Origin of the sequence: Janthinobacterium sp. PLB04, from assembly GCF_021165895.1 — a bacterium.
Classification (GTDB): domain Bacteria; phylum Pseudomonadota; class Gammaproteobacteria; order Burkholderiales; family Burkholderiaceae_D; genus Janthinobacterium; species Janthinobacterium lividum.
Genome location: NZ_CP088968.1, coordinates 4,104,389 through 4,219,731 on the forward strand (window position 1 = coordinate 4,104,389; position 115,343 = coordinate 4,219,731).

Consider the following 115,343-nt stretch of genomic DNA (forward strand, 5'->3'; position numbering starts at 1 on the left):
TGTCCAGTCCGCGGACTACGACATAGAGCCCACCTAGAACCTGAAGACCAGAGGCAACCACGTCAATTCCAAGCTGCAAAGGAAACGCGTTGACCGAAATCCAAACTCCAATCACGGTCTCGACCATCCCGTACGATGGCCGATATTTTTGACGAAACCAGTACAACAGCGTACCGCTTGCCAGAGCTGCCAAAGCAAGAAAGACATGCGGTATCGCCGCAAATAGGGAAAAGATTTGCTGATACTTGTACCAAACAACAACCGCGATTCCTATAGCTAAACCGCCAATCGCAATCACTCGTTTAATATTGGAGAGTTCAAACTTTTCATACTTCTTAACCTGCTCTTCGACCTCGAAATTAGTGGCGGTATCCGGGGCCTGGGCGCCTTTCATTGTCGGCTTATCAAGAGCTTCCTGTAACTCACCCAGCGAAATTGCCTTTAGTCCAAGCTGAATCGCAGCCTTGCGCAGAAGTCTATCTTCTGTGACGAGACATACTGTACGCGATGTGTCAGATTGCAACTCTAGAAGTACCTCTAGAATTGCTACGTCGCACTCGTCAAGGCGAAAGTTATCTGATGTAGGTAAATACAGCGGCGACGTGTGAGATGACTCAATTACTTCCACGCCAGAGTTAGAGGCTGCAAAAAGGACACGATGCAGTGGTCCGGCACTCATTCCGTGGCCGCGATTCGAGAGTTGGTTAATAGCGACGGTTGGAATTAAAAATAGCTCAGCAGCGTCACTGCGCGCGAGGAGCATCGGCTTTCTAAGGAGAACATTTGTGTCAAGCAGATATTGTAATTTCGTGCCGTTAGCCATTTCATTCCCTGAATTTTTACTTTATAGGCACCGGTGAAGCGCCACATACTCCCGGTACCTAAATCATTATTACTAATCTTTTAGCCTAGGCCGAAATTTTCGCTTCCACTAGGTAAGCTCCTGCCGAAGATATCATCTTGCCACGGAGAAATGTTCACACTCTGTCACAGCGTGCATATTCGCTTAAATTGACAACCGGTCTAGTTTAGGTTGATTTCCACGGGTCGTGCAAGCATATCCGGTGGTTGGTTCGCCGCGTGGCCAAGCTGTCGACGGGGCCAATACTATACACCTGCGTAGCAGCTCACTTCACGCGCTTAGCATTGCGCCTATCGATGTTTTGGACATATCGATTCAAGTCTTCATGCATTATTAGCGTTTCACGCCTCCAAGATTTTCCGGCTTCGTCAAAAAGGTAATTGTACGATTCCAAGACCGGACTCATTGAAAATCTACCATCATTGCTGATGGTCAAAATATCCCTGTCAAAGAGCCTGTGCAGGTCGGCCCGGAGAACGATGCCGTTCTCAAAACTATCACTGCCTTCATTTTTTACGTCACAAATATGTGCAGCTTCGAGTACTCGTCTATCGGTTTCACCAGTCACGAGGCAGTGCGGATTATCTCCAAGAATTAGATTTCTGAACCGTGCGTCCCGTACGAGTGCCTTGACCTCTTTTCGGTCTCGAACCTCATCCGAAAGTTTGCATACTATTTCAATTTGCATCTGTGGATTGTTATCTCCGACCCACTGACAAACCCATTTAGATTTGCCGGCCACATTGAATTTTCGGTAGTGGGCCGTACCCAAGTCTCCATCAGCTGACCGCAGTTCACCGATGTCATCGACCCAGTGGCCCTCATTTGTGTAAGTCAGGGTAAATCCATCCGGCATCCGAGCCAGCTTGGGCTCGTAGACAACATCACGCGCCTCTTCGGTGCGGAACTCTGTAGTCTCTATTGTCACGTCGGTACCTGGTTTGAGGACAGCTAGTGCAGCTTCGATAGTCTGAATGTCGAGCGTCTCTTCACCTGCCCCCCAGGTCACAATTAGAGCCAAAGGGTTAGTTTGAGTAGCTGATTGATGTAGTGAGCGGGATTGTGGCATGTTTGGAAATCGCCTTTCGTGAGGAAATCTGCTATGCAGTGGAGGAATCAATAGATTACAAGGAGACGCGAATGGCCACGGGAATATCCGGCCCGAGGTGAAGTTGAAATTACTGCCCACAATGATGAGCGCGGCGCCTAGATGGGGCGGATGCTGGATGCGTCAACCGCGCGTGACTGGAGGGAATAGCAATCGGTGTCAAAACATGAGGGGCATACTACCTGTATATCCCTCATCGAATTAATTGCTTAAATATCATTCAATCTCAGTTCCTTGCCTCCTCGGCCCATCTTCCGGCGCACCCCGCGTAGCGGATTTTCTTGCATCTTGGAGCGCGTAGAAACTCTTCCGTGCAGTCTGGTGGGCAAGTTCATATGCTACGTCAGCGGTTTGGCTTACCGCTTGGGCCGCACCCTGTTATGGCAATTAGTCTGTGATGGAAAGGATTATATAGGTCTTCATCTTCATGAAACCTATTATCATTTTAAGGTCGACTTTTTCTATCTGCAATCTGTTATCCTCGTTAAAGACCACCAGATAATCCAGAACGTGGCAAATGCACGTAGGCTTAGCTGCACCGTGGTTCGAGTTTAATGAAATGATGGGGCACTTCATTGCTAAAACCACTCCAAAACCACTTTGAGCGTGCTGCGCGTGAGATGGCTGCACACGGCGACAACGACACGCTGCCATTCGATTTAGACGTTAGGTTCTGCGGCGACCAGGCCGCAGCCCTTGGCTCCATTGCGTTCGGCTTTTACCAAGAGTTGCGGGACGGGCCAGCGAAAGAGAATCAAGAGCGAATCGCTGCAATGCACGTCCTTAGCGAACGGCTCATCGCACCGTCAGGACCAGCGGGTTTTCGAGTAGTTACCAAAATTCAAACCTTTTGGAATATTTATTTGAACGGCTTGTCCATCGCGATAGCGGAGGCAATAGAGCCTCGACGTGAACCCAATGCCCACTCGTACAGATATCTGCCTGATGGGGATGAGCAACTTTTTGACCCGACCCGTTCGTGGCGGGCATTCAAGGAGAGTACGGTCTCCGCCGCTGACGATGCCGGCCCGAACGCAGTCATTGTCCAGACAGATATCTCTAGCTTCTACGAACATGTATCTCATCATTACATTGAGAACTTTATTAACGACCTCGGGGGAGATTGTGAGCGGGTGTCCAAGCAGGTTAATGGGTTACTTGCAAAAATTTCCGCCGGAAGGTCATTCGGGCTTCCTGTTGGAGGACAAGGTGCTCGTATTCTCGCTGAATTATTTCTCAATCAGGTCGATTGCGCGCTCTCTGCAGCCGGCATAAATTGGAATCGTTACGTCGATGATTATGTTTTGATTGCCACCGACACCGCTGATGGTTACCGCGTGCTGGGAGTGCTGGCGCAGTGTTTAATGGACTATGGTTTGAGCTTGAACAAATCGAAAACCATTTTGCTCTCATCGAAGCACTATCGAGATTACGTTCGTTCGCAACTTGGAGCCGGCGATGATGAGGCGGGCAAACTTCGGACAATCGACTTAAAGTTTGACCCGTACTCCGACACGCCGTCGGAGGACTATGAATCGCTCAAGGAGACGGTAGAAACACTTGAGGTTCGCCGTTTGCTCAATCGAGAACTCGAGAAGGCCCTTCCTGACACCTTCCTAGTTGCTCAGATTGGTCGAACGATGCGTTTACATGAACCAGAAATAGCACTGGACATCGCATCTACTTTGTTGAAGGGCCAGAATCTTCACGCATTTCGTTCGTCATTCTCCACAATCATGCGCGGTATCGCGAACTTACGCGCCGACGTTCGGTTTGTCACCATCCACGACAGCATCGATTCCGTGCTTGATGCCGTGCCAGAGCATTCGGCACATCTCCTTATTGTTGACACCAGCCTACTACATTACTTGCGCTGCCTGCGATTTCGCAGCACCGCGCAACGTGTTCGGTACATTCGGAATCTATACGATACCACCCAACACGACACCGTTCGACGCGCATGTCTAGACTGCTGGCGAAACTGGGGGGATAGAGCTGCTTTCAATCAGCTGCGCAATCGCTGGCAACAGATGACAGCTGAGGGGCAACGCCTCTTCTGGCTTGCCACGTATAAATTTGGCGACGAAGGTGAGGCAGCTCGGCGCCAGTTCCGCCACGCGATTTCGCAAGCATGGGCGTTGGGAGTTGAGGTGCCATTGGACGAGAAGAAAGATAAGGAGAAACTCAAAAAACATCCTCGGGGAGGTGAGCCACGATTTGCTGCCGTATATGAAGCTTGGGCGTCGGAGGTGAAAAGTGCAGGTTGACCCTCGTACCGTCGCGCGCGACATCCCTGGAATTTTTGATGAGGTTTTTCCGCAGCTTACGCCCGGGATAGTCGCACACTTCAACTCCAACGCCACTCAATTCGAGGTACAGCCATTACCTTCCGCCTTGCTTTGCCAGTCAAAGCTACAGAAAGCTATGCTGTTCGAGCTAGGATACGCGGTTGCAGAGCAACTTCTAACTGGAGCCGTACTCGACTGGCCAGAATGTACCGCGACGGCCCTCCGGAGGCAGACGGTATACTTTGATGCGAAGCTTCCCGCACAATTCGAAGCAGCGGACCAACAGTTGGCCGAGATAGTCGGCCGAAATCTGTCAAATGCACTCCAAGCAGAAAGCATCGCCGCCAGTATGCCAATCACATTGCGTCCCGGAATTCCAGGACTAGAGTGGATTTCGAACGGAAATGGCGACTTTGCTCTCGGACTCACTCTAATCGAAGTCAAGTGCACAGCCAAACGCTTTTCGGCGTCGGACTACCGACAGGTTGCCATATATTGGCTCCTAAGCTATGCGGCGGACATTGAGGGACGCGGCGAGCAATGGCGCGATTTTTTGCTATTAAATCCGCGAAGGGGCGAGAGCGTGTCGATGCGATTTGACGACTTCCTCTCGGCCATTAGCAGTGGGAGGACCAAAGTCGATATATTGCAATTGTTTCAATCGCTTGTAGGTTCTCGGCTTACGCGATAGGTCAGATAAATCTGGTCCGGCACGTCTAACTCGTGCGTCAAATCCTTTGACTTTGGTGCCGGAACCGCCGTCAATTCATCCTGTGAGCAAACACAAGGCGTGGCCAACCATAGGCTATTCCTTCTACAGATTGTAGGGTATGGAAAGTGCGTCAGGAAGGTCAAGCTCGACATAAGAAATCGTTGGCTCACATAGCATAGACAGTTCCGGCGTTACGGCTTCGAAGCCCTACAGCGTCAGGAGACGAAAGCCGCTAGCCCGTCGGCGTGCAAGAGCGTCACGACGCCCAGGAGGCATGGAGAGTCGCTCGTGAATGCGTTTTTTCGCGCTAAGCTGGCAGGATTGGGTTCACCCTTGCCACCCAATTTCGATGACGCGGCCCTGAAACGGCTGCTGTTCCCGCCCTGCTAGCTGTCGTCCGTGCAACGGCCGGCGCCTGCCTGGCCGACGAGGCACAACGAACTGCGCCGCAAAGGCGTGACTCTGGGCTCTGGCAGGAGTACAAGGTCGAGCAACCGGACGGTTGCCTGGTCGCGATTCAGGCGCGCATCGGGCATTTTTTCGACAAAGCCATTCCACGGCAAGATGACGAGCCAGCTTACTTATTCACCGTGGAATAGCCTAAGAGAACGAGTCGATGTTAATTAACCTGGACGCTGAGAATTTTCCGCATCGACAGTTTCGCTGTTTGCATTAACGACTCTAACGGAGAATCGCTTTCCGCCCCATCGTTCGCCTGGTCTCTCAGCCACTTCAAGGTTTCACGGAGCCGTGCCGCAAGATGGTCAATCATTGCCTCCCCGAGCGCGCATTCTGGCTTCAACCAATTGTGCCCATCGTCGCCTCGCTCACGCTCAAAAACATCAAAGACGATGTCCCGAACATCGTCAAAGTCCACCGCCCATTCTTTCGCCGACAAAGGGTCAAAGGACTTCAGAATCTGCTCGACAATAGCTTGGCTGCAAGGTTCAATTAGGGCACCGAAATGCCGAGCAAAGACTTCGTCCTCTTTCTTATTGCCCGCTCGAGAATTAGCGGCGAATATTTCAAGGCTCTGGTGCGTATCCACTCCCGCCAAAGTGTTGACAGTAATGGCGACCAAGTCAGCGCTTGAACGGAGCCAAGCTACTTCGTGCTCCTCGGCGCCGATGAAACGCATATTGCTAACCGGCAGATAGCCTGCATTTTTTGCGTCCATAATTCCTAGCCCCGTTTGGTCCGAGCAGGCGCTAATGAGGCAGGTCTGTTCGCGACCTCCAATAAACGTTATAAGTTTGGCCATGCTGATTGAAAGCTTTGGCAGGTCCTCGCGAATTGCCCTCGCAAATAGGTCGGCCGCGGCCTGGCTGTCAACCTCCCGACTCCGCGCACCAAGCTTCGCCTGGATACTTTCCTCCGTGATAGGCACCGCGCAGATGTGACCCTGTCCATTTGCGCAAGCTACCGCGGCAGAGAAATTCTTCCCCACGACAATTTGAGCCCATGTATTTTGAGTCGCGCTAAAGGGCAGTTCAAGACCCATCTCTTTGAGGGAATCGCTGAACCGCTTGGATGTGCTGGTGAGTGTTTGATGTGTGAATTGCATCGTCAACCTTTCTTCGTCCGATTAGATGACCTGGCCGTTTAAGAAATCGAACGTAGTTAACGAGGAAATTCAGTACCAAATTGAGTATGAATAGTGTACTGGTCGGCCAGAACCAAGGAACTACCCTTCGAGAAGCGCACGCATGCACCTCTCTCCTGACGAAAATTCTACCTCAAGGTCGTAATCAGGGAAAGAAGTATTTGACGGCTGCAATCAAGCGCTCGTTCGGTTGGGCAGTCCAACTTCCATCCGCTCACTCAACCGTTTCAATCAGCTCGGCAAAGCATCAATCGGTCGTGATGATTATCGTACCAACAATACCCGAGGTCGCCTCCGGTGACGAGGCAGCTGCGACTTTGGTGCCATCGTGGTCACCATCGCTAGTCTTTCCTCCAATCGCTCTTCCGCGTCCGGTACGGTTGACGCGCACGCGAAGAGCAACTCGTCGTCAAGATGGTGCCATGTAACAGTCCTCGCCAAACCTACCTCCGCATATAAAACCATCCACTACACGTGCCGTCACTCAATGACGCATACCGGCATCTGTCGGCGCCCAGCTCATTCTTTTGGCGCCTCGGGTACTTCACATAATTTTTTGGAGAATATATGAAAAATTCAATTTTGGATTTGGCCGACTTGGCCGACTTGGTCGGCCGTAGCCCGGAAACGATTAAAAAAGACATCCGCCGCAACCGTCTGGCCGTTCCTCCTCGCCTGCATATCCCCGGAACGCGGCTCCTGCGATGGCGCCGGGTCGACGTTGATGCCTGGCTCGCAAGCCACGTCGAGTCTCGCGTAAACGCGACAAGCGGCAGATAGCAACTAGAAGATTCAAGTCCCAATTCGAGCACCCATTACTTCACCATGGAAATCATAAACATGAACCCTACCGCCTCCCGCGCCCCAGTTGATTTTAAGGTCACAAACGACAATGCACTTTCCCTTCTCGCCGGTTTCAGTCGCGCCGCTCGTGCTGCCGGTTGGACCGACGAACAGATAAAGGAAACAACCGAGCGAGCAATGTTGAGGGAGTACCGGCTTTTACAGGTCACTCTCGCCGCATACACTGCGGAGTATCTCACCGAGGGCTAAGGCCGCGTACCCATCTTGCCTGCCTTGGTTCGTTTCCGTAGTGCACCATCACTTCAATGAGCCCTCGTGGTCGTCTGCCTTTAAATTGCGATTCTCCGTCACATCTGCGCGTGCCAAGGCCTGCTGCAGCGTATAGCCGCCTTGATTTGCCATTTCACCGGGCGGGAAAAATATTTTCAACGAATATAACAAGATTCGCTCCCGTGTGCCTATACCAAAGGTAGGCGCTTCCTGCGCCCCGAAAATAATTTCCCAAAGGACAAAATTATGCTGACAACCTCCGACGTATCGAACCTTGTTAAGCTCGAGACTGAATACAATGCGGCCGTCGAAAGCCGCAGCGCCGCGAGAGAAGCGGCAAACTCAGCGGACTTCCAGCATCGCGCAACATTAGAGGTCTGTGAGCACGCAATCAATTTGCAGGGAGCACTGGAGAAGAATCGGTTTCATGAAGGTGAAGGGGCATATTCCCCTGTCCACCGTATGCTCATGGATATGCAGCGGAAGGCCCATGCGTCGTACCGGCATGCTGACGCCGCGTATAAAGACGCCCATACAGCTGTAAAGAAGAGTTTTTACGCGCTCCAAGAAGCACGAGAATCCGCGACTATCGATGCGCCGCGAACTCATTTAGACACCGATGAAATCATGTTGAAAGATATTTCATAATTTGATGAGGGGCGTGCTACCAGCGTGCTCCTCATATTTTCTCGCGCCCGTCTCCCGTCGCCTGTTGATGTATCGCACTGCATCAGGCGAGAACAAGTCATGCGTTTAGTGGGTGAAACTGGGGGCCGTCGGTGTGCAACAGCGTCATGCCGTGACAGAGGCTTTGAGCGTCGCCAGTGCATTCATTTATCGGGAAACCTAATGTACTTAGGAGGGACGTTCGGAATCAACCACACGCCGTTCTCAGCACATCTGAATTGATAGCCGTCGTGGAGCAATGGGTATGTCTCGACAGTGAGTACAACAGCGGTACCCCGTCGGGCACCTACCTCTTCTGCAGTTTGTTTCGTCGCAGACAGGTGTACGTCTCGTCGCGTTCCTGGCAGCAGACCTTGCCGGCGAATAGATGCGATAGACTTTTGCACTGTACCGTGAAAAAGTACCGGAGGCGGTTTTTTGACCGGAAGCTTCAGGTCGACATCGACAGAGTGCCCCTGTGCCGCGCGGATACGCGCCCGGTCTTCACTCAACGAAAACCGCTGCTTATCGTTGTCAGCCACTATTTGCATTAGTTCGTCTTGAGTGAGTGCAACGCCCGCACCCGCTGATTTCAAGAGCAACTCAGCAACGTCAACCCATCCCCTTTTATCGATTTCCAAGCCGATAGCGTCTGGCCGGTGCCGAAGCCAGCGCGACAACAGCTTGCTCTTCTGTTCCAAAGTTGTCATTTGATTTCTCGCTTTCAATTCATAAACGCGGACTGCATTTTTCGGAATTCACTTGGAGCTGGTGCTATTGTCCCCGGCGAGCAGTCATCCGTGAAACAGTTGGCATCGGCTTAGCCGACCGTACACAGCGAACTGAGGCGCAAGGGCGTGACGCTCGAACTGCTGCGGCAGGAATACAGAGCCGCGCTACCGGACGGCTAGACAACGTCGTCACGCCGCGCTCGAGCCTGTCGGAGTATCTCCTCGACTTTGGCGTCCTCCTCAAGTGCGCGGATAACCTCCGCCTCTGTGACGTTGGGCAGAGCAAAAAGACGTTCTACCGTCGAAGTCGGCCTCGCGACGTTTGTTACCTCGTCAAGGGGAACTCCGGCACAAAGGGTCTCGAGCATTATCGCCAGCGTTGCGGTGACACCAGGTTCAACGAGCGCCAGGTATGGGTTGGTTGGCGCAACCAATTGGTGCCGGCGGTCTTCTGGCCATCCGCGCTGGTCGTCATCTAATGCTATCCAGCGATTGAGTCCTCGTTCCTCCGCGTCGATAGATATGGTGCCAAACTGAGTTGGCGCTGGAAACGTCGCTGCACCAATGACGCGCTCTTGAAGCGAGGGCGATAACTGCTTTAACGCCCTTTCATACCCGAACGCGCGTACCCAAGATGTCGCTAACACAATCCGTAAATCAGGGTATGGGTACAAAAGGAGCTCGAGCAGCGAAACGTACCGAAAAAGAGGTTCATCGGTTGGCTTGCCACGCACATACACCCTCGGGTGCAGAGGTTCTTCAGGCGTAACGCGGACATCTGCTGGATGCAAAATGCCGTCAAAATCGAGATAGAGTACAGGGTTCATGACCGCCAAATGTGTGGGCATTGATGACACAGTAAGGACGCTCTGGCGTCCAGGGCGCACGCAGATGTAGGGAGGATTTGCAGTCAAAATCTAGCCTAAACCTCTATCGGTAACGACGTCCGTTGTGCTAGAAGAATTGCTCTGGCGCGCTCCAATTGGATTCCTGCAAACCCAACCCATTCATCGCAGAACACGGTGTGCGGCTCCAGGACCGAGTCGACTAGAGTGCGGCCGCTCGATGAATCGTCAAGGATGACGTACGCGAACAGTCTCGGGGCGCCGTTTGCCCTCAACCAAGCCACGATATCTGTAACACGAAATGAGCCCACCTCGGTTGTGCTCCGCCAGCGTGAATGTAACGACGCAGCAACGAAACCTAGCCCACCTCGAATGAGTGCGTCCTGAATTTCGTCGCGTGACATATAGGTCGACCATGATGAACTGATTACGTAACTGGGTTCGAACTCGTGGTGCAGCCGCGCTAGGTTAGCCCTCAGCTCCTGATGAAATACGTTTGCCCATAGTTCTGTGGCCAGATGCGGTTTGCCGGACCTGAGCGCTGCCACGACCACTCCTGACGTGTAGTCAGGGTGGATAGCAATGACATCGTCAAAATCGAGAAATACCAATGGCTTCACAGCTCTCCTTTGATTCGGTTTTTACTGTGCGTCGGCGACAGAGCCGCTTCTAAATATCGCTCCGCCGGGATGGCAGCCGCATCGTGCCTGACCAATTACTTCATTCGAGTGCTATTGTTCGTTGCGACCCGCGCCTTGAGTTCAGCAATGCGCTGCGCTGCCGCGCTGCAATCAGCCGCGAACATTTTGCCTTGAGCATCAACCTGGTAGAAGGGATAGCGGCTAGTGAAATACAGCGATGCATTGCTACGGCACGCAGTATCCATAGTGAAGTCCATAACCAGGTAGCGACTCACGTACTCGTTAAGACGAGGGGCGACTTTAGTGCCGGCAACAGTCCCCGCTACTTTTTGGGCCTCAGGCGTTTTCGCGTCCCGTAGTGCCTTTAGGGTCATTGTCGCGCTGGGGTTAAACGTGCCGTTCGCCCATGTCCCGACACTGATGGGCACGCCCGTGCCATCCACATTGGCCAACGCGTAGCTGCCCTGAGCCGCGGCGCCGACAGCCTTGACCACCGCTTGGGCGGGCAGGTCCAGCATCACGCCGAGGTACTCCAGCCCATTCAACAGTTCTTGGCCTTGCAATGATTGGGCACCGTAATATGTCGTGTCGCTCTTGACGGCCCCTTTCAACACATTCAGGTATACCGACTTGTCCTGCAGGAAAACGACGTTTGCAACATCTAGTTCGAGCAGGCGCTGCATGCCCTCGACGAATGCGTTGGCCAATGTCGCGCCGCTCCGTGCGCTTGATGCCATCGCGTTAGCCGCGATATCGGTTAGCGGACTAATTTTGAAGTTGTTGTACTCAGTTGTCACGAACGGCGTTATCAGCTCCAGCGAACCACCGGGCTGAATAGTGTTGTCTGCAGCGCGAGCTATTGTTCCGCCAACCGCGACAAGACGCACCGGACCCAACGGTGCAGCAGTTGCTGTGATGACGAACTGGCCGTTGATGTCCGCAGTGGCCGGGGCACCCAAGGCCGCACCGGAGCTGCCATCCGCCTGCACGCTATAGGCGGTCACGAAGGCGCCTACGTATGCCGTCCCGCGAATAGTCTGGGTGGCGACGCCCGGCGCAGCGGTGCCGGTCAAAATATTGGTTATGGTCGTAGGCGTCGCCGTTACTGGGGGCGTCACCGTTGCCGGTGGCGTGGACGGGCCCGCATTGCTATTGGAACCTCCACCGCCGCATCCGCCAATAATAAGCATAGCGGCTGTTGCTGAAATTTTTTGTAGAGTTTTCATTCTTTCCCTAAGTGTGGACGAGCGAAGCCCCTTGCGGGCAGGTATAAATTTTTGTATCTGGATTCACAGGTGAAAGCCTGGTTCGAACGGGGCGCCTGCTGCGCACACAGGGCTAGCATCCCTCCGGTTTCCAGTCCCATCTGCCACTGCTTGGGTCATGGCAATACGGTGCCTGAAACCGCTGCGTGCAGCCATTTTCAAACGTACGTACGCAGTCGCCGTTATTGCACTGGTAGGTAGACCGAACTGTTCGCCCTGGTGGCGGACGGCACTGCGGCTTCGGCTCTCGTTTCGCCTCATTGCGCTGGCTATATCCAGCCTCGTCCCACCAACTAATGATGTCCGTAGTCTGACAATTCCCCATTTTTTGTTGCTCGCATTGGCGAAATGCCCGGTCCACGGCATCTTGTTGCGTATCGAGGCCTGTGCTGAGATTACAGCCCGCCGCGCCGCATACTATCGCTCCGCCCCCGAACCCTTTTTGCCTATGCATTACGGCGCACGTTGTGACCTTTTTAGTGAGGCCGAGTTGTTTTGCTGCGGTTCTACATCCTTTTACAGCGGCCAAGTCAGCTGCTTTTTGAGTTTGGTAACCCCACGCCGCGTAAAGCGTACCGTGTGGTGTCCCCTCGACCTGCGCAATGGCGGTGTAGGCATGACTGACCGGCGGCATAAGGGTGGCAACTAGCAGGAGCAGATGCCGCCAGGCTCGCTTAACGAACGTGTAATTAGATTGAGCTTCGTCACGCAGTGTCATAGCTTCAACCTCAGTTTAGGTGCCCGCCTTCGAAATTCTTTTACAGCCAATAGCACACGCTCAAGCACCTGTTCGCGCGTTACGGCGCCACCGTGTCGCTCTGTAGCCGCTAGTATTTTTAACGGTGTCTGGTTGTCCAAATCCGGGTGTTCGGTCGTAAAAAAGCGAAATTTACGAATTCCATCAATGCCAAGCAACGCTTCTGAGACAGCGGTAAGAGAAGCCCAATCGTAGTGCGATTCAGCGAAAAAGGCAGGGTAATAGTCCTCGCCAAAGACACCCTCAACCCAGTGCGGCATCGTGAAGATTTTTCGTTCACGTACCAACTGGAGTAAGTGACCTTCAGCGGCACCGGTACGAAGGCACAGCTCAGTTGCGGTAATTAAGGTTCCATCGTCGATTAACTCACGTCCACTTCTCGCCATGGCCCGGTCGAGACGGAATTCTGTGGCGTATGCCTGGGTTCGATTACTTTCGACGCAATCTGGCTGTGCGGATATCCAATGCAAATACTCGGTAACGCGCGCCAAATCTGGCTGTGCCAGCCCCTTGGTGGCTTCTCTGAACGCTTTCGCCACCGCCTTGCTATCGGCATCGGTTCGTTCTGGGGGCAGAAGCCCTCCGCGGAATGCACCCACGGCAGCTGAAAAAATGCAGTAGGAAGAAAGGAATTGGGCTGAAGTCATTTAGTAATTAAAAGTCGCTATGGTCAAAGCATCATGTGGATGCGTTCTGCTAGTAAACGAATAGGAGCAAACCTGCCTTACCAGTATTGATGACAGCAAAAAACAGAAGATAAAAATGACGCGGAAGCTCGCGGCAAGTGCGGTTTGCCGCATTGTGAAATATTGTATCGTATACTTTATAGACTGAGCAAAGTATATAACTCATGCTATGGCTGTCATGAGAAGCCCTTACACAGTCAAAACCGCCCGAGAACGACTCGCTCGTAATCTAAAGGATTGGCGTGTAAAAAGAGGTATGAGCCAGGATGTTCTGGCGGAGCATTCGGGTCTGTCCCGCGTGTTTCTTTCTCGCCTCGAGGGAGCTCTCGAGACCGTGTCTCTCGACAATATTGAGAAATTGGCCGATGTATTGAAGGTTGATATCCTCGATTTGTTACATCACTAGCATTTCACAGCAAATGCCTCCTCAATACTCCGATATCTAAAAGTACCTTACGTGTAGCTCCTCACTCGGCGGGCTATAGCAAGATATCGTGTCGTTGATTGAAGCAACGCATATCCCCACTCCAGCCCGCAGTTAATTTTAGATTTTAGGACCTGGAGCAGCTGCCTATCAAGATGCATCAAAGCGTTCGCGGCACAGACTCTCTGGGGACTTTAGGAAAGTGATACAAAGTCCTCATCGCATTAGGGGCAACGAGCGCTATTGTCAGCCGACGCCCCGTTAGGATTTGCCGACACGGATGTGTCTGCCCACCTATTACGCCTGAAGCCACCGGCCTGCAGCCGTTGGTACGTTGCCGCGTCCAGTCCATCCATGCGGCCATAGTCACAGTCTTTTGTGGTCGCCGCTATACCATCGGCTCGCGCGCAGCAGTTAAGCGAAGCAGCGGCCGCAGCCAAAGGGGAGCCGTGTTAAGAGTTCAAAACCCGTTTAGACTCCGGTGCCGGGACGAGTGTTCGTGAAATTAACCCTAGAGATGTCGACCAGGGGAGAACTCCACTGCATTCCTCGCTGCGTGGAAGAACTGTAAGCTCCGCCCCTGATTCGAATGAGCATTTCTAGCCCGGCTTTCTGAGACACCAATTTAATGACACCTGCAGTCAATAGCGGTTATTTCGAGGTGAGTTGCGGGTCGCCTCGTCGAGGCGCATCTCAAGGGAACGAACCTTTGCACTCAACTCGACGATGCGTTCGTTCGCGCTGGTCAGCGTTGACTGAGCTGCGTCGCGTTGCCTGATGACGTCTTTCAATTTCTCAGCTTTCGTACGATTAGCTTGGCGGTTTTTAAGCCTGATATGGCGGCCGGACTCCATCGCATCCTGATTGAGTTCCAAGTAGGCTTGAATTTCGCGAACAAGCATCGGGAAGCGGCGTTTCCGTAATGCTGACGGGTCACACCCAGCCTCCCGAGCGACGTTATTTTGAGTGACTGGAGTGCCACGGTGTAGCACTCTTGGAGTATTGGCCTTGAGACGCTCGAAGGCATGTCGAAATCGCTGTTCAGCGCTGAGAGGCACTTGGGTGTCATATGGCATTGAGGTAAAACTCCATAGCACGGTGCTCTAGGAGCAAAGCTCGGTGTCTCGGGCTATCTACTGGCAGCCTAGCCATTTCTTTCGCAACGCAGGCCAATTCGGTCCTTATCTGCGGCTCCTTAGTCCTGTCGAAAAGGACATCCGAACACGGCTTGCCATTATCCGACCCAGCGCACCGGGCCACTGACTCGACCCCGCCATAATCGCAAGCCCCAGCTTTCATACAACCTCCGAGACGATGTTCGCGGTAGCTGACTTTGCCCTCTTTAGCCCAAGATGTCAGCTTCTTCGTATCCTTCTCACTTATGATGTTAACCAATAAGATTTGCTTATGCTCGTCAGAGTAAGGGGATACGAACCGGTCACTCATGGCGGTTCGAAGTTGAGTTGCCATAGCCTCGTACATGGCAGCCACGACGGTAGATGACACATTCTCATTTAAGTGTAGACGGGTGTATCCGCGACCATAGTACAGGGGCATTAATCGAGAACTGTGCTTCAACTGGTGCTGCATAGTACTATCAGAAATTAATCCCGATGCAAACATGTTGACGGCGCTCGTCCTGCGATACTGGTGCCATGCAAGCGGCCAGATTTGACCTACCGCAAACCTGTCTTCAGGAAGGTTGGGGGTTAGCTGCTTCGCGACCTTCAGGTCATCCGGTGTGATGGTCATCTGGACTGGGTCAAACAGACATGGGTAGGCGGCAACGATTGAGCCTAGGCTTCTGACTCTACGTCGAATGTAATATTTCCTGGTCTTTCCTCCCCCCCATGGTTCGCTAGGGGCACTGTACAAATAGGGGTCTCCTATATCAAGTTCTGTGGGTTCCACATTAGAGTTGGCGCGGTCGCATTGCATCCGCAACAGCGCAATTGAACTGAGTGCCGTAACGGCGAGCTCGACACTAGGGCTTGCAACCCAGCGAGCATCTGAATCAGGGTCAGTTTTTGTGGTTTCACCGCATATGATTGGGACTCGACCCAATTTTTCATCCTCCTCCCATATCAAACAGCTGACTCGCAGAGAGCCGACTTCGTCGCGCCGTTGCAGCGTGAAGTTTGCGATGTATGCCAATGCGGCTATGATAACGAGGTCAAGGTATGCAGAAAATGCCTGTAAGGAATTCAGTCCTTCACTCCGGCCGCTGAGCCACTTTGCAAGTGATGGCGTCAGGTTGTATCGCGCCGCGGTGTCTTCAAATGAGCCGTAGTAGTTACAGTCAGGGTAAGTAACAGAGTTTTTCGTAAAAGGTCCTTTCTTTTTATTCCTGTCCTCGGCTAATGCAGCTTCCAACGTTCCGTAATTCTTAACGTACGCTTCAAGACAAAACCGAAAGCATGCCTCTATCTGCGCCTGGTTACGGATGAAGTCTTCCAAACATTCTCGCAAACGATTTACCTGATAAAGCCAAATACGTGGGGGGATATAGGGGGTTTGCACACTGTCATGGTCGGGCTTCGAGCCGGCTAAGCGTTTCAGGCCATCTTGGTCAAGGATGATAAATCCAAGCTGGTCCCTTGAATCATAAATCCGGTAAAGCTCAAGAATGGTTGAGTCATATCGGCTTGGCGCAATCGTTTCGGGAAGTTGCTCAAAAACTCTTGGAAAACGCATCAAATCGGTCGCTAAAATGCCTTTCCGGCTGCACAATGAAATGACCGCACGAAACATCGTGAAAATTTTTTGAAGCGCTGCTGCAGTCCTAGTGGGCCGTGGTCCCCAGATGCGCCAAGTGACCATCAACCGGAGAATGTCCGCGTTGGCTGAATCAAGACGCCCTGCCAGACCGTCTGGTCCATCCCCAAAATTCAATTTGAAGGGCGTTCCGGCCAAAGGAGTTAAGTCCCATAACGGGTCACTCCAGCGAGAAATTACCGCACCATTTCGGTCAATGCTGACTGGCCACTCCGGATGTGGCGGCCAAGTCATTGGTCTAAAAACTACACTTGTCGGGGTTACCCAATCATTTTGCAAACCCAAGCCGAGCTCGGTTACGGAAATAGTCATACTTTTTCTCACTCGATAGATTCAATCAGGAACTGCCACTCAGGGTGATAGCGTCCTTCGTTAACGCGCGCCAAGGCCTCCTCAACCCAACAGTGTCGGGTCGCGTTAGAGTTGCGAAACCAAGTTAATTTTTCGCTCATCCGGAGGACCGCAAAGTGACTTGGGTGGTCGGTGTGGCTCATGCCCGCGGGCGGGTAATACTTACTCAGCTCCACGGTCTTGAGGTGCCTGAAAGACGCTAAGGCCCAAACATAATCTAATGAGTCAATCTCGCGGTGGTGTTCGCACCATAAGCATCCTGATGGACGAACACAATCCGGTGAAGTCGCGAACTTAGGTATAGATGGAACTGCCAAAGGCGTTCCGGTACATGCACCCGGCGCGACCGCGATTAGTGGTTGTAGCTTCGACAATGTAGGGTCCGTCTTCAGCCAGAAGTTCGGGACCTCAGAGATTGAACGTTGCATTGAGGGTTTTGCATAGGTGCGCAATAACGTTTGTTTGGAGTGCTGAGCCATCTCGGCCGTCAAGTCCGGGTCACCAGACCTCCGAAGCAACCAATTTACTCTAGTGCACCGAAGAACTATAGGAGGAAGCCATGTAATGCAAGCTTGCTTGCAAGCTTTTTTAATTAAATCAAAACTCGGGCGCGTATTCTCAAGAGTATTTCTATTCCGTATCACCGGAAACACCTTAGTATCGTTTGGGAATAGCGCCCTACGCCATTCTAAGTATCGCTCAAAGTGACTCCGATATTCCTTAAAAATTTCGAATAGCACCTCACCACCACGTCTAGGTTTATATTCCTTGACTTTATAGCCATCAATGTCGGCGGCGTAACTAAATTTTCTTAACTGGAGCGTATTTGCCTGAGCTAGATTCATTCCAGTTTGCGCTATAAAAATCAACATCTCAGACATGATTCGCAAATTAACGACGTCTCGCCGCGAAACTGGCGAACAACTGCTCATGTAGGCCGCGTCGCGGCTCGCTTTTTGCTTTAAATTCTTGAGCTCTTTCGCTGCTGTACGCTCTACAGAATGCGACTTCTCCGGGGATAATCGGCTTAGGTAAACTAGTTGCCCACCATTCCTCAAGGGGATTCGAAACGGCCTAGGGCCCCAGACTGCGCTCAGGGGCACGCCATCACAGATATCCTGCAGCAGGCTCCCGAATGCGAACGTCGATGTTAAGCTTTGTCTCTCGGCTTCAACACTCTGCGCAGAATTCCGGCGAATAATTTTTTTTAGCCGAGTCAACGTTATGACTGGTGTCTGTCGTTCAAGGACCTCATCTAGTATTCCGCCGACGACTATCCCGTTATGGTAAGCAGTGTACTGATTTAGGCTCCTTTCGACGTTCTGCCGGTGGATAAGGTGGTCCGTCCAATGTATATAGGTGGTTTGAACTGAGGTAAGGTCCAATGAACTGTCAGCGCACTCCGCCCATGCAAAGAATGCGCAAAGCTGCTGGAACCGTGTAACCGCCGTTGCCTGACTGCCGCCTCCGGCGAGCTTGTCTGCGATTACCTCATAAGCACGTGTTACCAGTTTAAGGCGTTGACGCAATGGGCGACCAAGCGCCCCGCTGTGAATATGAGAATGCACTAAATCCAAACGAGTTCCGGCGCCCCCTTTATATAAAAGTCTTTTCAGGTCAAAAGGCGCTGATTTTTCGCTATGCGCAATGTCTAAAATCAGTTCAGGAATAAGGTCTATATCAGGCTCCAAATCGGCTCCAGTCGCGCTTAACTAAGCCGGAAAATGCTGCAGAAAACTCATCGGACACCAATGCTTTGACGTGGCCACGCTCCCTAAAACGAATATAGCGTAACGTCGTCACCTCATCTTTATGTAACATTACATCTCGGACAAAGGCTAGCGCGGCTGCTTCGCCCGTAACTCGCAAAGCGAGTTCCATCACCCAAGTTCCATAAGTGCACCGAGTCTGGTGAAATTTGAAATTTTGCATGAAAGTTAGGCCTACTGCGACAGCCCTTCGACGCAGGTCTGTCATTAATCGACTAAATGAAGATGGTCGATATGGATTGCCCCTCGATGTTAGAAATAATCGACTCCGATGTTCAGGCTTCGCTCTAGCTTGCCTCTTTAATCTGACCATGGAGTAGGCGTAGCCCTTGAGTGCATTCAGCAGGAAACTGGGTACCAAAAGGTCGCCCGTAACGTCAAATTTTGTTTTGATACCAGTTCCGGGGCCGACGGCCATGCGATGGAAGCCTGGCATGGCTGGGTCCGGCATCGCTGCGTCAATGTTGTGTACGGCAAGAGTCGAAATCGACCCAATCCGTGCACCCGTCAAAAACCCAGTTGATAGTATTAAGTGAAGCTCGTCGAGCTTTTCCGATGCTGTGAACCCTAGCAGTGCTTCTGGATGTCCACCTGCTAAGGGAGTTAGGCCGTCTTCCAGGGTCAGCCCTGGACGACGCCTGTTCGGAATGGACAATTCTGACTTAGCCCTTGTTAATGCTCGCTCGAACCCTACCGTGTCAAAATAACGAATCACAACCATTTCATCATGCCAGAGGGGTGAGTTTCTGCTAACGAAAGCATTTTTTTTCGCGTGCCGATAGAACTGGATTAATGCGGCCATGCGAGCTGTGGCGGTACTGGGTGCGATTGACCCACGGTCACGCTGGTCGATTATCACCTTTCGATATCGAACTAGCACTCGGTCAGCGAAACGGTCTGGGAAATGACGCCAGTCGACTTGGCTCACTTCGAGCCAGCTTGCATAGGCGTGCAAGTGCTTCATGAGAATGGTAATCGTATCGATGTGCCCGCCTAGCACCCCTTTAGCTTTTGTTTTTGCCCAGTGATTAGCCTCGGTCCAATCTTCGCCGTTATCCCAAAATATTTGCGGGAGTTTTTCTATTGGGCACGACATCACATCACGTTCCCATCTAATTGAACCATCCTCGACAACCTCACGCATTGGCGAGTAATGGATATACTCAAGATTGGCCATGACAACATCAACTTTGGTAATAAGCTTCTATAGCATGAAATCGGTTGTGAAATCGGCATACGACTGGCGAATATTCTAGGTCCAAAGCCTTATCCATCCGTCACTGAACATTGCGGCCGGCACCTGAGGCGAAGCGTTGCCGTGCCTATCGCGACACTCGCTGCCAGTTAAGGAATGCGGAGGTGCAAGCTTGGTACTCCGGTCATGTTTATATTCCCACTGGAATACCTGGATATCCAAAGACATGGAGACATCGTTGCTTTTAGCACGATGGCTCCCACGTCCTCGAACAACTGTCGTGCTTTCCGAAAGGTTGTAGATAGACCCACGTCGCGACGAGTGCCGTGTAGTTGTGTGAGTCCTTAGTCGCTCCGGTCTCCATAGAAGCCGGACTCGAATCGGATAACAAGACACCGGCAATGAAGTTGAACCTCGAACTGCCAATGGAGTGGTGTTAGATAGTACTTTACCAATCTCGGCAAGGTCCACCGCTTGCATATTCGCCGGCACAACGTTAGTCGTCGGCAAAAGCGATGACTTCTCTGATGTTCGTGTCGGGTACGAAAGCTGGGCTTCACTGCTGCCTTTGAGCATCTCATGGTCGACCTTTAACGGCATCAGCCTGGAGCACTTTGCGGCCAAGTGCTGCAGGCTTAATCGAGCATCAGGTTCATGCTCATCTGCCAGAACTGTTCGTATTCCCTCGTTGGTCATGCTTCCTCCTCCGCGTCACAATACTTGGCGATGACATTGATGTCAATGGAAAATTTTCCAAAAAAACCTTTTAAATCAAACAGTTACATATATTTTGCTATGATAAAAAACACTGGTAGTAATGCAGCGCGGGGCTTCGACTCGCAACGGGTCCTGGCTAAATAGCAGTTGGTATCGAGTATTCCTGTGGAACCAGGTCGTTGGAGACTTTCGGTAGGGTTGTCAGAGGCTGCTCGTCTTAGAAGCCTAAGATTCTCTCCCAAAACGCTCAAGTCAAGCTATGAGAGTCAAAATAAGAAGAGAACGGACGACGGTATTGGAGATACCCCTCTAGATAATTAGTACTGTTCCCTCATCAGGTCATCGCAGGGTTCGGTGCGCACTTGAAATGTCCATACTGTCGCAATGAAGGGTTGCACGTCCATAGCACTCATTCGCGGTTGTCCCACGTCCAGCTCTGGCCCGCCATGCAGTGCAGATAGGGTTTGTGCAACGCCCGCCGCGCCTCGACGGCGGGATGGCCATCGAACAGCGACGAGGCCAGCCAGCCCACCTGCACGTTATCCAACAGAGACATGGCGCCGCCTGCGTGATCGAGGTCGCTGTGGGAAATGATCACGCCGTCCAGCTTGGCTATGCCGCGTGCGCGCAGATAAGGCACGATGACCCGGCTGGCGCCATCGGAATCGAGGCTGTAGGCAGGCCCCGTGTCGTACAGCAAGCGGTGGCCATGCGTTTCCACCAGCACGGCCATGCCCTGCCCCACGTCAAAGGCGGTCACCCACATGCCACCCGGTGGCGGACTGGACGGCAAGGCCGTCAGCAGCGGCAGCCAGCCCAGCATGCCCGCCCAGCGGTGCGGCCAGCCGCGTGGCGCCAGCAGCCAGGCCGTGCCAAACAATGCCCAGCAAAAACTCCACATTGGCGGCGCGGGCGCCGTCCACACGGCAAAGCGGCGCGCGCCCAGCCATTCGAGCACCTGCGCCAGCATCTGCACGATGGCGTGCGCCAGCAACAGCATTCCGTCGGACAGCGGCGCCGGCAGCAGGCTGCCCGCCAGCGACAGGGGCGTGACGACCAGGCTGATGACGGGGATGGCCAGCGCATTGGCGACGGGAGACACCAGCGATACTTGCGAAAACAGCAGCATCGTCAACGGCACCAGCCCCACCGTCACCACATACTGCGTGTGGGCGCCCAGCGCCACGGCAGCACGCAAACGGCGCCAGCGTCCGGCCTGCGGCGGCATGGACGCCGTGGTGCGCCCTGCCGTTGCGTACAGCATGGTGGCGACGGCGCCGAACGACAGCCAGAAACCGGGCCACAGCACGGCCCACGGGTCGAGTAGCACCACCACGCCCAGCGCCAGGCACAGGATATGGACGATGCTGGTGATGCGTCCCAGCCACAGGGCCAGCGCCACCACCAGCAACATATACAAGGTGCGCTGCGCGGGCACGCCAAAGCCGGCCAGCAGCACATACAAAAATGCCGCCAGCGCGCCGGCCAGCGCCGCCACCTTTTGCGCCGGCAGCCGCAGTGGCAACTGCCAGCCGGTAAAAAACGAGCGCCGCCACAGCGTGCCGGCACCAAGCGCAAAGAGTCCCGCGATCATGGTAATGTGCAGACCGGATATCGAAATCAAATGGCTCACGCCAGTGCGGTTGAACACTTGCCAGTCCGACTGGGGAATCGCCCGCTGGTCGCCCACCACCAGCGCCACGATCACGCCCGCATACTGTTTTCCGTCCAGGCTGCGCACGATGCGCGCGCGCAATGCCGCGCGGCTGGCCTCCACCACGTTGCCGAAGCCGGGCACGAAGGCGGCCAGGCGCACGTTCGGCGTATCGGCGCGCGGCTGCGGCCGCACATAGCCCGTGGCGCGCACGCCCTGCTCCAGCAGCCACGCCTCGTAGTCAAAACCCATCGGGTTCGCATTGCCGTGCGGACGCTGCAAGCGCACCGTCAGGCGCCAGCGTTCGCCCGGCTGCACGTCGCCCACCTCGTTCGTCACTTCATCACGAAAACCTGCGTACCAGGACAGGGCGATCAGGGGCGGCACCTTCGCCCCAACAGCCTTCTCCACGGCAAAATTGAAGCGCACGCCCTGCTCGAAGCGGTACGGCAGGCTGGCTACCGTACCCGTGACAACAATGTCCTGGCCTTCATCAGCCAGCGCCAGTTGCGGCGCCATGGCGGCCTGGGCCAGCCAGGCGGCACAGTAAAAGCCCAGTCCCACGCCAGCGACAAGCGCAACAGTGGAATGCAAGCAGGAATGCCAGCGCGCATGGCGGCACAGCAGCAGTGCCGCCAGCAGCGACACGCCAGCGGTCGCCCACAGCAGCACGCCCCCGTACGGCGGCAAGCTTGCCTGCGTCTGCAACCAGGCGGCGCCAGCGGCAAAGCCGAGTATCAGGGTGCGCATGGGAGCTCGCTGCAAAAAAGGCTCAGCAACTGTGCCCCCTTTCTACTCTTTACCGTCTGATCTGGCGCAATGGTGCCCTGAATAAGAAGGTTCAGTCACGCCATCCGGCACCACCGCTGGCGAAACTTTCTGCATGCTAAGATGGCCATCCGGCGCAAAGGCGCCACGACTTTGCGGATCTTGCATGACCCTACTGACAGCGGCAGAAACCTATTTACAGGACTTTCATCAAAGGCAAGTCGGCGTGACCAGCACCGCGTTTGGCCACCTGCCGGCCAGTTCCCCGGCCGGCAGCTGGGCCTCGTCCTACGACGTGCTGACCAGCCTGGTACCGGCCGTGGACACGCCATTGAGCGTGCTCGACCTGGCCTGCGGCGACGGCCATCTGCTGGGCTTGCTGGCAGCCAGGCGGCAGCCCCGGCTGCAACTGCTCGGCGTCGACATGAGCCAGACTGAACTGGCCGCCGCGCGCGCCGCCCTGCCCCCGTCCGTGCATCTGCTGCAAGGCCGGGGCCAGGCGCTGGACCTGCCATCGGCCAGCGTCGATTATCTCGTCTCGCACATGGCGCTGATGCTGATGGACGACATCGAACAAGTCATGCGTGAAATCCGTCGCGTGCTGCACCCCGGCGGCCAGTTCGCGGCCATCGTCGGCCGGACGTTCTTGCTGGGCGAAGTGAACGACGTTTTCATGCGCGTGTTCAAGCCGGTCGCCAGCACCGGGCTGCCGCCGCTGCGCTTCGGCGATCGCCGCACGGGCTCCGAAGCCGGCTGGCGGGAACTGCTCGATGCCGGTTTCGCAGACGTTGAAGTCGACGACATCGACGTCCCATGGACGCCCACGCCGGGCGAACTGTGGACGGCCCTGCTGGACACCTACGATATCGACCGCCTGGACGAGGGCGCCAGGCAGCGCCTGCGCGAGGCGTTCCTGGATGCCGTAGCGCCGCTGCAAGCCGATGACGGATTGATCGCCACCGGCTGGGGGCTGCGCGCCGTGCGCGCACGGGCAGCCTGAACTGCCATCGATGCCATGGCTTGCCAGCGTCAGCGTCAGCGTCAGCGGCAACAGGCTACGATAGTGGCTGCCGCAGCGCGCGGTGCTTCTCCGGTCAATTGCAGGCTTGCTGGCAAGCGGACCGCTCGGCGTTGCACTCGGCTTGAGCGGTACCGCCAGCAATGCAAGCCTTCCATTCGACAGCGCAGTAGTGATAACAGCTTGCGAAGGCTGGCGTCGCAGTCACAGCCAAACCGAGACCTGTCGCGAAAAGAAATGCAGCAAGCTTTTTATTCATAGTGCTCTCCTTAAGTCGGATGGCTGATGAATCCCTGCGCGCGCCATCCACCGGCGCAGGGCCACATACACAGGTATGTCGGGTGTCATCGCAAGCTGGCTATGCGCCAGCGCGAAGTAAAAAGTCCTGCGGCCACCAGCGGATCCTGGAGTGCCGTCAAATCATAGCCGTTCATATAAACGCGACGCGCTCCAGGCGATAGCCAGGCCGGCAGCCAGAATAATGCCGTACCTCGCCGCCAATTTCAGCTATTGTGAAAACATGCCAAAAATCCTCTCGCGAGATCTGAGGCCATAATCAGCTCACCATTATTAATTGTCAAGATAATTCAATTCATTCCGCACCAGCGGATAATTTCTCGTGCAATGAAAAATACAGGCGCAATACGGAAACGGTCCCGCCGTGCTTAATTTCAACTCCACAGCGTGGAAAGGCGCATTCGGTCGTGCCGGATGCTGCCGGCGCCATGGGAGCGTGGCGATAATTACCCGTTGCCGGATGCGCGCAAGAAAATACGTTCGACCTCGCATCCAGAAAAACAATCTGCACATGATGCGAATATCATCATCGTGGATACCAATAGAAACTTACTCTTTGTTATTATCGATGCTGCGGCAATCAAATTTTCACAATCAATTTCAACAAATCAAAAAACTTAATAAAAATATATGCTTAAAATTTCCAGATAAATAAAATAGAACAGGGAAAAATATGATAAGCGGAAAGCACCAGATAACGCATTCCCATTCCACGTTCTAGCAAGGTGATTCGCCAGAATGGAAGCGCCGCTCTCAATGCCTGCCAGTTGCTCATCCGGCCCAGGGAATCATCGCTTTCAAGATCAACGCCCTCCGCAACAGCCGCACCGCGCACGGGGCAAAGTCTTTGTCCTGCACACGGTATAATCGGCCTCGCTTACTTCAACACCCAGGCACGACATGACTTCCTCCGCACTTCCTCCCGATACTTCCACCGACATTTCCGACAGCAGCGAAGACAATAACGATGCCACCCTGGTCGCGGAACTGGGGGAACTGGCCGAGCATATCCGCCTCGTAAAGATGGAAGGCCGCGTCTTCGTGCGCTTTTCCGGCGTGGTCAAGGCGGGCCATCTGGTGGTGCCGTATGCGCTGGTACCAAGCCAGGGCGTGCTGGCGCGGCCGGCCAAGTGGCGCAAGATGGACCGCGAAACCAAGCTGGCACTGGTGCGCGAACGGGCCAGCGCGGCCGTCTTCGAAGAACTGCGCCAGCATGTGATCGATTTCGTCGCCGATATCGCGGGACTGAGCGAAGACGTCGACACGGACCCGATGGTTTTCCTGCATACCCTGGCCGACATGCAGACGTCGGAGCCGGCCGGCATGGTGTTCGACCGCATCCGCCAGCGTTTCAATCACGCCATCGAGCGCCAGCAGGAAGAACAGCACGCGGCGCGCACGCGCCAGAGCATCAACCTGGCCGAGTATCCGGCCTCGTTCGAGATGGCGCGCCGCCTGCCGCGCCGCTTCATCGCCCTGCTGGGCCCCACGAATTCCGGCAAGACGCACCGCGCCATGGAAGCGCTGGTGAAGGCAAAGAGCGGCATCTATCTGGCGCCATTGCGCCTGCTGGCGCTGGAAAACTACGAACGCCTGCAGGAAGCCGCGCCGCATGGCAAGCCGCTGGCCGTGAGCCTGATCACGGGCGAGGAGCGCAGGGTCGTCGACGGCGCCACGCACGTGGCCAGCACGGTGGAAATGCTGGACACGAAAACCGTCGTGGAAGTGGCCGTCATCGATGAAATCCAGATGCTGGCCGACCCGGACCGGGGCGCCGCGTGGACGGCCGCCGTCTGCGGCGCGCCCGCCCACACGGTCTACCTGGTGGGGGCACCCGAAGCGCGGCGCGCCATCGAGGCGCTGGCCGAGCGCCTGGACTGCCCGCTGGAAGTACATGTCTTGAAACGCATGGCGCCCCTGTCGATGGAGCCGAACGCCGTGCGCAAGGTGCGCAACCTGCGCCGCGGCGACGCCGTCATCGCCTTTTCCCGCCGCGAAGTGCTGATGTGGCGCGACATGATCACGGAAACGGGGCTGTCAGTGGCGACTGTGTACGGCAACCTGTCGCCGGAAGTGCGGCGCGCGCAGGCGCAGCGCTTCCGCGACGGCACGGCCGATATCGTCGTCGGTACGGACGCGCTGGCGATGGGCTTGAACATGCCGATCGCGCGCATCGTCATGACCACCTGCGTCAAATACAATGGCCGCGAAGAGGAAGAGATTTCAGCCGCGCTGGCGCGCCAGATCGCCGGACGCGCGGGCCGCTACGGCGTGCATGAAGAGGGCCTGGTGGCCGGCTACGACAACGAAACGCATGAAGTGATGCGCGCCCTGCTGAAGGAAAAGCTGCATCCGCTGAACACCAGCGGTTTTGCCGTGGCGCCCTCGCTCGAACATCTGCACCGCATTTCGTCAGTGACGGGCGAACTGTCGCTGTCAAAACTGCTGCGCCGCTTCATCCACAATATCGACGTGCCGGACGGCTTTTTCTTCCCCCGCATCACGGAAGACCAGAAGGAGCGCGCCGTCTGGCTCGACACCTTGCCCCTGTCCGTGGCCGACAAGTTCACCCTGTCGCTGGTGCCGATATCGAGCAAGGTGCCGTCCTTGCAAACGGCGTGGGAGCACTGGGCGAAGAATCTGTCGCAGGGAAAAACGAGCACCTTGCGCCAGCACGCGTACGGCGGCGGCACGCAGAATCTGCAGCAGGTGGAAGACACCTGCCGCTACTATTCCGCGTATGCCTGGCTCAGCTACCGCCTGCCCGAGTTCTTCCCCGATATCGCCGTCGCGCAAAACCTGTCGCGCGATGCGTCGGAACGGGTCGACTCCATCCTGCGCGCGCACAATGCGGCTTCGCGCGGACGGTCGAAGAAGTTCAAATAAGCCTCAACCGAGCTGCCAGAACCAGACCTCGCCACAATCCCAGTAGCATTCGGTGCCGCACACCTTCACGCCGATGGACGGCAGCAGGATGTCGATATGGCCGCCCGCGCCGCCCAGGTAGCCGGGAATGCGGAAGAAGGCGACCAAGCCCTGGCGCTGGCCGATGCCGGCCATGGCGGCATCCCGGCTGAATTTTTCGGGCGCGCCGAACATCGAGGGGCTGGCCAGCATGTGCGCCAGCTTGGCCTGTCCCGGCTCGATCAGCGCGCCCCTGAACGGTCCCTTGCGGATGGCCATGCGGCCTCTGACCTGGACGCCAGCCTTGATCAGGGCCAGGCTGACGCGGATGGCGCAGGTGTTGGCAAAGCTGTCCTTGCCGATCAAGTCTTCCCAGCCGATTTCTCGGAACAGGGCTGCCTGGTCGACGGCCGCCACGCTCGAGTAATTTTCACGCAGATTGATGAATGCAGGTTTCACGCCGACCTCCCGTTGCCCCTGGTCGCCAGGGAACATCAGGCAGATTGTAGGAGGATGCTGCAGCCCCGCACTGAGCGAAGTCAAGCGATCTGCATTACGGCTTGGCCACCTCGTAATGCAGTTTCAGCACCAGCCCATTATGGTCGTCGGCCATATAGATATCGCCATCCTGGCCCTGCTTCACGTCGACGGGCGCGCCCCTGCCCTGTTTGCCCTTGCGTTCCCAGTTGCTGATCAAGTCGACGGACTTGCCCATAGGCGCACCGGCCTTGTCTGGCAGCAGGGCCACCAGGCGGTGGCCGTTGCTGCGGTAGCCGTGGTAGCCGATGATCAGGCTATTCCTGTACAACGCAGGGAAGCGGCTGGCCGTGTAAAAAGTCATGCCCAGCGGGGCGGCATGGCCGGGCAGCAAACGCTCCGGCGCCGCATATTGGGCGTCGCAAGCCGTCTTCGGATATTCGGGACTGGCCACATTGTCGTCGTAGCAGTACGGCCAGCCGTAGTGCCGGTCTGCCTTGATCAAATTCAGTTCTTCGTGCGGCAGGTTCTCGTCGCTTTTCAGTTGCGGCATGGCGGCCTGGATGGCGTCGCGCGAGTTTTCCGCCTGCCACAGCTCGCCCGTCGCAGGGTGAAAAGCCAGCGCCATCGAATTGCGCAAGCCGCGCGCATGCGTGCGCCAGCTCGTCACCGTACCGGCCGGCCAGGCCATCGTGTATTCGCGGATGGCGCCCAGCGCTTCCAGGCCTTCCGCCGAAGGACAAGCCTTGGCCGGATCGGGCGCCTTGCCATCATTCTCGCAATGGTCGGTGCTGGAACCCACGTTCACATACAGGTCGCCCTTGGGGCTGAAGCGCATGTTCGTCAGCAGGTGTAAACCGAGGCCCGGCAGGCGCGGCGTCTTGGCCTTGCCGCCGATCACGTCGGTGAGGGTGCGCGTGGTGTCGCGCAGGTCGAAGCGGAAGATGCGCCCCACCTCGCCCACGTAGACCATGCCGTCCGGCCCCTGCACGATGCCGTTCGGCCGATCGAGCTTGTCGAGCAGCAGCTTGCGCTCGTAGCCGCCACCGGCCGCCTTGGGCTGCAACAGCCACAATTTACCCTGCTTCGGCACCCATCCCGTCATATCCGTGACGAGGATGTCGCCATTCGTCAGCGGCAGCACGCCACGGGGGAATTTCAGGCCGTCGGCCAGCACGGCCACGCAAAAGCCGGCCGGCGTGGTGACGTCGAGGCGCGGCATACCGTCGCACTGGGCGCTGGCCGTCGCCGCCATGGCGGGCGCAAACACGGTGGACATACAGGCTGCCAGGGCGCCCGCAAGCATTTTCTTGTTCATGGTCTCATTCCATCAGGGGTAGTCGGGGCATCACGGCGCGCGCGTTGGCACTGGTGGCAAGCGCCACTTGCGCGATATCCAGGCCACGCAGCTCGGCCAGCACGGCGCCAATGCGCGGCAATTCTTCGGGGCTGTTGCGGCCCGGGTGGATCCAGCTGGGGGAAATGTCGGGTGCATCCGTCTCCAGCACGATGGCATCCAAAGGCAGGTCGGCGGCCATGCGGCGTATCTGCAGCGCGCGGGTAAACGTCATGGCACCGCCGAAACCGAGCTTGAAACCGAGGTCGATATAGCCCTGCGCCTGCTGGAAGCTGCCGTTGAACGCGTGCGCGATGCCGCCGTTCGGGCGGATCTGGCGCGCGTGTTTGAGGACGATGTCCTGCGAGCGGCGCACGTGGGCCAGCACGGGCAAATCGAAGTCGCGGGCGATTCTCAGCTGCTCGCGCAGGAAATGCTCCTGCTTGGCGCGCATGGCCGGCTCGCACAGCATGGGGATGAAGAAATCGAGGCCGATTTCGCCGATGGCGACAAAGCGCGGGTCGTTCATCGCCAGGGCCACGGCCTCGCGCAGGGCGATCAAATCGTCTTCCGTGGCGTGCGGCACGTAGATCGGGTGGATGCCCAGCGCATAGCAGGCGTTGGGCGCCGCAGCCGCCAGGTCGCGCACGATGGCGAAATTGGCCCGTTCGACGGCGGGAATGACGATCATCGCCACGTCCTGCTGCTGCGCTCGCGCCGCCACCTGCAGCGATTCGCTGCCGAATTCATGCGCGTCGAGGTGGCAGTGCGTGTCGATCCACAGCATGGCAGCTCCTTAATATTGGTACGGCTGCAGCCCTTCGTCCGTCAGGCGCAGCACGCGGTCGCAGCGCTTGGCCAGCTCGATATCGTGCGTGACAATGACGAAGGCCGTGCCCAAGGTGCGCGACAATTCCAGCATCAGGTCGAAAATCTGTTCGGCCGTGGCGTGATCGAGGTTGCCCGTCGGTTCATCGGCCAGCACGCAGGCCGGCTGCGTGACGAGGGCGCGGGCCAGGGCCACGCGCTGGCGCTCGCCTCCCGACAACTCGCCCGGCGTGTGCGTGACGCGCTTGGCCAGGTTCACGCGCGTGAGGATCTGCTGCGCCAGCTCGGTGGCCGGCGCGCGCTTCATGCGCCGTATCATCAAAGGCATGGCGACGTTGTCCAGCGCGGAAAACTCGGGCAGCAGGTGGTGGAACTGGTAGACGAAACCCAGCGAGGCGTTGCGCAAGTCGCCGCGCGCCTTTTCGCTGAGATTGGCGAAGTCCTTGCCCAGCAGGGTGACCTTGCCGCTGGTGGGCGTGTCGAGGCCGCCCAGCAGGTGCAGCAGGGTCGATTTGCCGGAGCCGGAGGCGCCGACGATGGCGACCCGCTCGCCGCGGTGGACGTCGATGTCGATGCCGGCCAGCACCTGCACCTTGTAGCTGCCCTGCGTAAAAGTCTTGCCCAGGCCGCGGCAGGAAAGCACGGCAGAATCGGCGGAAGCGCCATTGGAGGCAGGTTTGTTCAGATCGGTCATGGTCGTAGTCAGTGGTTTATTCATAGCGCAGGGCTTCCGCAGGTTTGACGCGGGCAGCCCACCAGCTTGGGTACAGGGTCGCCAAAAAGGCGAGGATCACGGCCAGCACGCCGATCTTGGTGACGTCGGGCCAGCGCAGGTCGGACGGCACGGTGCTGATGAAATAGATGTCCTTGGAGAGGAACTGCACCCCCAGCAAATGCTCGATGAAGGGCACGATGACATCGATGTTCATGGCCACCAGCACGCCGCCGCCCACGCCCAGAACCGTGCCCAGGATGCCCACCAGCGCGCCCTGGATCATGAAGATCTTCATGATGGAGCGGGGCGACGCGCCCAGGGTGCGCAGAATCGCGATATCGGCCTGCTTGTCCGTCACCGTCATCACCAGGGTCGAGACCAGGTTGAAGGCGGCCACCGCGATGATCAGGGTCAGGATGATGAACATCATGCGCTTTTCCGTCTGCACGGCAGCGAACCAGTTGGCATTGAGCTTGGACCAGTCGCGCAGCCACAGGTCGCCCGGCATGGTTTTTTTCAGTTCCGCCGCCACTTGCGGCGCCTGGTTCATGTCGGCCAGGCGCAAACGCAGGCCGGACGGGCCATCGAGACGCAGCAGGCGCTGGCCGTCTTCGATATTGATGAAGGCCAGACCCGCGTCGAATTCATTGTGGCCCGCCTGGAAGATGCCGCTGACGGTAAAGCTGCGCATGCGCGGCAGCACGCCGGCCGGCGTGACCTGGCCTTGCGCCAGCATCAACGTCACTTTTTCGCCGAGGTTGACGCGCAGGGCGCGCGCCAGCTCGATGCCCAGCACGATATTGAAGGTGCCAGGCTGCAGGGCCTTGAAGCTGCCCATGCGCGTCTGGCCGGCCACGTCGGAAACGTTCGGCTCTTCCTCGGGCAGCACGCCGCGCACGATGGCGGGACGCAGCGCATCGTCGCGCAGCAGCATGCCCTGCGTTTCCACGAACGGCGCGGCGCCCTTCACGGCCGGGTTTTTAAAAGCTTGCGCCGCTTCGGCGCGCCAGTCCGGCATGCTGCCGCTGTTGTCGAACACTTCCACGTGGGCCAGCACGGACAGCATGCGGTCCGTCACTTCCTTCTGGAAGCCGTTCATCACGGACAGCACGACGATCAGCGCCGCCACGCCCAGGCCGATGCCGGCCATGGAAATGAGGGAGATGAAGGAGATAAAACTGTTGCGGCCACTGCGCTTGCCGGCCCGCGTGTAGCGCAAGCCAACCAGCCATTCGAAGGGCAGATTCTTGAAAATACTCATTGTTCAGGCGGTCTTTATCGTTTCTTGATGTGTTATTCGTAGCGCAATGCCTCGGCCGGCTTGACGCGCGCGGCGCGCCAGCTCGGGTAGATGGTCGCCACCAGCGCCAGGCCAAAGGCGATCAGGCCGATCTGCGCCACGTCCAGCCAATGCACGTCCGACGGCACGGCGCTGATCTGGTAGATTTCCTTCGAGATGAAATGCAGGCCGAAGATGCCTTCGATGAAGGGCACGATGACGCCCACGTTCAGCGCCAGCACGACGCCGCCGATCACGCCCAGCGCGCTGCCCAGCAAGCCCACCAGCGCGCCCTGGATCATGAAGATCTTCATGATGGAGAATGGCGAGGCGCCCAGGGTGCGCAGAATGGCGATGTCGGCCTGCTTGTCGGTGACCGACATCACCAGGGTCGAGACGAGGTTGAACGCGGCCACGGCGATGATCATGCTGAGAATGATGAACATCATGTTCTTCTGGCTTTGCACCAGCGCATACCAGCTGGCGCTGGCGCGCGACCAGTCGCGCATCCACAGCTGGCCCGGCATCGAGGCTTTCAGTTCGCGCGCCACCTGCGGCGCCTGGTTCATGTCGTGCAGGCGCAAGCGCAGGCCGGACGGGCCGTCGAGCTGCAGCAGCTGCTCGGCGTCCTGCATGTTCACGAAGGCCAGGCTGCCATCGAGTTCATTGTGACCGGCCTCGAAGATGCCGGCGACTTTGAGCGCGCGCATGCGCGGCATGACGATGCCATTGGCCGGGTCGCCCGCCCTCGGCTCGCGTTCCAGCATCAGGGTGACGTTCTGCCCCACTTTCACATCGAGCGCCTTGGCCAGGTCGATGCCCAGCACGATGTTATAGGAACCTGGCGTGAGATCCTTGAAACTCCCCTGCTTCATCTGGGAGGCCACGCTGGAGACGGTGGCTTCCTGCTGCGGCAGCACGCCGCGCACGACGGACGGGCGCATGGTTTCGTCGTTCAGCAGCATGCCCTGGGTTTCCACGAACGGCGACACGGCTTTCACTTGCGGGTTGGCGTAGGCGGCGCGCTCCTGCGCCTGCCAGTTCGGCATGGAGCCGCTGGTATCGAACACCTCGACATGGGCCAGCACCGACATCAGGCGGTCCGTGACTTCCTTCTGGAAGCCGTTCATGACGGACAGGACGACGATCAGGGCGGCCACGCCCAGGCCGATGCCGGCCACGGAAATGAGGGAGATGAAGGAAATGAAGCTGTTGCGGCCACTGCGTTTCCCGGCGCGCGTATAGCGCACGCCGACCTGCCACTCGAAGGGAAATTGTTTGATGATGCTCATGCGCTCCCGCGACAACGATGATATGCGAGCGCGCAGTGTGCCACACAATGGGCATTTCATGCATCAAGTCTGCGTGAAACAGCGCACGCCGGCCCTATTTTTCCTCCTGCGCCAGGCCGAACACGGCCAGCAGCTGCCCCGCCAGCGCATATTGGCGCATCTGCGCCAGGGTCAGACGGTGCAGCTGATCGATGCGCCGCTGCTGCACCGTGAAATAGCTGTCGCGCGTCTGGATGACCTGCTGCAGGTTGCGCCGCCCCGCCTCGTACTGGATGGTCCCGCCGCGCACGACGAAGGCCAACTTCCTTTCCTGCTCGTCGAGCAGGGACAGGGTGCGCTGCGCATTGGCGATGCGCGGCAGCATGCTGGCCAGGTCGGCGCGCGTGCCCTGCTCGGCGCGCGCCACGTCCGCATCGGCCGCCTGGGCGCGGCTGATGCTCTCGTCGCGCTGCGCCAGGCTGCCGCCGCCGAGCGGGAATTCCCAGCTCACGCCCACCGACCAGCCCCGCTGCTGGATGGTCGAGGGCGGCGGCGTGGTCTTGTTATTGAGCAGATGGCTGACGTTCAGATCCACTTTCGGCGCCAGGGTGGCCGCCACACCGCGCACGCGCAGCTGGGCCGCCGCCGCCCGCTCGCGCGCGGCGCGCAACTGCGCCTGCTGCGTATCGGCGTTTTCCAGGGCCTGCGCCGGCAGCGGCGCAAAGGCGAAATCGGCAAACTGCGCCACCGGCTCGAAGGCCAGCGCCTCGAGCTTGATGCGCGCCGCCTGCTGGTCCGTCAGCAAGCCGTCGTGCACCAGTTCCGCGTCCAGCTGCGAACTTTGCGCCAGTTCGCGGTCCACTTCCGACGATTTGCCCAGTTCCGCCTGGCGCGTCACCTGCCGCACCAGTTGCGTCACGTCGCGCAGGCGTTCCTGCGACTGCATCAGGCTGCGTTCCAGGCGCTGCATGTCGAAATACGCTTCGGCCAGTTTTTCCGCGCTTTCCGCGCGTGCCCGCTCCACGTCGAAGGCGGCGCCCGCCATTTCGCGCTCGGCCGCATCGAGTTCGGCGCGGTCGGCGCCGCCGTTGTACACATTCCAGCGCACGCTCGCTTCCACCTGGTGCGTGCGCCGTTCCACGTCCAGCGCGCCATCGAGGTCATTGCTGCGCCCCCGCGTCGCCTGCAGCGCCGCAGTCGGGAACAGCCGCGAGCGGGCCTGCTTGTAGCGCGCTTCGGTGGTGGCCAGCGCCGCCTGCGCCGCGATCACCTGCGGGTCGCGCGGCACGGCGCGCGCCAGCAAGGCGGGCAAGCCGCGCGTGGACTGCGCCTGGAAAGTGGCCGGCGGTGCCGGTTGGGCTACCGCGTTTGCGCAGGCGAATGCCATGCAAAGTAAAAAAGCACGCATCACCGCTCCTGCAGGGAAGACTGCAAGCCGCGCAGCACGGGCTTGAACACATATTGCAGCACCGAGCGGCGCCCCGTCAGGATGCCCACGTCGACGGGCATGCCAGGCGTAATCGGCAGCACCTTGCCGTGCGCCGTCAACTGGCTGCGGTCGGTACTCAGCTGCACCTCGAAATACGGCTCGTTGCGTTCATCGGGAATCGCATCGGCGCCCACGCGCACCACCTGCGCCTGCATGCGTCCATAGGTGGTGGCGTCATACGCCAGCACATTGGCCGAAGCGCGCTGCCCCACGTGGATAAAACCGATGTCCGACGGTTTCACGCGCACGGAAATCAGCATTTCCGAATCGGCGGGCACGATTTCCAGGATAGGTTTGCCCGGCTGCGCCACGCCGCCGACCGTCGCCACCAGCACGCGGTTGACGACGCCGTCGACGGGCGCCGTCACATCGCGCCGGCTCACCTGGTCCTGCTGGCCTTTCACGGTGCTGGCCAGGGCTCCCGCCTTGGTTTCATATTCACTGCGCTGGGCGCCCCACTGGCCGCGCATGCGCGCTTCCACTTCGCCGGCCTGCGCCTGCGCCTCGGCCAGGGTGGCCGCCAGGCGCGGCACGGAAGCGCGCAGGCTGTCGAGCTCCGTGCGCTGCTGCTGCACGCGCTGCTGCGCATTCAGGTAGTCGCCGCGCGAACCGGCGCCCTCCTTGAACAGGCGCTCCTCGATCGACAGGCTTTCCAGCGCGATCTTCAGGCCCGTATCGAGTTGCGCGATGCGGCTGTGCGCCTCGGCCAGCTCGCCGCGCCGCCGCGTCACGCCTTCGCGCGCGGCCGCCGTGGCCGACGCGAACTCGCGCTGGCCATCGCGCCACAACTGCGTTTCCTTGGCGATCAGCTCGGGCGCCTCTTTCTGCCATTCCGGCGCAAACCGGGGAGTACCACCGGACAGCAGCGCATCGAGGCGCGCCCTGCCCGCCAGCGCGGCCAGGCGATTCTGCACGCTGGCGCCCAGATTGGCCTCGTACTGGGCCGTGTCCAGGCGCAGCAGCAAGTCGCCGCGGCGCACGCGCTGGCCCGGCTTCACCAGCATCTCGCGCACGATGCCCCCCTCCAGGCTTTGCACTTCCTGCAGGTGCGACGGCGGCGTGATGGCGCCGCGTCCATTCACGGACACGTCGAGCTGGGCGAAGGTGGCCCAAGCCAGCACCAGTACCAGCAATACGGCGATCAGCGCCAGCATGCGCAGGACGATGCGCTGCGGTTCGCGTTCCGGGTCCGGGTGGGCCGCCGGCAGCGGACGGGCGTTCAGGGCGCTCATGTCGTGGCTCCCTGTTCCACCGCAGGCTTGGCTGCCTGGCTATTGAGCACGCGCATGACCTCATCGCGCGGGCCGTCGGCCACGATGCGCCCCTTGTCGAAGACGATCAGGCGGTCCACCAGCGCCAGCATGGCCATGCGGTGCGTGACGAGCACGATGGTCGTATCCTTTAAGGTACGCAGGCGGGCGATCAGGCGCTGCTCGGTGGCCGGGTCGAACATGCTGCTCGGCTCATCGAGCAGCAGCATGGGCGGTTTCACGAGCAAGGCGCGGGCCATGGCCACGGCTTGGCGCTGGCCGCCGGACAGGCGTTCGCCCCGTTCGCCCACTTCCGTCGCCACGCCGTTGGGCAGCTGGGTGATGATGTCATCGAGGCAGGCCAGGCGGATGGCATCGAGCAGGGCCGCATCGTCGGGCTGGCTGCGTCCCAGTTCGATGTTTTCGCGCAGGGTGCCGTGGAACAGGGTCACGTCCTGCGGCACGTAGCCGATCTGGCGGCGCAGGCTCAAAGGCTCCAGCTGGGTGCTGGACAGGTCGTCGAACAGTACGCTGCCGCTTTGCGGACCATACTGGTTCAGCAGCAAGCGCAGCAGGGTGCTCTTGCCGGAACCGAGCTTGCCGATCACGCCGACCCGTTCGCCGGGACGGATGTGCAGGTTCAGTTTATCCAGCAGCGGCGGCGAATTCGGGTAGGCAAAGCCCACGTCGCGGAACTCGATGCGCCCCGACAGCGGGGGCGCCTGCAGGCTGGCCACGTCGTCATCGGTCGGCGCTTCCATGATCTTGTTCAGCGCGTGGTAGGACAGCTTGGTCTGTTCCCAGCGGATGATCAGGCCCGCGATCTGGCTCACGGGCGCCAGGGCGCGTCCCGTCAGCATGCTCACGGCGATGATCTGGCCCAGGGTCAGCAGGTGTTCGCCCATCAGCAAGGCGCCCGTGGCCACCACGGCCACGCCGGACAGCGCCAGCACGGCCGTGTTGATGTAGTTGACGCGACTGACGATTTCGCGCGTCTCGACGCTGTTGGCGGCGATGGCCACCGTCAGGCTTTCCCATTTGCGCCGGCTCCACGCTTCGGCGCCCAGCGCCTTGATGGTGTCGAGGCCATTCATGGTTTCAAACAGGTGTGCCGTGCGCTGCGCGCTCTCCTGCATCGAGGCGGCCACGTGGCGCGCCAGAGCGGCGCGCGAGCCAAAGGCCACCAGCAGCAGGATCGGAATGACGGCCAGCGGCACGAGCACCAGCCAGCCGCCGACAAAGGCGATGACCAGCAGGAACAGCAGCAGGAACGGCAAGTCGCCCAGGGTCGTCAGGGTGGTCGAGGCAAAGAATTCGCGCACGGATTCGAAATCGCGCACGGTATTGGCCAAAGTCCCCCCGGAAGCGGGACGGCTGGCAGCGCGCAGGCGCAGACACTGGGCGAAGATGTTCGACGACAGCGCCACGTCCATGCGGCGCGACGCCGTTTCCACCAGTTCGCCGCGCAGCAGGCGCAGAGCCAGTTCGAACCCCGTCAGCACCACCACGGCAATGGTCAGCACCCACAGGCTGGACGTGGCATTGTTCGGGATCACGCGGTCATACACGGCCATCGCATAGAATGGCACCAGCGCGCCGATGACGTTCAGCACCAGCGTGCCCAGCAGGGCCCAGCGAAATACCCAGCGGTTGCGGTTGAAGACATCCCAGAACCAGCGTCCCGCCATGGGCATGCTGTAGAGCAAGCTGCGCTGGTCGAAAAACATCACGGGCCGCACGGCCACCCAGCGCCCGGCGGGCACTTCCCGGGCCAGCGCGGCCGCATCGAGCCAGGAGGTGCCGGCGATGCCGGGCACGTGGCATTCATATTTACCATCGGCAATGCTCAGCACCACCAGCGCCCGCCCTTCCCCATTGAGCAGCAAGGCCGGCATTTCCGTCGGACGGCGTGGCTTGTCCATCGGCAGCGCGGTGCCGGCCAGGCTGGCATGGCTGAGCGCCTGGTCGAGAAAATCGGCGGCGGCCGGGTCGCCATGCGCGGTCACGCTGGCGCGCAGGCGCTCAGCTTGCACGCCGGTGCCAAGAAGGCGGGCCAGGAAGACGATGGCGTCGGCAAGCGTGTCAGCGCAGGCGGTGGATGGGGAAGCGTCGACGGCGGCGTGCGCGGCAGAAGGTGGCGTCATGATGAGCTCAAATCCGATCTCAGACAGTTGCAATGAACAGTGAGGAACTATTGTCAAGGTCGCGCAGTGGTGGTTTGCAGAAACATTGTGCCATAGTAATAACAGCTATTCAGAATGATGTTGTGAAAAAATAAAAACTGCGGTGCGTCTTGACGGACGCACCGCAGCAGAAACTACCAAGTCAATACCACTGCTGCCGATTTATACTGCGCCAGCCTTGCGACGGCGCGCCATGAAGCCCAGCAGGCCCAGGCCTGCGACCAGCATGGCCCAGGTTTGCGCTTCCGGCACCGGCGACACGCTGAGCAAGGTTTGCGAAGCCGGGTTGACGCTCGTCAAGCTCGTGTAGCTGTACAGGTTCTGGATGGCGCCATTGCCCGTGGCAACGCCCAGCATGGCGTTGGCCTGGCTGACGACTGCATTGCTCAGGTTTTTGAAGCGCAGGTCGCCCGTCAGCAGGTTTGTGTTGTCGTTATTCAATTCCCACAGGGCCAGCTGGAAGGCGGCGGCGCTGTTGGCGCTGGTCGACACATTCGCGATGGACGAGGCGTAATACCCTTCATACAGGCGCTTGACGGAATCGCTGGCGGCAAAGGCGCCGCTGCTGTAGCTGTTCGAACTATTGCTCACTGCGACATGGGGATCGAGGCAAAACGCCAGGAAAGTGTTGCTGTCGTATTTGACTTCCCACAAGGTCGGCGAGATGGCGTTACCCGAGCCGAAGGCGCCGCCGGCAGCCGTAAACAGGCTGACGCTGTGCGAATCGACGACTTGCAGGTTGGAGGCGGCCAGGGCGCTGCCGCTGGCAAGGGCGAACGTGGCTGCGGCGATGGCGCCGCGAACGAGCAGGTGCATGGATTGTTTCATGGTGGTTTCCCTATTTCTGTTATGTAAGATGTAAGTGTGGAAAGCGCCGGCGCCCCGTGACGGGTGCGCCGGTGCGGCATTGCCGGGCAGGATTACGGCCCGGCAAGGGACATCAGGCAGCCATTTCCTGGGGCTGGGCATTCACATGGGCCATGGCGCGGCGCAAGGCTTCGGCCATCTCGCACTGGGCCTGGGCTTCGGCGGCCGGAGCCGCCGGGGCGGCAGCGACCGTGTTGACCGTGCCGTCCTGGCCCAGCACCACGTCGAGCGTGCTGTCGTCGCGCAGCAGGTCGGCCATGCTTGGCAAGGTGATGCCGGCCTTGGCCGCATCCTTGGCATCGACGTTGAAATACACGTCCGTCATGTCGACCGTCTTGCCGTCGGCCAGGGTGGCGCTGCTGCGCTCGAGGTGCAGATTACTGTTGGCGTCGAGGAACGGCAGTTCCGTGTAGCTCACCGCCAGGCTGGCCACGCCGGCGTCGTGCAGCGACATCAGCTCGCCATCGTCCGTCACGCCATTGCTGTTGGCGTCGCGCCAGATGCGCAATTCGGCAAACTTGTCATCGTGCGCATCGACCACGCCGTCGCCGTTCGAGTCATAGCTGGACAGCTTGGCAAAGCCCGTGCCCTTCTCGTTGCCGCCGAACAGTTCCGAGATATTGTCGATCTTGCCATTGCCATTGCTGTCGATGGCCAGCAAGCCGTCCTGGGCCGAGACCCAGCCCGTCTGGATGGCGCTGCCCGTGCCCAGCAAGTCGAAGCTGCCGTGGAAGTCGGCGCGGGCGATCGTGTGCACGCCGTCACCGTTGAGGTCGATCACGATGGGCGTGATGGCCGCATCCCAGCTCATGTCGTTCTGGCCCGACGCCAGCTTCAGGATATCCGTGTAGACCACGTTGGCCGTCGTGCCGTTGCTGTTGACGTCCGAATCGATGTTGTCATTGCTGCCCACGTTCTTGGCGCCCCAGCGCCAGCTGTTCATGGCGTAACCGGCATGCATCACATTGCTCTTGTCGAATTTGAGCGAATAGCTGCCCGGATCGAGGTTGCTGAACAGATAGTTGCCGCTGGCATTCGTGTAGGTGGTAGCCAGCAAAGCGCCGCTGCCGGAGTACAACTGCACCTTGATGTTGGCGATGCCTGCCTCGTTGTAGTCCTGCACGCCATCATGGTCGGCGTCGCGCCATACCTTGTCGCCCAGGCTGGCCTTGCGGTAGATGCCCGCATCCCAGCTCATGTCGTTCTGGCCGGCGGCCAGGTTGATCAGGCCGGAACGCCCCGTGCTCGTATCGACGTCGGAATCGGCCGTGTCGCTGCCCACATTGGCCTTGGTGTAATAGAAACCCGATGGACGGACGACTTCCACCTTGTAGCCGCCGGCGACCAGCTTGTCGAACAGATAATTGCCACTGGCATTCGTCGTTGTCGTGGCGATGATCTGGTTACTGGCATTGAGCAGGTTGACCTTCACGCCCGCCACGCCCAGTTCGCCCGCATCCTGCACGCCGTTGTAGTTATTGTCTTCCCACACGCGGTCGCCGATGCTGCCGGTGACAGGCGCGCATTTGACCAGGCCGGCATCCCAGTCCAGCTGGACGTCGCCCGATTTCAGCGCGATCCAGGTAGTGGTGAGGCCGGTGGCCGGATTGACATCCGAATCGGTGGCGTAGCCTCCCACATCCGCCTTGGTGAAGGTATAGCCGGCCGGTGGCACGAAGCCCAGATAGTAATTGCCGGGGACCAGGTTGCTGAACAGGTAGTTGCCGCTGGCATCCGTGGTGGCGCTGGCCACCACGGCACCCGAGGCGTTGTACAGATTGACTTTCACGCCGCCGACACCCGCTTCGCCCGCATCCTGCGTGCCGTTGCCGTTGGCGTCAAACCACACGCGGTCGCCAATGGCAGCCGTTTTGTACAAGCCCGCATCCAGGTCCTTGTAATTCTGGCCGGCGGCAACCGTCACCAGGCCGCTCTGGCCTGCGGCATTGATGTCGCTGTCGAGCGCATCATTGCCGCCCGCATCCTTGACCGTGGTCAAATAGCCTGGCGGCGCGACGACGGCGATCGAATACGTACCCGGATCGACATTGAAGTTGTAATAGCCGGTGGCGTCCGTCAAGGTCGAGCCGATCACGCTGCCGGCCGCGTTTTTCAGCTGCACCGTGACGCCGCCGATGCCGGCTTCGCCCGCGTCCTGCACGCCGTTCAAGTTGGCATCATGCCAGACGCGGTCGCCCAGGGAGGCCGGCAGCGCAACGATGCCCGCATCCAGGCTATGGTTGCTGTCACCGGAAGCAAGCAACACTTGCGCCGTCTTGCCATCGATGGCGCTGGCATCGGAATCGCGCTGGTCGTCGCCGCCCTGGTCCTGGCCCGTAAAAGCGTAGCCGGCTGGCAAGGTGGTTTTGTCGAACTGCACGCTGTAGGCGCCCGGCTTCAGATTCGTGAACAAATAGTTGCCATTCGCATCCGTGACGAGCGGGCTGCCGACGGCGTTGCCCGACGCATCGAGCAAGGTTACTTTCACACCTGCGGCGCCCGCTTCACCCGCATCCTGCACGCCATTCTTGTTGGTATCGAACCAGACCCGGTCGCCCAGCTCGGCCGTGCGGTACAGGCCCGCATCGAGGGTCAGGTTGGTCTCGCCCGGCGCCAGGGTGACGGGCGCCATCTTGCCGCTGGCATCGATATTGCTGTCCTTGCCCGTATCGCCACCCTGGTTCGCTGCCGTCGGTACATAGCCGGCGGGCGCCACCACGGTCACCGAATAGGTGCCCGGATTAACGTCGAAGTGGTAGCCGCCGGTCGCGTCCGTCGTGGTGGAGGCCACCACATTGCCGGCCGTATCCTTGAGTTGCACGACTACATTGGCGATGCCCGCCTCGCCCGCGTCCTGCACGCCGTTGGCATTCTTGTCTTCCCACACGAAATCGCCCAGGTGGGCCATCGGCACCTTGAAGGTCAGGTAATGGGGCGCCAGGCTCAGGTCTTGCGCATTGCAACCTTCCGTGCCGCCATCATCGCGCACCTTGAAACCGAGGTCGAAGTCGCCGGCGACGGTCTGGCTCGGCACGAAGACCAGGTGGCCCGCGCGGATATCATCGATGGAAATTTCCGTGCCCACCGCGACGGCCACGCCGTTCAGCAAGACCTGGCCCGCCGTGGTGGTATTGGTGATGACGACGGACTTGAAACCGTTGTTCTCGACGTCGTCGTGGAAGCCGAAATCGCTTTCGCTCAGCACGACGCTGGCGCCGTCGACCAGGGTGAAGGTCTTGTCGGCCGCATCGGGCGCGTCATTGACGGGATCGATGATGACTTGCAGGCTCAGCTGGACGATGTCGCCATTGCCCTTGTCGATCGTTACCTGGATGGTCGAGAAGCTGCCGTTGTAGTTGGCGGCCCAGTCGCCGGGACGCACGTACACGGTGTCCGCGTCGAGCATGCCGAACAGCGGCGTGTTCTCCGTCGATTCCGTATCGTCCGGCAACAAAACCGTAAAATTCTTGATATTCAGTTCGCCTTGCACCGAGTAGCCGGCCTGGATCAGCAGGTCGCGGATATCGAAATTCTTGTTGATGTCTTCGCAGACGTGGACCGTGGTCGACAGGTTGTACGTAGTCATGCGGCCTCCTGACGGCATGCCACGGCGGCGGCAGGAGCGGAAATACGGGGGGCCAGGGCGCAATCAGCCTGGCCGCGCAAAGCGGCGAATGTATACATAGGTGGGCTTCCAAGAAAGAACTTGTTTAAAAAATGAAGCCGGCAGATCTTGTATACAGTTTCGAGGGACACAGGAGCCAGACGACGCAACCACGCAGCAGGGGGTGATTGTATTTCTGATATTTAAGTTGTCGCAATTATATCCAATATATTTTCAAAAGCAAATTAATTTCCATCAGCGCTAATAAAATTTTTATAATTTTTGTGCATTTCCAGCGCCGCCGCTGCTGCCGTCGCGGGCCTGAAAATACATACGCCTTCTCGGCCCGCACCACAATCGCCTACAATCTCGGGATGAATCAACTTACCCTCGTCTTGCCCTTCGCCTTGCCCAATGCCGAACTGGCTGCCGACCTGCTCAAGGTCTTGCAGGCGCCCGCGCTGGCGGCGCTGCTGTCGCGCACCTCCGATTGCAATTTAGAAACCTTTGACAATGCCAACCGCCTGCTGCCGCACGAAGCGTGGCTGGCGCATGCCTTGGCCCTGTCGCCCGCGCCCAATGGCGAAGCGGCGCAAGCGGCCTTTGCGGCCCAGGCCATGCGCGGCTACGGCCTCGTGCCGGAACCGGGCGCGCGCTACTTCCTGCTGCATCCGGCCCACCTGGCCATCGCCCGCAGCCATATCAGCCTGGAAGACTTGCGCCAGCTCAAGCTGAGCGAGGCCGATGGCCGCACCTTGTTCGATACGGCGCGTCCGTATTTCGACGAAATCGGCCAACCCCTGTCATATGGCGACGCGGGCACCTGGTTCATGCGCGCCGATGGCTGGAACGATTTGCAGTGCGCCACGCCGGATGCCGCCACCACGCAAGACCTGTCCGTGTGGATGCCGGAAGGCGAGCATGCGCGCGCCGCGCGCCGCCTGCAGAACGAAGTGCAGATGCTGTGGCATGAACATCCCGTCAACGCGGCACGAGAAGAACGGGGCTTGAAAGCCATCAACTCGTTCTGGATCTGGGGCGGCAGCCTGGCTGCACCTGCACCTGCGCGCTGCGCGGCCAGCCTGCATACGAAGGACGCGCCCGGCTGGCTGGCCGCGCTGGCGGAACCGGCGCAGCGCGATGCCAGTCCAAACAGTGTGCTGGCAAGCCAACAGGACGCGATTGTCGTGCTGGGCGGATTGACCGAAGCGGCGCAGGCGCAGGAATGGGGCATGTGGCTGCAGCAGTTGCAAGCGCTGGAAGCGGACTGGTTCGCCCCGCTGCTGGCGGCCCTCAAGGATGGCCGCCTGGGCCAGCTGCGCCTGGTGCTGAGCCACCGCGACGCCTGGCTAGCCTGTACCACCAGCAAGCATGCGCAGCGCAAATTCTGGCGCGCGATTACCCTGAACAAGTTGAAAGCATCATGACCCGTACCCGCATCGCCACCCGTCCCTGCCCCTACCGCGAATCCGAACTGCTGCGCCAGGGCGGCATCCACCCCGTGCTGGCCCGCTTGTACGCGTCGCGCGGCCTGTCCGACGCGAAAGAGCTCTCGATTGAGGCAAAGGACTTGATACCGCCGTCCGGCTTGCTGCACATCGGCGCGGCCGGCGTCTTCCTGGCCGACGCAATTGCTGCCAAGAAACGCATGGTCATCGTGGCCGACTACGATTGCGACGGCGCCACCGCCTGCGCCGTGGCCATCCGCGGCTTGCGCGCCATGGGCGCCGACGTCGATTTCATCGTGCCCAACCGTTTTGAATACGGCTATGGCCTGACGCCGGAAATCGTCGAGCTCACCGCCCGCGAAAAGTCGCCCGACATTATCATCACCGTCGATAACGGCATCGCCAGCATCGACGGCGTGGCCGAGGCCAACCGGCGCGGCATCCAGGTGGTCGTCACCGACCACCATTTGCCGGCCGATACCCTGCCCGACGCGGCCGTCATCGTCAACCCGAACCAGCCCGCCTGCGGTTTTCCGTCGAAACACCTGGCGGGCGTGGGCGTCGTGTTCTACGTGCTGCTGGCCCTGCGCGCCGAAATGCGCCGGCGCGGCATCTTCGATGCGCAAACGCAACCCAAGCTCGACAACCTGCTCGATCTGGTGGCGCTGGGCACGGTGGCCGATGTGGTGCGCCTCGATACCAACAACCGCATCCTCGTCGCGCAAGGCCTCAAGCGCATGCGCAAAGGCAATATGCACGCGGGCGTGGCGGCGCTCTTTCGCGTGGCGGGCCGCGAAGCGCGCAGCGCCACGCCGTTCGACCTCGGTTTTGCCCTGGGACCGCGCCTGAATGCGGCCGGCCGCCTGCAGGACATGTCCCTGGGCATCGAATGCCTGGTCACGGACGACGAAGGCCGCGCCTGGGCGCTGGCCCAGCAACTCAACGACATCAACCTGAAACGCCGTGAAATCGAGGCGGAAATGCAGGATACGGCCCTGCTGCACCTCGATGCTTTCGAACCGGCCAACAGCAGCACCATCAGCGTCTTCGACGAATCCTGGCACCAGGGCGTGATCGGCATCGTCGCCTCGCGCCTGAAGGAAAAATTCTATCGCCCGACCATCACGTTTGCGCCCGGTGCGGACGGCTGGATAAAGGGTTCGGGCCGCTCGATCCCCGGCTTCCACTTGCGCGACGCGCTCGACCTCGTGTCGAAACGGGCGCCCAGCCTGATCGACAAGTTCGGCGGCCACGCCATGGCGGCTGGACTCACCATCCGCGCCGACGCCTTCGACGCCTTTTCCCAGGCCTTCGAAGCCGTCGGCCAGGCTTGGCTCAGCCAGCAACAGCTGGAGCGGGTCGTGGAAACGGACGGCCCGCTGGAAGACGCCTACTACACGACGGCCTTCATCGAGCTGATGGATGGCCAGGTGTGGGGCCAGGGCTTCGCCCCACCCGTCTTTTGCGATGAATTCCGCGTCGTCAGCCAGCGCATCTTGAAAGAACGCCATTTGAAACTGCTGCTGGAAAAGAACGGCGTGCGTTTTGATGCCATCTGGTTCGGGCATACGGACGCACTGGGCGAACGCACGCGGGTCGCGTTCAGGCTCGATGCGAATGAATACAATGGCACGACCAAAGTACAACTTATGGTGGAGCACGCCGAGCCTGTGTAGTGACACCTGACACAACCTGCTGCGCGTCGGCATAGGTCGCCTGCGATGCTCACCGTACTGGAAGTACGGTTGCGCTTCTTGGCCACAAGGGGGCGCCGAGCCTCACTGCCGTTCGCTACGGTTTGGTCAGGTGCCGTGAGGTTTGTGGCCTTATTGCTGTATCTCAAACTTCTGTGGAACAAAGTGATATCAAATCACGGCGATAACCGACACATGCCTCCCCCATCGGAAAGCTATCCAGCCCCATGTTGACCGGCCTGAACCACCTCACCCTGTCCGTGCGCGACCTGGCGCGCAGCGTGGCCTTTTACCGCAACACCTTGGGTCTGCGCCTGCATGCGCGCTGGGACAGGGGCGCGTATCTGTCGGCCGGGGATTTGTGGCTGTGCCTGTCGCTGGATGGTCAGGACACGGCCGCGCTGGCCAGCCCGGCCTATACGCACTATGCGTTTTCCATCGAGCCCACCGACTTCGCTCCGTTTACCGCCCGCCTGCGCGCCGCCGGCGTGCCCGAATGGCAGCAAAACCGCAGCGCCGGCGATTCCCTGTATTTTCTCGACCCGGACGGCCACCGGCTGGAAGCCCATGCTGGCAGCCTTGCGCAGCGGCTGGCGGCCTGCCACGCAGCGCCGTATCAGGGCATGGTGTTCGAGGATTGAGACCAGCAAGATCACATATTCAGTAAATTCATTAAATTCATTACAAAACAAAAAATGCAAGCACCGTTGCTATGAAAAAACACTGTCACGCCTCGATACACCACTGATAATCTTGCTTTTAAGACTTAATCAGGCTGACAAGATTCCATTCACCCATAGGCAAATTTGCCACATTTTATTGCATAAATAAAAATATTGATTGAAAATAGTTAACATTTATTTGGCAAATTCACTAAAATCGATGACGCATCAGGAAATTCCCAATGATGCATGATCAGTTTTGAGGGCAAACCCGTCGAAAGGCGGGGACGCAAAGCCACCGGCCTACCGCGCGCAAGCGCCACGGCAGCGGGGCTGCCAATGCAGGGCCGGGACCGCCAGCGCGCGGCGCCAGCCTGGAAGCATTGTCGAGATGTGGCCCTCGCCCAACTCGGAGAGTTTCGCCATGAAAAAAAACATTCCCCCGCATCACCGTCACGGGCGCCTGCTGCTGGGCGCCACAGCCGCCCTCCTGCTGGCCGCTTGCGGTCCCGGCCAGGAAACATCGACACCGCCTGCCGCCATCGCCACGGCCGCGACACAATTCACTGTCGAGGTGCCCGTCATCCCTCCCGCCGTCGGCGCGCTGGTGGTGCAACCGATGTTCCATGCGGCCCCGGCCCTGCTCGATGCTCCTGACGGGCGCGACAGCGCCAACAGCAGCGGCTCCGCCCACTGGCGGCCGCACTTGCAAAACGTGCCCGGCGCCATGCGGGAAATGACCACGCGCCGCCTGACGGCGCAAAAAATCGCCGCCTCGGAACAGGCGGCACAGGATATCGCCCCCTTGCTGGACGGCGGCGGCGCGAGCGACATCGCCGCGCCCATGACCGGCAGCAGCGTGGTGGCGACATATTCTCCCGCACAAATCCGCGCCGCCTACGACTTGCCCGCCCTGCCGGCGGCCGGCACGGCGCTGACGCCAGCCCAGGCGGCCCAGCTGGGCGCGGGGCAGACGATCTACATCGTCGACGCCATGCACAACCCGAACGCGGCGGCCGAACTGGCCATCTTCAACCAGAAATTCGGCTTGCCCGGCTGCACCACCAAGACTATCGCCACGAATGCCACCCTGCCCCTGCCGCCCGCCCCGGCCAGCGGCTGTGAATTTTCTGTTGTCTACAACACGCCATCGAGCACCATGACGGCCACGGCGCCCGCCTATAACTCGGGCTGGGCCATGGAAATCGCGCTCGACGTGCAGTGGGCGCATGCCACGGCGCCGCTGGCGCGCATCGTGCTGATCGAGGCGCCCGACGCTTCCATCAACAGTCTGCTGGGCGCCGTGCGCCTGGCCAACCTGATGGGGCCTGGCGTCGTGTCGATGAGCTTTGGCGCCGCCGAAGGCAACTGGACAGCTTCCGTCGACAGCGCCTTCACGGGCAAGAACATGAGCTACCTGGCCGCCACGGGCGATTCGGGCAGCGGCGTGTCCTGGCCGTCCGTATCGTCCAACGTGCTGGCCGTGGGCGGCACCACGCTCAGCTACAGCGGCAGCGGCGTGCGCAGCGAAACGGCCTGGTCCGGCACGGGCGGCGGCATCAGCGCCTATACGGCACTGCCCACCTACCAGACGGCCAGCGTGCCCGGCCTGACCAACTTGCTGCGCCGCAACGTGGCCGACGTGGCCTTCAATGCCGACCCCGCCACGGGCCAGTACACGGCCGTGATGACACCCGGCAGCAGCACCGCCAGCTGGCTCAGCATCGGCGGCACCAGCCTGTCCACGCCGCAATGGGCCGGCCTGGTCGCCATCGCCAACGCCAGCCGCGCGCTGCAGGCGAAGACGGCGCTCGGCTTGCCGCACAGCATCTTGTACGGCCAGATCGCCAGCGTACCCGGCACTTTCGCCAGCAGCTTTGCCGACATCACGCGCGGCAGCAACGGCACGTGCAGCGTGTGCACGGCCAGGGTCGGCTATGACCCGCTGGGCGGCCTGGGCACGCCGAACGTGAAAAGCCTGCTGGCCGGCCTGTCGGGCATGCAGACCGCACCGGCCGCGCCCGTGGTGGCGCCGGCCAGCATCAGCGGCGCGGCCGGCAAGCCGCTGTCGTTCACCGTCTCGGCCAGCGCTTCGAATCCACTCAGCTACACCATGCTGGGCGCACCGGCCGGCATGAGTATCGCCGCCACGGGCGTGGTCAGCTGGGCCGCCCCCGTCGCGGGCACGTATGCCGTGACCATGGTGGCCAAGGATACCGTCAGCGGCCTCAGTGGCCAGGGCGTGTACGCCATCGTCATTACCCCCGTCGCGCCGCCCGTCGTGGGCGCCGGCGCCATCACGGGTAAGGTTGGCACGGCCCTGGCGTTCAATGTCAGCGTCTCCGCCCCCAATCCCGTCAGCTACACGCTGGGCGGCGCGCCGGCCGGCATGACCATCAGCAGCGCCGGACTGGTGAGCTGGGCCGCGCCCGTGGCCGGTACCTACGCCGTCACCGTGACCGCCACGGACAGCAAGACTGGCCTGAGCGGCAAAGGCATCTATACGGTGGCCATCGCCGCCCCGCTGCCCCCCGTCGTGACCGTGTCCAGCGTGAGCGGCAAGCCGGGCGTGGCCCTGTCGTTCGCCGCCACGACGGTGGCGCCCAACCCCGTCACCTACAGCCTGTCGGGCGCGCCATCCGGCATGGCCGTCAGCGCCGCCGGCGTCGTCAGCTGGGCCAGCCCCGTGCTGGGCAGCTACAGCGTGACCATCATCGCCAAAGATACCAGGACGGGCTTGACGGGCCAGGCCGTGGCCGCGGTGAAAATCGCCGCCGCCGGTCCCACGATCAGCGCCGCCGCCATGACGGGCGTGGCCGGCAAGGCCATGAGCGGCAGCATCGTGCTGACGGCGCCGGGCGCGAACGCCCTGTGGATCTCCATCCTCGGTGCGCCACTGGGCATGCAGTTTTCCATGAGCGGCATGACCATCACGGCCCGCTGGCCCCTGCCGGTGACGGGCAGCTATACGCTGAAAGTCGTGGCGCTGGACAGTAACGGCTTGACGGCACAGCTCAGCGTGCCCATCACCGTCACGGCCAGATAAACTGGCGCGGCCAGCGTGCCAGCGGGGCGCAGCGGGATACACGTCCTGCTGCGCCCCGCTTTGCATGCGCGCGGCCGTTGCGGAAAATCCGGAAAAGGAGTATAAATAGTCCACATACAGAGTTTTAACGAAGGACATGCCATGAATCTCGCCTACGCCTACCCCAAGAGCCGCTTCGAACCGGCCGTGCTCGTCGACCTGAATGCCAAAGCCGAGCGCGAGCGCTTGTCGCAGGCGGCATTGAAAGGGTTTTTCAAGCTGGCCGCCGCCTGGAAACTGCGCGACGAGGATGCGCGCGAATTGCTGGGCGGCCTGTCCAGCAGCGCCTATTACGAGTGGAAGAAGCACCCGGACCGCGTGCTGGAAGTGGACCGCATCACGCGCATTTCCTACTTGCTGGGCATCTACAAGGCCTTGCACATCCTGTATGGCGACAAGCTGGCCGACGAATGGGTGAGTTTGCCCAACAAGAATCCCGTGTTTGGCGGCCGCACGCCCCTGTCGCAAATGCTGGCCGGCGGCTTGCTGGCCATGCAGACGGTGCGCAAGCTGCTCGACGCGCGCCGCGGAGGGTTGTAATGGTGGCGACAGTCCCGCATACACAGCTGCCGCCGCTGGCTGCCTTGCGCCAGATCGACACTTGCCGTTTGATCCCCTCGCGCTTCGCCGACATGGAAGACTCCGTGCTGGCGCCCCTGGCCGAGGACGACGAGCACCTGCGCGAGCTGTTCGAACTCGATAACGCGACGAATGCGCGCCTGGTGGCCGAGTACGGCGGCGCGCCAGGAATTGGCGTGGACGAGCTGGTTTTTGGCGTGCCGCACTTTCGCATCATCAACGCCGCCTACACCTATGCCCGGCCGGAAGGGGCGCGTTTCAACGATGGCGAACGGGGTGCATGGTATTGCGCCTTCGACATGAAAACGGCGCTGGCCGAGATCATTTTCCACAAGACCGTGGAATACCAGGAAATCGACTATTTCGACGACAGCGTCAATTACCAGTCGCTGCTGGCCGATTTTTCCGCCAGCTTCCACGACTTGCGCGGCCAGGAGCGCTATGCGGCCTGCCTCGATCCGGCCAGCTACATCGCTTCGCAAGACCTGGCCGCCATCCTGCTCGAAGCCGGTTCCATGGGCGTCATCTTCCCCAGCACCCGGCTGGCGGGCGGCACCAACCTGGCCTGCTTCCGCCCCGCCCTCGTGGGCAATGTTCGCAAAGGCGCCGCCTATCGGTTAACATGGCGGGGTACGCCGACGCCGCAGGTGGAAGCCTTGTAAGGCAACGCAAACGCGCAACGGCACCCGACTCACCGCAACCTGATATTTCGCATGCAAACCAATCCTGAAAAAGACACCGAACTGCGCCTCAAAGTGAACAGCGAAACGGCCCGCCTGGCCTGGAGCGAGCTGGAAAAGCATTTCGCCCAGGGCAATGTCGTCTGGGTCGCCAATGAGCTGGATCTGGTCGAAGTGGCCGTGCGCATCTCGCACGACGACAAGGCCACCATCACGCAATGGATGGCCGATGGCAAGGTCGCCAAGGTGTCGGACCAGCAGGCGCTGGACTGGCAGGCGGCCGACGCCGCGCTGTGGGCCGTTGTCGTCAGCCCCTTCATTCTGGTGCAGCAGGAAAAGCCCACCAGACATTGACGCTTGCACGCTGCGCTCGACGTAAGGAAAATGTGCAGTCAACTAAATTTGGCACTTAATTTAGTCATCCGATGCTATCATCGGTCTGCCTACTTATGGAGGGCGGCATGAACTTTATCAATATTCAACCAATTAGCTACTTGAAGACGAACACCAGCGACGTGGTCAAACAGGTGCTTGAGACGCATGACCCGGTAGCCATCACGGTGAACGGCAGAGTTCAGGCCATTGTTCAAGACCCTGTCAGCTATCAAAAGACTCAAGATCAGCTTGCCATGCTCCGCATCCTTGCTCTCGGCCGCAAGCAGATTGAGGAAAGTAAAATCATTGACCATGATGACGTTGTGGCCCTTCTGGAAGCTGAAGACGACGACAACTGATTACACAAATGAAAATCATTTGGACGCAGTACGCCTTGAACGATTTGCAAGATATTCGCTCCTATCTGAAGCAGAACGAATCCCTTGCTTTTACCAGGAAGGTGACGCAGGAGATTCTGGCTGAAGTCAATTCTCGCAAAGACTGGAACATGAAAGGTACCTTTGTTCCTGAACTTGAAGACCTTCATTTGACGACTCACCGCCAACTGTTGGCCGGCCAGAATCGCATCATCATCGAGTATGGACATAACGATATCGTTTATATTCATATGATTGCCCATACCAGCCGTGACCTGGAAGCATTGATACGCCGTCGCCTGCTCACTGCGTAATGCGGAGGATGTGACAATGCGCAGCAAGCGCATTGTCAGCTCACTCTCAACTTGCCTCAGTGCCCTCCTCCCAGATACGCCGCGATCACCTTCGGATCGGTTTTGAGACTTTCGGCCGGCCCATGCACGGAAATGCTGCCGTTTTCCAGCACGTAGCCGTAATCGGCCACGTTCAGGGCGGCGGCGGCGAATTGCTCGACCAGCAGCATGGTCACGCCTTCCGCCTTCAGGCGCGTGATGATGCGGAAGACTTCTTCCACCAGAATCGGCGCCAGGCCCATCGACGGCTCGTCCAGCAGGATCACTTCCGGGTTCAGCATCACGGCGCGGGCCATGGCCAGCATCTGCTGTTCGCCGCCCGACAAGGTGCCGGCCAGCTGGTCGCGCCGCTCCTTCAGGCGGGGGAACAGTTCCAGCGCCTTGTCCAGGTCGCCCTTGATGTCGCCTTTCGGGCGCGAGCGCGTAAAGCGGGGGAAGGCGCCCAGCAGCAGGTTGTCCGTCACCGACATGGAAGCGAACACCCTCCTGCCTTCCGGCGAATGGGCCAGTCCGGCACGGGCGATGCGGTGAGAATCGAGGCCCGTGACATCCTTGCCGCCCAGGGTGACAGTGCCGGATTTGGGTTTGAGCATGCCGGAAATGGCGCGCATGGTGGTGGTCTTGCCGGCACCGTTCGAGCCGATCAGGGTCACCAGCTTGCCCTTCGGGACGTCGAGCGAAATGCCGTGCAGGACTTCGACTTTGCCGTAGGCGGCGTGCAGATTGTTAATGGTCAGCATGGTCTTCCTCTCAGTGCGCCGCTGGCGCCAGGGTTTCGGCGCTGCCGCCCAAATAGGCTTCGATCACTTTCGGATCGCTCTGGACAAGCGCGGGCGCGCCTTCGGCGATCTTCTGGCCGAAGTCCAGCACCGTCACCACGTCCGACAGGGCCATCACCACGTCCATGTGGTGCTCGATCAGGATGATGGTGATGCCGTGCTCGCGGATCTTGCGGATGATGGCCATCAGCTCCTTGATGTCGGGCGCCGTCAGGCCCGCCGCCGGCTCGTCGAGCAGCAGCAGACGCGGGTTGAGGCCCAGCGCGCGGCCGATTTCCAGCAGCCGCTGCTTGCCATACGGCAGATTGCGCGCCTCTTCGTTGGCCAGGTCCGCCAGGCCCACGAACTCGAGGATGCTGGCGGCCCGCTCGCGCGCCGCCGTCTCTTCGCGCTTGTAGCGGGGCGTATGCAGCATCACGTCCAGCACGTTCGATTTGAACGTGTTGTGCAAGCCCACCAGCACGTTCTCGGTGGCCGTCATCTCGCCAAACAGCTGCACGTTCTGGAAGGTGCGCGCCACGCCGCCCAGCGCGATCTCGGACGGCGTGCGGCCGGAGATCACGGCGCCGGCAAATTCCACCCTGCCCGCCGTCGGCTTGTAGATCCCCGTCAGCACGTTCATCATCGTGCTCTTGCCCGAGCCGTTCGGCCCGATCAAGCCGTGCACGGAACCCTGCGTGACGTTCAAGTCCACCTGGTTCAGCGCTTTCAGGCCGCCGAACTGCATCAGGGCCTGGTCCACGCGCAGCAGGGTCGCGCCCTGTTGGCCGCCCTGGGCGTGGTCAAACGGCGCCACGCCGTGCGAAGCGACGGCTTGCACATGGCGCCGGCCCTTGCCGATAAAGCTCATCAGGAAGCCGACGATGCCGTCCTGCAGGTAGTACACGACAAATAAGGTCATCAGGCCGAAGATGGTCAAACGCCAGTCGACCATGTTTTCCAGCTTGTACGAATACGCAGCCAGGCCGATGGTGGCCACCAGGGGTACGAGCACGCCGCGCACGGTGGAACGCTTTTTCGCCAGCATGAAGGCGGAACCGATCACGCCCAGCACGGCGGCGGCCACGGCGATCTTGCGGAACAGTTCGATGTCCGACAGCAGGCTGGGCAGCATGACGACGATCAGGGCGCCGATCAGCGCGCCCGAACGCGTCTTGCGCCCGCCCATGATGACGGCCAGCAGGAACAATATCGTCAGCTCGAAGTTGTAGGTATTGGGCGAGATGTATTCTTCCGAATACGCGTACAGGCTGCCGGCCAGGCCCGCGAAACCGGCGCTGATGACGAAGGCATATACCTTGTAGCGGTACACGGAGACGCCCATGCAGTCCGAGGCGATGGGACTGTCGCGCAAGGCTTCGAACGCGCGGCCCAGGTTTGATTTCAGGATGCGGTGCACCACCACCAGCGAGATCACCAGCAGCGCGGCGACCATGTAGTAGTACTCCACTTCCGTCAGTTTGTGGCCGAACAGGACGGGCTTGTGGATCTTGATGCCCATCGGCCCTTCCGTCAGGAAGCTCATTTCATTGATCAGGATTTGCACGATGGTGCCGAAGGCCAGGGTCACCATGGCCAGGTAGGGTCCCGTCACGCGCAGGGCCGGCAAGGCCAGGATGGCGCCAAACACGGCCGCGCCAAGGATGCTGGCGGGGATGGCCAGCCAGAACGACACGCCCAGTTTGAACACCAGCACGCCCGTGACGTACGAACCGATGCCGAACAGGCCCGCATGGCCCAGCGACACCTGCCCCGTGTAGCCAACGACGATATCGAGGCCGAACAGCAGGATGGCGTAGATCAGGATGGTCTCGGCCAGGTGAATATAGTAGGGATTCGGGATGACGATGGGGAATAGCGCGAGCACGGCCAGGCCCGCCGCGCTCAATGCCAGCATGGTGATTTTCTTGTTCATGTCGTCCTCAGACTTTCTTGATCGCGGCTTTGCCGAACAGGCCGGACGGCTTGATGGCCAGTACCAGCAGCAGGAGCAGCAGGCCGGGCACTTCCTTGTAGCCGGTGGAGATGTAATAGCCGGTGGTGGTCTCGGCGATGCCCAGTATCAGCCCGCCGACGATGGCGCCCACGCCCGACGTCAAGCCGCCGATGATGGCCACGGCAAAGGCTTTCAAGCCCAGCGACGCGCCCATGGTTGCCCCCGTCAGTGTCAGCGGCGCCACCAGCACGCCGGCAAAGGCGGCCGTGGCCGACGACAGCGCGTAGGAAAACGTGATGACCATGCCCGTGTTGATGCCCATCAGGCCGGCCGCGTCGCGGTCGTTGGCCGTCGCCACGACGGCCTTGCCGTAGATCGATTTGCGGTTGAACACTTCGACGGCCAGCATGATCGCCAGCGCGCCGACGATGACGGCCACCTGCATCTGCTGCACGTTGGCGCCAAACACCTGGAACGGCGCGGCCGACAGCGGCGACGGGAACATCAGGTCATCCTTGCCCCAGATATTTTCCGCCACGTTCTTGAAGATGATGGCCAGCGCGATGGTCGACATGATCCAGCCGAATTCGGACTTGATCTTGATGGCGGGCCGCACGCCTATCCATTCGACAAACACGCCCTGCAAGGCGCCGAAGACGATGACGATGGGGATCATCAACAGATAGCTCATGTAAGGGCCGCCGTGGATCGTGCCCACCAGGGAGAGGCCCACGAGCGCGCCCAGCATCAGGGATTCGCCCTGGCCGAAATTGAGGGTGCCGGAAGTGGCAAAGGTCAGCTGGTAGCCGAAGGCGATGACGGCATAGATCATGCCCAGCGCGATGCCGCTGAAGACGAGCTGCAGGAAGATTTCCATGGTATTCCCCGGAAGACGAAAGATGAAAAAATGGCCAGTCCTGATTCCTCAAGGCTGGCCACTGCGCGGCGAATGTCTGCCAGGCTTATTTCGCGAGGACGACTTTGCCGTCCTTGACTTCACCGAAGACTGTCAGGTCGGCCGTGATCGCCTCATGGTTGGTTTTGCTGAACGGCTTGTTGTAGGTGGTGACGGCGCCTTCCACTTTTTCATTCAGGTTTTCCAGCGCGGCGCGTACTTTCGGACCATCCGTGCCGCCTGCCTGCTTGAAGGCCGCGGCCAGCAGGTAGATGGAATCGTAGCCTTGCGCGGCCGAGACAGCCGACGGCATGCGTCCGCCCGATGGCTTGTAGGCGGCCACGTAAGCGTCGATGAAGGCCTTGCGCTTCGGCGTGCTGGCATCCTGGATGAAGGTTTGCGGCATGCGCGTGCCATTGCCGTTCTTGCCCGCGTTGTCGATGAAGTTACCCATGGCCAGGGTCCAGCTGCCGATCAGCGGCACTTTCCAGCCCAGTTTTTCCATGCCATTGGCGATCTGCGCCAGTTCCGGACCGATGCCGTAGGTCAGCACGACTTCCGCGCCCGCCTGCTTGGCTTTCAGCAGCTGGGCCGTCATGTCGACGTCCTTGATGTTGTATTTTTCCACAACGACGGGCTTGATACCCTTCTTGTCGAGTGCCTTTTCCAGGTCTTCGCGGCCCAGCTGGCCATAATTGGTGGAGTCGGCCAGGATCGCCACTTTCTTGAACTTGCGGTTCTCGACCGCCTCATGCACGATCATGCCGGACTGGATGGTGTCATTGGCCGCATTGCGGAAAATGTAGTTTTCCGGCTGGTCGGCGAACTGTTTGGTGACGATGGAGCCCGTCGCCACATTGTTCATGACGGGAATTTTCGCTTCCTGGTAGAAGCGCTGCGAAGCCAGGGCCACGCCCGTGTTGATGTAGCCGACGGTGGCGGCGACCTTTTCCTTGTTGATGAGCTCCTGCGCGATCTGCACGCCGCGTTCGTTCTTCGCTTCGTCATCGCGCTCGATCAGCAGCAGGGAACGGCCCAGTACACCGCCCTTGGCATTGATTTCGGCAACAGCCAGCTTGACGCCGTCGCGCATCGACACGCCCATCGGCGCGGAACCGCCCGTAAACGGACCGGACACACCGATCTTGATGGGGTCGGCTGCGACTGCCGCCTGCGAGAAACCCAAAACCAAACTTGCCACGAGCAATTTCTGTTTCAAATTCATTGTCATCTCCTCTGATACAACGTTTTTAATGCCACTTATTTTTATAGTCGTACGCTGGATAACCGCCCCATCGATAAATCATTGTAGGTGAGTAAACATGCACCAGCAACAACTACATATGACGCGTCGCAACATGCGGAAAAGCCGCAATTGCAGGCCTGTTGTCAGTCTTTTGTAAGGAAAATATGACGCAAATTGGCGCACCTTGCGCCATCGGGCAACAGTCCTGTGGCAAAACGCGACAGGCAAGCAGACGAGCCCGGCGATTCCTCTGGCCGCTGATCTGGCGCAATACTGCTACGCCTCAGAATGCTAACGTCGGCCATGCCAGCGCGTGCGCGCCGGTCCACTCAGCCACTGCTACCGCATGGAGGCAATATGCCGCGCCCGTCGAACTCGTCCATTTCCCCTCTGCTACTTGGCATCATCGCCAGCCTGCTGCTGGGCGGCTGCGCCACCGACCTGGCGCCCGTGCGCACCTTCGCCGAACAGACGCAAAAGATGTCGCTGCACTTCGAACCCATGCTGGCGGGCGGCGTCCACAGCTGCATGGACAAGGCCATGCGCAAGCGCCTGATCCTGGCAGAACGTTTCGATGCGCAAGCCAGCGAACAGGCGGCGCGCGCCGATTGCGCCGCCATCGCACAAGCCACAGCGTCGATCGCCAGCCTGAACGACCTCCTGCTGCGCTATGCCCACACCCTGGCGGCGCTGGCCGATGACAAGCTGCCCGTCTACCGGGAAGAGCTTGGCGGACTCGGCGATGCGCTGGGCGGCCTGGAGCAGCCGGGCGGCGGTGCAGCCCTGCTCGATGCGGAAAAGCTGTCGAAAGTCGTCAAATTGAGCCAGCACCTGAGCCGCCTGGCCACGCAGCGCCTGCAGAAATCGGCCTTGCGCGAATTGCTCGACGAGCAGGAGGCCGTCGATATCGTCAGCAATGCGCTCAAGGAATATGCCCAGCGCAGCTACCGCGCAAGCTTGCAGGATGAATTGCGCGACCTGACCCTGCTGCGCGGCGCCGTCGATAACGCCGCGCCGCGCGAACCGCTGGCCGCCAACTACATCCGCACGCGCTTGCATCTGGAAGGCCGGCAATTGCAGGAACGGGAAAAGATCGTCGCCGCGTATGTCGCCGCCGTCGACGCGCTGCAAGCCAGCGTGGCCGCGCTGCGGGCCAATCTCGACAGCCTGCAGGCGCCCGAACTGGAGCGGCAGCTGGCGCAGTTTTCACGCGACGTCGAAGCGCTGCAGCGGCAAGCGGCGTTCTATGCCCCCGCCCGCTGGTAAGCGGCGCGCACACAGGAGTATCCCATGACCCAACTGACCGAACTGACGAAAGACCAAAGCTACGCCATCGCCGACAGCCTGGCGCAAGCGTCAAGCCTGGTACTGGAATTGCGCATCCGCGAACGCGAGGCACTGGCGCCGGACGAGCGGACGCTGCTGGAACAATATGAAAACCACCTGGACCAGATGGTGGCCTTGTTTCGCGCGTATGGCATTTATCTGACGGCCGAAGGCGCGGAGCAGGCGCGCGGCGATATCGAGGGTGCCATCGCCAAGGGCAAGTCACAGCTCAAGCGCATCGCCGACGTAAAGGCCGCCATAGTCGCCGCGGCCAGGCTGGTCGACCTGGGCGCAGCCATCCTGTCGCGCGACCCGTTCGCCATCGGCGAGGCGGCGGCCAGTCTGCGGGCCAGGCCGAAGAAGGAAGAAACGGCCGGACAGACTGCCTGAGTCCGCCGGCCAGTGCCGCGCCTAATCGACGCTGAGCACACCCTGGTCCGAACTCAGATGCGTGGCTGCGCCATCTGCCGCTTCGGCCAGGCTCCAGGCGTAGCCGCCGGCTGCCGGCGCAGACGTCAACGCGTAATGCACGCCCGGCTTCAGTCCTGTCGCCAGGATGGCGCCGCCGGCCAGCGGGGAGACCCAGTCCAGGCGGGCCGCGGGAGCCACTTCGCGGTTGAACAAGGCGTGCAACTGTCCGCCCAGCAGCAGGGCCTCCGTGTTGACCGCCGCGGGCAGGCGCGTCGCGCTCGGCGCAGCGCCCGGCCCCGTGCCGCCATCATTGTCGGCAACGGCCAGCACATGCAGGAAGTACTCGGGCGCGTTCAGGGCAGGCGCCGCAGGAGCCGCCACTTCCAGACGCCAGGCGCCGACATCGCTGGTCAACGATTGCTGCTTGCTGACCAGCGGCGTCTGATTGCGCCACAGGTAACTGCCATCAGCCTGGCGCCGGCGCACGGTGAAACGGCAATCGGCGCCGTTGCCGGCAACCTCGCCAGTATCGAGATTGGTCTGCGCGCAACCATTTCCCCCTTCCTGCGCGCCACCCACCTTGCGCACGCTGGCATCGAGCGGCAGGATCGTCTGCGCCGTCAGCATGCCGCCGCCATTGCGAATGGTAACGATGCGCTCCTGGCCTGCGCTGTAGCCCAGCTGGTACTGGCCATTGCCCAGCGCCGTCAGGCCCGGTGCAGCGGATACGGGATCATTTGCCGTATGCAGCAGGAAGGTGGCCGGCAAGGCCTGCTTGCTGCGCACGCTATCGAAGACGACAGTGACCGGCTTGCCCCAGAACGATGGCGAGCGCAAGAACAGCACATTGCGCACAAAACCGTTGGCCATATCAAGCTTGCTGGAAGCATAGGCCTTGCTTGCGTTGCCGCTGGTGTAAGTGTACTGCGGCGTATTTTCGTAGCGGATGATGCCGTCGAGCGCATTGGGGCCCGCAGGGCTGATTTCCTCGATCGTCGGATAGCCCTGTCTCGGCGCATAGAACCATTGACCGCCGTCATTGCTGAATTCTCTATCGGCGCGCGTAAAACGCTCGTTCTTGTCGAATATCAGCAGCGTATTATGGGCAATGCTGCGCGTGTAGTAATTCCACCAGTGGCTGCTGCCATATTCTTCATACAAACCGGTGTCGAGCAGCAGCGGAGCCTTGTAATTGAGCGAGAAACTGTTCTGGTCGAAGTGCTGGTGATTTTCCGCAATAAAGGACGTCGATTTGAATTCCAGTAACGTGGCATTCGCATAGTCCCAGGTATCGCGCATCAGCACCTGGCCCGACGTCCTGAAATGGCGCGACAATTCCAGCGATTCCAGGGGCGCTGCAGGCAGTGGAACGGGCCACAACAGCCGTTCCAGTATCAAGGCATCGTGCGAGCTGCGCGATGCCACGACATGCTCGCGATAAAACTTCCCGGCCACGCCATCGGCCGTATCCGTGACCGCGCCCAGCGCCAGCTGTCCTATCAGTGTGCTGCCGAGCGGCGTCGTGAAATTATCGCCGCTGGCGGGAAAGCTTCCGTCATGGCGCAAGCCGTAGATGTACGGATAAATCAGCCTGGCTTGCCAGTCGGCCTGCAACAGGGGCGCCGTCCCCGTGCTTTCCAGCGCGCTGCGCCACATGAGCAGGCGCTCGGGGATGCTCGATACGCCATAGGCAAAGCCCATATGGTGGCCGCCATCGACTGAAATCAGGGCGCGTGCCGCAAGAAAGCCCTTTTCATAGTGCGCATATGACGTTTCGATCATCGGCAACACTTCCGGATGCTCGTCAACGATGGCCAGCAAGCCAACAGTGACATTGTTGACGGCGCTGAACGGGTGGCCGCTGATATAGAAATTGGCGATGGAAGGCTTTGATTCGCTGCGGTCCCACTGTTCATACACGGGCTTTTTCTTGCAATCAAAACTGGTGCTGGTGATATACAACTGCTGATAGCCGCACATCGAGACAAACAGATTCTCGTACCCCTTGCCCGTATCCGCGGCTATCGTTTCCTTGATTCTCTGCGCCGTCAGGTCGCGGTAGGTGCCGAAGCCCACGGCATCGGGAACGGCGCGGGCGCCCGTTTCGGCAAACAGCCAGTCGTACAGAATGCCCATGGCCCCTACCCGTCCGCCCATCGACCACTCGCCGCCGGCAACGGGCGCCGTCACCAGCAGCTTGTCGAGATAATTCAGGGCGCCATCCAGATACTTCGCATTGCCCGTCAGGCGGTATGCCATGGCCAGCATCTGCGCACTTTCATAAATCGTGCCGCGGCTGCCGGTGGCCACGTTGCACAGGTCAGGCACGCCGCCGGCAGGGGGAAGCAGCGGGCAAGCCTGAATCGTGGCCACCCGTCCATTGACACGCTCCATGAAGCTGTACCAGGCCTTGTTGAGCGAGGCATCCATCGCCGGTGCCTGCCACAATTCCTGACCGCCGCCATCGAGCAAGCGGAAATTGCGCATGGTTTCGTTGCGCCGCATGCCTATCCTGCTTATCTGTCCATCCGCCTGCCATTCCATCGGTGGCGTGGCGCCGGTGCCGTCGACCGTTCGCCAGCCCGTGGGTACGACAACGCCATTGACTCTCAGGTCAATTTTATGGGTCTGGCTATTCCATGACAATTGGATGCTCGACCAGACATCGGGTTTTAAATCGATCCTGGCGACAGACAGGTACTGGGCCAGTCCATTGGCCTGGAAACCGACCTGGAAACCGATGCTTTCCCCCACCGCACCGGCCGGGCTATCGTAGGAATCAACGTGACGGATAAAGAAGCCATTGCGGCTCGAATTGAATTCGCCAAAAATCGGCTGGTTGACGCTATCGAGAGTATCCTTGCGCCTGGCGAACAGCTCCAGGCTGATGCTGCCGCCTGCCGCGGGAAATGCGGCTGGCAGATTCGGCAATTGCGGTTTCAGCGCATCGAAGCTGGCCTGATTAAGGAATAAGCGTGGATGGCCCTGCTTAATGGGAGCGGGCAATTGCGCCATCGCGGAAGTGGCAAGCAGGCAAAAGGCGCCCAGCATGGCATGCGCCATTTTCCTGGGCAAGAACGGCACACCGCTTCGGCGGTGCTTAAACATTGTTTTCTGTTGGCGTATCATTTGACTGTGCACACGGGCTCCCGGAACTACCAAGTTAATAAAAAAACCATATGACAAATATTGCCATACAATTTTTCAAAAAAACCAATAAGTACCGTCAAATGACAAACTATTGAAAGAAAATATAAGGAATAGCAATTATCACAAAGAATTAATGTTTCTGATCAAAAACAAATAATTCCTTCAATACATTCACCACCCCGGGTAGCCAGCGATGCTCTCAGGGCTCGGGCGCGCGGTGCCCCATCGCGTGCGTGGCCATCTTCAGGTACAGGAAGGACTGCTCCTCATTGTGCGCATACCCCATGCGGCCCTCCGCCAGGGCGACGGACTTCTGCTGCAGCGCTTCCGGGTATTCGAGGTCGCAGGCAGCGTCGAGCCAGTAGCGCGCCGTAGCTTCGTCGCTGTCCTGCAGCAGGTTCGCCACGATGAACATGGCCGGCGCCACGCCGCGTTGCGCGGCCAGTTCCAGCCAGCGCAGCGCGGCGGCGCCGTCCTGCGGGCCGCCCATGCCGTTCTTGTGCATCAAGCCCAGGTAGTATGCGGCAGGCCCGCTGCCCTGCCCCGCCGCGTGCTCGAACAGGGCGCGCGCCTGCGGCTGGGTCGCCTCGCCCGCGCGCATCAAGACCTTGGCCTGTGCCGTGGCATCGGGCGCTGCGGCTGCCACGGGGGACGCCAGCGCGGCGGCCAGCAGCAAATTTGCCAGCATCATTTCGACAAATCGAGCTGGTACAGCGCAAAGCCCTTGCCCGCACCATCATCAGGCTTCAGCTGCGTGACGTTATCGATGCCCGCCGCTTTCGCCAGCTCGATCACGTTCGGCGCCGAATGGAAGACCACCGGGCCTTGCGTGGCAACCTTGGCAAAGCGCCAGCTGCGCGCCGAGCCGTTTTTCGCGCGCGTCAGGTTTTTCTGCTGCGTGACGTAGGCGATCAACAGTTCGCGGTTGTTGTCGGGCGAGGCCACCACCGTCTTGCTGCCATCGAGGCCAGGGAAATTGCCGCCGCCGCTGGCGCGGTAGTTATTCGTCGCAATCAAAAATTCCTGGCTGGCTTCCGCCGGCTTGCCCTGGTACGTCAGGCCCTGGATGCGACGGCCCGGCGGCTGCGTGACGTCGATCTGGTAGCGTACGTCAGCGCTGGTGATGGCGTCGAAGTTGTAGCTCGGATGGGCCGTGTTGACCAGTTCCTGCGCTTCCAGCTTGTTCGGATCGATGGTGTTGAAGCGCTGCGCCGACTGTTCCAGCCAGGCTTTCAGCTCCGCGCCATTCATCTTCACGCCGTACAGCGCGTTCGGATACAAATACAGGTCGGCCGCATTGTTCAGCGCCACATTGCCCGCCTTGACGTCCGTGTAGTCGGACACGCCGGCCGAGCCGCTCTTGAACGGGGACGACATCGACAGCACCGGCAAGTGCGCGAATTGCGGCAAGTTCGCCTTGACGTAGGCGGCCAGATAGCCCGCCTGCGCCTGGTTCACCACTTCGATAGCGCTCACGTCGCCCACGTCGGCAAAATACGTCGACATGCGGAAGTCCGTGGCGCCGACGGGCGTCTGCACGTAGGCAATCGTCGCTGCGTGTTCTTCCGCCACCAGCCTGGCGATGGCCGGGTCAGGCTGGACGTAGCTCTTGTCCGCGTTCTGGATGCCGCGCGCTTCCACCGTGGTGGCGCTCTTGTCGACGGCCCACTGCTTGCCGTCGTGGCGCAGGCGCAAACCGATCACGCCCAGGTGCTTGCCCCACAAATTGGCCATCACGGTGGGCACCCCATTGACCAGGCCCTTGACCTTGTCGACGCCGGGCAGATTGAACTGCGGCACCGTGCTGGCCGCGTTCGGGAACAGCTGGTGCGAGTGGCCGATCAGCATGGCGTCCACGCCCGGCACTTGCGACAGGTAGTAATTGCCGTTTTCCATGGTGGGAGAATACGGGCTGTCATCGAGGCCGCCGTGCGAGATGGCCACCACCAGCTCGGCGCCCTTGGCGCGCATCTCGGGAATGAATTTTTCCGCCGTCTCGCGCACGCCCTGCGTATAGACGCGGCCTTCGAGCCAGCGCTTGTCCCAGGCCATGATGGTGGGCGGCGCAAAGCTGATGATGCCGACCTTCACGCTGCTCGTGATTGGCTGCCCATCGGGGCCGGTGGCCGTGATCTGCTTGGCGATGATGTGGTACGGCGCAAACAGGGGCTTGCCCGTCTTGACGCTGTAGACGTTGGCCAGCACTTGCGGGAACGCAGGACCGGCGCAGCGCGGCTTGCCGGCGTCGACGCTGTCGACGTCGAATTGGTTGCCCGTCACCTGGCTCAGGAACGCCAGGCCGTAGTTGAATTCGTGGTTGCCGATGCCGCCGCCATCGACCTTCAGCAAATTCATGGCCTTGTAGATGGCCAGGGTCTGGTCGCAGGCCAGCGGTTTCACGAGCGCCTGGTAGTCGGCCAGGGCCGTGCCCTGGATGGTGTCGCCGTTGTCGAGCAGAAGATTGTTCGGGAACTGCGCGCGCGCCTGGGCGATCAGCGCCGCCGTGCGTTCCAGGCCGATCGACGGTTCCGCCTGCAGCTTGTAATAGTCATAACTGAGCACATTCGCGTGCAAGTCCGTCGTCTCCAGCAGGGCCAGGGTGGCGCTGCTGCCCGCAGGCGCGGCGGCCGGCGGCTGGGCGGGAACATGGGCGGCGGGCGGCAAGGCGCCGCAGCCGGCCAGCAGCAGCGGTAACAGGGCGAGACGGGGAAATTGATGCATGATGTATTCCTGTGGAAAGACAATATCGCCAGCATCATACGCAGCACGGTAGCCATCATCAAGGCAAAAATATTGTCGCAAATACAGCAAAATCCTCATTTTATTGCCCCGTGCCGCATCGATTCGGCGCCGCCGGCATCAGAAACCGGCCGCGCTCGCGTATAATTCAGGGTTTGATTTCACCATAGAAGACCAGAACATTATGGAAGCCGAACGCATCAATATCATCTCCGCCCTGCTCAACGACCTGACGGTCCGCGAAGCCGAACTTCGGAGGTATCTTTGACTTCACTGTCAAGTCGGAGAAACTAGAGCAAGTCAACGAAGAGCTGGAAGATCCAACCGTCTGGAACGATCCCAAGCGCGCCCAGGACCTCGGTAAAGAGAAGAAGGCGCTGGAAGCCATCGTCTTCACCCTGGCCAAGGCCGATGCCGACCTGCGCGACACCCGCGACCTGTTCGACATGGCCCGCGAAGAAGGCGACGACGACACGCTCGAAGCGATCGAGCAGGACGTGCAGGAAATCCGCAAGGTCATCGAAAGCATGGAATTCCGCCGGATGTTCAACAATCCGATGGACCCGAACAACTGCTTCATCGACATCCAGGCCGGCGCCGGCGGCACGGAAGCCCAGGACTGGGCTTCGATGCTGCTGCGCCAGTACCTGCGCTATTGCGAACGCAAGGGCTTCAAGGTCGAAATCCTGGAGCAGTCGGACGGCGAGGTTGCGGGCATCAAGACGGCCACCCTGAAGGTCGAGGGCGATCACGCCTACGGCTTCCTGCGCACGGAAACGGGCGTGCACCGCCTGGTGCGCAAGTCGCCATTCGACTCGGCCAACGGCCGCCACACCTCGTTTACGTCGCTGTTCGTGTATCCGGAAGTCGACGATTCGATCGAGATCGACGTCAACCCGGCCGATATCCGCGTCGACACCTACCGCGCGTCGGGCGCCGGCGGTCAGCACATCAACAAGACCGACTCCGCCGTCCGCATGACCCATGCGCCGACCGGCATCGTGGTGCAGTGCCAGAACGACCGTTCGCAGCACCGCAACCGCGCCGAAGCGATGGAAATGCTGAAAGCGAAACTGTACGAGCATGAACTGCGCAAGCGCATGAGCGAGCAGCAAAAGCTGGAAGACTCGAAGACGGACGTGGGCTGGGGTCACCAGATCCGCTCCTACGTGCTGGACCAGTCCCGCATCAAGGACTTGCGCACCGGTTTCGAGACGGGCAATACCAAGGGCGTGCTCGATGGCGACATCGACGACTTCATTTCCGCCTCGCTCAAGCAAGGCGTATAAGGATGAACGCATCCGCTCCGGCGCAGCGCGCCTTCCTGTTCGACATGGATGGCACGATTGTCGACAACATGGCCTTCCACACGACATCGTGGCTGGCGTTCTTTGAACGCCACGGCCATGCGCTGGACGCGGACGCCTTTTTCCGCGACACGGCAGGACGGCAGGGACACGAAATCATCGCCAAGTACCTGGGCGAGGAAGCCGACCACGTTACCCTGCTGGCTGAAAAGGAAGTCGTCTACCGCGAACTGTATGGCCCGCACCTGGCCACGGTGCTTGGCTTCGACCGGCTGATCGCCAGCGCGCGCCAGGCTGGCGTGGGACTGGTGGTGGGCACGGCCGCGCCGGACGAGAATATCGAGTTCACGCTCGATGGCTTGGACCTGCGCCACCGCTTCGACGCCATCGTCGGCGCCGCCGACGTGGAACGGGGCAAGCCGCACCCGGACGTTTTCCTGAAAGGCGCGCTGCTGGCCGGCGCGCTGCCGCAAGACTGCATCGTCTTCGAAGACGCGCCCCTGGGCGTGGAAGCGGCGCGCCGTGCCGGCATGCGGGTCGTGGTACTCACCACCACCCTGCCGGCCGAAGCGTTTGCCGCCTTCGACAACGTCATTGCCATCGTGCCGGATTTCTCCTCGCTCGACGTCGACGCACTGTTTGCCAGCGTGGCGCCAGCGCTGGCACCACATCATCAATAATCACCAACGAAGAACACCATGACTACGGATATCCAAGAACAAGCCGCCGCCCCCGATGAAAACAAGATCATCGCCGAGCGCCGCGTCAAGCTGGCAGCACTGCGCGAACAAGGCGTCGCCTTCCCGAACGATTTCCGCCCCGAGCACAAGGCGGCCGATCTGCATGCGCAATACGGCAGCAAGACGCGCGAAGAGCTGGAAGCCGAACCTGTCACCGTGGTGCTGGCCGGCCGCATGATGCTCAAGCGCGAAGCGGGCAAGAAAGCCGCTTTCGCCACCCTGCAGGACGCTTCCGGCCCGAAAGCCGACGGCCGCATCCAGATCTACGCCACGCTGGATCTCACCGGCGAAGCAGCCATGGCCGCCCTGCACCACTATGACCTGGGCGATATCCTGGGCGTGACGGGCACGCTGTTCAAGACCAAGACGGACGAACTGACCATCAAGGTCACGGAACTGCGTTTGATCACCAAGTCGCTGCGCCCGCTGCCGGACAAATTCCACGGCCTGGCCGACCAGGAAACGAAGTACCGCCAGCGCTACGTCGACCTGATCATGAACGAAGAGACGCGCCGCACCTTCAAGGCGCGTACCGCCGCCATCTCGTCGATCCGCCGCTTCATGGAAAAGAACGAGTTCATGGAAGTGGAAACGCCGATGCTGCACACGATCCCGGGCGGCGCGGCGGCAAAGCCGTTCATCACGCACCACAATGCGCTGGACATGCAGATGTTCCTGCGCATCGCGCCCGAGCTGTACCTGAAGCGCCTGGTCGTGGGCGGCTTCGACCGCGTGTTCGAGATCAACCGCAACTTCCGCAACGAAGGCGTGTCGATCCGTCACAACCCTGAATTCACGATGATGGAATTCTACGCGGCCTACACCGACTACAAATGGCTGATGGACTTCACGGAAGCCGTCATCCGCCAGGCCGCCATCGACGCGCACGGCACCGCCACCCTGACCTACGGCGGCCGCGAGCTGGACCTGGCAAAACCGTTCCACCGCCTGACCATCGTCGAAGCGATCAACAAGTATGCGCCGGGCTACACGCCGGAGCAGTTGAACGATGCGGAATTCATCAAGGAAGAGCTGAAGAAGTTCGGCGTCAAGCCGTTCGCCACGGCCGGCCTGGGCGCGCTGCAACTGGCGCTGTTCGAAGAAACGGCTGAAGCGCAGCTGTGGGAACCAACCTACATCATCGACTACCCGGTCGAAGTGTCGCCACTGGCGCGCGCTTCCGACACGGTGGCCGGCATCACCGAGCGCTTCGAGCTGTTCATGGTGGGCCGCGAAATCGCCAACGGCTTCTCCGAATTGAACGATGCGGAAGACCAGTCGGCCCGCTTCCTGGCGCAAGTGGCCGCCAAGGACGCCGGCGATGAAGAGGCGATGTTCTACGACGCCGACTACATCCGCGCGCTGGAATACGGCATGCCGCCAGCCGGCGGCTGCGGCATCGGTATCGACCGCCTGATGATGATCATCACGGATTCGCCGAACATCCGCGACGTCCTGCTGTTCCCGCATTTACGCCGCGAAGAGTAATCACGGACGCAAGCCGATAAAAAGCCGCCTGGTCTTGCGATCAGGCGGCTTTTTTACGTCTGCGGCCGGCCGTCAGTCGGCCAGGGTCACGCGCTGGTGGCTGCGGCTGGCCTGCTGCGCCGCCAATGCCGTGGCCAGCGCGCGCATGCCGTCGTCGCCGGTGGCGGCAGGCTGCCCTTCGCCGCGCATGGCGCGCTGGAAGGCGCGCACCGAGCGCACGTACAGGTTTTCATGCTCGACGGGGATGTCGACGCTGCCACCGTCGCGCGTCAGGCAAATGCTGCCGACGGGGCGCTGCGTCATCACGCCGGTGGCGAAGATGGTGCCCTTGCTGCCGATGATTTCCACGCCGGACAGCGAATGCGGCGCGTTGAACGCGTCGTGCACCTGCACCAGGGTGCCGTTGTCGAACTCGATGACGGCCATCAGGCCCTCTTCCAGCCCGGCCACCGTCATGCCGCCGCTGGTGGCGCAGGCCGTCACGTGGCGCGGCTCCGAGTCCAGCAGGAAGCGCAGGGTGTCGACGTCGTGCACGAACATGTCGAGCGTGACGCCGCCCGACTCCGGCGCGTCCAGGCGCCAGCCGCGCAGGTGCTGCGGCAGGTTGTTCGCGTGCAGCACGCGGCAATACAGGGGCTGGCCGATCTCGCCCGCGCGTATCAGCTCGCGCACCTTGCCGTGGCTGGCGGCGTTGCGCAGGTGGTGGTTAATCCCCAGCACCACGCCCGCTTCAACGCAGCCGTCCACCATGCGGCGGGCGTCGTCCAGGTTCAGCGCCAGCGGCTTCTCGCACAGCACGTGCTTGCCGGCGCGCGCTGCTTGCAAGGTTTGCGCCATGTGCAACTCGTTGGTGGTGCTGATGTACACGGCGTCCGCGCCCGGATGGGCCAGCGCCGCATCCAGGTCCGTGTAGCTGGCGCCGATGCCGAATTGCGCGGCAAAGGCGGCGCCGCGCGCGGCGTCCCTGCTGACCACGGCCAGCACTTCGGCATCGCCCTGCTGGCGGATCGCGTCAACCATCCATTCGCGTGCCACGGTGCTGGCGCCCACCAAAATCCATCCGATCTTCTTCATTCGATTCTCCCGTTAAAAAGTGTGGCGCAGGCCGAGGTTCCAGGCCTGGTTGCCGGTGCCGTTGTCGGTGGCATTGCCCACCACATAGGCGGCGCCGTTGCGGTTGTCGATATGCGCGTAGGCGGCATACAAGGTGCTGCGCTTCGACAGCGCATAGGTGTAGCCGATGCCGACCTGGGAAGCGTCGCCGTTGGCGGCGCGCCGGTCGTCGCGCCGCACGTACGAGAACAGGACGCGGTGCGGGCCCACCGGCAAGGTGGCGCCCAGCATCAGGTCCGCGCTGTCGACCGTGGTGGCCGCGCCCGCCGTGCTCTTGCTGACGGCCACGGCGCCATGCGCCTTGACCACGCCAAAGTCCCAGGTGGCGCCCAGCACCGTGTTGCGCGCCCTGCCCGCCACCAGCGCGCTGGATATGGTGTTGGCATCCTGGTGCGCCATGCGCACGTACAGCGGCCCGCTGGCATAGGTGGCCGCCGCGCCCGTGTAGCGCTTAGCCGAAGCGTCGCCGGGCACTTCGCCGAAACCGTACGCCAGTTCACCGGAAAGGCCGCCGCGCACGGGCGAGCTGTAGGTGATGCTGTTGTCGACCCGGCTGATGTAGCCGGCCGTGAAGACGTTGCTCATCCTGCCTGCAAAACCCAGGTAAAACGGGTCCAGCGCCCCCAGGCTGCTGTCGATGAACGTGTACTGGCGGCCCAGCCGCAGCGTGCCCGCCGCGCCGCCCAGGCCGACGAAGGCCTGGCGCCCGAACAGCAGGCCGCCCTGGGCCGAAGCGCCCGTGTCGGCCAGGATGCCCGCATCCATCGTGAACAGCGCCGTCAAGCCGCCGCCCAGGTCTTCGCTGCCCTTGAAACCGAGCCGCGAGCCGTTGGCGATGCCGCTGGTCAGCTTGAGCACCCTGCCCCCGGGGCCGCCGCTCTCGGACACCACCCCCATGTCCATGATGCCGTACACGGCCACGTTCGACTGCGCGCAACACAGGCCGCTGCCGGCGCCAATGATCATTGCCCCTACTACCTTCTTCTTCATCTCTTTCCCTGTCTGTGGATACTGCGCTTAGCTCACCAGATGGCGCGGACGCTCGCCGCGCAGGCCGGCCAGCAGGTTGTCCACTGCCTGCTGCGCCATGGCGTAGCGCGTTTCGTGCGTGGCCGAGCCGATGTGCGGCAGCGCCACCACGTTGGCCATGCCCGGCAGCGGATTGTCCGGCGCCAGCGGTTCGCGCTCGAACACGTCAAGACCGGCGCCGTGGATGGCGCCCTGCTGCAGCGCCTCGATCAGCGCCGCCTCGTCGACGATGCGCCCGCGCGAACCGTTGATGAAGATGGCGCCGGGGCGCATCAGCGCGAACTCGCGCCGGCCCATCATGCGTTCCGTCTGCGCCGTCAGCGGCAGCACCACGCAGACGAAGTCCGACCCGGCGAGCAAGTCGTCGAGCGCCACCTGGCGCGCGCCCAGCGCCGCCTCCACCTCGGGCACCGCTTCGCCATTCACGTACAGCACCTGCATGCCGAAGCCCAGCGCGGCGCGGCGGGCGACGGCGCGGCCGATGCGGCCCATGCCCAGCATGCCGATGGTCTTGCCATGCACATTGACGCCGTACTGGCTTTCGCCCACGCTGCGCGTCCAGCGTCCGGCCTTGACGAATTCGGCCAGTTCGACGACGCGCCGCGCGCTGGCGAGGATCAGCGCGAAGATCGTGTCCGCCGTCGTTTCCGTCAGCACGTCGGGCGTATTGGCCAGCAAGATGCCCCGTTCGCGCAGGTAATCCACGTCGAACTGGTCGACGCCCACGGAAATGGTGGAAATGATGCGCAGCTCTTCCGCCGGGTCCAGAAGTTCGCGGTCCAGGCGCACGCTGGCGCCCAGCAAGCCGTGCGCGCCGCGGATGGCGGCCGCGAATGCGGCGCGGTTGCCCGCATCGATCGCCTCAAAATACGTCACCTCGCATTCGGCACGCAGGCGCGCCAGCAGCGGCTCGGCCAGCTTTTTATACACAACCACATGTTTTTTCACGAATTTTCCCCTGTTCGGTTCAAGATGGGACCAGCGCGTCGAGCTGGGCGCGGGTCGGCAAGCCTTCCATGTCGCCGGCCACCTGGATGGCGAAGGCGCCGACCCGGTTGCCGCGCCCTACCGCCTGCGCCAGCGGCAAGCCTTCCAGCAAGGCGCTGACCAGGCCGGCCGCGAAGCCGTCGCCGGCGCCCACCGTGTCGACCACGTTGGCCACGCGCTCGCCCGGCACCATGCCGCTGTCGCCATCGGCCGTGCGGTAATAGGCACCCTCGGCGCCCAGCTTGATGACCACCAGCCGCGCGCCCTGCTGCAGATAAAAGCCGGCGACGTCGTGCGGCAGGTCGTGGCCGGTGAGGATTTTCCCCTCCCCCAGGCCGGGCAGCACCCAGTCCGCCTTGGCGGCGAGGCGGTTGATCTGTTCGACCATCACGGCTTGCGACGGCCACAGCGAGGGCCGCAGGTTCGGGTCGAACGATACGCTCCGGCCGTTGGCGCGCATGAAGTCGAGGGCCTGGCCGGCGAACGCCAGGCTGGTCTCGGACAGCGCCGCGGCCACGCCCGTGGCGTGCAGGTGGCGCGCGGACAGGAAATAGGCGGGGTCGAAATGCTCGGGCGCCAGCCGGCTGGCGGCGGAACCCTTGCGGAAGTATTCGACCAGCGGATCGGCGCCGTTCTCGGCCTTCTCCTTGAGCAGGAAGGCGCTGGACTGGCCGGCGACGGTGACGACCCGGCTGCAATCGACGCCTTCGGCCTGCACGCTGGCGCGGATGAAGCGGCCGAACGAGTCGTCGCCCACCCGGCTCAGCCAGCCGACGCGCAAGCCCAGGCGCGCCAGGCCGATGGCGACATTCGTCTCGGCGCCGGCCAGGCGGCGCGTGAAATGCGCCACGGCCGCCAGGTCGCCCGTTTCCTCGGCAACGAACATCGCCATCGCCTCGCCGTAGGTGACGACATCGAGCGCGTGCTCCCCTTGCAGCATTTCGTGTTTGATCATGCGGCCTCCAGGATTTGAATGTAGCGGCCCGTCTCGGCCACCAGGTCGGCGCCCTCGAGCGGGAATTCGATGGCCCGCTGCACGCCCGGCGCGAAATGCGCGAAGACGGCGCGCCAGGCCGGATCGGCCTCGGAAACGGCGCAGGCGGACAACCGCCCCCCGTCATCGATGACAGCCTTGCAGTGCACATAGCGCACGTACGGCGCCAGCAGGCGCGCCGCCTGCTGCGCATCCTCGCCCACCCAGCGCCAGTTGCCGATGTCGAAGGTCAGCCCCACCGGCAGCCCGCCTTCGCGCGCCGCCGCCAGGAAGCGCGCCATCGTCGCCAGCCTGCCGCCATGGGCCGTCTGGTCGTTTTCCACCAGCAGCGCCACGGGCGCGGCCGCCAACAAAGCGTTCAAGGCCTGCAGCTCCGGCGCGGCCGGGTAATGGCCGAGCGACACCTTCAGGTAGCGCGCGCCCAGGCGCGCCGCCTCGTCCAGCATCTGCTGCAGCAGCGCGTGCTGCAGCAATCCGTCCGCGCCCCACAATTCGACGGGCGTGGAATACACGCAGTACAGGCCCCGCGCGGCCACCGCCGCGCCCATGCGCGCCAGGTCCGGCAAGTCGGAAGTAAACAGTTCGCGGCGGATCTCGATGCCGGCGCCCCCCGCATCGGCCACCACGTCGATGAAATGGCTTTGCCCCAATTGCCGTACCCTGCTTGCGCCATAGGCCGACGCCGCCACCAGAACGGGGCTCACTTGATCGCTCCCGCGCCGACGAACTGGCGCGCTTCGGGCGTTTGCGGGTTGCTGAAAAAGGCCTCCGAAGGCCCGCTCTCCCACACCGTCCCCTGGTGCATGAAGACGGTGACGTCGGCCATGCGCCGCGCGAACTCCATCTCGTGCGTCACCAGCAGCATCGTCATGCCGGCCTGCGCCAGCTCTTCCATCACCTTCAGCACTTCCTGCGTCAGCTCGGGGTCGAGCGCCGACGTCACTTCGTCGAACAGCATCACTTGCGGCTCCATCGCCAGCGAACGGGCGATCGCCACGCGCTGCTGCTGGCCGCCCGACAGCTGCTCGGGATAGGCTTCGCGCTTGTGGTCCAGGCCCACCTGCTTGAGCACGCGCAGCGCCGTGGCGCGGCCCTGGACATCGGGCACTTTCTTGACGATGCGCGGCGCCAGCATGACGTTTTCTTCCACGGTCAGGTGGGGGAACAGGTTGTAGCTCTGGAAGACCATGCCGACATCCTTGCGCAAGTCGAGCAGATGCTCCTGGCGCGCCGTCAGCGTATGGCCGGCCACGACGATGCTGCCGCTATCGATGGTTTCCAGGCCGTTGATACAGCGCAGCATGGTGCTCTTGCCGGAGCCGCTGCGGCCGATCACGGCGATCACCTGGCCCCGCTCGACGGCGAACGACACGCCCTTGAGCACATGGTTGGCGCCGAAGCTCTTGCTGATATGGTCGATTTCAACGATGGGCATGGAATTTCCTTTCCAGTGAATGGCTGTAGCGCGACAGCGGATAGCACAGCGCGAAGTAGATCAGGGCGACGACGGGGAAGACGATGAAAGGCAGGAAGGTCGCGTTGCTGACCAGTTGCCCTGCCCGCGTCAGTTCCACCACGCCGATGATCGAGGTGATCGAAGTGTTCTTGATGATCTGCACCATGAAACCCACCGTCGGCGGCAGCGAATGGCGCAACGCCTGCGACAGGATGACGTAGCGCAGCTGCTGGTAGCGGTTCAGCGCCAGCGCGGCCGATGCTTCCCACTGCTGCCGCTGCACGCCTTCGATGCAGCCGCGCCAGATCTCGCCCAGGTAGGCGCTGGCAAAGAGCGTCATCGCCGCCCCCGCCGCGATGATTGGCGACAGCTTGTAGCCGAACAGGGCCAGGCCGTAATAGGTGAGAAACAGCACGATCAGCACGGGCGTGCCCTGGATCAGCTGGATGTACAGGGCGCTGATGCAACGCAGGACGGGACTGCGCGCCGTGCGCAGCAGCGCCACGGCAAAGCCGGCGATGCCGCCCGTGATGAAGACGATCAGCGACAGGCCGATGGTCCAGCGCGTGGCCTCGAGCAGGAATTGCAGGTTATCCCAGGAAAAATCACTGATCATGTCATGCTCCCATGCGCACCGCGCCCAGACGGCGGCGGCGTTTGAAGACGATCTGGCCCAGCACCCAGAAGCCGAAGCGGAACAGCAGGGCCAGCAGGATGTACAGCACCATCACGACGATGTAGATCTCGAAGCTGCGGAAGGTTTCCGCGTCGAGCAGGTGGGCAGTGGCGGTCAGCTCTTCGGCGGAAATGGCCGACACGACGCTCGAGGCGAGCATCATCAGCGTGAACTGGCTGGCCAGCGCCGGATACACTTTTTCCAGCGCCGGCAGCAGCACCACGTGGCGCATCACCTGCCAGCGCGTCATGCCCAGCGCCTGCGCCGCCTCCAGCTGCGACGGATGCACGGCGCCGATACCGGCGCGCACGATTTCCGCCGCATAGGCGCCCAGGTTGACCGTCATGGCGACCAGCGCGGCGCCGTTCGCGTCGAGCTGCAGGCCCAGCGACGGCAAGCCGAAATAAATGATGAACAGCTGCACCAAGAACGGCGTGCTGCGGATGATCTCGACATAGGCGCGCACCACCGCGCGGGCATAGGCGGGACCGTTCTTCAGGATGACGGCGGCGCAGACGCCCACCGCCAGCCCCAGCACCATAGCCAAGGCGCTCAGGCGTATCGTCAGCGCCGCACCCCACAACAGGCGGTCCAGCGATTGCATGACGAGTTCGAAATGAAATTCATACGGCATACTCAACTCCTTTTCTACGTGCGCATCCCCGGCGACGCCACCATGGCGGCGCGCCGTGCGGACAAACACTCTCCCTGTGCGGGTGGCGGTATCAGAAGGTCGGCAGCGCTGGCAGCGGCGCGCCGCTCCACTTGCGCGCGATGGCGTCGAGTTCGCCGTTCAGCTTGACGTAGTAGATGAAGTTGTTGAGCCACTGGTGCAGTTCGAAGTCGCCGCGGCGCACCGCCATCGAGTTCGGTTGCAGCGAGTACGCGAAGCGGACCTCGATCTTGCCCGCACCGCGCGTCTTGATGATGTCGAGCGCCATCGTGCTGGGGATCGAAACGGCATCGACCTGCTTGCTGAGCAAGGCCTGGGTGACGGTGGCGTCATCCTCGAAACGCACGATGCTGGTGCCGGCCGGCGCCATGCGGCTCAGCGCCGTGTCATTCGTGGTGCCGCGCGTCACGCCCACCTTCTTGCCTTTCAGGTCGGCCAGGGCCTTGAGTTTGCCGCCGACCGGCGCGACGATGGCCAACTCAAATGCGCTGTAGGGCATGGTAAACATCAGGGTCTTGGCCCGTTCCGGCGTGGGCGCCAGGGTCGCCACGAGAAAATCGACCTTGCCCGATTCCAGCGACGGCACGCGCGACGGCGCCGTCAGGGGCACCACTTCCACGGGCAGGTTCAGGTATTTGCCGATCAGGTTGGCGACGTCGACGTCATAGCCGACGGGCACGCCCTTGGCGTCGATGCTGCCAAACGGCGGCGTGCCGCTGACCACGCCGATGGTCAGCTTGCCTTTCTTGATCAGGTCGCCAAGCGTCTGGGCGCCGGCGTCGGCGGCCGCGCCCAGGGCGCACGTGGCTGCCAGTGCGCAAGCCAGTATTTTCGAATAGAACAGTGTGGTCATCTTCATGTTTCCGTCTCCTGTGATCCCGGTACCGGCCTCGTCGAGGCGCTTCCGGGAATATTGTCAAATGGACGATTCAGATCGTCTCTTGCCGTGTTGTACCAACCTCCTGCCATTGCCCTGCCTTGCCGATTCATGCCCCTTTCCAGTGAAAACACCTTTTATGAAACCGGTTCCATTGCTTACCCAAAAAAAAGGGCAAACGCCCTCTTCCCGTCAATCGCCGTCCTTGCGCACTTCGCTACCCTGGGTAGAATTGCGCACAATCAGCTTGCCTGGCAACAGCACCTCGCGCGGCGGGCACTGATCGCCCTGCAGGCGCGACAGCATGCACGTCATCGCCGAAAAGCCGATTTCATAGGTCTGCTGCTCGATCGTGCTCAGGCCAGCCAGCGGCGACCATGGCAATTCGTCAAAGCCCAGCAAGCCCACGTCTTGCGGCATGCGCAATGCAAGGCGTTGCAGCATCAGCGCCAGTTCCAGCGCGACCATGCCGTTCGATGCCAGCAGCGCCACGCGGCGGCCGCGCCACCGCGCCAGGCATTGCCGCACCTGCGCGTCGATGGAAGGCCGGTCGTCCAGGTCCACCGCCAGCACTTCGCCCACGCAGCCCGGATGCTCGGCCATCACGGACTGGAAACCGTCGGCGCGCATCAGGCGCGAACTGACCCCGGTCAAGGGCGGCGCGACAAAGGCGATGGCGTCGAAACCCTGCCCGATCAGATGCGCCGTGGCCAGCCGGCCAGCCTGCACATTGTCCAGGCCCACCAGGTCGAAATCGACGCCTTCGATGCGGCGGTCGACCAGCACAATGGGCATGCCCGCCTGCTGCAAGTCGGACGACTCGATATTGCGCCCCTGCGTGTTGACGATTAGCCCTTCCACGCTATACGAGCGCAGCGCGGCAAGCGACTGGCGCTCGCGCAGTTCGTCATTGCCGGTATTACACAGAATCAAGGTATAGCCATGCTGCTGGCAAGCCGCCTCCACGCCTTGCAGCACGGCCACCGTGTAGGGATTGAGCATGTCCGCCACGACCATGCCGATCAGGCGCGTGCGTCCACGCTTGAGGCCGCGCGCCATCTGGTTCGGCTGGTAGCCGAGGCGCGCGATGGTGCTGGTGATCTGCTGGCGGATGTTCTCGGACAGGGCATCGAGTTCGCCGCCGAGAAAGCGCGACACGCTCGTCTTCGACACGCCCGCCTCGCGCGCCACCTGGGCGATGGTCACGGGTCGGGCCGGCTCGCCGGAGACTGTTTTTTTGCTGCCGCGTACTGAATCCAAGGCTGCTCTCCACTACCTGTTGATATGCATATTTTTATTTTGGAACCGGTTCCAAAGATAGCACCCACGAATCGATGACGCAAGCAATTTGATTGCCTGTGGCGGCGAAGGAACACGATGGGGGCATGGCTGGGAACACGGATGAAAGGCGCCTCCCTCCCCTTGCACACGCAGGGGGAGGGCGGCGCTGCTTGAAAAACGACTTACTGGACCACGGTATAGCAAGGCACGTATGCCGTGCCCGCCAATTTCATGCGGTGCTGCGCCACAAAGGAAGCGAGCAGCGCATCCATCGGGCCGGCGATGGATTTGTCGCCGTGGATCTCGAAGTTGCCGTGCTCTTCGATCGAGCGGATGCCGTCATCCTTGACGTTGCCCGCCACCACGCCCGAGAACGCGCGTCGCAGCTGGGCCGCCAGCAAGTGCGTGGGCTGGTTCTTGTGCAGGCTCAGGTTGCGCATGTTTTCATGCGTGGGCTGGAACGGCTTCTGGAATTCGTGGTCGATCTTCAGCAGCCAATTGAAGTAATACGCGTCGCTGTGCGCCTTGCGGAATTCGCGCACCTGGCGTATGCCTTCGAGCATTTCGCGCGCCACCAGTTCCGGGTCGTCGATGATGATCTTGTAGCGCTGCTGCGCTTCCGGGCCCAGGGTGTCGCTGATGAACTGGTTGATCTGCACGAAGTACTCGCGCGAGGTTTCCGGGCCCGTGAAGATCAGCGGGAAAGGAATCTCGGCGTTGTCCGGGTGCAGCAGGATGCCGAGGATATACAAAATCTCTTCGGCCGTGCCGGCGCCGCCGGGGAACACGACGATGCCGTGGCCCGCGCGCACGAACGCTTCCAGGCGCTTCTCGATGTCCGGCATGATGACGAGGTCGTTGACGATGGGGTTCGGCGATTCGGCCGCGATGATGCCCGGCTCGGTGATGCCAAGGTAACGGCCATTGTGCAGGCGCTGCTTGGCGTGGCCGATGGTGGCGCCCTTCATGGGGCCCTTCATGGCGCCGGGGCCGCAACCGGTGCAGATATCGAGGCCGCGCAAGCCCAGCTGGTAGCCCACTTCCTTCGAATAATTGTATTCGGCGCGGTTGATCGAGTGGCCGCCCCAGCACACGACCAGGTTCGGGTTGAGCTGGGTTTGCAGCACGTTGGCGTTGCGCAGGATGTGGAAGACGGCGTCCGTCACGCCTTCCGTGCTCTGCAAGTCGAATTTCGGGTTGCCCGTCACTTCATCGCTGACGAAGATGATGTCGCGCAGCACGGCAAACAGGTGCTCGTGGATGCCCTTGATCATCTTGCCGTCGACAAAGGCGATGGCCGGCGCGCCCTTGATGTCGAGCTTGATGCCGCGCTCGCGCTGGATGATGGAGATTTCAAACGACTGGTAGCGCTCCAGCAGGGCCCGGCCATCGTCGATGGTGCTGCCGCAATTGAGCACTGCCAGCGCGCAGCGGCGGAAAGTGTTGTACAGGCCGCCCTGGCTGGTGTCGAGCAGTTTGTTGACTTCAGTCTTGGAGAGCACGTCCAGGCGGCCTTCCGGTGAAACCAGAGTATCGATAACGTCGTGTTCCATAATGCGAAAAATCCCTTTAAAAATCGATGCTCGAAGGTCTTGCAGCCTTAATATACGACAAGTCAGGCAAGTTGTGCTGTGCCGCCGCAAAATCGCCGGAGCCGCCCTTGCCTGCAAACCGGTTTGACTAATATGAAACAGTCATTCTTGCTAATGCGAATCGAAATCTTCGCTCAGCGCAATTTGTAGATTAGAATGCCAGCCTATTGGAATTCCCGTGCGTGAGGTTCTTCATGAGAGTCCCCGCCGCCCGCAGGCTTCCATAAGTTCGTTGTATCGATTGACTATAATAATTTTTCAGGAGGAACCGCATGAGCGGTGCGACTACGCCCAACAAGGAAGCCGTTATTCCCGAGTTCAAGCAGATTATGGGCCATCCAAGCCCATTGTGGATGTTGTTCATGACTGAATTCTGGGAACGCTTCGCGTTCTACGGAGTTCGCTGGGCGCTGGTACTGTACATCGTTGCCCAGTTCCACGGCGGCGACGGTTCGGGACAGGCTGCGGCCAACCTTACCTATGGTTCCTTCCTCGCGCTGGTGTACGCCGGCGCCCTGTTCGGCGGCTACATCGCCGACCGGGTCATCGGTTACCAGCGCTCCATCCTGCTGGGCGCCGTCTTCATGGCTGCCGGCCTGTTCTGCATCTCGGTACCGAACCAGGACATCTTCAACCTGGGCCTGGCCACCATGATCGTCGGTAACGGCATGTTCAAGCCGAACATCTCGACCATGGTCGGCAAGCTGTACACGACAGCCGATCCGCGCCGCGACAGTGGCTTCACGATCTTCTACATGGGTATCAACATGGGCGCCATGGTTGCCCCTGTCTTCACCCAGTGGCTGGCCGAGTCGATCTTCGGCACCAGCGCCATGCCTTCGTACAAGATGGTCTTCATGGCGTCCGGTTTCGGCATGCTGATCAGCCTGGTATGGTTCGCCATCGGCCGCCGCGCCCTGAAGGGCATCGGCGCTCCGGAAGCCGGCGCAGGCAGCCCGATGCGCGTCATCTGGGTGGCCGTCGGCTCCCTGTGCGTGATCCCGCTCGTGTATTTCCTGCTGACCGTCGGCGCTGAAAAGCTGCAAATCGTCCTGACCGCGCTGTTCATCGGCCTGGCCGTAATGCTGATGATCGAAGGCATACGCAACGGTAAAGTTGCGCGTGACCGCGTCATCGCCATGCTGCTGATCTTTGTCTTCAACATCCTGTTCTGGATGTTCTTCGAACAGGCAGGCAGCTCGTTTACCTTCCTGGCTGACAAGATCGTCAACCGCGACCTGGGCTTCTGGATCTTCCCGACCGCCTACTTCCAGACCGTCAACTCGGTCGCCATCATCGTCTTCGCGCCGATCATCGCCGCCGTCTGGGTCTTCCTGGCGCGCCACAACGTCAATCCTTCGATCCCGCGCAAATTCGGCCTGGGCTTGCTGGGCAATGCCCTGGCCTTCGGCCTGCTGATCTTCGCTCTGTCGAGCCTGGTTGGCGCCGATAACAAGATCCCGTTCTGGACCCTGGCCACCGTGTACGTGCTGCAATCGATCGGCGAGCTGTGCCTGTCGCCTATCGGCCTGTCGATGGTCACCAAGCTGGCGCCAGTACGCCTGGTCGGCCTGGGCATGGGCGGCTGGTTCTTGTCGACCGGTATCGGCAACAACCTGTCGGGCATCTTCGCCAGCCACGTCAGCGGCGAAAGCGGCATGTCGGTGCAATCGGCCCTGTCCGGCTACACCTTCGGCTTCTGGTCCCTGCTGGGCGCCGGCGTCGTGCTGTTCCTGATCGCACCGTTGATCAACAAACTGATGCACGGCGTGAAGTAAGTTTTCTGCCATAGCTGACAACGGCGGCCTGCGGGCCGCCGTTTTTCATTCCGGCGCCGTTTTTCCCATTGCCTGGCGGTACAATACCGCCAGGGCCAGCGGCCATCCACCCACATTACTGAAAAATCCCATGTCCAGCATCTCCACCACCTCGCCCCTCTCCGACGACGAATACGCCGAACTCGACACCCTGCTGGCCGCGCCCGCCCTGGCCAGCCGTGCCATGGACGTGTCGATGCTGGAAGGTTTTCTCACGGCCGTCGCCCTGAGCCCGAAACAGATCGCGCCGGAACAATGGCTGCCCTGGGTCTGGGACAAGGCTGCCGGCAGCGCCTTGCCGGCACAGGACGAGGCCAGCGAACGGGCGGCCAGCCTGGCGCAGCGCCACCATGCCTATATGGTCGAATGGCTGGCGAAAGACCCGGACAGTTTCGAGCCCATCTACGTATGCGGCCCCGAATGGAGCGTGCCCGCCTGGTGCGCCGGTTTTGTCCTTGGCACCAGCCTGGACAAACCGCAGTGGGCGGCCCTGGCCGTCAGCCACCCGCAATACCTGGCGCCGTTCCAGCACCTGGCCACGGCCGGCGAACTCGATGACGATGCGGCCGAAACGGCCATGGATGGCGTGATTCCTTCCGTGATCGCCATCAACGCGGCCTGGGCGCGCCAGCGCCACCTGAAAAGCCAGGCTCACAGCCAGCCCGGCGCCACCGTCCTGCGCGAAGTGCCGAAGACGGGCCGCAACGACCCGTGCCACTGCGGCAGCGGCAAAAAGTACAAGAAATGCTGCGCCGACGCCGATAGCGCGGCCAGCCAAGGCTAAGGCGACGCCAGCTTGCGCCAGCTGCTGACGGCCATCCTGCGCTTCCTGCTGCGCCACGCGCTGCAGTTCGCCCTGTTCATCGTCATCCTGCTGGCCGGACGCTTGCTGCTGGCCGAATGGCGCGCCTACAGCGCCAGCAGCGAGACCATCGCCGCGCTCAGGCTGGCCGCCGACGGCGCCGACAAGCATGGCGCTGGCCTGGCCGCCGCGGCCACGGCCCGCGTCAACGCCCTGCAAAAAACCTCACAAACGGCCATCACGGCCCGCCTGGCGCAAGTCCAGGCGCAATTGGCGGCCTTGCGCGCGCGGCAGCAGCCATCGCTGTTTACCCTGCCCCTGCCCGATACGGACACCCTGGCCCTGCACGCGCAGGAGGAAGCCGCGCGCCGCGTGGAGATCGAAGTGCTGGCGCAGGAAGCCCGTTATCTGACCGCCCTGCAAGCGGCGCTGAGCGGCGAGGATGCGCGGCAGACGCTGGCGCGCCTGCACGCGGAACACGTGAGCGCGTATGCGGCGCTGCAGCACAACCTGCGCCAGCGCCGGGAACTGGAAGCGCGGCACCCCGTGGCGGCCCGCCTGCCCGGCAGCGACGCTTACGCGCAGCTGTCGCTGCTTGAAGCGCAAGGCCAGCGCCTGCGCGAGATCAATCTGCAAGCCTACCAGGCCTGGGCAGCGCAGCGCGCGCGCACCGGCAACGCCACGACCGCCGCCCGCCCCGCCCCATTTGCCATCGACGAGCCAGCGCTGGCCGGCGCGCTGGCGCCCGTGCAAAAGGCCATCGCGGCGGGCGAAGGACAACTGGCGCGCAACTGGATCGCCCGCTGGCGCGCCCCCGTCATGGACGTGGCGCCCACGGCCGCCCTGCTGGTGCTGTCGGCCATCCTGCTGCCCGTCGCCATCAAGGCTTTCTTTTACTTCGTGCTGGCGCCTGTCGCTTCCCGTTTGCCGCCGCTGTCGATCGCGCGCGAACTGCAGCTGAATGGCAGCTCCCTGCCCCTGCCGCCGCATGGCGAATCGCGCATCTCCGCCGTGTCGCAGGCATTACAGCTAAAACCTGGGCAGCAGATGCTGATCCATCCCGAATACCTGCAATCGTCGCCCGTCAGCAGCACCAAGCGCACGCAGTGGCTGCTGGACTGGCGCTTCCCATTCACCAGCCTGGCCGCCGGCATGGTGGCGCTGACGCGGCTGGAAAGCGAAACGACGGCATCCGTGACGATTTCCGCCAGCGACGACCCGCTGCTGGAAGTGGCCGTCGTCCACCTGCCGGCCGGCAGCGCTCTCGTGTTCCAGCCACGGGGACTGGTCGGTTTAATCACCGATGCGGGCCAGCCTTTGGCGATCAGCAGCCACTGGCGCCTGGGCAGCCTGCACGCCTGGCTCACCCTGCAGCTGCGCTTCATCGTCTTTCGCGGCCCCGTCACCCTGATCGTGCGCGGCTGCCGCGGCGTGCGCCTGGAACGGGCCGGCCAGGGCCGCTCCATCAGCCAGTCCGCCACCCTGGGCTTTACCACCGACGTGCTGTATTCGACCCTGCGCAGCGAAACCTTCATCCCCTATTTGCGCGGCCAGCAGGCGTTGCTCAACGACCGCTTCGACGGCGACAACGGCGTCTACCTGTACGAAGAAACCCCGCGCCACGGCAAGCAGCCGGGCAAGGTGGGCAGCTGGTTCGAGGGTTTTACGGACGCCATATTGAAAGTGTTCGGCATCTAGCCAAGGAAACCATATGAACGACTTCCTGTTTGCCGATTTTCTCGAGGACCAGGCCGCCTATGCGGCGGCAGAGGCCTACTGGCAGGCTCGCCTGGCCTTCCTCGACGGGCAGTGCACGGCTTATCTGCGCACCGCGTTTGCCAATGGCCAGCCGTTTTATGACGGCAATCCCATCGTCAACCTGGCGGACAAGAACGCCGGCAAGGCGGCGCGCATCGTGCAGCAATGCCCGCATGAATGCGGCCACGGCTACACGAGCTTCGAGCAAGCCATCGAGCTGGTCGGCAGCGATGGGCACCGCCCGGCGCAGGAAAAGATCATCGTGCTGACCTTGACGCGGGAGACGGCGCAGCGCGCCGAGGATGAATTGCGTGCCTGGTTTGCGCCAGCGTAGGGCTGCCGGCTACGCCGCAATCGAATGCGACACCGTCAGCCACTCGCCCGGCTGCAGATTCGCCGCCGCCTCGCGCGTGGCCAGCACGCTGTCCGGGTCCAGGTCGGAGCGTTTCAGCTTGTAGGAATAGGCGAAATCGTCGGCATCGAATGCCTGTCCCGCCTTGACGTAGTACTTGAAGCCGACAAAGGAGTCGGGATTGGTGACGACCGAGTACTCAAGCGTGACATTGTTCATGGCGGGCCTCGTCAACGGTGGTGAGGCATCCATTATGCGTCAATTCCGGCGGCAGCGATGCGACGACAAAACCTTGCGGCAAGTCAATCGGCATAGCAGCTGCCGGCGCTACAGTAGCCGGAGCCAACCACCACGCCATCGCTGCCATGCGCACCTTGCTCACGAAGATCCGGAATACACTGGCGCCGCAGGCGAGCCTGCCGGCAGCGGCGCGCATGGAGCGCCTGTCGGACCGGCGCGGCTTGCCTGCCTTCGACCCCGGCCCGCAAGCCGTCGTCAAGGCCTGCACGGCCTGGCTATGCGCGGCGCAGGACAATTCCAGATCAAACGACGGCGGCGTCGCGCGCGACTACAGCCTGCAGACAGGCTGGTCGACCTCCTACCCGGAGACCACCGGCTACATCATCCCTACCCTCATCGCCCTGGCGCAGCGCACGGGCGACGAGGGTGGGGATGATGCGCTGCACGGGCGCGCGCGGCGCATGCTCGATTGGTGCGTGGCCATCCAGTTCCCGGAAGGCGGTTACCAGGGCGGGAAGATCGATTCCACGCCGCGCGTGCCCGTCACCTTCAACACGGGCCAGATCCTGCTTGGCCTGGCCGCCGGCGTGCAGGCGTACGGCGCGGCATACCAGGACGCCATGCACCGCGCGGCAAGGTGGCTGCGCGACAGCCTGGATGCCGATGGCTGCTGGCGCCGGCATCCGACCCCGTTCGCCAGCGCCGGCGACAAGGCCTATGAAACGCACGTGGCGTGGGGACTGTTCGAAGCGGACCGCGTCGCGCCGGGCCACGGCTATGGCGCGGCCGGCCTGCGCCAGGTCGACTGGGCGCTGACCAAACAGCGTCCCAACGGCTGGTTCGCCTCGAATTGCCTGGACAACCCGCTGCTGCCCCTGACCCATACCATCGGCTACGCCTTGCGCGGCCTGCTCGAAGCGCACCGTTTTTCGGCGCGCGCCGACCTGCTGGACGCCGCCGCGCGCACCGGAACGAGCATCGCCAGGGCCGTGGCGGCCGACGGCCACCTGGCCGGCCGCCTCGGTCCCGACTTTCAGCCAGGGGCCGGCTACGCCTGCCTCACGGGTTCCGCGCAAAACGCGCATTGTCTGTTCCTGCTGTACCAGATCACGGGCGAACGGCGCTACCTCGATGCGGCGCGCCGCCTGAATAGTTTCGTGCGGCGTTCGGTCAGCATCGACGGTCCCGCGCACGCGCGCGGCGGCGTCAAGGGCTCGTTTCCCGTCGATGGCGACTACGGCACCTGGGCTTACCTGAACTGGGCCGCCAAATTCTGCATCGATGCCAACCTGCTGGAAATGGACATCGGCGATGCTTGAACATGCAAGAAACGCCATCCACGCCGCGCTGGACGCATGGCGCCGTGCCGCCAGCGCCCGGCACATGCGCCACAGCGCGCCCCATGTGACGCGCCCGGGGTTGGCCGCCGGCCTGGCGCGGCTCGGCGTGGCGCCAGGCGATACGCTGTTCGTGCATTCATCGCTGAAAAGCCTCGGCTACGTGGAAGGCGGCGCGCTGGCCGTGATAGGCGCCCTGCAGGACGCCGTCGGCCCGCAAGGCACCCTGCTGCTGCCCACCTACTATCTGCCGGGCGGCACGCTGCGCGCCGCCTGCGCCATGCCAGGCTATGTGTTCGACCCGCGCCGCCATGGCACGCACATGGGGCGCCTGCCGGAAGCCTTCCTGGCCAGCGATGCGATCCATCGCAGCATCCACCCGACCCACTCCGTGTCCGCGTGGGGCCGCCATGCCGCCGAGCTCACCGAGGCGCATCACCGCGCGCCCTCGATCTTCGGCATCGACTCGCCCTGGCAGCGTTTCATCGGCTGCGACCACGCGAAGGTGCTGGGCCTCGGCATTTCCATGGGACCGGTGACGTTCTATCACGCGCTGGAAGACGCCATGGGCGACGCCTTTCCCGTGCCCGTATGGGAAGACGATACAAAGCTGCTGGTTTGCCTGGACCACGCGGGCCGTCGCTGGGAAGTGCCCGTGCGCCCTTTCGAGCCGGCAGTCGCGCAGCGCCGCATCGACCAGCCCGGCCGCGGCGACCTGCGCGATTACTTTCACCGGGAATTTGACGCCGCCGGCCTGCGCGTCAACGGGCAAGTGGGCGATGCGGCGTCGTGGTGCATTCCGGCGCAGGCGTTCTATGACCACCTGCACCGGCTGGCCATTGGGCACGTGACGATCTACGCGAGCGCGGCGCAACTGGCGGCGCGGCCCATCGGGCGCGCATAAAAAAAACGCCCGGATCGTCATGACGCCGGGCGGTTTTCCTTGGGTTGGCTACAACATCAAGCCTGCGAACTGCCCGCTTTCTTCTCGCGCGCCACGATATACAGCAGCACGATGATGGCCGCATACGGCAGCAGGGACAGCGCGTCCGAGTGCAGGCCCGCGTAGAACGGGTTGCCGTGCTCGGCCCAGTCGGCCATCATCTGGTCGAAGTGCGTCAGCACGCCGGCCGTGATCGCGATGATGATGCCAGCCAGCGCGCCGCCGGCGATGTAGCCGGAAGCGAGCAGCACGCCCGAACTGCGGTCGCCCGCCAGCTGGCGCTCTTCCTCGTTCAGTTTCGCGTTGTGTTCCAGCTTGTTGTTGCGGCGGTCCGCCAGCCAGCGCACCAGGCCACCGACGAAGATCGGCAGGGTGGACGACAGCGGCAGGTACACGCCCACGGAAAACGCCAGCGACGGGATGCCGGCCATTTCCAGCACCACGGCGATCATCACGCCGAACAGCACCAGGGTCCACGGCAGTTGCTGGTCGAGGATGCCCTTGATGATGTAGGACATCAGCACGGCCTTAGGCGCATCGTATTTCTTCACTTCCGAACCGTCAGGACGCTTGCTGTAATGGCCATTGATGCCCGGATCGACCAGGTAAGCCAGCTGGCCGTCTTCCTTGACGAAATACTTGCCGGCCGGGCCGCCCACGGTGTCCGTCTTTTGCCAGACTTTATACGTGTTGTGGTCCGTCTCGGCTTGCGGGCCATGCAGTTCGCCCGTCACCGTCAGCTTCGACGCATCGACCGTCAGGCCAGGCGCCACTTGCGCGGCCGGCACGTAGACGGTGCTCGCTTCGTTCAGTTTCAGCAAAATCGGTCCGAGGATCAGGGCCGACGACAGCGCGCCCGCCAGAATCGCGTACTGCTGCAGGCGCGGCGTGGCGCCCACCAGGTAGCCGGTTTTCAAGTCCTGCGACGTGGTGCCCGCATTGCTGGCGGCGATGCAGACGATGGCGCCCACCGACAGGGCCGTCACATAGTAACGCCCGCCCGTCCAGCCCATGATCAGGAAGATCAGGCAGGTGAACAGCAAGGTGGCCACGGCCATGCCGGAGATCGGGTTCGACGACGAACCGATTTCGCCCGTCAGGCGCGACGACACGGTGGCGAACAGGAAGCCGAAGACGAGGATCAGCAGCGCGCCGAGGAAATTCATGTGCAGCGGCGTGGCGAAAGTGATCACGGCGATGATGGACAGGCAGCCGATGATGACCCATTTCAGGGGGATATCCTGGTCCGTGCGCAAGGTGGAATTGGTCTTGACGCCCTTGCCGATGCCCTTCAGGCCGGCCGACAGGCTGCGCCAGATCATGGGCATGGCGCGCACCAGCGAAATCAGGCCGCCGGCGGCCACGGCGCCCGCGCCGATGTACAGCACATAGGCGCTGCGCACGTCGTCGGCGCCCATTTCGCTGATCAACTTGGTGCCTGGCGAAAGCACGGTGGTCAGGCTGTCGCCGAAGAACTTGATCATCGGGATCAGGAGCAGGTACGACAGCACGCCGCCGGCCGCCATGGTGGCGGCGATGCGCGGGCCGATGATGTAGCCCACGCCCAGCAACTCGGGCGAAATCTCGGCGCCGATGGAGCCGCCCTTCAGCGGCGCGGCAAATTCCACGCCCGGCGTATCCTTCCAGCCCTTGAACGAGATATTGAACACCTTGTACAGCAAGCCGACGGCAAAACCGCCGAAGATGATCTTGGCGCGGCGCTTGGCGTCCAGCGCGGCAGCCGAATCCTTCTCGATGCTTTCGCCGGCGGCGATGCGCGATTCTTCCGTGGCGGCCGCCTTCAGCACTTCGGCGCATGCCGTGCCTTCGGGGAATTTGAGTTCCTTGTGCTGGTCGACGATCATGGTGCGGCGCATGGGGATCATCATCAGGATGCCCAGCAGGCCGCCGAGGACGCCGACCAGCATCACTCTAGAGATTTCCAGGTCGAAGCCGAGGATCAGGATGGCGGGCATGGTCACGCCCAGGCCGAAGGCCAGCGATTCGCCGGCCGAACCGGCCGTTTGCGTGATGCTGTTTTCCAGGATCGACGAATCCTTGCCGCCCACCTTCTTGGCCAGGCCGAACAGGGTGATGGCGATCACGGCGACGGGAATCGAGGCGCTGACGGTCAGGCCCACTTTCAGCACCAGGTACAGCGAGGAGGCGCCAAAGACCATCCCCAGGATGACGCCCATGAACAGCGCTCGGAAGGTCATCTCGGGCAGCTTCGCATCGGCCGGGATGTAGGGCTTCACGACGCTCGGTGTTGCATCTTTTGCCATGGATATTTCCTTAATTTTTAAAAATAAACAGCCCGGATCGACGTCCGGGCTATTTTCTTGAAGCCGAGACTATCGCACAGCCGCGTTTCGATGAAAAGGTTTTTTGCGGCCGGCCCCGCCGCCACGCCCGCACAGGAAGCGCTGGCGCATTGGTCTATAATCGCTGCCACCGTGCCTTGCACGCTCACGTGAGACTGCCTTGACTGCCAAACGAACCGGATTCCCCTGGCCTTCCCGCCCCGCCGCCGTGCGCGGCTTCATCATCGCCGGCTGCGCCGCGCTGGCCGCAGCCGTGCTGCTGGCCGCCTGGCTGTTCCTGTACGTGCGCCCCCGCCTGCCCGAACTGGACGTCATCACGGACTACCAGCCGAAGATACCGCTGCGCGTGTACACGGCCGACAATGTGCTGATCGGCGAATTCGGCGAGGAGCACCGCGACTTCGTGCCAATCGCGCAAGTGCCGGAAATGATGAAGAAAGCCTTGCTGGCCATCGAAGATGGCCGCTTCTACGAACACCACGGCATCGACTTCGTGCGCGCCGGCGGCGCCGTGCTGTCGAACCTGCGCCACGGCTTCGGCCACGGCGGCGGCTCCACCATCACCATGCAGGTGGCGCGCAACTTCTTCCTGACGCGTGAAAAAGTCGCCTCGCGCAAGCTCAATGAAATCATGCTGGCCCTGAAAATCGAGGCTGCCCTGTCGAAAGACCAGATTCTCGAGCTGTACATGAACCAGATGTACCTGGGCCAGCGCTCGTTCGGCTTCGGCAGCGCGGCGCAGACGTATTTCGGCAAGCCCCTGTCCGAACTGTCGATCGCGGAAATGGCCATGCTGGCCGGCTTGCCGCAAAACCCCTCGCGCCACAACCCGATCAGCAATCCGAAAAAGGCGCACGCGCGCCAGCAGCTGGTATTGAAACGCATGCGCGAACTCGATTACATCAGCGAAGGCCAGTACCGGCAGGCGCTGGCCCAGCCGCTGCATATCAATACCCGCGGCAAGCAGGGTTTTGACACGCACGCCGAATACGTGGCCGAACTGGCGCGCCAGGCCGTGTTTGCGCAGTTCAAGGAAGACAGCTACACCAAGGGCATCAGCGTCTACACGACGATTTTGAAAGCCGACCAGGACGCGGCCTACGCCTCGACGCGCCGCAACGTCATCGCCTACGACCAGCGCCACGGCTACCGCGGCCCGGAAACCTTCATCGACATGCCGCTTGAGGCCGAGCAGCGCGACGACGCCATCGATGCGGTGCTGCAAAAACGCCCGGACAGCGATGGCCTGATCGCCGCCGTCGTCACGGAAGTGGTGAGCGGCAAAGTGATCGCCGACACGGGCGATGGCGACGCCAAGGCCATCACGGGCGACGGCTTGCGCTTTGCCGCCCCGGCGCTATCGGCCAAGGCGAGCGCCGGCATCAAGCTGCGCCCGGGCGCCGTGATCCGCATCACCCAGGACGCCAAGGGCAACTGGGCCATCACGCAAGTGCCGCTGGTGGCCGCCGCCTTCGTCTCGCTGGACGCGGAGACGGGCGCCTACCACGCCATGGTGGGCGGTTTCGACTACAACCTGCAAAAGTTCAACCACGTGACGCAGGCGTGGCGCCAGCCCGGTTCGGCCATGAAACCGTTCGTGTATTCGGCGGCGCTGGAAAAAGGCTTTTCGCCGGCCACCCTGATCAACGACGCGCCGCTGGAAATGCAGGCGGGCGGCAAGGTCTGGGCGCCGCAGAATGACGACTTCAAGTTCGACGGCCCCATCACCATGCGCTACGCGCTGGCGCAGTCGAAGAACGTGGCCTCGGTACGCATCCTGCGCGCGCTGGGCGTGTCGTACACGCACGACTTCATGGAAAAATTCGGCTTCGACCCGGCCCGCCAGCCAAGCAATCTGACCATGGCGCTTGGCACGGGTTCCGTCACGCCCGTGCAGATGGCGGGCGCCTACGCCCTGTTCGCCAATGGCGGCCACCAGGTGGAACCGTATTTGATCGACCGCATCGTCGACGCCAAGGGCACGGTGCTGATGCAGACCAAGCCGCCCGCGCCGAACGACGAGAAGACCCTGGCGCTGGACCCGCGCAACGCCTTCGTGATGGACAGCATGCTGCGCGAAGTGGCGCGCACCGGCACGGGCGCGGCGGCGACGAAAAAACTGGGGCGCAGCGACATCGCCGGCAAGACGGGCACCACCAGCGACGCCGTCGACGGCTGGTTCGCCGGCTATGGCGGCGGCATCGTGGCCGTGGCGTGGATGGGCTATGACGAGCCCAAGTCCCTGGGCGGACGCGAATTCGGTTCGACCCTGGCCATGCCGATCTGGATCGACTACATGCGCACGGCCCTGTCGACGCGCCCGCAAATCACGCGCGCCGTGCCGGCGGGCCTGAGCCAGGTCGATGGCGAATGGCTGTACGACGAATTCATCGACATGAACGGCGTGAAAACGCTGGATATGGATGTGGAGACACCAACGGATCCGGCGGCAGTGCCGGAGACGGTGCCGCCAGAAACCACGAACTGATGGTAAAGGGCAGTTCGCGTAGGTCGGGTTAGCCGGAACGGCGTAACCCGACATGAGCCGTCGTCCGCGCGTGTCGGATTACGCTACGCCTCGGCGGCCCCGCTAATCCGACCTACCGGTCATGTTCAAATACCCGCGCACCGTACTGACGACGCTATCGGCGAAATCGTCGACATTGACCTTCGCCGCGCGGTATTTCCAGCGTTTCACGTACCAGTCCTGGAACAGTGCCAGGCAGTGCGCGGCCAGCAAGGTGGGATCGCCCTGCGGCTTCGGCTCGATTTCCCCGATGGTGGCGGCGATCAGGGTCTGCACATACAGTTCCGAATTCTTCGCCATGCTGCGCTGCTCCACCTGCAGCACGCGCGAATCCATGAAGACAAAATAAAACCACGGCTGCAGCACTTCGGACAGGTAGATCGACGAGCGTATCATCGCCTCCAGGCGGTCCAGCGGCGACTTCACGTCGGCGAACAGCAAGGGCAACGCTTGCGTGGCGTGGCGCACCACGTCCTCGATCATTTCAGCCAGTTGGTCCTTGCTGGTGATGTAGCCATACAGGCCGCCCATCGACAGCCCCGTCTCGCGGCACAGGTCACGCAAGCTCATGGCGCGGAAACCCACGTCATTGGCCAGGCGGAAGGTGGCGACGAAGATGCGTTCAAGATTTTCCAGCGCCGGCTTGCGGCGCTTGACGCCGATACGTTCCGCGTGGCGGTCAAGAATATATTCCCAGATGTTTTCGCCATTCAAAGGCGTCATCTGCTGAAACTGTTCAAAATTAAAATGGGTCGACAAGTGCATTCCCAAGTAACGGTGTAGGAGCGATATCCATGCCATGCCTGGACGCGGCATGGCAAGACGGCGGGACGGCTGATGCCGGGCCGATTATAGCTCAGGAAAACAACTATTTGACTTTTCAACTATGCAATGGGCATATAAGCAACGTCAAATTCCCACAGTTATTGCGCTGCATCATGCAATTCAAATGCAATTTAAATCCAGCAGTGCTACATTCAAAAAACCGAGCGCTCGCTATTTTTAATACATCGAGAATGTACAGGAGCGCACGGTTCATCGCTACAGCATCGACATTTCCACTCATTTCCACTATTAATAATACATAACGGAGACAAAATGAAGACTCGCTTTTGGCAACTGCTATCCACCCTTCTGCTTTCCCTCGCCATCCTGCCCGGCAGCGCCAGCGCCGCCGGCTACACGCAAACGAAGTACCCGATCGTGCTGGTGCACGGCCTGTTCGGCTTCGACAAGCTCGGTCCCGTCGAATATTTTTATGGCGTCCCCGCCGCCCTGCGCAGCGGCGGCGCGCAAGTGTATGTGACCACCGTGTCGGCCGCCAACAGCACGGAAGTGCGCGGCGAACAGCTGCTGTCGCAGGTGCGGCAAATCCTCGCCGCCACGGGGGCAAGCAAAGTCAATTTGATCGGCCATAGCCACGGCGGCCCCACGGCCCGCTATGTCGCCTCCGTGCGCCCCGACCTGGTGGCGTCCGTCACCAGCGTGGCCGGCGTCAACAAGGGCTCCAAGGTGGCAGACATCCTCAGCGGCGCCATACCCAACACCAGCGGCGCGCTGGGCAACGCGCTCGCCTCCCTGATCGGCATTTTGTCGGGCAACAAGGGTTTGCCGCAAAACGCGGGCGCCTCGCTGGCGTCGCTGTCGACGGCCGGCTCGCTGGCTTTCAACAGCCGCCACCCGCAAGGCGTGCCCACCTCCGCCTGCGGCGAAGGCGCCTACCAGGTACAAGGCGTGCACTACTTTTCGTGGAGCGGCGCGCAACCGTACACGAATGTGCTCGACGTGGGCGACCCGCTGCTGGCCGCCATCAGCCTGGCCTTCGGCGGCGTCAAGAACGATGGCCTGGTCAGCAGCTGCTCCAGCCACCTGGGCAAGGTGATCCGCGACGACTACGCCATGAACCATCTCGATGAAGTCAACCAGTTCGTCGGCATCGTCAACCTGTTCGAGACGAACCCCGTCACGGTCTTCCGCCAGCAAGCCAACCGCCTGCAAGGCCTGGGACTGTAAGGAGCCTACGATGCGCACGAACGCGAAATGGATCATCGGCGGCAGCCTGGCGGCCCTGGCCCTGTACCTGGTGCTGCGCCCCGGGGAGCCGCCCGCCCCGCCGCCGGAAAAGGCGGAACCGGACCTGTTCGCGTTCGTGCGCTCGATGGAAGGCACGCGGCCCGACGGCAACGTGACGGTGGCACCCGGCGACAAGCTGGTGGTTGACGCGGAACTGGGCCACCTGTTCGACTACTACCTGGCGGGCCTCGGCGAAAAGCCGCTGACCGCCATCCGCAGCCAGATCGAGGCGGAACTGGACCGCCGCCTGGCGCCCGTCCCCGCCCGCGAAGCCAAGCGCCTGCTGGGCGCGTACCTGGCCTACAAGCAGGCGCTGGCTGGCGCGGAACAGGCCTTGCCGGCGCAAGCCGATGCGGTCCTGGCGGCGCGCGCGCGCCTGCAAGCCATGCGCGCCTTGCGCGGCAACTACTTTACAGCCGAGGAAAGCGCGGGCCTGTTCGGCGCCAGCGACGCGTATGACGACGACGCCGTGGCGCGCATGGCCATACTCGGCGACGCCTCGCTCGACGAAGCACAGCGCCAGGCGCAACTGGCCGCGCTGGACCAGAAAATGTCGCCGGCCCAGCGCGCCGCGCGCGACGCGCCGCTGCAGGTGGCGCAGCTGGACGCCTCCGTCAAGACCTTGCGGGCACAGGGCGGCGGCGACAATGAAGTCTACCGCCTGCGCGCCAGCACGTTCACGCCGGCGGCGGCGGCGCGCCTGGCGGAACTGGACCGCGAGGAATCGCAGTGGCAGCAGCGCATCATCGCGTACCAGGCGGCCAAGGCACAACAGGCCGGCCTGCCCGGCGGCGCGCAGGATGCGGCAGCCCTGCAGCGGCTGCGCGACGCCAGTTTCTCGCCGGAGGAACAGCGCCGGCTGGGCGCCTACGAATAGCCATCAGGCCAGCTGCGCCAGCAAGGCTGCCGCCGCCATCACGTCCGTGCTCTCGCGCCCCTGCCGGTAGCCCGCATGGACAGGGGCCAGCACGGCATGCGCGGCGGCGCCGCGGCCTTGCGCCTGCAGCACGGCCGCCAGGCTGGTGGCGCAGCGCAGTTCCCAGCCCGGCGCCTGCTGGCCCCTGGCCAGCAGCAGCGCTTCTTCCAGCTGCGCCCGCACCGCTTCCAGGCCGGCCGCATCGTCTTGCGCCAGCGCCCGCCAGCGGTGGTGGGCGTCGCGGCGCAGTACCTCCGGTGCGCTCCATGGCGCCAGGCCCATGCGCGCGCGCCGCAGCGCCTGGCTATCGGCGGCCGCGTCGTGCAGGGTGGCCATCAAATCGACCTGTATCGGCCAGCTGCGCACCGACGGCCAGGGGAATGGCGACATCGCCTCGCCCCCGTCGAGCAGGCGCTGGTAGGCGGCGCCCCAGGCGCTCCAATACAGCAAGCCATAACGGGCCGCGTGTTCGCAGAGCAGGCAAATCCACGCATGCGCCAGTTCCCGCTGCCCGCACCACAGGGCGACGGGAATGGCATTGATGGCCAGCGCCACGCACAGCGTGACGCCATTGTGCTCGAAGCCCACCGCCACCGCCTCGCGCGCCAGGACCAGGGCATCGTCGGGGCGGCCCTGCATCCACAGGCAGCGCGCCAGCGTGCCGCGCAGGCACACCTGGTGATCGGCCAGCAAGGCATTGTTGAAACCGAGCTGCGCCGCGCCCTCGGGATGCGCCAGCACCATGCGCGCCAGCGCAGCCGACTGCGCGTAGCGTCCCTGCACATATTCGCCCACGGAGCGCATGCGCGCCAGCACCAGGCGCATCGCCGTGTCGTCGCGCGTTGCGCACAGGACGGCCAGCTCGGTGACGTAGTTGTCGGCGCGCTGGAAATCGGCCAGCTTCAGGCTGCATATCCACATGCCGCAAATGGCTTCGGCGCGGCGGCTGCCATCGTCCGTGCGCATGGCCAGCGCATAGCCGCGCTGGAACGAACGCAGCATGGTACCGGTGATGCCCTGCGTATGCAGCAGCAGGTGCGCCTGCGAGGCATGCAGCTGCATCTCGCTGTCGGGATCGTCCACCGCATGCGCGGCCATGCGCTCGAGCGCCCGCTCGACGCGCACGCGGTATTCATCCATCAGCGACAGCTGATAGAACAGGGTTTGCGCGGCCAAGGTCAGCGCCACGCCCAGCGCCACGTCGCCCTCCTCGCCGAAAGCCCAGTCGATGGCGGCGCGCAGGTCATCGACATGGCGGCCATAGCACGCGCTCCAGCGGGCCGGCGGCATGCTTGCCCAGTCGGCGGCGATGCGCCCGGCCAGTCCCAGGCAATGACGCGCATGGCGCAGCAGCACGGCGCCCTCGCCCCCGCCCGCCGACAGCTGCGCGCCAGCATAGGCGCGCGTGGTGTCGAGCAGCCGGTAATACACATGCTGGCAGCAAAACTCGATGCTGACGAGGGACTTGGCGGCCAGGTCGGCCAGCGTGTCGAACACGTCGCATCCCGCCACGGCGCTGGCCGACTCCAGCCGGAAGCGGCTCCTGAACACGCTCAGCGCCTGCAGCACCTGGCGCTCTTGCGCGTCGAGCAGGCCGTAGCTCCAGTCCAGGGTGGCGCGCAAGGTCTGGTGGCGCAAGGGCATGTTGCGCGCGCCGCGCGTGAGCAGGCGAAAGCGGTCGTCGAGCTGGCGGCGCAATTCGTGCAAGCCGAAATGGCCGATGCGCCCGGCCGCCAGCTCCAGCGCCAGCGGAATGCCATCGAGGCGCCGGCAGATATCCACCACCACGGGCACGTCGGCGTCGGCCAGCACGAAAGTATCGTCGACGGCCGCGCAGCGTTCGCAAAACAGCTGCACCGCAGCGAAGTGCCGGGCCGCCGCCGCATCGGGCACGGCATCGGCCGGCGGCAGTTCCAGCGCGGGCAGGCGCTGCAGCTGTTCGCTGGTGAGGCGCAGCGGCTCGCGGCTGGTGGCCAGCACGTGCAGCAGCGGCGCGCCCTTGAGCAAGGCGTCGGCCAGCGTGGCGGCCGCGCCGATCACGTGTTCGCAGTTATCGAGCACGAGCAGCATGTGGCGCGGGCGCAAATAGGCCAGCAGGACCGGCATGGCGTCGCCGGCCGGCACCGCCACCCCGAGCGCCGTGGCCAGCGCCAGCGGCACCAGGCGGCCCTCGTCCAGCGGCGACAGGTCGACGAAACATACGCCGTCGGCATAGCGGCGCAGCACGCGCGTGGCCAGGACGACTGCCAGGGTGGTCTTGCCGATGCCGCCCGGACCGGCAATGCACAGCAGGCGCAATTGCAGCAGCTGGTTGGCCATCGTTTGCAGCACCTCGGCGCGGCCCAGCATGCGCGTCAGCATGACGGGCAGGTTATGCCGCGGTTCGGCGCCCGCCGCACCGGACGCCGGCCCGCCCGTGTGCGCCAGCGGCGCCAGGAAGCCGTAGCCGCGCCCGGGGATGGTGGTAATGTAGCGCTGGCCATCGCGGCCATCGCCGAGCGCCTTGCGCAGCGCCGCCAGGTGCACGCGCAAGGTCGCGTCGTCGACCACGGCATTGGGCCAGACGATGGCCACCAGTTCATGCTTGTCGACGATGTCGCCGGCGCGCTCCAGCAGGGCCAGCAGCAAGTCCATGGCCCTGCTGCCCAGGCGCAGCGCGCGATCGCCCTCGAACAGCAGGCGTTCTAGCGGCAAAAGGCGAAACGGGCCAAAGACATAGGCCGGGACAGGACTGTTTATCATTCTTGCGTGGAGGAGAAGGTGTTAAAGCACGCGGCTTGCAGTGGCCATATTCTACTGAGCATCCGCGCAATGCCGCATGGCGCCATGTTTCGGCACTGTTACAAGGCCGGCCGGCGCGCCAGCGGACAGCAGCGCGGCCACCTCGGCCGCAGGCGCCGGGCGGTGCAGATAAAAACCCTGCACCTGCGGGCAGCCCAGCCACCGCAGCTGCGCCAGCTGTTCCCCGTTTTCCACGCCCTCGGCCAGCGCCTGCAAGCCCAGGCCATGCGCCAGAGCAATGGTCGAGGCGACGATCACGGCGTCACTGCCTGCGCTGCCATCCAGGTCGCGGATAAAGGAGCGGTCGATCTTGATGGTGTGAATCGGCAGCATCCTGACATGGCTCAAGCCCGAATGGCCGGTGCCGTAATCGTCAAGCGAAATGCTCAGGCCCAGCGCGCGCAGCTGGCGCAATCCCTGCGCCGCCTGCGCCATGTCGTCGATGCAGCAGCTTTCCGTCACTTCCAGCTCCAGCAGGCCGGGAGGAATGGCGTGGCGCTGCAGACAGCCCAGCACGAAGTCAGGCAAGTGCGGCTGGCACAGCTGGCGCGCCGAGACATTCACCGCGACCGGCACCAAAGGCAGGCCAGCCGCGCGCCACTGCGCCAGCTGGCGGCAAGCCGCATCGATGCCCCAGTTGCCCAGCGCGGCGATGGCCTGCGTCTGCTCGGCCAGGCCGATGAATTCGTTCGGGTAGACCAGGCCATGGCGCGGATGCTCCCAGCGCAGCAGTGCTTCCAGGCCGACCAGGCGCAGTTGCGCCGTATCGAACTTGCCCTGGTAGTGAAAGCGGAACTCGCCATCGACGATGGCGCTGTCCAGGCGCGCCTGCAACTCCCGGCTGCGCGCCGACGCCACCGGTGTGCCTGCCGACCCAACCCGCGCCTGGCGCCGCGCCCGCCACAGCGCGACGCAGCCGAGCCAGAACCTTGCCAGGCGCGCCACTAGGCCAGCAGGCGCGGCGCGGCCGGCACACTGCGGCGCGGCAAGCTGTGCGCGGGCCCCGGCCCTTGGCGCAGGCGAAACACGCTGACCACCTGCAGCAGCTGCGCCGCCTCGCTCTCCAGCGACTGCGACGCGGCCGCTGCCTCCTCCACCAGGGCGGCGTTCTGCTGCGTCACTTCATCCATCTGCACGACGGCCTGGCTGACCTGGCCGATACCCGTGCTTTGCTCGGCGCTGGCGGCCGTGATGTCGGCCACCATCTGGCTCACGCGCCCCACGGCCGCCACCACTTCCTGCATCGTGGCGCCCGCCTTCGCCACGAGGGCCGCGCCCGCGTCCACCTGCTGCGTGGAGGTGGCGATCAGGGCGCGGATATCGCGCGCCGCCGCCGCGCTGCGCTGCGCCAGGTTGCGCACTTCCGTCGCCACGACGGCAAAGCCGCGCCCCTGCTCGCCCGCGCGCGCCGCTTCCACGGCCGCGTTCAGGGCCAGGATATTCGTCTGGAAGGCCAGCATGTCGATCACGCCGATGATGTCGGCGATCTGCGCCGAAGAAGCGCTGATGGCGTCCATGGTATGGATCACCTGCCCCACGGCTTGCCCGCCAGCGCCGGCGATATTCGCCGCCTCGACGGCCAGCACGCTGGCGTGGCGGGCATTGTCCGCGTTCTGCTGCACGGTGGAGCTGAGTTCCTCCATGGCCGACGCCGTCTGTTCGAGCGAGCTGGCCTGCTCCTCGGTGCGCGACGACAGGTCGATATTGCCGGCCGCGATCTGCGACGACGCCGTGGCGATGGTGTCGGTGCCGCTGCGCACCTGCTGCACGATATCGAGCAGGTTGCCGTTCATGATGCACAGCGCGTCGAGCAGCTTGCCCGTTTCATCGCCGCCGTGGCGGCCGAAGGTCGATGTCAGGTCGCCGGCGGCCACGGTCTGCGCCACGGTCAGGGCATGGCGCAGCGGATTGACGATGCTGCGCGTGACCAGCCAGGCCGTGACGAGCGAAAAAAGCACGGCCAGCGCGCTCAGTGCCAGCATCATGTTGCGCGCCGTGGCGTATTCGTGGCGCACCTGGGCGCCCGCCTCCTCCATCAGGTCATGCTGGTGCGCGATGAGGCTTTCCAGCGCCGCCATGTAGCGCAGCTGGTCGCCGCGCACGGTACCGAGCAGCAAACTGGTCGCTTCGTCGCGCGCCCCTTCTTCCAGCAGGGCCAGTACCTTGTCGCGCCCGCCGTTGAACGTGGCCCGCGCCTGCGCCACGGCCACCATCTGCTGGCGGCCCTGCGGCGACAGCACCACCTTGTCCAGCTGCGCCAAGCCCTTTTCCGTTTCGCCGCCCGCCCTGGCGATGGTGGCGCGTTCCTGCGCCAGCTGCTGCGGCTCCGTCATCAGCAGCAGGTTGCGCGAGGAGCGCGCGATGATGTTGACATTCTTGATGATGTCGTTGGCCAGCACGGTTTTCGGATATTTGTCATCGATCACGTCGCGCATGCGCAGTTCCAGGCTGGACAGGCGCAGCATGCCCAGCACGGCGGTCGCCAGCAGCAGCAAGGTCAACAACGCAAAGGAGCAGCGCAGGCGCGTGCCGATTTTCATATTTGCCATCTTTATTCGCATCCTTCAGTGTGGTGCATCGGTCATCGCGCCGGGCTCGCATGCAAGGCTGACGGCAATGGCTGCCGCCTGCCACGAATGGCTGGACGCAGCAGGCGGAGGGGTCAGCCGGGATGTGGCCGAGGCGGGAACAAGGGTGGTACGGCAGGCAGTGTGAGTTATCTCACAAGCAATGTCGCGTTAAGTTTTGAAAAGATTTGCTTAGATGGCAAAACAGCTATTCTTATAACGCTGTTTTTTTAATAAGTAGTAACCGCAGTACAAGCTTGTACGCGCATGTGGAAACGGCCGCGCAAGGCGGCCGTCCGGAAGCGCATGCTGGCGCCGTCAATTCGTCAGAACACTTCCCACTCGTCGTCGCGCGGCGCGCTCTGGCGCTGGGATGGCACGGCGTGCAAGGCCGGGCGGCCTGCGGTGGGGCGTGATGCGGGACGCGATGCAGGACCCGCTGCCGGACGCTTCGGCGCGGCGCTGGCCAGCGCGGCGCGCGGCGCGGCCGGCCTTGCGTTCGCGTTTGCGCGCGCGGCAGGCGCCTGGGCGCCATCGAGCTTGAACACGCTGACCACGTCGGCCAGCTGGCCCGATTGCTCCTGCAGGGATTCGGCCGCGGCGGCCGCCTCTTCCACCAGGGCCGCGTTCTGCTGCGTCACCTGGTCCATCTGGCCGATGGCCTGGTTGATCTGGTCGATGCCCGAGCTTTGCTCCTGCGTGGCCAGGCTGATTTCCGCCATGATGTCCGTCACGCGCTGCACGCTGGAGACGATTTCGGCCATCGTGCTGCCCGCCTCGGCCACCAGCTTGCTGCCCGCGTCGACCGCCACCACGGAGTCGCCGATCAGGGTCTTGATCTCTTTCGCTGCGCCAGCGGATCTTTGGGCAAGATTACGCACTTCCGTCGCCACGACGGCGAAACCGCGTCCCTGCTCGCCCGCGCGCGCCGCTTCCACGGCGGCATTCAAGGCCAGGATATTCGTCTGGAAAGCGATGCCGTCGATGACGGAAATGATGTCGACGATCTTGCGCGACGAGTCGTTGATGGCGTCCATGGTCTGCACCACCTTGCCTACCACTTCACCGCCTTTCACGGCCACGCCCGAGGCGCTCAGCGCCAGCTGGTTGGCCTGCTGGGCATTGTCGGCGTTCTGCCGCACGGTGGACGTCAGCTCTTCCATCGACGACGCCGTCTCTTCCAGCGAACTGGCTTGCTCTTCCGTGCGCGAGGACAGGTCCAGGTTGCCGCTGGCAATTTCCGACGAGGCCGTGGCGATGGTCTCCGTGCCGCTGCGCACCTGGCCGACAATGCTGACCAGGCTGGAATTCATGTCCTTGAGCGCCTGCAGCAGCTGGCCCGTTTCTTCCGTCGTGTGTACCTCGATGTGGCTGGTCAGGTCGCCCGAGGCCACCGTCTGCGCCACTTTCACGGCCGAGTTGATCGGCTGCGCGATGGCGCGCGTGATGTAGGCGGCGCAGCCGATGCCCAGCGCGGAGGCCAGCAAGCCGAGGATGACCATCAGGCTTTCCGAGCGGATGACGGCCGCGCTGCCGTCCTTGACGCTGGCATCGGCCACGCCGTTATTGAGCTTGATGATGTCGTTGAGCGTGCCTTCGGCCTTGCCGAACAGCGCGCGCGAATCCTGGTACTGCTTGTAGAACGCCACGAACAACTCTTTCTGCCGCGGCTCGTCGCGGTTGTCGGCCAGTTGGCGCAAGATGGCGCGCACCTTGTCGTCGTCCGCCTTCCAGGCCGTCCACTCGCCCTGGAAGCGCTGCCACAGCGCGGCTTCCTCGGTGGTCTGCGGCAGCGGTTCGTACAGCTTGCGGCCCGCCTCGATATTGTTCCAGGCCTTGGTGCGCAGCTGCAGCGCTTCCGCGAACTTGTCCTGTGCCTGGTAATTGTTTTCATAGATGGCGGCCGTCAGGGTGGCGGCGGCAACGGCCGTCTGGCCTTCGCTGATCATCATCAAGCCCTGGATCGACGGCAGGCGCACCACGCCGATTTCATTGACGGCGCGGCCCACGGTGGCGATGCCCGTGTAGCCGCTGATGCCCACCACCAGCAAGGCCACCATCATCACGGCGACAAGCGTCGCCAACTTCCATTTGATCAGTAAATTCTTAAACATGGCGAGGTCCTTTATAAAGTCACGAAGACTGCTGGCGAAGTCGGGGCTGGCATGTTCGAGTAAAACAGCTGACACTTGTATAAAGGCGGCGGGGATGGGGCGTACGCTTCGTTACAATTGGCGAGATTTTATAAGTGGAAGCATAGTGGAAAACGGACGCGCTGACAGCTACATACTTGATACAAATCAATATTTCTTTCCTTACTGTGGTGCGCCTTGCACAGTGGCATCGAAAAGCCGTCCAATGCCCTGCTTTGGTGCAAAAAATCCGCGCGCGTCGCTATTGGCTACGCAGTTGATAGTCGTATAAGATGAGCAACAAGCAAACAACAGGCAGACCATGGCTTATCCTATCGAACACAAACTGGTGATCGGGGTCGCTTCCAGCGCCCTGTTCGACCTGGCCGAATCGCACCAGGTCTACCTCGACAACGGCCCGGAGGAGTACCGCAAATACCAGGAAACGCATATCGACACGGTCTTGCCGCGCGGCGTGGCCTTTCCCTTCATTCGCCGCTTCCTGAACATCAACAAGCACTATCCGCGCCAGTCGCCCGTGGAAGTGGTGCTGTTTTCGCGCAATTCGCCGGAAACGGGCTTGCGCGTCATGCACAGCATCGCTCACTACGGCCTGGACATTTCGCGCGCCGCCTTCATGACGGGCAAGTCGCCGTATCCCTACCTGCCCGCCTTCAACGCGTCGCTGTTCCTCAGCGCGAATGAAGACGACGTGCGCAGCGCCCTGGCCTGCGACTATCCGGCCGGCCTGGTGCTGCCGTCGCGCACGGAAGACGACGAAAACGACGAGGAACTGCGCGTGGCCTTCGATTTCGACGGCGTGATCGCTGACGACGAAGCGGAAACCGTATTCAAGCGCAATAACGACGTCGATGAATTCCACGCCCATGAAACCCTGAACGTGGGCACGCCGCACCGCCCCGGCCCGCTGGCCGGCCTGTTCCAGAAGCTGGCCACCATGCAGCGCCTGGAAGAAAGGGCCCAGCGGCGCGATCCCGGCTATAAAAAGATCCTGCGCATCGCCATCATCACGGCGCGCAACGCCCCCTCGCACGAGCGGGTCGTGACGACCCTGAAAAGCTGGGGCGTGGCGGCCGACGAAACGTTTTTCCTCGGCGGCATGGACAAGTCCCGCGTGCTGGCCGTGTTCAAGCCGCATATCTTCTTCGATGACCAGTTGAGCCACCTCAAATCGGCGGGCGGCACCATCCCGATGGTGCATGTCCCGTTCGGCATTGCGAATGTCCGCGCAGGATAAAACCTGCTGCGCGTCGTGTTTTGCGGCCTGCGATGCTCACCGTACTAAAGTACGGTTGCGCTTCTTAGCCACAAATCACTGCCGCTCACGACGGTTTTCTCAAGCGCGGAGATATAAGTGATGGTCTATAATCTCGCCTGTCGGCGCCGTCACTGGCGGCGCTGCGCGCACCACAGCTGTCCCATTCAACTGCCTCTGCCACTAGTGTCATCGCCTGCATGTCCTTAGACTTAACAAAAGCCCTCCCCAAGCCCGGCAACCGCTATGCGCTGCCCGCCCTGTATGGTTCATCCGACGCCTATGCCCTGGCGCTGGCCGCGCTGGAATTGAAAGCGCGGGGCCAGATGCTGGCCGTGGTGGTGGCGCAGGCCAGCGATGGCCAGCGCCTGCTCGATGAAATCCCGTGGTTTGGCGGCAAGGACCTGCGCTGCCATTTGCTGCCGGATTGGGAAACCCTGCCCTACGACGCGTTTTCGCCGCACCAGGACCTGGTCTCCGAGCGCCTGGCCACCCTGCATGAAATCCAGACGCGCCAGTGCGACGTGCTGATCGTGCCGGCCACCACGGCCCTCGTGCGCCTGGCGCCGCCGTCCTTTTTGGCCGCCTACACCTTCTTCTTCAAGAAGGGCGAAAAGCTCGACGAAGCGCGCCTGAAGTCGCAGCTGACCCTGGCCGGCTACAGCCATGTCTCGCAAGTGATGTCGCCCGGCGAATACTCGGTGCGCGGCGGCCTGCTCGACCTGTTCCCCATGGGTTCGGCCTTGCCCTACCGGCTCGACCTGTTCGGCGACACCATCGAGACCATCCGCACGTTTGACGCCGACACCCAGCGCTCGCTGTATCCCGTGCATGAAGTGCGGCTGCTGCCGGGGCGCGAATTCCCCATGGATGAAGCGGCGCGCACCACCTTCCGCAACCGCTGGCGCGAGCAGTTCGAGGGCGACCCATCGCGCTCGGTCGTCTACAAGGACATCAGCAGCGGCATCGCCTCGGCCGGCATCGAATATTATCTGCCCCTGTTCTTCGAGCAGACGGCCACCCTGTTCGACTACCTGCCGCAAGACGCCTCGCTGGCCCTCGTGGGCGAGATCGACGCGGCCATTGGCCGCTTCTGGACCGATACCCAGTCGCGCTACCGCTTTTTGAAGGCGGACCGCGAACGCCCGATCCTGCCGCCCGAATCGCTGTTCCTGTCCGACGAGCAGTTCTTCGGCCTGGCCAAGCCGTATCCGCGCCTGGCGATCGCCAAATCGAACGATGCGCTGGCCTCCGAACTGTCGGCCCCCGTGCCGAACATCGCCGTCAACCGCCGCGCCGACGATCCGCTGGCCAACCTGCGCAGCTATTTGCTGCAAGCGGGCCGCCGCGTGATGATCTGCGCCGAATCGAACGGCCGCCGAGAAACCCTGCAGCAGTACTTCACCGAATACGACCTGCACCTGACGCCCGTGGAAGGCAGCGACGGCTTTTTGCAATCAAGCGCCAAGCTGATGCTGGGCGTGGCGCCGCTGCATGCGGGCTTCGAGCTGTTTACGCCGGAAGGAAATTTATCCTTCATCACCGAGACGGAGCTGTATGCCGGTTCCGGCCGCAGGGTCGGCACCAAGAAGCAGGAAGGCGTGACGCAGGTCGAATCGATGGTGCGCGACCTGTCGGAGCTGAAGATCGGCGACCCCGTCGTGCACATCAACCACGGCATCGGGCGCTACATGGGCCTGACCAGCATGGACCTGGGCGAAGGCGAGACGGAATTTTTGCATCTGGAGTACGCCAAGGACACCAAGCTGTACGTGCCCGTGTCGCAGCTGCACGTCATTTCCCGCTATTCGGGCGCTTCGCCGGAAGACGCGCCGCTGCATTCGCTCGGCTCGGGACAGTGGGAAAAGGCGAAAAAGCGCGCCGCCGAACAGGTGCGCGACACGGCCGCCGAGCTGCTCAACCTGTATGCCCGCCGCGCGCTGCGCCAGGGCCACTCGTTCGAATTCTCGTCGCACGACTACCAGCGCTTCGCCGACAGCTTCGGCTTCGACGAAACGCCGGACCAGGCCGAGGCCATCCACAACGTCATCAAGGACATGACTTCCGGCAAACCGATGGACCGCCTCGTGTGCGGCGATGTCGGCTTCGGCAAGACGGAAGTGGCGCTGCGCGCCGCCTTCATCGCCGTCATGGGCGGCAAGCAGGTGGCCATCCTGGCGCCCACCACCCTGCTGGCGGAACAGCATGCGCAAACCTTCGCCGACCGCTTTGCCGACTGGCCCGTGCGCATCGCGGAATTGTCGCGCTTCCGCAGCGGCAAGGAGATCACGCAGGCGTTCAAGGGCATGGCCGACGGCACCATCGACATCGTCATCGGCACGCACAAGCTGCTGTCCGACGACGTGAAGTTTACGCGCCTGGGCCTGGTCATCATCGACGAGGAGCATCGATTCGGCGTGCGCCAGAAGGAAGCCTTGAAGGCCCTGCGCGCGGAAGTGGACGTGCTGACCCTGACGGCCACGCCGATTCCCCGCACCCTGGGCATGGCGCTGGAAGGCTTGCGCGACTTTTCCATCATCGCCACGGCGCCGCAAAAGCGCCTGGCCATCAAGACTTTTGTCCGCAGCGAGGGCGAAGCCATCATCCGCGAAGCGTGCTTGCGCGAGCTCAAACGGGGCGGCCAGATCTACTTCCTGCACAACGAGGTGGAAACCATCCAGAACCGCCTGGCCATGCTGACGGAATTGCTGCCCGAGGCGCGCATCGCCGTGGCGCACGGCCAGATGCATGAACGCGACCTGGAAAAGGTCATGCGCGACTTCGTCGCCCAGCGTTTCAACATCTTGCTGTGCACGACCATCATTGAAACCGGCATCGACGTGCCGACGGCGAACACCATCATCATGCACCGCGCCGACAAGTTCGGCCTGGCGCAGCTGCACCAGCTGCGCGGCCGGGTGGGACGCTCGCATCACCAGGCCTACGCCTACCTGCTGGTGCACGACGTGCAGGGCCTGACCAAACTGGCGCAGCGCCGCCTGGACGCCATCCAGCAGATGGAAGAACTGGGCAGCGGCTTTTACCTGGCCATGCACGACCTGGAAATCCGCGGCGCCGGCGAGGTGCTGGGCGAGAGCCAGTCGGGCGAGATGACGGAAATCGGCTTCCAGCTGTATTCGGACATGCTCAACGAAGCCGTGCGCTCGCTGAAAGCGGGCAAGGAGCCGGACCTGGCGGCGCCACTGGCGTCCACCACCGAGATCAACCTGCACGTGCCGGCCCTGCTGCCGGCCGACTTCTGCGGCGACGTGCACGAGCGCCTGTCGATCTACAAGCGCCTGGCCAACTGCGCCACGCAGGACAAGATCGACGATATCCAGGAAGAGCTGATCGACCGCTTCGGCAAGCTGCCCGACGCCGTCAAGGCCCTGGTCGAGACGCACCGCTTGCGCATCGCGGCGAAAACCGTGGGCATCGTCAAGATCGACGTGCATGGCGAGGCGGCCACCCTGCAATTCATGGCCAAGCCGCCCATCGACCCGATGCGCATCATCGACCTGATCCAGAAGAACCGCCATATCAAGCTGCATGGCCAGGACAAGCTGAAAATCACGGCCGCCATGCCGGACCTGGCCGCGCGCGTGACGCAGATCAAGACCACCATCAAGCAATTGACGGTGTAGACCATTTCGACAATCTATGCAGGACTGCCCTATGACCAATACCAAGACCATCACCATGAATCTGATCCTGCAGGGCCTGGACGGCGATAGCGCCCGCCTCGAGCGCATCGCCGCGCTGGCCGCGCCCACGTCCATCACGCGCCTGGGCCCGAACGCCGTGCGCTGCGAGCAGATCGCCTATTCGCCGGCGCTGCGCCCCACCATCGAAGTGGCGGCCCAGGCGGCGCAGCTGGACGCCACCTACATGATGGGCCAGCGCGAACTGAGTGAATTCAAGCTGGTGGCAATGGACATGGATTCGACCCTGATCACCATCGAGTGCATCGATGAAATCGCCGACATGCAGGGCCTGAAACCGCAAGTGGCGGCCATCACGGAAGCGGCCATGCGCGGCGAACTCGATTTTAGCGCCAGCCTGAAGCAGCGCGTGGCCCTGCTCGAAGGCCTCGACGCATCGGCCCTGCAGCGCGTCTACGACGAGCGCCTGAAACTGTCGCCGGGCGCGCAAGCCATGCTGGCGGCCGTGCAGAAGGCCGGCCTGAAAACCCTGCTGGTGTCGGGCGGCTTCACCTTCTTCACCGAACGCCTGAAAGAGCGCCTCGGCCTCGACTACACGCACGCGAACGAACTGGAAATCGTCGACGGCAAGCTGACGGGCAAAGTCCTCGGCGGTATCGTCGACGCGGAAGAAAAGCAGCGCACGGTGGAGCGCGTGTGCAAGGAGATGGGTATTTCGCCGTCTGAAGCCATCGTCATGGGCGACGGCGCCAACGACTTGAAAATGATGGGCATCGCCGGCCTGTCCGTGGCCTTCCGCGCCAAGCCCGTGGTGCGCTCGCAGGCCGACGTGGCGCTGAACTTCGTGGGACTCGATGGCTTGCTCAACGTATTGACCTGAGTTGGCGTATCTGGCGGACGGTGCGCGCACGATGGCATAAGTTTGCTATATTGAAAACTTATATTCATCCCGCCACCCGATCGTGAAAGTACACCGCATGCCGCCACCGCTGCCAGAAGAGATACAACGCCACCTGGATGTGTTTGTCGCCGCCGCGCACAGCGCGTTTGGTGACGACCTTGCCGCCGCCGTGCTGTTTGGCTCGGCCGCCGATGGCCAGGTGCGCGCCACCTCCGACGTCAACCTGCTGTTGCTGCTCAAGCGTTTTACGCCGCAGGCGGCCGATACATTGCGCGGGCCCTTGCGCCTGGCGCACGCCGCCATCGATTTGCAGGTGATGTTCCTGCTCGAGGGCGAATTGACGCAGGCCGCCGACGCCTTCGCCGTCAAGTTCGCCGATATCATCGCGCGCCACAAGGTGCTGCACGGCCTAGACCCTTTCGCCAGCCTGCACACCAGCCGAGACGCCGTGCTGCGCCGGCTGCGGCAAGTGCTGCTCAACCAGCAGGTGCGCATGCGCGAACGGTATATGCTATTGAGCCTGAATGAGGAACAGCTGGCCGGCGCCATCGCCGACGCAGCCGGTCCGCTGCGTGCGGCGGCGGCCTCGCTGGCGCAGCTGGAGGGCAAGTCCGCGCTGTCCGGCAAGCAGGCGCTCGAAGCGTTTGTCGACCAGCTGGGCGACCCTGCCCTGCACTCCGCCTTGCAAGCCATGTCGGCGGCGCGCGAAACGGCGCGCCTGGTACCGGGGCAAGCCCTGCCCGCCTTTACAGGCTTGATGACGATTACCGGACACTTGCGCGAACACGCGGAGCACATGCGGTGAACGGCTTCAATCCCTTTGACTGGAGCGGGCCATGGTTCCTGCTGGCCTACCTGATCTTCGGCGTGCTCGTGTACTATCTCGCGCGCGAGCTGCTGATACGCCAGGAGCTGCGCAATCCGCATGCCAAGCTGTCGCTGGCCGATGATCCCTACCGCATCGCCTTCTTGCGCGGCGGCGCCCTCGAAGCCGTGAAAATTGCCGCCATCGTGCTGGTCGACCGCGGCTTGCTGCGCGCCGATGGCCCGCTGCTGGAAACGGCCAGCGCCGACAGCCTGCGCTTCGCCAATCACGACATCGAACGCGACGTGCTGCGGCTGTATCTGGGCCGCCAGGGCCACAGCAGGGAACTGGCCGAGCAGGCAGACATGCTGCCATCGTGCCGCGCCTACCTGGACTCCTTGAAATGGCAGGAATTGCTGGTCGGCCCGCGGCTGCTGCGCCGGCGCGAACGCATCACCGGGGCCGCGCGCTACCTGCTGCTGACGGTGGCCGCCGTCAAGGCCGTCATCGCCATCAGCCGCCAGCACTACAACCTGCTGTTCCTGGCCCTGCTGCTGGTGATATTCCTGCTCATGCTGCGCGGCTTGCGCACCCAGGCGACCAGCTGGAGCGCACAGCGGCTGCTGACCGACTTGCGCATGCTGTTTGGCCGCCTGAACATGCGCTCGTCGCGCCTGAACCCAGGCAGCAGCAGCGCCGACATGGCACTGCTGGCCGCCATCTTCGGCCTCGGCGCCCTGCCCTTGTCCGTGTACGCCTATGTCGCCGAGCTGTACCCGGTACCCCGGAAAAACACGGGCGGCGACTCCTCGTCCAGCAGCTCGGGCGACTCTTCATCGGGCGGTGGCGACGGGGGCGGCGACGGTGGCGGCTCTTCCGGTGGCTGCGGCGGCTGCGGCGGTGGTGGCGGCTGTGGCAGCTGACAAGGGGCCGGCACGCGACCGCGTCGGCCTGGGCTGGCGCGGCGAACTGGCTTCCGGCATCCTGTCCAACCTGGCGCACATCGACGTGCTGGAAGTGATCGCCGACGACTATTACCGCGCCTCGCGCGCCGGCATCGCCGCCTTGCGCAGCCTGGCGCGCCAGGTGCCGGTCAGCCTGCACGGCGTGGGAATGGGGCTGGCGTCGACGATTCCGGCCGACCCGCGCCGCCTGCATGCGATGGCGCGCCTGATGCACGAGGTGCAAGCCGAGTCGTGGTCCGAGCACCTGAGTTTTGTGCGCGCCGGCGGCGTGGAAATCGGCCACCTGGCGGCGCCGCCGCGCACGCCGCACAGCGCCGCCGGCGCCATCGCCAATATCGCGCTGGCCACGCGCATCGTCGGCAGCGCGCCGCTGATGGAAAATATCGCCACCCTGGTGCAGCCGCCCGCCAGCACCCTGGACGAAGCGGCATGGCTGGCGCAGATCATCCACGGCGCGCAAGTGCCGCTGCTGCTCGACCTGCACAACCTGTATGCGAATGCCGTCAATTTTGGCGAGTCGCCGGAGGAACTGCTGCTGCGCTTGCCGCTGGACAGGGTCGGCGCCGTGCACCTGAGCGGCGGCCACTGGATCGACGCGCCGGGCGGCGGCCAGCGCCTGCTGGACGACCATCTGCACGACGTGCCGCCCGCCGTCTTCGCCCTGTTGACCGTGCTGGCGCGCCAGGCGCCCCAGCCCCTGACGGTGATCGTCGAACGCGACGGCAATTACCCATCGTTCGAGCATGTGCTGGACCAGCTGGAACTGGCGCGCGCGGCCTTGCGCGCGGGGCGAAACGCATGAGTTCCCCCGCACTGGAAACCTACCTGGCAAGGCTGTACACGGACGACGCCCTGCGTGCAGCCTTCCTGCGCGAGCCCCGTGCGCAAGCCTTGCTGCAGGGCTTGTCGCCACAGGAAGTCGATGCCATGGCATCGATGGACCACATCGGCCTGCAGATGGCGGCGGCCAGCTATCGTGCCAAGCGGGCCGGACGCGCCGAACAGGGCGGCCAGCCCAGGCCGGCGCAGCGCTGGTGGCGCCGGCTGCTGGCTGCCTGGACCTGACGGCCTACAAGTGCCACAGCCGCAGCGGCAGCAGCCCCCACCAGGCCAGCACCAGCAGCAGCTGCAAGGCCGCCAGCAAGGCCACCCAATCCCATTTCGCCCACGAGCCTGCCTCAGCCGCCGTGCCGCGGCTGCGCCAGCAGCGCGCCAGGCCGAACGCCGTCGCCAGCGGCAGCGCGCCTGTCGCCAGTGCCAGCAGCACGCTGGCGATGGTGACGTCGCCCAGGCGCAGGTAGGACTGGAAATAGAAAAACGGCAGCGGCAAGAGCAGCGCCAGCAGCGACAGCAAGGGCGCGAACAGATGGTCGCCCCGTCCCAGGCTGCGCCGCGCAGCGCGCCACACGCCCACCACCAGCACATACAGCAAGCCGGCAGCACCCAGGGCCAGGCTGCCCCACAGCACCAGCATGCGCAGCATCGATGCGCGCTCATAGCTGCGCAAGCCGTCGCTGAGCACATGCTTGCCATCCTCTTGCATCAGCACGTGCGACGGCGTGCTGCGGTCGCTGGCGCGGAACAGCAAGCCGCCCACCGGTTCCAGTTCCTTAGGCTCGCCCTGGAACGGGATCAGGAACAGCGACTCGCCATCCCATTTCAGGCGCGTAAAGCCAAAGACGGCATCGACCCAGGCCATGCTGGCCATGGGGCTGGGCGACGGCACGTACACGCCCTGCCAGTTTTCCACCGTGGGCGCGGGCGTGCCGCGCGGGGCCGGCGCGCGCAGCGGCAGCTCCAAGTCGCGCAACAGCAGGCGGTTGAAGCGTTCATAGTCGGCCTGCTCCGCATCCGTATTGAAGGCCACGAAGAAGGCGCTGTCCTGCTCCGGATAGATGCACAGCATGGCGCGGAAACCCACGGCCGTGCCAGGATGGCAGGCCCCCACCACATTGTGGCGGTCGCGCACGGCAAGCGCCAGGCCGTGGCCCGTTGCCAGGCCCGCCTGCGCCGCGTCCGTGCCGGCCGGTTCGGACAAGGCGCCCATCAGCGCCATGTCGATGAATTGCTTGTCCTGCAGCTTGCCGTCGCCCATGAGGAATTGCGCCAGCTTGCCCATGTCGGCCGCCGTGGTGGTAAATTGCGCGGCCGGACGCAGGTATTGGGGCACGGCCGGCTGCGCCACGCCATGCTCGAAGTGGCCCATGGCCAGGCGCGGGTCGGCATGCGCTCCCGCCTGCGTGCTCATTTGCGTGACGAAGGCAAACGTGCTGTCCGCCATGCCCAGCGGCTGCAGCAGCTGCGCGTCGAGGTAACGCTCGTACGGCTGGCCCGTGACTTTCTCGATCACCATGCCCAGCAAGCCATAGCCCATGTTCGAATACGCGTAGCGGCTGCCGGGCCGCGCGCGCACGCGCAGCAGATTGCGGCCGCCGTCAAACGCCTCGGCCAGCGCCATGTCCGGCGCCGGGTTCAGGCTGAACGCCTGCCAGAAGCGCACGTTATCGAGGCCGGACGTGTGCGCCAGCAGGTGGCGGATGCGCACGGGATCGCTGGCTTGCCAAGGGTTTTTCAGCGCCAGTTCCGGCAGCACCTGCTGCAGGGGCGTGTCGAGCGTGAGCCGGTCTTCGCTGACCAGGCGCAAGATACCCAGCGCCAGCGCCACCTTGCCCACGGAGCCCACCTGCATGCGCGTGTCCGCCTGCATGGGTATTTGCTTGGCAGCATCGCGCAAGCCGGACGCGCCAACTTTGACTGTTCCGTCGGGCAAGACTTCACTCCAGACAGCGCCCGCCAGGCCCTCTTCCTTCAAGCCGGCGGCAAACTCCGCTTCCAGGGGGCCGGCGGCGTGGGCCACGCTGGCGCACAGCAGCAAGGCCGGCAAGGCCTGGCGCAGCCATGATCTGGCGCGCGCGGCCAGGGTGGGATAGCGATCTCGTTTCAACAATGTATTCTGCCTTTTTGCATGGACTGCGCTCCCGTGCCGCTTTGCTTGTTACAATTAAAAATTGAGCAACGACGGGAGCTTTCATGTCACAAGATATTATTTTGGATACCCAACTCCAGCAGACCAAGAACCTGGCCTGGTGGTTGTACCTGATACATGGCGCCAGCTTTGTGTTTTCGCTGGGCGCATTTTCCTTCATTCCGCTCATCATCAATTATGTGAAGCGGGACGAGGCGGCCGGGACCTTCGTGCACAGCCATCACAGCTGGATGATCCGTTCCTTCTGGTGGTATGCGGCCTGGATTGTCGTCGGCGCCATCCTGTGGATCACGCTGATCGGCATTCCGCTGGCACTCATCGTGTGGGGCGTGGCCTGGCTATGGAAAGCCTACCGCTTGCTGCGCGGCTTCCTCGACCTGAACAACAACAAGCCCGTGCCCATGTAAAAGGTGCTTCGCGGCAAGCCAACGGCTTGCCGCTGCCTACATCGCCGCGAACGCCCGTTCGATATCGGCGATTAGATCCTGCGGATCTTCCAGTCCCACGTTCAGGCGCACCAGCTGGCCCGGCAACTTCCAGCCCTTGCGCATGGCCGCGATGCGGTACGGCATCACCAGGCTGTTTGCGCCACCCCAGCTGTAGCCAATCTTGAACAACTGCAGGGCATCGACGAAGCGGTCCGTCTGCGCTTCCGTGTAGCGGGCATCGAACAGCACGGAAAACAGGCCGCCCGCGCCCGTGAAATCGCGCTGCCAGATGGCGTGGCCGGGGCAATCCTCGAAAGCCGGATGCAGCACCGTGGCAATTTCGCTGCGTCCCTTGAGCCAGGCGGCCACCGTGCGCGCGCCCGCATCGTGGGCGTCAAAGCGCAGTTTCATGGTGGGCAAGCCGCGCAGCAGCAGGTAGGCGTCGTCCGCCCCCACGCCCATGCCCAGACGCATGTGCGCCTGCGCCAGGCGGTCGTGCAGCGCCCGCTCGCGCGTAATGAGCGCGCCCATGAGCACATCCGAGCCGCCCGACTGGTATTTCGTCAGCGCCTGCATGATGATGTCCACGCCCAGCTCAAAGCCGCGCAGGGCCAGGCCGGCCGACCAGGTGTTGTCCAACGCGACCAGCACGCCGCGCGCGTGGGCGGCCGCGCAGATGGCGGGCAAGTCCGGCACTTCCATCGTCACGGAACCGGGCGCTTCCGTCCAGATGAGCTTGGTATTCTCCTGGATCAAGGCGGCGATGCCGGCGCCGATGAGCGGATCGTAATAGCGGGCCGTGATGCCGAAGTCCTGCGACAGCCAGCGTCCCAGTTCGCGGTTCGGGTTGTAGATATTTTCCGGCAACAAGACGTCGTCGCCCGTTTTCAGCAGGGCAAAGTCCGCCATGGCGATGGCCGCCAGGCCCGACGGCGCCAGCAGGCAATATTTGCCCCCTTCGATCTCGGCCAGCCGCGCTTCCAGCGTGAAGGTGGTGGGCGTGCCGTGCAAGCCGTAGGTATAGGCATTCTTCTCTTTCCAGTCGCCCGAGCGCATGGCCGCCACATCCTTGAACAGCACGGTCGATGCGTGATGTATGGCGTTGGGAAACGCGGCAAAGCCTTGCGGCGCCTGGTAATCGCTGTGGATCAGCGCGGTTTGCGGAGATTTGGGTGTGGTCATGGCGTCGGCAAATAAAAAAAGGCGGATCAGCAATTGCTGTTCCGCCTTGATTGTAAGGGCTTATGCCCTTGCCTGCCGTACGTCTGACAGAGTGTTACACCTGCGAAAAAACGTTCAGGCCAAGGCGCGCTGCCGAGGACAGTACTTTACTGTACGGCAAGGTAGCGCAACGCAGGCATGGACGTTTTTTACTCGGCCGCGCCCCACAAGTCATGCGCATCGGCTGATGTAATCGTCACATCAACGAATTGGCCGACCGCCAGCTTGCGGTGCGGCTCGAATGGCGGCTTGACATACACGACGCCATCGATTTCCGGCGCGTCGGCGGACGAGCGGCCCACGCCGCCGGAGCGGGTGACTTCATCGATCAGCACGCGCACGGTCTTGCCGACCTTGGCTTGCAAGCGTTTCTTGGAAATTTCTTCCTGCAGCAGCATCACGCGGCCGCGGCGCTCTTCGCGCAGCTCTTCCGGCACGGGGTTGGCGATGGCGTTGGCGGTCGCGCCTTCGACAGGCGAATACGCGAAGCAGCCGAGGCGGTCGATCTGCGCTTCCTTGAGGAAGTCCAGCAAGTACTCGAATTCCGCTTCCGTTTCGCCTGGGAAACCGGCGATGAAGGTCGAGCGTATCGTCAGGTCCGGATTGATCGCGCGCCAGGCCTGGATGCGGTCGAGGTTTTTCTCGCCGCTGGCCGGACGCTTCATGCGTTTCAACACGTCAGGATGCGCATGCTGCATCGGAATGTCGAGGTAAGGCAGGATGTGGCCGCCGCTCATCATCGGGATGATCTGGTCCACGTGCGGGTATGGATACACATAGTGCAGGCGCACCCAGGCGCCGTAGGTCTTGGCCAGTTCGCCCAGCGCTTCCGTCAGCTGCGTCATGTGGGTTTTCACGGGACGGCCGTTCCAGAAGCCGGAACGGAATTTCACGTCCACGCCATACGCGGAGGTGTCTTGCGAAATGACCAGCAATTCCTTGACGCCGGCCTTGAACAGGTTTTCCGCCTCGATCATCAGTTCGCCGATCGGACGCGAGACGAGGTCGCCGCGCATCGACGGGATGATGCAGAAGCTGCAACGGTGGTTGCAGCCTTCGGAAATTTTCAGGTAAGCATAGTGCTTCGGCGTCAGCTTGACGCCTTGCGGCGGCACCAGGTCGAGGAATGGCGCATGCGGTTTCGGCAGGTGAAAGTGGACGGAATCCATCACTTCGGCCAGCGCGTGCGGGCCCGTGACGGACAGCACTTTCGGGTGCACCTTCATGATGATGTCGTCGCCGGCAGCATCTTTCTTGGCGCCCAGGCAACCGGTCACGATCACTTTGCCGTTTTCAGCCAGCGCTTCGCCGATGGCGTCGAGCGACTCTTGCACGGCAGCATCGATAAAACCGCAGGTGTTGACGATCACCAGATCGGCGCCAGCGTAGGATTTCGCCGTTTCGTAGCCTTCGGCGCGCAGTTGGGTCAGGATTTGTTCGGAGTCGACCAGCGCTTTCGGGCAGCCGAGCGAGACAAAGCCCACTTTCGGCGCCGCACCTGGCATGGCCAGCATGGCCTCGGGCTGGGCGGAAGGAACGGGAATACGGTGAATTTCAGACATAGTTGGCAGCTAGAAAATGGTGAGGCGAATCGGCTATTGTACCCCGAGCCGCCCCTTGCTGTCAGCGCGGACTCCTTTTGCTGCCGCATCTGCAACGCTTCCACCGCAACTATGTTCCGGCCACTGTCATCGGGTGAGTGCTTGAAGCAGGTTCCGCCACGCATCACCGGTATCAAGAAATTAAAAAATAATGCCACAAAGAAACTAATGACTGGCATATAATTGTTTTTTAAAAAACTAAATGAGTCCCATGTCTTTTTCCATTTCCAATCTGAAAGCGCGGCGCCTGGCTGTCGCGGCTTACGGTTTGAGCGCATTGCTGCTGAACGGCTGCGCCGTCAACACCTCGGTGGTTGATCCACTGAAAATGCAAGCACAATCGGGAGAAACCCCGGTGGCGGTCAGCATCACATCGAATACCAAAGATATTTACGGTTTCAATATGATCAAGTTACGCCGTGTCGTGGCGGGGGAGCAGCGCAGTGATTTCAAGCTGGTTTCCGAAAACCTGGTGATGAAAAAGGTCGAAAGCGCGATGGCAGGCGATACATCCCTGTTCCTTGGCGCCCTGCCGCCTGGCGAGTATGAGTTTGTCGAATTGATCGATACCC

The 115,343-nt window shown here is 62.1% G+C and carries 91 protein-coding genes and 1 riboswitch (2 of these 92 running past the window's edge); of the genes, 40 read left to right on the forward strand and 51 right to left on the reverse strand.

What is annotated here, in order from left to right; all coding sequences use genetic code 11:
* Window positions 1-823 carry the 5' portion of a PIN domain-containing protein gene (locus tag LSO07_RS18105; protein WP_151096115.1) on the reverse strand. The gene continues 62 nt to the left of window position 1, outside the view, so the window shows 823 of its 885 coding nt (coding positions 1-823); the start codon lies at window positions 821-823; its stop codon lies beyond the left edge, outside the window.
* A gap of 304 nt (window positions 824-1,127) precedes the next feature.
* Window positions 1,128-1,931, reverse strand: a complete 804-nt coding sequence (locus tag LSO07_RS18110; protein ID WP_151096118.1) for an HNH endonuclease signature motif containing protein — start codon at window positions 1,929-1,931, stop codon at window positions 1,128-1,130.
* 659 nt (window positions 1,932-2,590) lie between these two features.
* On the opposite strand from LSO07_RS18110, the gene LSO07_RS18115 reads away from it, so the two are divergent.
* Window positions 2,591-4,237 (forward strand): RNA-directed DNA polymerase, encoded by a 1,647-nt coding sequence (locus tag LSO07_RS18115; protein ID WP_191909709.1) that lies wholly within the window; start codon window positions 2,591-2,593, stop codon window positions 4,235-4,237.
* A 1,352-nt stretch (window positions 4,238-5,589) separates the two neighbouring features.
* Here LSO07_RS18115 and LSO07_RS18120 read toward each other — a convergent pair.
* Window positions 5,590-6,534, reverse strand: coding sequence for a hypothetical protein (locus LSO07_RS18120; RefSeq protein ID WP_151096128.1), 945 nt, complete (start codon window positions 6,532-6,534; stop codon window positions 5,590-5,592).
* A gap of 606 nt (window positions 6,535-7,140) precedes the next feature.
* Between LSO07_RS18120 and LSO07_RS28430 the strand changes: the two genes are divergently transcribed.
* From LSO07_RS28430 to LSO07_RS18130, 3 genes are all read left to right on the forward strand, one after another.
* Complete coding sequence (locus tag LSO07_RS28430) at window positions 7,141-7,353, forward strand: helix-turn-helix transcriptional regulator (RefSeq protein ID WP_151096130.1); 213 nt, start codon at window positions 7,141-7,143, stop codon at window positions 7,351-7,353.
* Window positions 7,354-7,413: 60 nt separating this feature from the next.
* The gene (locus LSO07_RS18125; RefSeq protein WP_151096133.1) at window positions 7,414-7,626 is read left to right on the forward strand and encodes a hypothetical protein; all 213 of its coding nucleotides are present in this window, start codon (window positions 7,414-7,416) and stop codon (window positions 7,624-7,626) included.
* A 267-nt stretch (window positions 7,627-7,893) separates the two neighbouring features.
* The gene (locus LSO07_RS18130) at window positions 7,894-8,295 is read left to right on the forward strand and encodes a hypothetical protein (protein WP_151096136.1); all 402 of its coding nucleotides are present in this window, start codon (window positions 7,894-7,896) and stop codon (window positions 8,293-8,295) included.
* A 182-nt stretch (window positions 8,296-8,477) separates the two neighbouring features.
* Here LSO07_RS18130 and LSO07_RS18135 read toward each other — a convergent pair whose 3' ends face one another.
* The 5 genes from LSO07_RS18135 to LSO07_RS18150 all read right to left on the reverse strand — a co-directional run bounded on the left by LSO07_RS18135 (window position 8,478) and on the right by LSO07_RS18150 (window position 13,199).
* Entirely contained in the window at window positions 8,478-9,023 is a 546-nt protein-coding gene (locus tag LSO07_RS18135) for an RNA 2'-phosphotransferase (protein WP_151096138.1), read from the reverse strand.
* A 197-nt stretch (window positions 9,024-9,220) separates the two neighbouring features.
* Entirely contained in the window at window positions 9,221-9,871 is a 651-nt protein-coding gene (locus LSO07_RS18140; RefSeq protein ID WP_151096141.1) for an HAD domain-containing protein, read from the reverse strand.
* 95 nt (window positions 9,872-9,966) lie between these two features.
* Entirely contained in the window at window positions 9,967-10,509 is a 543-nt protein-coding gene (locus LSO07_RS28465) for an HAD domain-containing protein (protein ID WP_191909710.1), read from the reverse strand.
* A gap of 95 nt (window positions 10,510-10,604) precedes the next feature.
* Window positions 10,605-11,756, reverse strand: a complete 1,152-nt coding sequence (locus LSO07_RS18145) for a hypothetical protein (RefSeq protein WP_151096143.1) — start codon at window positions 11,754-11,756, stop codon at window positions 10,605-10,607.
* Window positions 11,757-12,509: 753 nt separating this feature from the next.
* Entirely contained in the window at window positions 12,510-13,199 is a 690-nt protein-coding gene (locus tag LSO07_RS18150; RefSeq protein WP_151096146.1) for a hypothetical protein, read from the reverse strand.
* Between the two features lie 295 nt (window positions 13,200-13,494).
* Here LSO07_RS18150 and LSO07_RS28470 point away from each other — a divergent pair, with 295 nt between their 5' ends.
* On the forward strand, window positions 13,495-13,644 hold the full coding sequence (locus LSO07_RS28470) for a helix-turn-helix domain-containing protein (RefSeq protein WP_191909711.1): 150 nt from the start codon (window positions 13,495-13,497) through the stop codon (window positions 13,642-13,644).
* A gap of 659 nt (window positions 13,645-14,303) precedes the next feature.
* Here the strand turns inward: LSO07_RS28470 and LSO07_RS18155 are convergent.
* From LSO07_RS18155 to LSO07_RS18170, 4 genes are all read right to left on the reverse strand, one after another.
* On the reverse strand, window positions 14,304-14,738 hold the full coding sequence (locus LSO07_RS18155) for a hypothetical protein (protein ID WP_151096152.1): 435 nt from the start codon (window positions 14,736-14,738) through the stop codon (window positions 14,304-14,306).
* Entirely contained in the window at window positions 14,728-16,749 is a 2,022-nt protein-coding gene (locus LSO07_RS18160; protein ID WP_151096155.1) for a hypothetical protein, read from the reverse strand. The genes LSO07_RS18155 and LSO07_RS18160 overlap by 11 nt, the downstream gene beginning before the upstream one ends.
* A 1,719-nt stretch (window positions 16,750-18,468) precedes the next feature.
* Window positions 18,469-19,734, reverse strand: a complete 1,266-nt coding sequence (locus LSO07_RS18165) for a site-specific integrase (protein WP_151096158.1) — start codon at window positions 19,732-19,734, stop codon at window positions 18,469-18,471.
* A 1,144-nt stretch (window positions 19,735-20,878) separates the two neighbouring features.
* Window positions 20,879-22,873 (reverse strand): DNA internalization-related competence protein ComEC/Rec2, encoded by a 1,995-nt coding sequence (locus LSO07_RS18170; protein ID WP_404811493.1) that lies wholly within the window; start codon window positions 22,871-22,873, stop codon window positions 20,879-20,881.
* Window positions 22,874-23,057: 184 nt separating this feature from the next.
* On the opposite strand from LSO07_RS18170, the gene LSO07_RS18175 reads away from it, so the two are divergent.
* Together LSO07_RS18175 and LSO07_RS18180 are read left to right on the forward strand one after the other, a co-directional pair.
* Window positions 23,058-23,891 (forward strand): class I SAM-dependent methyltransferase, encoded by an 834-nt coding sequence (locus LSO07_RS18175; protein WP_151096161.1) that lies wholly within the window; start codon window positions 23,058-23,060, stop codon window positions 23,889-23,891.
* 1,215 nt (window positions 23,892-25,106) lie between these two features.
* Window positions 25,107-27,092 carry a helicase-related protein gene (locus LSO07_RS18180; protein WP_092605353.1) on the forward strand — a complete coding sequence of 662 codons (1,986 nt, stop codon included), beginning with the start codon at window positions 25,107-25,109 and terminating at the stop codon, window positions 27,090-27,092.
* Between the two features lie 3 nt (window positions 27,093-27,095).
* Here the strand turns inward: LSO07_RS18180 and LSO07_RS18185 are convergent, their stop codons facing one another.
* The 11 genes from LSO07_RS18185 to LSO07_RS18235 all read right to left on the reverse strand — a co-directional run bounded on the left by LSO07_RS18185 (window position 27,096) and on the right by LSO07_RS18235 (window position 42,391).
* The gene (locus LSO07_RS18185) at window positions 27,096-27,569 is read right to left on the reverse strand and encodes a T6SS effector amidase Tae4 family protein (protein WP_191909712.1); all 474 of its coding nucleotides are present in this window, start codon (window positions 27,567-27,569) and stop codon (window positions 27,096-27,098) included.
* A 94-nt stretch (window positions 27,570-27,663) separates the two neighbouring features.
* Window positions 27,664-28,905: a PQQ-dependent sugar dehydrogenase gene (locus LSO07_RS18190; protein WP_151096167.1), complete on the reverse strand. Its 1,242-nt coding sequence runs from the start codon at window positions 28,903-28,905 to the stop codon at window positions 27,664-27,666.
* Window positions 28,906-28,909: 4 nt separating this feature from the next.
* Window positions 28,910-29,707 (reverse strand): TatD family hydrolase, encoded by a 798-nt coding sequence (locus LSO07_RS18195; RefSeq protein WP_151097730.1) that lies wholly within the window; start codon window positions 29,705-29,707, stop codon window positions 28,910-28,912.
* Between the two features lie 12 nt (window positions 29,708-29,719).
* On the reverse strand, window positions 29,720-30,445 hold the full coding sequence (gene lolD / locus LSO07_RS18200; RefSeq protein ID WP_034788536.1) for a lipoprotein-releasing ABC transporter ATP-binding protein LolD: 726 nt from the start codon (window positions 30,443-30,445) through the stop codon (window positions 29,720-29,722).
* Between the two features lie 16 nt (window positions 30,446-30,461).
* Window positions 30,462-31,727: a lipoprotein-releasing ABC transporter permease subunit gene (locus LSO07_RS18205; RefSeq protein WP_151096170.1), complete on the reverse strand. Its 1,266-nt coding sequence runs from the start codon at window positions 31,725-31,727 to the stop codon at window positions 30,462-30,464.
* A gap of 32 nt (window positions 31,728-31,759) precedes the next feature.
* The gene (locus tag LSO07_RS18210) at window positions 31,760-33,037 is read right to left on the reverse strand and encodes a lipoprotein-releasing ABC transporter permease subunit (RefSeq protein WP_034788543.1); all 1,278 of its coding nucleotides are present in this window, start codon (window positions 33,035-33,037) and stop codon (window positions 31,760-31,762) included.
* A 94-nt stretch (window positions 33,038-33,131) separates the two neighbouring features.
* On the reverse strand, window positions 33,132-34,424 hold the full coding sequence (locus tag LSO07_RS18215; RefSeq protein ID WP_225317346.1) for a TolC family protein: 1,293 nt from the start codon (window positions 34,422-34,424) through the stop codon (window positions 33,132-33,134).
* On the reverse strand, window positions 34,424-35,737 hold the full coding sequence (locus tag LSO07_RS18220) for an HlyD family type I secretion periplasmic adaptor subunit (protein WP_151096174.1): 1,314 nt from the start codon (window positions 35,735-35,737) through the stop codon (window positions 34,424-34,426). The genes LSO07_RS18215 and LSO07_RS18220 overlap by 1 nt, the downstream gene beginning before the upstream one ends.
* Window positions 35,734-37,899 carry a type I secretion system permease/ATPase gene (locus tag LSO07_RS18225; protein ID WP_225317347.1) on the reverse strand — a complete coding sequence of 722 codons (2,166 nt, stop codon included), beginning with the start codon at window positions 37,897-37,899 and terminating at the stop codon, window positions 35,734-35,736. Before LSO07_RS18225 ends, LSO07_RS18220 begins: the two co-directional genes overlap by 4 nt.
* A 201-nt stretch (window positions 37,900-38,100) precedes the next feature.
* Window positions 38,101-38,766: a PEP-CTERM sorting domain-containing protein gene (locus LSO07_RS18230; protein WP_034788548.1), complete on the reverse strand. Its 666-nt coding sequence runs from the start codon at window positions 38,764-38,766 to the stop codon at window positions 38,101-38,103.
* A gap of 112 nt (window positions 38,767-38,878) precedes the next feature.
* The gene (locus tag LSO07_RS18235) at window positions 38,879-42,391 is read right to left on the reverse strand and encodes an SdrD B-like domain-containing protein (RefSeq protein ID WP_191909713.1); all 3,513 of its coding nucleotides are present in this window, start codon (window positions 42,389-42,391) and stop codon (window positions 38,879-38,881) included.
* Between the two features lie 392 nt (window positions 42,392-42,783).
* Between LSO07_RS18235 and LSO07_RS18240 the strand changes: the two genes are divergently transcribed.
* The 9 genes from LSO07_RS18240 (at window position 42,784) to LSO07_RS18280 (ending at window position 51,623) form a co-directional block, all read left to right on the forward strand.
* Complete coding sequence (locus LSO07_RS18240; RefSeq protein ID WP_151096183.1) at window positions 42,784-43,836, forward strand: hypothetical protein; 1,053 nt, start codon at window positions 42,784-42,786, stop codon at window positions 43,834-43,836.
* Window positions 43,833-45,533 carry a single-stranded-DNA-specific exonuclease RecJ gene (gene recJ, locus LSO07_RS18245; protein WP_092605370.1) on the forward strand — a complete coding sequence of 567 codons (1,701 nt, stop codon included), beginning with the start codon at window positions 43,833-43,835 and terminating at the stop codon, window positions 45,531-45,533. The genes LSO07_RS18240 and recJ overlap by 4 nt, the downstream gene beginning before the upstream one ends.
* Before the next feature lie 245 nt (window positions 45,534-45,778).
* Complete coding sequence (gene fos, locus LSO07_RS18250; protein ID WP_151096187.1) at window positions 45,779-46,192, forward strand: fosfomycin resistance glutathione transferase; 414 nt, start codon at window positions 45,779-45,781, stop codon at window positions 46,190-46,192.
* Between the two features lie 275 nt (window positions 46,193-46,467).
* Window positions 46,468-46,554, forward strand: a riboswitch (cyclic di-GMP riboswitch).
* An 83-nt stretch (window positions 46,555-46,637) separates the two neighbouring features.
* Window positions 46,638-49,259 carry a S53 family peptidase gene (locus LSO07_RS18255; RefSeq protein WP_151096189.1) on the forward strand — a complete coding sequence of 874 codons (2,622 nt, stop codon included), beginning with the start codon at window positions 46,638-46,640 and terminating at the stop codon, window positions 49,257-49,259.
* Window positions 49,260-49,400: 141 nt separating this feature from the next.
* Entirely contained in the window at window positions 49,401-49,838 is a 438-nt protein-coding gene (locus tag LSO07_RS18260; protein WP_151096191.1) for an MbcA/ParS/Xre antitoxin family protein, read from the forward strand.
* Window positions 49,838-50,539, forward strand: a complete 702-nt coding sequence (locus LSO07_RS18265; protein WP_151096193.1) for an RES family NAD+ phosphorylase — start codon at window positions 49,838-49,840, stop codon at window positions 50,537-50,539. The genes LSO07_RS18260 and LSO07_RS18265 overlap by 1 nt, the downstream gene beginning before the upstream one ends.
* A 51-nt stretch (window positions 50,540-50,590) precedes the next feature.
* Entirely contained in the window at window positions 50,591-50,911 is a 321-nt protein-coding gene (locus LSO07_RS18270; protein WP_070254191.1) for a DUF2288 domain-containing protein, read from the forward strand.
* Window positions 50,912-51,018: 107 nt separating this feature from the next.
* The gene (locus LSO07_RS18275) at window positions 51,019-51,291 is read left to right on the forward strand and encodes a type II toxin-antitoxin system Phd/YefM family antitoxin (protein ID WP_191909714.1); all 273 of its coding nucleotides are present in this window, start codon (window positions 51,019-51,021) and stop codon (window positions 51,289-51,291) included.
* A gap of 8 nt (window positions 51,292-51,299) precedes the next feature.
* A complete protein-coding gene (locus LSO07_RS18280) occupies window positions 51,300-51,623 on the forward strand; it encodes a type II toxin-antitoxin system RelE/ParE family toxin (RefSeq protein WP_151096197.1) in 324 nt (107 codons plus the stop codon).
* Window positions 51,624-51,679: 56 nt separating this feature from the next.
* Here the strand turns inward: LSO07_RS18280 and LSO07_RS18285 are convergent, their stop codons facing one another.
* The 4 genes from LSO07_RS18285 to LSO07_RS18300 all read right to left on the reverse strand — a co-directional run bounded on the left by LSO07_RS18285 (window position 51,680) and on the right by LSO07_RS18300 (window position 56,497).
* Entirely contained in the window at window positions 51,680-52,402 is a 723-nt protein-coding gene (locus tag LSO07_RS18285) for an ABC transporter ATP-binding protein (RefSeq protein ID WP_070254189.1), read from the reverse strand.
* Between the two features lie 10 nt (window positions 52,403-52,412).
* Entirely contained in the window at window positions 52,413-54,356 is a 1,944-nt protein-coding gene (locus LSO07_RS18290; RefSeq protein ID WP_070282035.1) for a branched-chain amino acid ABC transporter ATP-binding protein/permease, read from the reverse strand.
* Between the two features lie 7 nt (window positions 54,357-54,363).
* The gene (locus tag LSO07_RS18295) at window positions 54,364-55,254 is read right to left on the reverse strand and encodes a branched-chain amino acid ABC transporter permease (protein WP_034782923.1); all 891 of its coding nucleotides are present in this window, start codon (window positions 55,252-55,254) and stop codon (window positions 54,364-54,366) included.
* A gap of 85 nt (window positions 55,255-55,339) precedes the next feature.
* Window positions 55,340-56,497, reverse strand: a complete 1,158-nt coding sequence (locus LSO07_RS18300) for an ABC transporter substrate-binding protein (protein ID WP_070254187.1) — start codon at window positions 56,495-56,497, stop codon at window positions 55,340-55,342.
* A gap of 378 nt (window positions 56,498-56,875) precedes the next feature.
* Between LSO07_RS18300 and LSO07_RS18305 the strand changes: the two genes are divergently transcribed.
* Window positions 56,876-57,784 carry a hypothetical protein gene (locus LSO07_RS18305; protein ID WP_151096199.1) on the forward strand — a complete coding sequence of 303 codons (909 nt, stop codon included), beginning with the start codon at window positions 56,876-56,878 and terminating at the stop codon, window positions 57,782-57,784.
* A gap of 24 nt (window positions 57,785-57,808) precedes the next feature.
* Complete coding sequence (locus tag LSO07_RS18310) at window positions 57,809-58,234, forward strand: hypothetical protein (protein ID WP_151096201.1); 426 nt, start codon at window positions 57,809-57,811, stop codon at window positions 58,232-58,234.
* 21 nt (window positions 58,235-58,255) lie between these two features.
* Here the strand turns inward: LSO07_RS18310 and LSO07_RS18315 are convergent, their stop codons facing one another.
* The 3 genes from LSO07_RS18315 to LSO07_RS18325 form a co-directional block, all read right to left on the reverse strand.
* A complete protein-coding gene (locus LSO07_RS18315; protein WP_208672420.1) occupies window positions 58,256-61,318 on the reverse strand; it encodes a heparinase II/III domain-containing protein in 3,063 nt (1,020 codons plus the stop codon).
* A 286-nt stretch (window positions 61,319-61,604) separates the two neighbouring features.
* Window positions 61,605-62,096, reverse strand: coding sequence for a tetratricopeptide repeat protein (locus tag LSO07_RS18320; RefSeq protein WP_151096205.1), 492 nt, complete (start codon window positions 62,094-62,096; stop codon window positions 61,605-61,607).
* Window positions 62,093-64,126: a bifunctional 2',3'-cyclic-nucleotide 2'-phosphodiesterase/3'-nucleotidase gene (locus LSO07_RS18325; protein WP_151096207.1), complete on the reverse strand. Its 2,034-nt coding sequence runs from the start codon at window positions 64,124-64,126 to the stop codon at window positions 62,093-62,095. The genes LSO07_RS18320 and LSO07_RS18325 overlap by 4 nt, the downstream gene beginning before the upstream one ends.
* Between LSO07_RS18325 and LSO07_RS18330 the strand changes: the two genes are divergently transcribed.
* The 4 genes from LSO07_RS18330 (at window position 64,121) to lysS (ending at window position 67,679) form a co-directional block, all read left to right on the forward strand.
* Window positions 64,121-64,291 (forward strand): hypothetical protein, encoded by a 171-nt coding sequence (locus LSO07_RS18330; RefSeq protein ID WP_191909716.1) that lies wholly within the window; start codon window positions 64,121-64,123, stop codon window positions 64,289-64,291. The two genes, LSO07_RS18325 and LSO07_RS18330, sit on opposite strands and share 6 nt — an antisense overlap.
* 37 nt (window positions 64,292-64,328) lie before the next feature.
* Window positions 64,329-65,433, forward strand: a protein-coding gene (prfB, locus tag LSO07_RS18335; RefSeq protein WP_115057524.1) for a peptide chain release factor 2 whose coding sequence is annotated in 2 segments (ribosomal slippage) — window positions 64,329-64,409 and window positions 64,411-65,433 — 1,104 coding nt in all. Because the reading frame shifts where the segments join, the coding sequence is not laid out codon by codon here.
* A 2-nt stretch (window positions 65,434-65,435) separates the two neighbouring features.
* Window positions 65,436-66,131: an HAD family hydrolase gene (locus LSO07_RS18340; protein ID WP_151096209.1), complete on the forward strand. Its 696-nt coding sequence runs from the start codon at window positions 65,436-65,438 to the stop codon at window positions 66,129-66,131.
* An 18-nt stretch (window positions 66,132-66,149) separates the two neighbouring features.
* Window positions 66,150-67,679 carry a lysine--tRNA ligase gene (gene lysS, locus LSO07_RS18345; RefSeq protein WP_070254181.1) on the forward strand — a complete coding sequence of 510 codons (1,530 nt, stop codon included), beginning with the start codon at window positions 66,150-66,152 and terminating at the stop codon, window positions 67,677-67,679.
* 72 nt (window positions 67,680-67,751) lie between these two features.
* Here the strand turns inward: lysS and LSO07_RS18350 are convergent, their stop codons facing one another.
* From LSO07_RS18350 to ppnN, 11 genes are all read right to left on the reverse strand, one after another.
* A complete protein-coding gene (locus tag LSO07_RS18350) occupies window positions 67,752-68,753 on the reverse strand; it encodes a Gfo/Idh/MocA family protein (protein ID WP_151096211.1) in 1,002 nt (333 codons plus the stop codon).
* A 12-nt stretch (window positions 68,754-68,765) separates the two neighbouring features.
* Window positions 68,766-69,782, reverse strand: a complete 1,017-nt coding sequence (locus LSO07_RS18355) for a porin (protein ID WP_151096212.1) — start codon at window positions 69,780-69,782, stop codon at window positions 68,766-68,768.
* 27 nt (window positions 69,783-69,809) lie between these two features.
* The gene (locus LSO07_RS18360) at window positions 69,810-70,769 is read right to left on the reverse strand and encodes a 2-hydroxyacid dehydrogenase (protein WP_034782942.1); all 960 of its coding nucleotides are present in this window, start codon (window positions 70,767-70,769) and stop codon (window positions 69,810-69,812) included.
* A 19-nt stretch (window positions 70,770-70,788) separates the two neighbouring features.
* A complete protein-coding gene (locus tag LSO07_RS18365; protein WP_225317348.1) occupies window positions 70,789-71,763 on the reverse strand; it encodes a sugar kinase in 975 nt (324 codons plus the stop codon).
* Window positions 71,760-72,506: a sugar phosphate isomerase/epimerase family protein gene (locus tag LSO07_RS18370; RefSeq protein ID WP_151096213.1), complete on the reverse strand. Its 747-nt coding sequence runs from the start codon at window positions 72,504-72,506 to the stop codon at window positions 71,760-71,762. The genes LSO07_RS18365 and LSO07_RS18370 overlap by 4 nt, the downstream gene beginning before the upstream one ends.
* The gene (locus LSO07_RS18375; RefSeq protein ID WP_151096214.1) at window positions 72,503-73,237 is read right to left on the reverse strand and encodes an amino acid ABC transporter ATP-binding protein; all 735 of its coding nucleotides are present in this window, start codon (window positions 73,235-73,237) and stop codon (window positions 72,503-72,505) included. The genes LSO07_RS18370 and LSO07_RS18375 overlap by 4 nt, the downstream gene beginning before the upstream one ends.
* Entirely contained in the window at window positions 73,224-73,874 is a 651-nt protein-coding gene (locus LSO07_RS18380) for an amino acid ABC transporter permease (RefSeq protein ID WP_151096215.1), read from the reverse strand. The genes LSO07_RS18375 and LSO07_RS18380 overlap by 14 nt, the downstream gene beginning before the upstream one ends.
* A gap of 1 nt (window position 73,875) precedes the next feature.
* Window positions 73,876-74,568, reverse strand: a complete 693-nt coding sequence (locus LSO07_RS18385; protein WP_151096216.1) for an amino acid ABC transporter permease — start codon at window positions 74,566-74,568, stop codon at window positions 73,876-73,878.
* A gap of 91 nt (window positions 74,569-74,659) precedes the next feature.
* Entirely contained in the window at window positions 74,660-75,466 is an 807-nt protein-coding gene (locus LSO07_RS18390; protein ID WP_092605401.1) for a transporter substrate-binding domain-containing protein, read from the reverse strand.
* A gap of 210 nt (window positions 75,467-75,676) precedes the next feature.
* On the reverse strand, window positions 75,677-76,744 hold the full coding sequence (locus LSO07_RS18395; protein ID WP_151096217.1) for a LacI family DNA-binding transcriptional regulator: 1,068 nt from the start codon (window positions 76,742-76,744) through the stop codon (window positions 75,677-75,679).
* Window positions 76,745-76,947: 203 nt separating this feature from the next.
* Window positions 76,948-78,318: a nucleotide 5'-monophosphate nucleosidase PpnN gene (gene ppnN, locus LSO07_RS18400; RefSeq protein ID WP_034782951.1), complete on the reverse strand. Its 1,371-nt coding sequence runs from the start codon at window positions 78,316-78,318 to the stop codon at window positions 76,948-76,950.
* Window positions 78,319-78,719: 401 nt separating this feature from the next.
* Between ppnN and LSO07_RS18405 the strand changes: the two genes are divergently transcribed.
* The 4 genes from LSO07_RS18405 (at window position 78,720) to LSO07_RS18420 (ending at window position 83,068) form a co-directional block, all read left to right on the forward strand.
* Window positions 78,720-80,135 (forward strand): peptide MFS transporter, encoded by a 1,416-nt coding sequence (locus LSO07_RS18405; protein WP_442905260.1) that lies wholly within the window; start codon window positions 78,720-78,722, stop codon window positions 80,133-80,135.
* Between the two features lie 130 nt (window positions 80,136-80,265).
* The gene (locus tag LSO07_RS18410) at window positions 80,266-80,958 is read left to right on the forward strand and encodes a UPF0149 family protein (protein ID WP_034782953.1); all 693 of its coding nucleotides are present in this window, start codon (window positions 80,266-80,268) and stop codon (window positions 80,956-80,958) included.
* A 12-nt stretch (window positions 80,959-80,970) separates the two neighbouring features.
* Window positions 80,971-82,674 (forward strand): hypothetical protein, encoded by a 1,704-nt coding sequence (locus LSO07_RS18415; RefSeq protein WP_151096219.1) that lies wholly within the window; start codon window positions 80,971-80,973, stop codon window positions 82,672-82,674.
* Window positions 82,675-82,687: 13 nt separating this feature from the next.
* Complete coding sequence (locus tag LSO07_RS18420) at window positions 82,688-83,068, forward strand: hypothetical protein (protein WP_151096220.1); 381 nt, start codon at window positions 82,688-82,690, stop codon at window positions 83,066-83,068.
* 9 nt (window positions 83,069-83,077) lie between these two features.
* Here the strand turns inward: LSO07_RS18420 and LSO07_RS18425 are convergent, their stop codons facing one another.
* Entirely contained in the window at window positions 83,078-83,305 is a 228-nt protein-coding gene (locus tag LSO07_RS18425; protein ID WP_034755374.1) for a hypothetical protein, read from the reverse strand.
* A gap of 146 nt (window positions 83,306-83,451) precedes the next feature.
* Here LSO07_RS18425 and LSO07_RS18430 point away from each other — a divergent pair, with 146 nt between their 5' ends.
* Both LSO07_RS18430 and LSO07_RS18435 read left to right on the forward strand, forming a co-directional pair.
* Window positions 83,452-84,645 (forward strand): hypothetical protein, encoded by a 1,194-nt coding sequence (locus LSO07_RS18430; RefSeq protein WP_151096221.1) that lies wholly within the window; start codon window positions 83,452-83,454, stop codon window positions 84,643-84,645.
* A complete protein-coding gene (locus LSO07_RS18435) occupies window positions 84,638-85,567 on the forward strand; it encodes an AAC(3) family N-acetyltransferase (protein ID WP_191909717.1) in 930 nt (309 codons plus the stop codon). Before LSO07_RS18430 ends, LSO07_RS18435 begins: the two co-directional genes overlap by 8 nt.
* Before the next feature lie 56 nt (window positions 85,568-85,623).
* Here the strand turns inward: LSO07_RS18435 and LSO07_RS18440 are convergent, their stop codons facing one another.
* Window positions 85,624-87,891, reverse strand: a complete 2,268-nt coding sequence (locus tag LSO07_RS18440; RefSeq protein ID WP_151096223.1) for an OPT family oligopeptide transporter — start codon at window positions 87,889-87,891, stop codon at window positions 85,624-85,626.
* 199 nt (window positions 87,892-88,090) lie between these two features.
* Between LSO07_RS18440 and LSO07_RS18445 the strand changes: the two genes are divergently transcribed.
* On the forward strand, window positions 88,091-90,418 hold the full coding sequence (locus LSO07_RS18445; protein ID WP_225317349.1) for a penicillin-binding protein 1A: 2,328 nt from the start codon (window positions 88,091-88,093) through the stop codon (window positions 90,416-90,418).
* 102 nt (window positions 90,419-90,520) lie between these two features.
* On the opposite strand, the gene LSO07_RS18450 is transcribed toward LSO07_RS18445, so the two are convergent.
* Window positions 90,521-91,180, reverse strand: a complete 660-nt coding sequence (locus LSO07_RS18450) for a TetR/AcrR family transcriptional regulator (RefSeq protein WP_070254233.1) — start codon at window positions 91,178-91,180, stop codon at window positions 90,521-90,523.
* A gap of 375 nt (window positions 91,181-91,555) precedes the next feature.
* On the opposite strand from LSO07_RS18450, the gene LSO07_RS18455 reads away from it, so the two are divergent.
* Window positions 91,556-92,470, forward strand: coding sequence for a lipase family alpha/beta hydrolase (locus tag LSO07_RS18455; RefSeq protein WP_151096224.1), 915 nt, complete (start codon window positions 91,556-91,558; stop codon window positions 92,468-92,470).
* A gap of 10 nt (window positions 92,471-92,480) precedes the next feature.
* Window positions 92,481-93,407: a lipase secretion chaperone gene (locus LSO07_RS18460; protein ID WP_151096225.1), complete on the forward strand. Its 927-nt coding sequence runs from the start codon at window positions 92,481-92,483 to the stop codon at window positions 93,405-93,407.
* A gap of 3 nt (window positions 93,408-93,410) precedes the next feature.
* Here the strand turns inward: LSO07_RS18460 and LSO07_RS18465 are convergent, their stop codons facing one another.
* The 4 genes from LSO07_RS18465 to LSO07_RS18485 form a co-directional block, all read right to left on the reverse strand.
* Entirely contained in the window at window positions 93,411-96,140 is a 2,730-nt protein-coding gene (locus LSO07_RS18465; RefSeq protein ID WP_191909718.1) for an ATP-binding protein, read from the reverse strand.
* A 99-nt stretch (window positions 96,141-96,239) separates the two neighbouring features.
* The gene (locus LSO07_RS18470) at window positions 96,240-97,085 is read right to left on the reverse strand and encodes a putative bifunctional diguanylate cyclase/phosphodiesterase (RefSeq protein WP_191909719.1); all 846 of its coding nucleotides are present in this window, start codon (window positions 97,083-97,085) and stop codon (window positions 96,240-96,242) included.
* Window positions 97,086-97,171: 86 nt separating this feature from the next.
* Window positions 97,172-98,776: a methyl-accepting chemotaxis protein gene (locus LSO07_RS28385; protein WP_269450095.1), complete on the reverse strand. Its 1,605-nt coding sequence runs from the start codon at window positions 98,774-98,776 to the stop codon at window positions 97,172-97,174.
* Between the two features lie 344 nt (window positions 98,777-99,120).
* Window positions 99,121-100,908, reverse strand: a complete 1,788-nt coding sequence (locus tag LSO07_RS18485) for a methyl-accepting chemotaxis protein (protein ID WP_151096228.1) — start codon at window positions 100,906-100,908, stop codon at window positions 99,121-99,123.
* A gap of 340 nt (window positions 100,909-101,248) precedes the next feature.
* Here LSO07_RS18485 and LSO07_RS18490 point away from each other — a divergent pair, with 340 nt between their 5' ends.
* The 7 genes from LSO07_RS18490 (at window position 101,249) to LSO07_RS18520 (ending at window position 109,600) form a co-directional block, all read left to right on the forward strand.
* Window positions 101,249-102,184, forward strand: coding sequence for a 5'-nucleotidase (locus tag LSO07_RS18490; RefSeq protein ID WP_034782963.1), 936 nt, complete (start codon window positions 101,249-101,251; stop codon window positions 102,182-102,184).
* Between the two features lie 218 nt (window positions 102,185-102,402).
* A complete protein-coding gene (mfd, locus tag LSO07_RS18495; protein WP_151096229.1) occupies window positions 102,403-105,846 on the forward strand; it encodes a transcription-repair coupling factor in 3,444 nt (1,147 codons plus the stop codon).
* Window positions 105,847-105,901: 55 nt separating this feature from the next.
* Window positions 105,902-106,744, forward strand: a complete 843-nt coding sequence (gene serB / locus LSO07_RS18500) for a phosphoserine phosphatase SerB (RefSeq protein WP_070256887.1) — start codon at window positions 105,902-105,904, stop codon at window positions 106,742-106,744.
* Window positions 106,745-106,841: 97 nt separating this feature from the next.
* Window positions 106,842-107,570, forward strand: a complete 729-nt coding sequence (locus tag LSO07_RS28390) for a nucleotidyltransferase domain-containing protein (RefSeq protein ID WP_151096230.1) — start codon at window positions 106,842-106,844, stop codon at window positions 107,568-107,570.
* Window positions 107,567-108,493 carry a TIGR04222 domain-containing membrane protein gene (locus LSO07_RS18510; RefSeq protein WP_176375896.1) on the forward strand — a complete coding sequence of 309 codons (927 nt, stop codon included), beginning with the start codon at window positions 107,567-107,569 and terminating at the stop codon, window positions 108,491-108,493. Before LSO07_RS28390 ends, LSO07_RS18510 begins: the two co-directional genes overlap by 4 nt.
* Entirely contained in the window at window positions 108,483-109,337 is an 855-nt protein-coding gene (locus LSO07_RS18515; RefSeq protein WP_191909720.1) for a DUF692 domain-containing protein, read from the forward strand. Before LSO07_RS18510 ends, LSO07_RS18515 begins: the two co-directional genes overlap by 11 nt.
* The gene (locus tag LSO07_RS18520; RefSeq protein WP_092605444.1) at window positions 109,334-109,600 is read left to right on the forward strand and encodes a hypothetical protein; all 267 of its coding nucleotides are present in this window, start codon (window positions 109,334-109,336) and stop codon (window positions 109,598-109,600) included. The genes LSO07_RS18515 and LSO07_RS18520 overlap by 4 nt, the downstream gene beginning before the upstream one ends.
* A gap of 4 nt (window positions 109,601-109,604) precedes the next feature.
* Here LSO07_RS18520 and LSO07_RS18525 read toward each other — a convergent pair whose 3' ends face one another.
* Window positions 109,605-111,479 carry a serine hydrolase domain-containing protein gene (locus tag LSO07_RS18525; RefSeq protein ID WP_191909721.1) on the reverse strand — a complete coding sequence of 625 codons (1,875 nt, stop codon included), beginning with the start codon at window positions 111,477-111,479 and terminating at the stop codon, window positions 109,605-109,607.
* Between the two features lie 86 nt (window positions 111,480-111,565).
* On the opposite strand from LSO07_RS18525, the gene LSO07_RS18530 reads away from it, so the two are divergent.
* Window positions 111,566-111,928 carry a DUF4870 family protein gene (locus LSO07_RS18530; protein WP_070256844.1) on the forward strand — a complete coding sequence of 121 codons (363 nt, stop codon included), beginning with the start codon at window positions 111,566-111,568 and terminating at the stop codon, window positions 111,926-111,928.
* A 36-nt stretch (window positions 111,929-111,964) separates the two neighbouring features.
* Here LSO07_RS18530 and LSO07_RS18535 read toward each other — a convergent pair whose 3' ends face one another.
* Together LSO07_RS18535 and rimO are read right to left on the reverse strand one after the other, a co-directional pair.
* Window positions 111,965-113,131 carry a cystathionine beta-lyase gene (locus tag LSO07_RS18535; RefSeq protein WP_070282004.1) on the reverse strand — a complete coding sequence of 389 codons (1,167 nt, stop codon included), beginning with the start codon at window positions 113,129-113,131 and terminating at the stop codon, window positions 111,965-111,967.
* 188 nt (window positions 113,132-113,319) lie between these two features.
* Window positions 113,320-114,675 carry a 30S ribosomal protein S12 methylthiotransferase RimO gene (gene rimO, locus LSO07_RS18540; protein ID WP_175444794.1) on the reverse strand — a complete coding sequence of 452 codons (1,356 nt, stop codon included), beginning with the start codon at window positions 114,673-114,675 and terminating at the stop codon, window positions 113,320-113,322.
* Between the two features lie 307 nt (window positions 114,676-114,982).
* On the opposite strand from rimO, the gene LSO07_RS18545 reads away from it, so the two are divergent.
* Window positions 114,983-115,343, forward strand: the 5' portion of a protein-coding gene (locus LSO07_RS18545; protein WP_151096232.1) for a hypothetical protein. The gene runs 1,235 nt beyond the window's last position; only the first 361 of its 1,596 coding nucleotides appear in the window; it begins with the start codon at window positions 114,983-114,985; its stop codon lies off the right edge, out of view.

Excerpts from the sequence above, each read along its gene's own strand:
- LSO07_RS18110 (WP_151096118.1), bottom strand. The coding sequence starts at position 1,931 with ATGCCACAATCCCGCTCACTACATCAATCAGCTACTCAAACTAACCCT.
- LSO07_RS18115 (WP_191909709.1), top strand. The coding sequence starts at position 2,591 with ATGGCTGCACACGGCGACAACGACACGCTGCCATTCGATTTAGACGTT.
- LSO07_RS18120 (WP_151096128.1), bottom strand. The coding sequence starts at position 6,534 with ATGCAATTCACACATCAAACACTCACCAGCACATCCAAGCGGTTCAGC.
- LSO07_RS28430 (WP_151096130.1), top strand. The coding sequence starts at position 7,141 with ATGAAAAATTCAATTTTGGATTTGGCCGACTTGGCCGACTTGGTCGGC.
- LSO07_RS18125 (WP_151096133.1), top strand. The coding sequence starts at position 7,414 with ATGAACCCTACCGCCTCCCGCGCCCCAGTTGATTTTAAGGTCACAAAC.
- LSO07_RS18130 (WP_151096136.1), top strand. The coding sequence starts at position 7,894 with ATGCTGACAACCTCCGACGTATCGAACCTTGTTAAGCTCGAGACTGAA.
- LSO07_RS18135 (WP_151096138.1), bottom strand. The coding sequence starts at position 9,023 with ATGACAACTTTGGAACAGAAGAGCAAGCTGTTGTCGCGCTGGCTTCGG.
- LSO07_RS18140 (WP_151096141.1), bottom strand. The coding sequence starts at position 9,871 with ATGAACCCTGTACTCTATCTCGATTTTGACGGCATTTTGCATCCAGCA.
- LSO07_RS18145 (WP_151096143.1), bottom strand. The coding sequence starts at position 11,756 with ATGAAAACTCTACAAAAAATTTCAGCAACAGCCGCTATGCTTATTATT.
- LSO07_RS18150 (WP_151096146.1), bottom strand. The coding sequence starts at position 13,199 with ATGACTTCAGCCCAATTCCTTTCTTCCTACTGCATTTTTTCAGCTGCC.
- LSO07_RS28470 (WP_191909711.1), top strand. The coding sequence starts at position 13,495 with ATGAGCCAGGATGTTCTGGCGGAGCATTCGGGTCTGTCCCGCGTGTTT.
- LSO07_RS18155 (WP_151096152.1), bottom strand. The coding sequence starts at position 14,738 with ATGCCATATGACACCCAAGTGCCTCTCAGCGCTGAACAGCGATTTCGA.
- LSO07_RS18160 (WP_151096155.1), bottom strand. The coding sequence starts at position 16,749 with ATGACTATTTCCGTAACCGAGCTCGGCTTGGGTTTGCAAAATGATTGG.
- LSO07_RS18165 (WP_151096158.1), bottom strand. The coding sequence starts at position 19,734 with ATGGCCAATCTTGAGTATATCCATTACTCGCCAATGCGTGAGGTTGTC.
- LSO07_RS18170 (WP_404811493.1), bottom strand. The coding sequence starts at position 22,873 with ATGCGCACCCTGATACTCGGCTTTGCCGCTGGCGCCGCCTGGTTGCAG.
- LSO07_RS18175 (WP_151096161.1), top strand. The coding sequence starts at position 23,058 with ATGACCCTACTGACAGCGGCAGAAACCTATTTACAGGACTTTCATCAA.
- LSO07_RS18180 (WP_092605353.1), top strand. The coding sequence starts at position 25,107 with ATGACTTCCTCCGCACTTCCTCCCGATACTTCCACCGACATTTCCGAC.
- LSO07_RS18190 (WP_151096167.1), bottom strand. The coding sequence starts at position 28,905 with ATGAACAAGAAAATGCTTGCGGGCGCCCTGGCAGCCTGTATGTCCACC.
- lolD (WP_034788536.1), bottom strand. The coding sequence starts at position 30,445 with ATGACCGATCTGAACAAACCTGCCTCCAATGGCGCTTCCGCCGATTCT.
- LSO07_RS18205 (WP_151096170.1), bottom strand. The coding sequence starts at position 31,727 with ATGAGTATTTTCAAGAATCTGCCCTTCGAATGGCTGGTTGGCTTGCGC.
- LSO07_RS18210 (WP_034788543.1), bottom strand. The coding sequence starts at position 33,037 with ATGAGCATCATCAAACAATTTCCCTTCGAGTGGCAGGTCGGCGTGCGC.
- LSO07_RS18215 (WP_225317346.1), bottom strand. The coding sequence starts at position 34,424 with ATGCGTGCTTTTTTACTTTGCATGGCATTCGCCTGCGCAAACGCGGTA.
- LSO07_RS18220 (WP_151096174.1), bottom strand. The coding sequence starts at position 35,737 with ATGAGCGCCCTGAACGCCCGTCCGCTGCCGGCGGCCCACCCGGACCCG.
- LSO07_RS18225 (WP_225317347.1), bottom strand. The coding sequence starts at position 37,899 with ATGACGCCACCTTCTGCCGCGCACGCCGCCGTCGACGCTTCCCCATCC.
- LSO07_RS18230 (WP_034788548.1), bottom strand. The coding sequence starts at position 38,766 with ATGAAACAATCCATGCACCTGCTCGTTCGCGGCGCCATCGCCGCAGCC.
- LSO07_RS18235 (WP_191909713.1), bottom strand. The coding sequence starts at position 42,391 with ATGACTACGTACAACCTGTCGACCACGGTCCACGTCTGCGAAGACATC.
- LSO07_RS18240 (WP_151096183.1), top strand. The coding sequence starts at position 42,784 with ATGAATCAACTTACCCTCGTCTTGCCCTTCGCCTTGCCCAATGCCGAA.
- recJ (WP_092605370.1), top strand. The coding sequence starts at position 43,833 with ATGACCCGTACCCGCATCGCCACCCGTCCCTGCCCCTACCGCGAATCC.
- fos (WP_151096187.1), top strand. The coding sequence starts at position 45,779 with ATGTTGACCGGCCTGAACCACCTCACCCTGTCCGTGCGCGACCTGGCG.
- LSO07_RS18255 (WP_151096189.1), top strand. The coding sequence starts at position 46,638 with ATGAAAAAAAACATTCCCCCGCATCACCGTCACGGGCGCCTGCTGCTG.
- LSO07_RS18260 (WP_151096191.1), top strand. The coding sequence starts at position 49,401 with ATGAATCTCGCCTACGCCTACCCCAAGAGCCGCTTCGAACCGGCCGTG.
- LSO07_RS18265 (WP_151096193.1), top strand. The coding sequence starts at position 49,838 with ATGGTGGCGACAGTCCCGCATACACAGCTGCCGCCGCTGGCTGCCTTG.
- LSO07_RS18270 (WP_070254191.1), top strand. The coding sequence starts at position 50,591 with ATGCAAACCAATCCTGAAAAAGACACCGAACTGCGCCTCAAAGTGAAC.
- LSO07_RS18275 (WP_191909714.1), top strand. The coding sequence starts at position 51,019 with ATGAACTTTATCAATATTCAACCAATTAGCTACTTGAAGACGAACACC.
- LSO07_RS18280 (WP_151096197.1), top strand. The coding sequence starts at position 51,300 with ATGAAAATCATTTGGACGCAGTACGCCTTGAACGATTTGCAAGATATT.
- LSO07_RS18285 (WP_070254189.1), bottom strand. The coding sequence starts at position 52,402 with ATGCTGACCATTAACAATCTGCACGCCGCCTACGGCAAAGTCGAAGTC.
- LSO07_RS18290 (WP_070282035.1), bottom strand. The coding sequence starts at position 54,356 with ATGAACAAGAAAATCACCATGCTGGCATTGAGCGCGGCGGGCCTGGCC.
- LSO07_RS18295 (WP_034782923.1), bottom strand. The coding sequence starts at position 55,254 with ATGGAAATCTTCCTGCAGCTCGTCTTCAGCGGCATCGCGCTGGGCATG.
- LSO07_RS18300 (WP_070254187.1), bottom strand. The coding sequence starts at position 56,497 with ATGAATTTGAAACAGAAATTGCTCGTGGCAAGTTTGGTTTTGGGTTTC.
- LSO07_RS18305 (WP_151096199.1), top strand. The coding sequence starts at position 56,876 with ATGCCGCGCCCGTCGAACTCGTCCATTTCCCCTCTGCTACTTGGCATC.
- LSO07_RS18310 (WP_151096201.1), top strand. The coding sequence starts at position 57,809 with ATGACCCAACTGACCGAACTGACGAAAGACCAAAGCTACGCCATCGCC.
- LSO07_RS18315 (WP_208672420.1), bottom strand. The coding sequence starts at position 61,318 with ATGGCGCATGCCATGCTGGGCGCCTTTTGCCTGCTTGCCACTTCCGCG.
- LSO07_RS18320 (WP_151096205.1), bottom strand. The coding sequence starts at position 62,096 with ATGATGCTGGCAAATTTGCTGCTGGCCGCCGCGCTGGCGTCCCCCGTG.
- LSO07_RS18330 (WP_191909716.1), top strand. The coding sequence starts at position 64,121 with ATGCATGATGTATTCCTGTGGAAAGACAATATCGCCAGCATCATACGC.
- LSO07_RS18325 (WP_151096207.1), bottom strand. The coding sequence starts at position 64,126 with ATGCATCAATTTCCCCGTCTCGCCCTGTTACCGCTGCTGCTGGCCGGC.
- LSO07_RS18340 (WP_151096209.1), top strand. The coding sequence starts at position 65,436 with ATGAACGCATCCGCTCCGGCGCAGCGCGCCTTCCTGTTCGACATGGAT.
- lysS (WP_070254181.1), top strand. The coding sequence starts at position 66,150 with ATGACTACGGATATCCAAGAACAAGCCGCCGCCCCCGATGAAAACAAG.
- LSO07_RS18350 (WP_151096211.1), bottom strand. The coding sequence starts at position 68,753 with ATGAAGAAGATCGGATGGATTTTGGTGGGCGCCAGCACCGTGGCACGC.
- LSO07_RS18355 (WP_151096212.1), bottom strand. The coding sequence starts at position 69,782 with ATGAAGAAGAAGGTAGTAGGGGCAATGATCATTGGCGCCGGCAGCGGC.
- LSO07_RS18365 (WP_225317348.1), bottom strand. The coding sequence starts at position 71,763 with ATGATCAAACACGAAATGCTGCAAGGGGAGCACGCGCTCGATGTCGTC.
- LSO07_RS18375 (WP_151096214.1), bottom strand. The coding sequence starts at position 73,237 with ATGCCCATCGTTGAAATCGACCATATCAGCAAGAGCTTCGGCGCCAAC.
- LSO07_RS18380 (WP_151096215.1), bottom strand. The coding sequence starts at position 73,874 with ATGATCAGTGATTTTTCCTGGGATAACCTGCAATTCCTGCTCGAGGCC.
- LSO07_RS18385 (WP_151096216.1), bottom strand. The coding sequence starts at position 74,568 with ATGCCGTATGAATTTCATTTCGAACTCGTCATGCAATCGCTGGACCGC.
- LSO07_RS18390 (WP_092605401.1), bottom strand. The coding sequence starts at position 75,466 with ATGAAGATGACCACACTGTTCTATTCGAAAATACTGGCTTGCGCACTG.
- ppnN (WP_034782951.1), bottom strand. The coding sequence starts at position 78,318 with ATGGAACACGACGTTATCGATACTCTGGTTTCACCGGAAGGCCGCCTG.
- LSO07_RS18405 (WP_442905260.1), top strand. The coding sequence starts at position 78,720 with ATGACTGAATTCTGGGAACGCTTCGCGTTCTACGGAGTTCGCTGGGCG.
- LSO07_RS18410 (WP_034782953.1), top strand. The coding sequence starts at position 80,266 with ATGTCCAGCATCTCCACCACCTCGCCCCTCTCCGACGACGAATACGCC.
- LSO07_RS18420 (WP_151096220.1), top strand. The coding sequence starts at position 82,688 with ATGAACGACTTCCTGTTTGCCGATTTTCTCGAGGACCAGGCCGCCTAT.
- LSO07_RS18425 (WP_034755374.1), bottom strand. The coding sequence starts at position 83,305 with ATGAACAATGTCACGCTTGAGTACTCGGTCGTCACCAATCCCGACTCC.
- LSO07_RS18430 (WP_151096221.1), top strand. The coding sequence starts at position 83,452 with ATGCGCACCTTGCTCACGAAGATCCGGAATACACTGGCGCCGCAGGCG.
- LSO07_RS18435 (WP_191909717.1), top strand. The coding sequence starts at position 84,638 with ATGCTTGAACATGCAAGAAACGCCATCCACGCCGCGCTGGACGCATGG.
- LSO07_RS18440 (WP_151096223.1), bottom strand. The coding sequence starts at position 87,891 with ATGGCAAAAGATGCAACACCGAGCGTCGTGAAGCCCTACATCCCGGCC.
- LSO07_RS18450 (WP_070254233.1), bottom strand. The coding sequence starts at position 91,180 with ATGACGCCTTTGAATGGCGAAAACATCTGGGAATATATTCTTGACCGC.
- LSO07_RS18455 (WP_151096224.1), top strand. The coding sequence starts at position 91,556 with ATGAAGACTCGCTTTTGGCAACTGCTATCCACCCTTCTGCTTTCCCTC.
- LSO07_RS18460 (WP_151096225.1), top strand. The coding sequence starts at position 92,481 with ATGCGCACGAACGCGAAATGGATCATCGGCGGCAGCCTGGCGGCCCTG.
- LSO07_RS28385 (WP_269450095.1), bottom strand. The coding sequence starts at position 98,776 with ATGGCAAATATGAAAATCGGCACGCGCCTGCGCTGCTCCTTTGCGTTG.
- LSO07_RS18485 (WP_151096228.1), bottom strand. The coding sequence starts at position 100,908 with ATGTTTAAGAATTTACTGATCAAATGGAAGTTGGCGACGCTTGTCGCC.
- LSO07_RS18490 (WP_034782963.1), top strand. The coding sequence starts at position 101,249 with ATGGCTTATCCTATCGAACACAAACTGGTGATCGGGGTCGCTTCCAGC.
- mfd (WP_151096229.1), top strand. The coding sequence starts at position 102,403 with ATGTCCTTAGACTTAACAAAAGCCCTCCCCAAGCCCGGCAACCGCTAT.
- serB (WP_070256887.1), top strand. The coding sequence starts at position 105,902 with ATGAATCTGATCCTGCAGGGCCTGGACGGCGATAGCGCCCGCCTCGAG.
- LSO07_RS28390 (WP_151096230.1), top strand. The coding sequence starts at position 106,842 with ATGCCGCCACCGCTGCCAGAAGAGATACAACGCCACCTGGATGTGTTT.
- LSO07_RS18520 (WP_092605444.1), top strand. The coding sequence starts at position 109,334 with ATGAGTTCCCCCGCACTGGAAACCTACCTGGCAAGGCTGTACACGGAC.
- LSO07_RS18530 (WP_070256844.1), top strand. The coding sequence starts at position 111,566 with ATGTCACAAGATATTATTTTGGATACCCAACTCCAGCAGACCAAGAAC.
- LSO07_RS18535 (WP_070282004.1), bottom strand. The coding sequence starts at position 113,131 with ATGACCACACCCAAATCTCCGCAAACCGCGCTGATCCACAGCGATTAC.
- rimO (WP_175444794.1), bottom strand. The coding sequence starts at position 114,675 with ATGCCAGGTGCGGCGCCGAAAGTGGGCTTTGTCTCGCTCGGCTGCCCG.